Source organism: Tardiphaga robiniae (genome assembly GCF_013359755.1).
Taxonomy (GTDB): Bacteria; Pseudomonadota; Alphaproteobacteria; order Rhizobiales; family Xanthobacteraceae; genus Tardiphaga; species Tardiphaga robiniae.
Window position 1 is genome coordinate 167,875 of record NZ_JABMCJ010000093.1, and the last position, 115,343, is coordinate 283,217.

At 61.4% G+C, this 115,343-nt stretch carries 102 protein-coding genes, 4 tRNA genes and 1 pseudogene (1 of these 107 running past the window's edge); 66 read left to right on the plus strand and 41 right to left on the minus strand.

Annotated elements, in window-relative coordinates; translation table 11 throughout:
* Positions 1–40: 40 nt before the first annotated feature.
* Positions 41–238, plus strand: coding sequence for a DUF3606 domain-containing protein (locus HP556_RS25020; RefSeq protein ID WP_068736505.1), 198 nt, complete (start codon positions 41–43; stop codon positions 236–238).
* Between the two features lie 125 nt (positions 239–363).
* Here HP556_RS25020 and HP556_RS25025 read toward each other — a convergent pair whose 3' ends face one another.
* A complete protein-coding gene (locus HP556_RS25025; RefSeq protein WP_175368963.1) occupies positions 364–837 on the minus strand; it encodes a hypothetical protein in 474 nt (157 codons plus the stop codon).
* 153 nt (positions 838–990) lie between these two features.
* On the opposite strand from HP556_RS25025, the gene HP556_RS25030 reads away from it, so the two are divergent.
* The 5 genes from HP556_RS25030 (at position 991) to HP556_RS25050 (ending at position 4,085) form a co-directional block, all read left to right on the plus strand.
* The gene (locus tag HP556_RS25030) at positions 991–1,230 is read left to right on the plus strand and encodes a hypothetical protein (protein ID WP_175368964.1); all 240 of its coding nucleotides are present in this window, start codon (positions 991–993) and stop codon (positions 1,228–1,230) included.
* 177 nt (positions 1,231–1,407) lie between these two features.
* On the plus strand, positions 1,408–1,722 hold the full coding sequence (locus tag HP556_RS25035) for an H-NS histone family protein (protein WP_175368965.1): 315 nt from the start codon (positions 1,408–1,410) through the stop codon (positions 1,720–1,722).
* Between the two features lie 104 nt (positions 1,723–1,826).
* Positions 1,827–2,588 (plus strand): SIR2 family NAD-dependent protein deacylase, encoded by a 762-nt coding sequence (locus tag HP556_RS25040; RefSeq protein WP_089264251.1) that lies wholly within the window; start codon positions 1,827–1,829, stop codon positions 2,586–2,588.
* A gap of 193 nt (positions 2,589–2,781) precedes the next feature.
* Positions 2,782–3,441, plus strand: coding sequence for a cold-shock protein (locus HP556_RS25045; RefSeq protein WP_175368966.1), 660 nt, complete (start codon positions 2,782–2,784; stop codon positions 3,439–3,441).
* Positions 3,442–3,605: 164 nt separating this feature from the next.
* Positions 3,606–4,085 (plus strand): DUF192 domain-containing protein, encoded by a 480-nt coding sequence (locus HP556_RS25050; protein WP_093758517.1) that lies wholly within the window; start codon positions 3,606–3,608, stop codon positions 4,083–4,085.
* A gap of 21 nt (positions 4,086–4,106) precedes the next feature.
* On the opposite strand, the gene HP556_RS25055 is transcribed toward HP556_RS25050, so the two are convergent.
* Positions 4,107–4,183, minus strand: a tRNA-Pro gene (locus tag HP556_RS25055).
* Between the two features lie 91 nt (positions 4,184–4,274).
* Entirely contained in the window at positions 4,275–5,459 is a 1,185-nt protein-coding gene (locus HP556_RS25060) for an OpgC domain-containing protein (RefSeq protein ID WP_093758518.1), read from the minus strand.
* A 263-nt stretch (positions 5,460–5,722) separates the two neighbouring features.
* On the opposite strand from HP556_RS25060, the gene HP556_RS25065 reads away from it, so the two are divergent.
* The 4 genes from HP556_RS25065 (at position 5,723) to HP556_RS25080 (ending at position 10,743) form a co-directional block, all read left to right on the plus strand.
* The gene (locus HP556_RS25065) at positions 5,723–6,028 is read left to right on the plus strand and encodes an ETC complex I subunit (RefSeq protein ID WP_175368967.1); all 306 of its coding nucleotides are present in this window, start codon (positions 5,723–5,725) and stop codon (positions 6,026–6,028) included.
* 166 nt (positions 6,029–6,194) lie between these two features.
* Positions 6,195–7,799: a carboxyl transferase domain-containing protein gene (locus HP556_RS25070; protein WP_089264255.1), complete on the plus strand. Its 1,605-nt coding sequence runs from the start codon at positions 6,195–6,197 to the stop codon at positions 7,797–7,799.
* 2 nt (positions 7,800–7,801) lie between these two features.
* Positions 7,802–9,814 carry an acetyl/propionyl/methylcrotonyl-CoA carboxylase subunit alpha gene (locus HP556_RS25075; RefSeq protein ID WP_175368968.1) on the plus strand — a complete coding sequence of 671 codons (2,013 nt, stop codon included), beginning with the start codon at positions 7,802–7,804 and terminating at the stop codon, positions 9,812–9,814.
* Between the two features lie 32 nt (positions 9,815–9,846).
* Positions 9,847–10,743, plus strand: a complete 897-nt coding sequence (locus tag HP556_RS25080) for a hydroxymethylglutaryl-CoA lyase (protein ID WP_175368969.1) — start codon at positions 9,847–9,849, stop codon at positions 10,741–10,743.
* A gap of 27 nt (positions 10,744–10,770) precedes the next feature.
* On the opposite strand, the gene dctP is transcribed toward HP556_RS25080, so the two are convergent.
* Positions 10,771–11,793 (minus strand): TRAP transporter substrate-binding protein DctP, encoded by a 1,023-nt coding sequence (dctP, locus tag HP556_RS25085; protein ID WP_175368970.1) that lies wholly within the window; start codon positions 11,791–11,793, stop codon positions 10,771–10,773.
* Positions 11,794–12,043: 250 nt separating this feature from the next.
* Here dctP and HP556_RS25090 point away from each other — a divergent pair, with 250 nt between their 5' ends.
* Positions 12,044–12,286, plus strand: coding sequence for a pentapeptide MXKDX repeat protein (locus HP556_RS25090; protein ID WP_175368971.1), 243 nt, complete (start codon positions 12,044–12,046; stop codon positions 12,284–12,286).
* A 125-nt stretch (positions 12,287–12,411) separates the two neighbouring features.
* The gene (locus HP556_RS25095) at positions 12,412–12,900 is read left to right on the plus strand and encodes a cupin domain-containing protein (protein ID WP_175368972.1); all 489 of its coding nucleotides are present in this window, start codon (positions 12,412–12,414) and stop codon (positions 12,898–12,900) included.
* A 57-nt stretch (positions 12,901–12,957) separates the two neighbouring features.
* Here HP556_RS25095 and HP556_RS25100 read toward each other — a convergent pair whose 3' ends face one another.
* Positions 12,958–13,299, minus strand: coding sequence for a DUF6481 family protein (locus tag HP556_RS25100; protein WP_093758522.1), 342 nt, complete (start codon positions 13,297–13,299; stop codon positions 12,958–12,960).
* Between the two features lie 309 nt (positions 13,300–13,608).
* On the opposite strand from HP556_RS25100, the gene HP556_RS25105 reads away from it, so the two are divergent.
* The 3 genes from HP556_RS25105 (at position 13,609) to HP556_RS25115 (ending at position 14,723) form a co-directional block, all read left to right on the plus strand.
* Entirely contained in the window at positions 13,609–13,770 is a 162-nt protein-coding gene (locus HP556_RS25105) for a hypothetical protein (RefSeq protein WP_175368973.1), read from the plus strand.
* Between the two features lie 137 nt (positions 13,771–13,907).
* The gene (locus HP556_RS25110; RefSeq protein ID WP_089264262.1) at positions 13,908–14,087 is read left to right on the plus strand and encodes a hypothetical protein; all 180 of its coding nucleotides are present in this window, start codon (positions 13,908–13,910) and stop codon (positions 14,085–14,087) included.
* Between the two features lie 135 nt (positions 14,088–14,222).
* On the plus strand, positions 14,223–14,723 hold the full coding sequence (locus tag HP556_RS25115) for an FKBP-type peptidyl-prolyl cis-trans isomerase (protein WP_244528239.1): 501 nt from the start codon (positions 14,223–14,225) through the stop codon (positions 14,721–14,723).
* A 15-nt stretch (positions 14,724–14,738) separates the two neighbouring features.
* Here the strand turns inward: HP556_RS25115 and HP556_RS25120 are convergent, their stop codons facing one another.
* Entirely contained in the window at positions 14,739–15,674 is a 936-nt protein-coding gene (locus HP556_RS25120; RefSeq protein WP_175368974.1) for a TRAP transporter substrate-binding protein, read from the minus strand.
* 124 nt (positions 15,675–15,798) lie between these two features.
* Positions 15,799–16,692, minus strand: coding sequence for an FkbM family methyltransferase (locus tag HP556_RS25125; RefSeq protein ID WP_175368975.1), 894 nt, complete (start codon positions 16,690–16,692; stop codon positions 15,799–15,801).
* Positions 16,693–16,809: 117 nt separating this feature from the next.
* Here HP556_RS25125 and HP556_RS25130 point away from each other — a divergent pair, with 117 nt between their 5' ends.
* On the plus strand, positions 16,810–16,953 hold the full coding sequence (locus HP556_RS25130; protein ID WP_175368976.1) for a hypothetical protein: 144 nt from the start codon (positions 16,810–16,812) through the stop codon (positions 16,951–16,953).
* Positions 16,954–16,959: 6 nt separating this feature from the next.
* Here the strand turns inward: HP556_RS25130 and HP556_RS25135 are convergent, their stop codons facing one another.
* The gene (locus tag HP556_RS25135; protein ID WP_175368977.1) at positions 16,960–17,358 is read right to left on the minus strand and encodes a DUF1801 domain-containing protein; all 399 of its coding nucleotides are present in this window, start codon (positions 17,356–17,358) and stop codon (positions 16,960–16,962) included.
* Between the two features lie 378 nt (positions 17,359–17,736).
* Here HP556_RS25135 and HP556_RS25140 point away from each other — a divergent pair, with 378 nt between their 5' ends.
* The 6 genes from HP556_RS25140 to HP556_RS25165 all read left to right on the plus strand — a co-directional run bounded on the left by HP556_RS25140 (position 17,737) and on the right by HP556_RS25165 (position 23,510).
* A complete protein-coding gene (locus tag HP556_RS25140; protein WP_175368978.1) occupies positions 17,737–18,825 on the plus strand; it encodes a hypothetical protein in 1,089 nt (362 codons plus the stop codon).
* Positions 18,826–18,865: 40 nt separating this feature from the next.
* Positions 18,866–21,640, plus strand: a complete 2,775-nt coding sequence (locus HP556_RS25145) for a xanthine dehydrogenase family protein molybdopterin-binding subunit (protein WP_175368979.1) — start codon at positions 18,866–18,868, stop codon at positions 21,638–21,640.
* Entirely contained in the window at positions 21,637–22,167 is a 531-nt protein-coding gene (locus HP556_RS25150; RefSeq protein ID WP_089264269.1) for a (2Fe-2S)-binding protein, read from the plus strand. The genes HP556_RS25145 and HP556_RS25150 overlap by 4 nt, the downstream gene beginning before the upstream one ends.
* Positions 22,168–22,214: 47 nt before the next feature.
* A complete protein-coding gene (locus HP556_RS25155; RefSeq protein WP_420878711.1) occupies positions 22,215–22,778 on the plus strand; it encodes an Isoquinoline 1-oxidoreductase subunit in 564 nt (187 codons plus the stop codon).
* Between the two features lie 135 nt (positions 22,779–22,913).
* Complete coding sequence (locus tag HP556_RS25160; protein WP_170849671.1) at positions 22,914–23,090, plus strand: hypothetical protein; 177 nt, start codon at positions 22,914–22,916, stop codon at positions 23,088–23,090.
* Between the two features lie 66 nt (positions 23,091–23,156).
* The gene (locus HP556_RS25165) at positions 23,157–23,510 is read left to right on the plus strand and encodes a response regulator (RefSeq protein WP_175368981.1); all 354 of its coding nucleotides are present in this window, start codon (positions 23,157–23,159) and stop codon (positions 23,508–23,510) included.
* 64 nt (positions 23,511–23,574) lie between these two features.
* On the opposite strand, the gene HP556_RS25170 is transcribed toward HP556_RS25165, so the two are convergent.
* The 4 genes from HP556_RS25170 to HP556_RS25185 form a co-directional block, all read right to left on the minus strand.
* The gene (locus tag HP556_RS25170) at positions 23,575–23,769 is read right to left on the minus strand and encodes a hypothetical protein (protein WP_175368982.1); all 195 of its coding nucleotides are present in this window, start codon (positions 23,767–23,769) and stop codon (positions 23,575–23,577) included.
* 1,794 nt (positions 23,770–25,563) lie between these two features.
* Entirely contained in the window at positions 25,564–27,471 is a 1,908-nt protein-coding gene (locus tag HP556_RS25175) for a hybrid sensor histidine kinase/response regulator (protein ID WP_175368983.1), read from the minus strand.
* Between the two features lie 405 nt (positions 27,472–27,876).
* Positions 27,877–27,953 (minus strand) — tRNA-Arg (locus tag HP556_RS25180).
* 270 nt (positions 27,954–28,223) lie between these two features.
* The gene (locus tag HP556_RS25185) at positions 28,224–28,577 is read right to left on the minus strand and encodes a hypothetical protein (protein WP_175368984.1); all 354 of its coding nucleotides are present in this window, start codon (positions 28,575–28,577) and stop codon (positions 28,224–28,226) included.
* A 509-nt stretch (positions 28,578–29,086) separates the two neighbouring features.
* Here HP556_RS25185 and HP556_RS25190 point away from each other — a divergent pair.
* The 6 genes from HP556_RS25190 to HP556_RS25215 are packed head-to-tail and all read left to right on the plus strand — an operon-like array spanning position 29,087 to position 40,296.
* A complete protein-coding gene (locus HP556_RS25190; RefSeq protein ID WP_175368985.1) occupies positions 29,087–34,306 on the plus strand; it encodes an alpha-2-macroglobulin family protein in 5,220 nt (1,739 codons plus the stop codon).
* Positions 34,303–36,510: a penicillin-binding protein 1C gene (pbpC, locus tag HP556_RS25195; RefSeq protein ID WP_175368986.1), complete on the plus strand. Its 2,208-nt coding sequence runs from the start codon at positions 34,303–34,305 to the stop codon at positions 36,508–36,510. Before HP556_RS25190 ends, pbpC begins: the two co-directional genes overlap by 4 nt.
* Positions 36,511–36,560: 50 nt before the next feature.
* Positions 36,561–38,303, plus strand: a complete 1,743-nt coding sequence (locus tag HP556_RS25200; protein WP_175368987.1) for an ArnT family glycosyltransferase — start codon at positions 36,561–36,563, stop codon at positions 38,301–38,303.
* Positions 38,303–39,145 carry a phosphatase PAP2 family protein gene (locus tag HP556_RS25205; RefSeq protein WP_175368988.1) on the plus strand — a complete coding sequence of 281 codons (843 nt, stop codon included), beginning with the start codon at positions 38,303–38,305 and terminating at the stop codon, positions 39,143–39,145. The genes HP556_RS25200 and HP556_RS25205 overlap by 1 nt, the downstream gene beginning before the upstream one ends.
* A gap of 56 nt (positions 39,146–39,201) precedes the next feature.
* A complete protein-coding gene (locus HP556_RS25210; protein WP_120289651.1) occupies positions 39,202–39,957 on the plus strand; it encodes a glycosyltransferase family 2 protein in 756 nt (251 codons plus the stop codon).
* Positions 39,958–40,296, plus strand: coding sequence for a lipid-A-disaccharide synthase N-terminal domain-containing protein (locus HP556_RS25215; protein WP_092143185.1), 339 nt, complete (start codon positions 39,958–39,960; stop codon positions 40,294–40,296).
* A gap of 80 nt (positions 40,297–40,376) precedes the next feature.
* Here the strand turns inward: HP556_RS25215 and metC are convergent, their stop codons facing one another.
* On the minus strand, positions 40,377–41,573 hold the full coding sequence (gene metC / locus HP556_RS25220; protein WP_175368989.1) for a cystathionine beta-lyase: 1,197 nt from the start codon (positions 41,571–41,573) through the stop codon (positions 40,377–40,379).
* A 336-nt stretch (positions 41,574–41,909) separates the two neighbouring features.
* Here metC and HP556_RS25225 point away from each other — a divergent pair, with 336 nt between their 5' ends.
* Genes HP556_RS25225 through HP556_RS25240 form a run of 4 tightly spaced genes read left to right on the plus strand, consistent with a single transcriptional unit; the run spans position 41,910 to position 46,422 of the window.
* Entirely contained in the window at positions 41,910–42,926 is a 1,017-nt protein-coding gene (locus tag HP556_RS25225; protein WP_089264281.1) for an amino acid ABC transporter substrate-binding protein, read from the plus strand.
* A 14-nt stretch (positions 42,927–42,940) separates the two neighbouring features.
* Positions 42,941–44,152: an ABC transporter permease subunit gene (locus HP556_RS25230; protein WP_175368990.1), complete on the plus strand. Its 1,212-nt coding sequence runs from the start codon at positions 42,941–42,943 to the stop codon at positions 44,150–44,152.
* Positions 44,149–45,669 carry an amino acid ABC transporter permease gene (locus HP556_RS25235; RefSeq protein WP_175368991.1) on the plus strand — a complete coding sequence of 507 codons (1,521 nt, stop codon included), beginning with the start codon at positions 44,149–44,151 and terminating at the stop codon, positions 45,667–45,669. Before HP556_RS25230 ends, HP556_RS25235 begins: the two co-directional genes overlap by 4 nt.
* Positions 45,670–45,675: 6 nt before the next feature.
* Positions 45,676–46,422 (plus strand): amino acid ABC transporter ATP-binding protein, encoded by a 747-nt coding sequence (locus HP556_RS25240; protein WP_175368992.1) that lies wholly within the window; start codon positions 45,676–45,678, stop codon positions 46,420–46,422.
* 11 nt (positions 46,423–46,433) lie between these two features.
* Here the strand turns inward: HP556_RS25240 and HP556_RS25245 are convergent.
* Both HP556_RS25245 and HP556_RS25250 read right to left on the minus strand, forming a co-directional pair.
* Positions 46,434–47,261, minus strand: a pseudogene (locus tag HP556_RS25245) (cysteine synthase A); the annotation flags it as partial.
* 134 nt (positions 47,262–47,395) lie between these two features.
* Entirely contained in the window at positions 47,396–48,625 is a 1,230-nt protein-coding gene (locus HP556_RS25250; RefSeq protein WP_093758543.1) for an SAM-dependent methyltransferase, read from the minus strand.
* A 718-nt stretch (positions 48,626–49,343) separates the two neighbouring features.
* Between HP556_RS25250 and HP556_RS25255 the strand changes: the two genes are divergently transcribed.
* The 5 genes from HP556_RS25255 (at position 49,344) to HP556_RS25275 (ending at position 59,254) form a co-directional block, all read left to right on the plus strand.
* A complete protein-coding gene (locus tag HP556_RS25255; protein ID WP_175368993.1) occupies positions 49,344–50,789 on the plus strand; it encodes an efflux transporter outer membrane subunit in 1,446 nt (481 codons plus the stop codon).
* Complete coding sequence (locus HP556_RS25260; RefSeq protein ID WP_175368994.1) at positions 50,779–52,167, plus strand: efflux RND transporter periplasmic adaptor subunit; 1,389 nt, start codon at positions 50,779–50,781, stop codon at positions 52,165–52,167. Before HP556_RS25255 ends, HP556_RS25260 begins: the two co-directional genes overlap by 11 nt.
* Positions 52,168–52,229: 62 nt before the next feature.
* Positions 52,230–55,352 carry an efflux RND transporter permease subunit gene (locus HP556_RS25265; RefSeq protein WP_175368995.1) on the plus strand — a complete coding sequence of 1,041 codons (3,123 nt, stop codon included), beginning with the start codon at positions 52,230–52,232 and terminating at the stop codon, positions 55,350–55,352.
* Between the two features lie 32 nt (positions 55,353–55,384).
* On the plus strand, positions 55,385–58,462 hold the full coding sequence (locus HP556_RS25270) for an efflux RND transporter permease subunit (protein WP_175369133.1): 3,078 nt from the start codon (positions 55,385–55,387) through the stop codon (positions 58,460–58,462).
* 57 nt (positions 58,463–58,519) lie between these two features.
* Entirely contained in the window at positions 58,520–59,254 is a 735-nt protein-coding gene (locus HP556_RS25275) for a tRNA-uridine aminocarboxypropyltransferase (protein ID WP_175368996.1), read from the plus strand.
* Between the two features lie 27 nt (positions 59,255–59,281).
* On the opposite strand, the gene HP556_RS25280 is transcribed toward HP556_RS25275, so the two are convergent.
* From HP556_RS25280 to HP556_RS25295, 4 genes are all read right to left on the minus strand, one after another.
* A complete protein-coding gene (locus HP556_RS25280; RefSeq protein ID WP_175368861.1) occupies positions 59,282–59,605 on the minus strand; it encodes a hypothetical protein in 324 nt (107 codons plus the stop codon).
* A 130-nt stretch (positions 59,606–59,735) separates the two neighbouring features.
* Positions 59,736–59,809, minus strand: a tRNA-Cys gene (locus tag HP556_RS25285).
* An 85-nt stretch (positions 59,810–59,894) separates the two neighbouring features.
* A complete protein-coding gene (locus HP556_RS25290; protein WP_068736432.1) occupies positions 59,895–60,074 on the minus strand; it encodes a hypothetical protein in 180 nt (59 codons plus the stop codon).
* 175 nt (positions 60,075–60,249) lie between these two features.
* Complete coding sequence (locus tag HP556_RS25295) at positions 60,250–61,221, minus strand: LysR family transcriptional regulator (protein WP_175368997.1); 972 nt, start codon at positions 61,219–61,221, stop codon at positions 60,250–60,252.
* A gap of 346 nt (positions 61,222–61,567) precedes the next feature.
* Between HP556_RS25295 and HP556_RS25300 the strand changes: the two genes are divergently transcribed.
* The 4 genes from HP556_RS25300 to HP556_RS25315 are packed head-to-tail and all read left to right on the plus strand — an operon-like array spanning position 61,568 to position 66,336.
* Positions 61,568–62,884, plus strand: a complete 1,317-nt coding sequence (locus HP556_RS25300) for an ABC transporter substrate-binding protein (RefSeq protein ID WP_175368998.1) — start codon at positions 61,568–61,570, stop codon at positions 62,882–62,884.
* A gap of 8 nt (positions 62,885–62,892) precedes the next feature.
* The gene (locus HP556_RS25305; protein WP_175368999.1) at positions 62,893–63,768 is read left to right on the plus strand and encodes a branched-chain amino acid ABC transporter permease; all 876 of its coding nucleotides are present in this window, start codon (positions 62,893–62,895) and stop codon (positions 63,766–63,768) included.
* Entirely contained in the window at positions 63,765–65,645 is a 1,881-nt protein-coding gene (locus tag HP556_RS25310) for a branched-chain amino acid ABC transporter ATP-binding protein/permease (protein ID WP_175369000.1), read from the plus strand. Before HP556_RS25305 ends, HP556_RS25310 begins: the two co-directional genes overlap by 4 nt.
* Complete coding sequence (locus HP556_RS25315; RefSeq protein ID WP_093758551.1) at positions 65,632–66,336, plus strand: ABC transporter ATP-binding protein; 705 nt, start codon at positions 65,632–65,634, stop codon at positions 66,334–66,336. Before HP556_RS25310 ends, HP556_RS25315 begins: the two co-directional genes overlap by 14 nt.
* A gap of 48 nt (positions 66,337–66,384) precedes the next feature.
* Here the strand turns inward: HP556_RS25315 and HP556_RS25320 are convergent, their stop codons facing one another.
* Complete coding sequence (locus tag HP556_RS25320) at positions 66,385–66,558, minus strand: hypothetical protein (protein WP_170849674.1); 174 nt, start codon at positions 66,556–66,558, stop codon at positions 66,385–66,387.
* 276 nt (positions 66,559–66,834) lie between these two features.
* Here HP556_RS25320 and HP556_RS25325 point away from each other — a divergent pair.
* The 5 genes from HP556_RS25325 (at position 66,835) to HP556_RS25345 (ending at position 73,348) form a co-directional block, all read left to right on the plus strand.
* Positions 66,835–66,909, plus strand: a tRNA-Asn gene (locus HP556_RS25325).
* A gap of 151 nt (positions 66,910–67,060) precedes the next feature.
* A complete protein-coding gene (locus HP556_RS25330) occupies positions 67,061–67,639 on the plus strand; it encodes a protein-L-isoaspartate O-methyltransferase family protein (protein WP_175369001.1) in 579 nt (192 codons plus the stop codon).
* Between the two features lie 232 nt (positions 67,640–67,871).
* A complete protein-coding gene (locus tag HP556_RS25335) occupies positions 67,872–69,263 on the plus strand; it encodes a TolC family outer membrane protein (RefSeq protein ID WP_175369002.1) in 1,392 nt (463 codons plus the stop codon).
* A gap of 291 nt (positions 69,264–69,554) precedes the next feature.
* Entirely contained in the window at positions 69,555–70,298 is a 744-nt protein-coding gene (locus tag HP556_RS25340) for a PopZ family protein (protein WP_175369003.1), read from the plus strand.
* Between the two features lie 176 nt (positions 70,299–70,474).
* Positions 70,475–73,348 carry a valine--tRNA ligase gene (locus HP556_RS25345; protein WP_175369004.1) on the plus strand — a complete coding sequence of 958 codons (2,874 nt, stop codon included), beginning with the start codon at positions 70,475–70,477 and terminating at the stop codon, positions 73,346–73,348.
* A 49-nt stretch (positions 73,349–73,397) separates the two neighbouring features.
* Here HP556_RS25345 and HP556_RS25350 read toward each other — a convergent pair whose 3' ends face one another.
* A complete protein-coding gene (locus HP556_RS25350; protein WP_175369005.1) occupies positions 73,398–74,003 on the minus strand; it encodes a DNA-3-methyladenine glycosylase in 606 nt (201 codons plus the stop codon).
* Between the two features lie 100 nt (positions 74,004–74,103).
* Between HP556_RS25350 and lipA the strand changes: the two genes are divergently transcribed.
* Both lipA and HP556_RS25360 read left to right on the plus strand, forming a co-directional pair.
* On the plus strand, positions 74,104–75,063 hold the full coding sequence (gene lipA / locus HP556_RS25355) for a lipoyl synthase (RefSeq protein ID WP_175369006.1): 960 nt from the start codon (positions 74,104–74,106) through the stop codon (positions 75,061–75,063).
* A gap of 10 nt (positions 75,064–75,073) precedes the next feature.
* Entirely contained in the window at positions 75,074–75,559 is a 486-nt protein-coding gene (locus HP556_RS25360) for a type II toxin-antitoxin system RatA family toxin (protein WP_175369007.1), read from the plus strand.
* On the opposite strand, the gene HP556_RS25365 is transcribed toward HP556_RS25360, so the two are convergent.
* Positions 75,549–76,172: a CinA family protein gene (locus tag HP556_RS25365; protein WP_093758557.1), complete on the minus strand. Its 624-nt coding sequence runs from the start codon at positions 76,170–76,172 to the stop codon at positions 75,549–75,551. The genes HP556_RS25360 and HP556_RS25365 overlap by 11 nt on opposite strands.
* A gap of 1 nt (position 76,173) precedes the next feature.
* On the minus strand, positions 76,174–77,370 hold the full coding sequence (locus HP556_RS25370; protein WP_175369008.1) for a bifunctional 2-C-methyl-D-erythritol 4-phosphate cytidylyltransferase/2-C-methyl-D-erythritol 2,4-cyclodiphosphate synthase: 1,197 nt from the start codon (positions 77,368–77,370) through the stop codon (positions 76,174–76,176).
* 232 nt (positions 77,371–77,602) lie between these two features.
* On the opposite strand from HP556_RS25370, the gene dusB reads away from it, so the two are divergent.
* From dusB to hflX, 8 genes are all read left to right on the plus strand, one after another.
* The gene (dusB, locus tag HP556_RS25375) at positions 77,603–78,637 is read left to right on the plus strand and encodes a tRNA dihydrouridine synthase DusB (RefSeq protein WP_420878698.1); all 1,035 of its coding nucleotides are present in this window, start codon (positions 77,603–77,605) and stop codon (positions 78,635–78,637) included.
* Entirely contained in the window at positions 78,634–79,812 is a 1,179-nt protein-coding gene (locus tag HP556_RS25380; protein ID WP_246297897.1) for a two-component system sensor histidine kinase NtrB, read from the plus strand. Before dusB ends, HP556_RS25380 begins: the two co-directional genes overlap by 4 nt.
* Positions 79,813–79,826: 14 nt before the next feature.
* Complete coding sequence (ntrC, locus tag HP556_RS25385; RefSeq protein WP_068731842.1) at positions 79,827–81,269, plus strand: nitrogen regulation protein NR(I); 1,443 nt, start codon at positions 79,827–79,829, stop codon at positions 81,267–81,269.
* A 192-nt stretch (positions 81,270–81,461) separates the two neighbouring features.
* The gene (locus HP556_RS25390) at positions 81,462–83,747 is read left to right on the plus strand and encodes a sensor histidine kinase NtrY-like (RefSeq protein WP_175369009.1); all 2,286 of its coding nucleotides are present in this window, start codon (positions 81,462–81,464) and stop codon (positions 83,745–83,747) included.
* A gap of 31 nt (positions 83,748–83,778) precedes the next feature.
* The gene (gene ntrX / locus HP556_RS25395) at positions 83,779–85,149 is read left to right on the plus strand and encodes a nitrogen assimilation response regulator NtrX (RefSeq protein WP_089264305.1); all 1,371 of its coding nucleotides are present in this window, start codon (positions 83,779–83,781) and stop codon (positions 85,147–85,149) included.
* 40 nt (positions 85,150–85,189) lie between these two features.
* Positions 85,190–86,047 (plus strand): D-amino-acid transaminase, encoded by an 858-nt coding sequence (locus HP556_RS25400; RefSeq protein ID WP_089264306.1) that lies wholly within the window; start codon positions 85,190–85,192, stop codon positions 86,045–86,047.
* A gap of 187 nt (positions 86,048–86,234) precedes the next feature.
* Positions 86,235–86,480, plus strand: a complete 246-nt coding sequence (gene hfq / locus HP556_RS25405; RefSeq protein WP_068731834.1) for an RNA chaperone Hfq — start codon at positions 86,235–86,237, stop codon at positions 86,478–86,480.
* A gap of 23 nt (positions 86,481–86,503) precedes the next feature.
* Positions 86,504–87,895: a GTPase HflX gene (gene hflX, locus HP556_RS25410; protein ID WP_175369010.1), complete on the plus strand. Its 1,392-nt coding sequence runs from the start codon at positions 86,504–86,506 to the stop codon at positions 87,893–87,895.
* Between the two features lie 17 nt (positions 87,896–87,912).
* Here hflX and HP556_RS25415 read toward each other — a convergent pair whose 3' ends face one another.
* Positions 87,913–88,698 carry a sulfite exporter TauE/SafE family protein gene (locus HP556_RS25415; protein ID WP_276509757.1) on the minus strand — a complete coding sequence of 262 codons (786 nt, stop codon included), beginning with the start codon at positions 88,696–88,698 and terminating at the stop codon, positions 87,913–87,915.
* A gap of 31 nt (positions 88,699–88,729) precedes the next feature.
* Positions 88,730–89,554: a nucleoside triphosphate pyrophosphohydrolase gene (mazG, locus tag HP556_RS25420; RefSeq protein ID WP_089264309.1), complete on the minus strand. Its 825-nt coding sequence runs from the start codon at positions 89,552–89,554 to the stop codon at positions 88,730–88,732.
* A 119-nt stretch (positions 89,555–89,673) separates the two neighbouring features.
* Here mazG and queC point away from each other — a divergent pair, with 119 nt between their 5' ends.
* A complete protein-coding gene (gene queC / locus HP556_RS25425; RefSeq protein ID WP_175369012.1) occupies positions 89,674–90,390 on the plus strand; it encodes a 7-cyano-7-deazaguanine synthase QueC in 717 nt (238 codons plus the stop codon).
* Here the strand turns inward: queC and HP556_RS25430 are convergent.
* Positions 90,387–91,286, minus strand: a complete 900-nt coding sequence (locus HP556_RS25430; protein ID WP_175369013.1) for a dihydrodipicolinate synthase family protein — start codon at positions 91,284–91,286, stop codon at positions 90,387–90,389. The two genes, queC and HP556_RS25430, sit on opposite strands and share 4 nt — an antisense overlap.
* A gap of 64 nt (positions 91,287–91,350) precedes the next feature.
* The gene (locus tag HP556_RS25435; RefSeq protein WP_338117614.1) at positions 91,351–92,115 is read right to left on the minus strand and encodes an SDR family NAD(P)-dependent oxidoreductase; all 765 of its coding nucleotides are present in this window, start codon (positions 92,113–92,115) and stop codon (positions 91,351–91,353) included.
* Positions 92,116–92,419: 304 nt separating this feature from the next.
* On the opposite strand from HP556_RS25435, the gene HP556_RS25440 reads away from it, so the two are divergent.
* The 4 genes from HP556_RS25440 to HP556_RS25455 all read left to right on the plus strand — a co-directional run bounded on the left by HP556_RS25440 (position 92,420) and on the right by HP556_RS25455 (position 96,730).
* Positions 92,420–93,169, plus strand: coding sequence for a FadR/GntR family transcriptional regulator (locus tag HP556_RS25440; RefSeq protein WP_120289701.1), 750 nt, complete (start codon positions 92,420–92,422; stop codon positions 93,167–93,169).
* A gap of 13 nt (positions 93,170–93,182) precedes the next feature.
* Entirely contained in the window at positions 93,183–94,613 is a 1,431-nt protein-coding gene (locus HP556_RS25445) for an FAD-binding oxidoreductase (protein ID WP_246297898.1), read from the plus strand.
* Positions 94,614–94,666: 53 nt separating this feature from the next.
* Positions 94,667–95,644, plus strand: coding sequence for a Bug family tripartite tricarboxylate transporter substrate binding protein (locus HP556_RS25450; RefSeq protein ID WP_175369015.1), 978 nt, complete (start codon positions 94,667–94,669; stop codon positions 95,642–95,644).
* A gap of 108 nt (positions 95,645–95,752) precedes the next feature.
* On the plus strand, positions 95,753–96,730 hold the full coding sequence (locus HP556_RS25455) for a Bug family tripartite tricarboxylate transporter substrate binding protein (protein WP_175369016.1): 978 nt from the start codon (positions 95,753–95,755) through the stop codon (positions 96,728–96,730).
* A 37-nt stretch (positions 96,731–96,767) separates the two neighbouring features.
* Here HP556_RS25455 and HP556_RS25460 read toward each other — a convergent pair whose 3' ends face one another.
* From HP556_RS25460 to HP556_RS25480, 5 genes are read right to left on the minus strand one after another with little or no spacing between them, the layout of a single operon-like run.
* The gene (locus HP556_RS25460; protein WP_089264317.1) at positions 96,768–97,463 is read right to left on the minus strand and encodes a NapC/NirT family cytochrome c; all 696 of its coding nucleotides are present in this window, start codon (positions 97,461–97,463) and stop codon (positions 96,768–96,770) included.
* 5 nt (positions 97,464–97,468) lie between these two features.
* Positions 97,469–97,963 (minus strand): nitrate reductase cytochrome c-type subunit, encoded by a 495-nt coding sequence (locus HP556_RS25465; RefSeq protein ID WP_175369017.1) that lies wholly within the window; start codon positions 97,961–97,963, stop codon positions 97,469–97,471.
* Complete coding sequence (gene napA / locus HP556_RS25470; RefSeq protein ID WP_175369018.1) at positions 97,936–100,431, minus strand: periplasmic nitrate reductase subunit alpha; 2,496 nt, start codon at positions 100,429–100,431, stop codon at positions 97,936–97,938. The genes HP556_RS25465 and napA overlap by 28 nt, the downstream gene beginning before the upstream one ends.
* A 12-nt stretch (positions 100,432–100,443) precedes the next feature.
* Complete coding sequence (locus HP556_RS25475; protein ID WP_175369019.1) at positions 100,444–100,740, minus strand: chaperone NapD; 297 nt, start codon at positions 100,738–100,740, stop codon at positions 100,444–100,446.
* A 9-nt stretch (positions 100,741–100,749) separates the two neighbouring features.
* Entirely contained in the window at positions 100,750–100,944 is a 195-nt protein-coding gene (locus tag HP556_RS25480) for a nitrate reductase (protein ID WP_420878700.1), read from the minus strand.
* 212 nt (positions 100,945–101,156) lie between these two features.
* Between HP556_RS25480 and HP556_RS25485 the strand changes: the two genes are divergently transcribed.
* A complete protein-coding gene (locus HP556_RS25485; RefSeq protein WP_175369020.1) occupies positions 101,157–101,900 on the plus strand; it encodes a Crp/Fnr family transcriptional regulator in 744 nt (247 codons plus the stop codon).
* Between the two features lie 5 nt (positions 101,901–101,905).
* Here HP556_RS25485 and nthB read toward each other — a convergent pair whose 3' ends face one another.
* Both nthB and nthA read right to left on the minus strand, forming a co-directional pair.
* Positions 101,906–102,565, minus strand: a complete 660-nt coding sequence (gene nthB / locus HP556_RS25490; protein WP_175369021.1) for a nitrile hydratase subunit beta — start codon at positions 102,563–102,565, stop codon at positions 101,906–101,908.
* Complete coding sequence (gene nthA / locus HP556_RS25495; RefSeq protein ID WP_175369022.1) at positions 102,562–103,188, minus strand: nitrile hydratase subunit alpha; 627 nt, start codon at positions 103,186–103,188, stop codon at positions 102,562–102,564. The genes nthB and nthA overlap by 4 nt, the downstream gene beginning before the upstream one ends.
* 126 nt (positions 103,189–103,314) lie before the next feature.
* On the opposite strand from nthA, the gene HP556_RS25500 reads away from it, so the two are divergent.
* The 4 genes from HP556_RS25500 (at position 103,315) to HP556_RS25515 (ending at position 107,595) form a co-directional block, all read left to right on the plus strand.
* Entirely contained in the window at positions 103,315–104,013 is a 699-nt protein-coding gene (locus HP556_RS25500; protein ID WP_175369136.1) for a hypothetical protein, read from the plus strand.
* Between the two features lie 124 nt (positions 104,014–104,137).
* Entirely contained in the window at positions 104,138–105,424 is a 1,287-nt protein-coding gene (locus tag HP556_RS25505; RefSeq protein WP_338117615.1) for a serine hydrolase domain-containing protein, read from the plus strand.
* 270 nt (positions 105,425–105,694) lie between these two features.
* On the plus strand, positions 105,695–106,705 hold the full coding sequence (locus tag HP556_RS25510; RefSeq protein ID WP_210269321.1) for a hypothetical protein: 1,011 nt from the start codon (positions 105,695–105,697) through the stop codon (positions 106,703–106,705).
* 170 nt (positions 106,706–106,875) lie between these two features.
* Positions 106,876–107,595 (plus strand): hypothetical protein, encoded by a 720-nt coding sequence (locus tag HP556_RS25515; protein WP_175369024.1) that lies wholly within the window; start codon positions 106,876–106,878, stop codon positions 107,593–107,595.
* A 556-nt stretch (positions 107,596–108,151) separates the two neighbouring features.
* Here HP556_RS25515 and HP556_RS25520 read toward each other — a convergent pair.
* From HP556_RS25520 to HP556_RS25550, 7 genes are all read right to left on the minus strand, one after another.
* Entirely contained in the window at positions 108,152–108,571 is a 420-nt protein-coding gene (locus HP556_RS25520; RefSeq protein WP_175369025.1) for a hypothetical protein, read from the minus strand.
* A gap of 267 nt (positions 108,572–108,838) precedes the next feature.
* Positions 108,839–109,810, minus strand: a complete 972-nt coding sequence (locus HP556_RS25525) for a TniQ family protein (protein ID WP_175369026.1) — start codon at positions 109,808–109,810, stop codon at positions 108,839–108,841.
* Positions 109,764–110,840, minus strand: a complete 1,077-nt coding sequence (locus tag HP556_RS30600; protein ID WP_420878701.1) for a TniQ family protein — start codon at positions 110,838–110,840, stop codon at positions 109,764–109,766. The genes HP556_RS25525 and HP556_RS30600 overlap by 47 nt, the downstream gene beginning before the upstream one ends.
* Before the next feature lie 70 nt (positions 110,841–110,910).
* Complete coding sequence (locus tag HP556_RS25535; RefSeq protein WP_175369028.1) at positions 110,911–112,005, minus strand: ATP-binding protein; 1,095 nt, start codon at positions 112,003–112,005, stop codon at positions 110,911–110,913.
* Positions 112,006–112,019: 14 nt separating this feature from the next.
* On the minus strand, positions 112,020–114,248 hold the full coding sequence (locus HP556_RS25540) for a DDE-type integrase/transposase/recombinase (protein ID WP_175369029.1): 2,229 nt from the start codon (positions 114,246–114,248) through the stop codon (positions 112,020–112,022).
* Between the two features lie 14 nt (positions 114,249–114,262).
* Entirely contained in the window at positions 114,263–114,853 is a 591-nt protein-coding gene (locus HP556_RS25545) for a hypothetical protein (protein WP_175369030.1), read from the minus strand.
* A gap of 450 nt (positions 114,854–115,303) precedes the next feature.
* On the minus strand, positions 115,304–115,343 hold the 3' portion of the coding sequence (locus HP556_RS25550; RefSeq protein ID WP_175369031.1) for a hypothetical protein. It continues 293 nt past the right edge of the window; the window shows 40 of its 333 coding nt (coding positions 294–333); its start codon lies beyond the right edge, outside the window — the gene reads right to left on this strand; it ends in the stop codon at positions 115,304–115,306.

The following is a 115,343-nucleotide window of genomic DNA, read 5'->3' on the forward strand; positions in this document are numbered from 1 at the left end:
ACTCGCTTGGGCTGTGCGGGCGACGTGTTACCCTGCCGGCATGATCAGTCTCGTCCCAGTCGCCGCCGTCCTGGCGTCCGAACGTGGCGTCCGGCCGGCGCCGGTGATCGATTCCAGTGATGCTTCCCAGCGCGACTATTGGGCCTATCGGCTCAGTGTCTCGCCGACCGAACTGAACGCTGCAATCGAAAAGGTCGGCTCGTCGGTTGCCGCCGTGCGGCGACACCTCGGCAAATAACCCGAACCGGCAGGTCGTCCCCCCTCGCGTTGAAGCTCCAGCAAGTCGAAGCCCGCAAGGCGAAAGCCCCGCCGGGGGAGGACGGGGCTTTCTGAAAACAGAGCATCGGGGAAACTGCTCCGGCCTTACAACCGGTCGCACCCGGAATCGTTCCGCAGCGTTGTTCGGATACGCGTCTGCATGGCTTCGTAATAGACGTCGCGCTCGTGGATCATCTGGGCTTGGCGAGCCTTGAACGAAGCAACGCGCTTGAGGATCTCGGCCCGCTCAGATGGGCCCGAATAAAGCGGATCTCTCCGGGCAGGAGATGGCACGTTGGTTGGAACTGCAACAGGAACGTCCTGCGAACTGCGCTCTGAGGTTTCAATTGCTGCGTTCGCCGCATGTACAATCAGAGCAGGAGCCATCAAACGATCTGCGTCCACGGTGGCAGGCGAGGTGACGGTTTCCGTTGAATCGGACGCGTGCGACGGCGCGTGGCTCGGCGGTTGCCAGATGTTCAGTCGCTGGGCCGCGACCGGATGCGCGGCGGCGACCTCCTGTACGAATGCGAGCGTCTGCGCGACCAGTCGGTCACGCTCTTCTTTCCAAGATGCCATGACGCGTTTCCCCAATCCCGCATCCATTCTCTGCGAAGCGTGAGCTCGACGTCAATTGAATTGCATCCATCATGATGTCTTCGGTGGATGATCTCTCTGCCGCGCTTGCGGCGCATGGATGTTACCGCTAGTTCGGAACAAACGGAGATTTCCATGGCCAAGATCGATCTGGACTCACTGAGCATCGAGGAACTTGCGGCACTGCGCGATCATGCATCCGACAAGCTGGCGGAAAAAGTTGCTGCGCGTCAGTCTGAGCTCGAAGCCGAGCTGGATAAGCTCGCGCAGTACGGCAAGTCCGTGAAGAAGTCTCAGGCAACACCGGTGGCAAAGCCGAAGAAGGACGATCTGCCGAAGAGCGAGCTCTCCGCCGATGTCTCGCGGGCTGCATAAAGATTTCGCAAATCGGTATTTGATTACTTAAGGGCGGAGCTCATTTCAGATTCGCCCCGATATTTGATTTTGATGTGGTGTTTTGACACCGCCCGCATTTCATTTAATTGACGCACGCTGGCGCGTATTTTGCGCGCCTTGGGAAGGAGTGCGGACGCATTTGATCGGAGCTTGTTTATGCCGGCCCTTGATATCAAATCTCTTTCGGTTCCCGAACTCCTCGCATTGCGGGAGGATATCGACAAGCAACTGCAAGCCCACCGTGCCGAATTGCAGGCGCAACTCGCACAGATCAGAAGCGTCGATGGCAAAACCAGCCGTGTCAAAGGCATCAAGGTTGCGGCGAAGTATCGCCATCCCAAGACCGGAGAGACTTGGACCGGGCGCGGCGGTGTAGCGGGCTGGCTCGCGAAGGAGATCGCCGCCGGTCGCAAGCGGGAAGACTTTTTGATCGACAAGCCCGCAAGGAATGGACGCGCCAAAGCGAAATAGATCCAGGAAACGTGGCGACGAAGCGAAACATGCGTTGATCCCGGCATGGTACCGGATCCCGGTCTGCGGCATTGTCGTCGGATCACTTCCTCTCGGACCTTCCAATGATTGCAACTGACCTTCGCACTGGCGTGGATCGTCTTGGCGAGATGATCGCCGAGGCGAGAACCATCGTGCCGTTCACCGGCGCGGGGATCTCGACCGAAACGGGCATTCCCGATTTCCGTTCGCCTGGTGGCTTGTGGACCCGTAACCGGCCAATTCCGTTCGACGAGTTCGTCGCCAGTCAGGATGCGCGCGATGAAGCCTGGCGCCGGCGCTTTGCGATGGAAGAGACATTCGCTGCCGCCAAGCCTGGTCGCGGGCATCGCGCGCTCGCCTCACTCTACAAGGCCGGCAAGATTCCCGCTGTGATCACCCAAAACATCGACAACTTGCATCAAGCGTCCGGCTTCAAGGCTGATGCTGTGATCGAGCTGCACGGCAATACGACCTATGCGCGCTGCATCGGTTGCGCGAGGCGCTATGAGCTCGATTGGGTGAAGAGCAGATTCGATTCCGAAAGACAGGCGCCAGACTGCACGGTATGCGGCGAGCCCGTGAAGGCTGCGACGATCTCATTCGGTCAGGCGATGCCTGAAGATGAGATGCGTCGCGCAGCTGAGCTATCGCAGCACTGCGATCTGTTCATTGCGATTGGATCGTCACTCGTCGTGTGGCCCGCAGCGGGATTCCCGATGATGGCGAAACATGCCGGTGCACGTCTTGTCATCATCAACAATGAGGCGACCGAGCAGGACGATCACGCTGACCTTGTCATTCGCCATGATATCGGCGAAACGCTCGGACCGTTCGTCGGAAATTGATGCGCATCTGATTCGTTTGAGCGCAAGCTGTTCATAGCTGTCACTGTGTTCGTTTTTTGTCTTTGCTGATCAGGCGACAGTGTTATCTTCGAATCGAAAGATTCGCACCGCGCCATCGTGAATTAGCTTCGATGGGGCATGTGAGATGGCGCTGACAGGGCTGACAGCGCAAATGATAGTGGGATCCGGGGCCATGGGGTCGGACGCATTTGAGTCCAAGCGGTTGGGGGGACTGATTCCCGGAGCGGGTGGTCCGCGACCAGGGAATGAGCTTTCAGGCAACGCAAGCCGCGACGCACTCGACCCCTTTGCGGGTGTCGGCGAAGGCAACGCCGTCGATCTCGTCGAGATCTGCGGTGTTATCAAGTGGTTCGATGCTTCCAAGGGTTATGGCTTCATCATTCCTGACAATGGCGCAGCCGACGTGCTCCTGCATGTGACCGTGCTTCGCCGCGACGGCTACCAGACGGCCTATGAAGGTGCCCGTGTGGTCGTTGAATGCACCCAGCGGTCCAAGGGCTATCAGGCTTTCCGCGTTGTCTCGATGGACGAGTCGACTGCCATCCATCCGGCGCAGATGTTGCCGCCGCGCACCCATGTCAGCGTGACGCCCACCAGTGGCCTCGAGCGGGCGCAGGTGAAGTGGTTCAACCGGCTGCGTGGCTTCGGCTTCCTCAGCTGCGGCGAAGGCACGCCGGATATCTTCGTCCACATGGAAACCCTGCGCCGCTTCGGCATGACCGAGCTGCGTCCCGGCCAGTATGTGCTGGTGCGCTTCGGGCCCGGCTCCAAGGGCATGATGGCTGCCGAGATCCAGCCCGAAGGCGGTACGCCGGGTCTTTCGTCGCACTAAGCCGTCTACGGTTTTCCAAGTTTCTTGCGGGTTTCCTGCCAGCCTTACGGTCTGAGGGCTATCACGCGGCTGTGCATCACGACCGTCTGGCGCTGGCACGCGTCGTCAGGCTAGGGTCGCTCCGCCCGGCGTCCTGACCGGGCTCTTTGCGTGGATTGCCCTTCATGAGTCTGTTTCGCTTCGCCGCCCGCTGCCGCCTCTCGATGCTGGCGGTGATCGCCGCTCTGGCCCTTGTCGGCCCTTACAAGCCAGCCGCAGCCGCCGAATTCCAGCCGCTCGAAATCGTCACCAAGTCAGGTGTGCGGATGTTCTCCGTCGAAATCGCCAAGACCGACGAGGAGCGGGCGACCGGTCTGATGTACCGCAAGGAGCTCGCGGACGGCCGCGGCATGCTGTTCGACTTCACGCCGGAGCAGCAGGTCTCCATGTGGATGAAGAACACCTTCGTTTCGCTCGACATGGTCTTCATTACCGGCGACGGCCGGGTGCTCCGGATCGCGGAGAATACCGAGCCACAATCCCTCAAGATCATTTCATCGGGAGGCCCCGCACGGGCTGTTCTCGAAGTGGTTGCAGGCACCGCCAAAAAATACGGAATCGCGCCGGGAGACCAAGTGGTCCATCCGTTGTTCAAGAAGCGCTAAGTCATTGAATATTATGGGGGATGGTCGGGGCACTAGGATTCGAACCTAGGACCTGCGGTACCCAAAACCGCCGCGCTACCAGGCTGCGCTATACCCCGACGATGCGGTGTCGATACACGCTTAGGCCGGGGGCAGCAAGGCATCTGCCGGCGATTTCTCGCCTGTCCCGCACCATGTTCGACAACGGGTCTATTCTGCGGCTTTCGACGGCGATGCCTGCTGTTCTGACGTTGCGGGAGCTGCCGGCTTCGGCAACGGCTTGTCCTGCTTCTTCGACCACGAGATGTAATAGGCCACGCCGGTCATGATGCCGATGCCGGCGGCGCTGACGAATATTTGCGCCAGCAGCGAGCCCGACGACATCATCAGCTGGAAGTGGCCGACGAAGGACAGGAACACGCCGACGCAGAATACGGCGAGCGACTGCTGGCCGCATTTGATGAGCGGCTGAAACACCGGCCACTCCAGGCCTTTCCATTCCTTCGGCACGAAGCGGGTGACGAAGAAGGCGATGATCACGAAATGCAGCACGCGATAGGGCGCAAGGTTGGTCTTGTCGTTCGGATTGAACGCGTCGAACAACCAGTCCGGCATGATCATGTGGCCGGTGTCCGGGAAGCGACCGGCCATGGTCATGACAAGCGAGAACAAGAGATAGGCGATACCGAAATACAGCAGCACCTTGGAGCGGATCACCGAGCGTGACTCGAGCGCGCCGCCGAGCGCGAACCAGGCGCCGAACACAAACAGTAATTGCCAGGTGAACGGGTTGAAGTACCAGACGCCGTAGGGATAGGCGGGCAGATTCCAGCCGAACTGGCGTGCCGCGAAATACAGCGCCAGCGACGCCAGCATCGTCAGATCCGGCTTGCGCAGCATCATCCACAGCACCGGCGGGAACAGGCCCATCAGCACAATATAGAGTGGCAGCACGTCGAGGTTGAGCGGCTTGAACTTGAGCAGCAGACCTTGCGTCAGTGTCTGGATCGGATTGTCGACCAGACCGGCAACGTTGAACTCGTTGATGATGTCGGGGTCGTTATAGCGCTGCGCCACATAGCCGATGGCGGCGATGTAGATCACGAACAGGATAACGTGGGCGACATAGAGCTGCCAGACCCGCTTGGTGAGGCGCGTAGCGCCGACGATGAAGCCGCGCTCCAGCATCATCTTGGCGTAGACAAAGGACGCCGTGTAGCCGGAGATGAAGACGAACAGGTCGGCGGCGTCGGAGAAGCCATAGTTCCGGGTGGTGACCCAGTTCACCACATTGTCGGGGATGTGATCGAGGTAGATCGCCCAGTTGGCGATGCCGCGGAACAGGTCCAGCCGAAGGTCTCGGCCTTTGGGGGGAAGGATGGCGTGAATATCCATGGGTGCCGCTTCAGGAGCCCTTCGTGATGCCGAATTGCGAGATCAGATAGACCGCTTCGTGCCCCGATTGTCACGACGCCGTGGAACGAATATACACAATAACGAAGCCGCCAAACGACGGAATCACGGATCAAATTCGTGACAAATGGATATACCAGCCCCGCCGTTTTCACCAATTTGTCGCAGTGTCGCAGCTGACCAAGGCCGATCCCGAGACGCTAATCCCGAGACGAAGGCCCATCCTTAAAAGGCTATCGCATTCCATGACCGCACGTATCTTCAAAGCCCCCAAGAACGCAATGCAGGCCGGCCTCGCCAAGACCAAGGACTGGCAGCTCGATTATGAGCCGGAGCAGGCGCGGGTGATCGAGCCCCTGATGGGCTGGACGTCGTCCGGTGACATGAAGCAGCAACTGTCCATCCACTTCGACAGTAAGGAAGAGGCGGTCGCCTACTGCGAGCGCGAAGGCATTCCCTATCAGGTGATCGAGCCCAAGGTGCGTGCGCCCCGGACCATTGCCTATGCCGACAATTTTGCGTTCCGCCGCTCGGAGCCATGGTCGCACTGACGACCGGTTTGCGGGCAAATCAGCCCCCGTAACGCTTCAAATCTCACCCTGACCAGCACCGAAAGTTAGGGTTGCGTCCCGCCACGACGGGGTGACACCATCATGGCAGGCCCGTTGCCGGGCCGCCGTGCAAACAAGAAACAGACCCTGCAGGAAACGGAAGCCGATGTCGCTTCGCTCCACGATCGATCCCACCTCGGCCGAGTTCAAACGCAATGTGGATGTGATGAAGGCGCAGGTCGCCGAGCTCAAGGACAAGCTCGGTGCGGTCGCCGGGGGCGGCGGCAAGGCGTCCCGCGCCAAGCACACCGCGCGCGGCAAGATGTTGGCCCGCGAGCGTGTCGATCTGATGATCGATCCCGGCACGGCCTTCCTCGAACTCTCGCCATTGGCCGCCAACGGCCTCTATGGCGGCGATGTCCATTCCGCCAGCGTTATCACTGGCGTCGGCCGGGTGTCGGGCAGGGAGTGCATGATCGTCGCCAATGATGCGACCATCAAGGGCGGCACCTACTATCCGATGACGGTGAAGAAGCATTTGCGGGCGCAGGACATCGCGCGGCAGAACAATCTACCTTGCATCTATATGGTGGACTCCGGCGGTGCGTTCCTGCCGCAGCAGGACGACATCTTTCCGGATGAGCGCCATTTCGGCCGCATCTTCTACAATCAGGCGCAGATGTCGGCGCAGGGCATTCCACAGATTGCTGTCGTGATGGGCTCGTGCACTGCCGGCGGCGCCTATATGCCGGCGATGTCCGACGAGAGCATCATCGTGCGCAATCAGGGCACGATCTTCCTTGGCGGTCCGCCGCTGGTGAAGGCCGCAACCGGCGAGGTGGTCACCGCCGAAGAACTTGGCGGCGCGGATGTGCATTCGCGGCAGTCTGGCGTCACCGATCACTACGCACAGAACGATGGCCACGCCATCGGCATCGCGCGAAAAATCGTCGCGACGCTGAAGCCACCACAGCGGGCCACACTGAACATGCAGGCGCCCCGCGATCCCGTATACGCGGCTGAAGAACTCTACGGTGTCATTCCTGCCGACGCGCGCAAGCCGTTCGACATGCACGACATCATCGCGCGCATCGTCGACGGCTCCGAATTCGACGAATTCAAGAAGCTCTACGGCACGACGCTAATCTGCGGCTTCGCGCATATCTGGGGCTTCCCGGTCGGCATCATCGCTAACAACGGCATCCTGTTCAGCGAGAGCTCGCTGAAGGGCGCGCATTTCATCGAGCTCTGCTGCCAGCGCAACATCCCGCTGGTGTTCCTGCAGAACATCACCGGCTTCATGGTCGGCAAGAAATACGAAGCCGGCGGCATTGCTCGCGATGGCGCCAAGCTGGTGACAGCTGTCGCCACGGCCAACGTCCCGAAATTCACTGTGGTGGTCGGCGGCTCCTATGGTGCCGGCAATTACGGCATGTGCGGCCGCGCCTACAGCCCGCGCTTTCTGTGGATGTGGCCCAATGCCCGTATCTCGGTGATGGGCGGCGAGCAGGCAGCGATGGTGCTGAGTCAGCTGCGCCGCGACAATATCGAAGCCAAGGGCGGCACCTGGTCGACCGAAGAGGAGGAAGCGTTTCGCAAGCCGACACGCGACCAGTTCGAGACCCAGGGCAGCCCGTATTACGCAACGGCGCGCCTCTGGGATGATGGCGTGATCGATCCCGCAGATACGCGCCTGGTGCTCGGACTTGGTTTGTCAGCGTCGGCCAATGCGCCGATCGAGCCGACGCGCTTCGGCCTGTTCAGGATGTGATGATGGCCAAAGCCGAAATCTCAAAAGCGTTATATCGCCGCTTTCGCACGCTCCTGATCGCCAATCGCGGCGAGATAGCCTGCCGCGTCATCCGTACCGCGCGGGCCATGGGCTTGCGCACCGTCGCGGTCTATTCCGAGGCAGATGCCAATGCGCTGCATGTCGCGGAAGCCGACGAGGCCGTGTTGATCGGCCCGGCGCGTGCGCGCGACAGCTATCTCAATATCGAGCGCATTCTCGAAGCTGCAAAGAAGACCGGCGCTGAGGCGATCCATCCCGGCTACGGCTTTCTCTCCGAGAGCGCCGAGTTCGCGCAGGCTTGTGCAGATGCCGGCCTGATCTTCGTTGGACCTACTGCGGAGATGATCACTGCGATGGGCTCGAAGTCGGGCTCCAAGGCGCTGATGGAGAAGGCTGGCGTGCCGCTGGTGCCGGGCTTCCATGGCGAAGCGCAGGACGACGCGACATTGGCCAAGGCAGCCGACAAGATCGGCTTCCCGGTTCTGGTGAAGGCCTCAGCGGGCGGCGGCGGGCGTGGCATGCGCGTGGTGCGCTCGGCGGTTGAACTGGCTCCGGCCATCGTCAGCGCCAAGCGCGAAGCCAAAGCAGCGTTCGGCGACGACCGCATGCTGATCGAGAAGTATGTCGACAATCCCCGCCACATCGAGGTGCAGATCGTCGGCGACAGCCACGGCAATCTGGTCTCGCTGTTCGAGCGCGAATGTACGTTGCAGCGACGGCATCAGAAGGTGATCGAAGAGGCGCCGTCGCCGACGTTGAACGGCGCGCAGCGTGAGGCGGTTTGCGCGGCTGCACGCAAGGCCGCAGGCGCGGTGAACTATGTCGGCGCCGGCACCATCGAATTCGTCTCTGACGGCAAGGACGTGTTCTTCATCGAGATGAACACGCGCCTGCAGGTCGAGCATCCCGTCACCGAACTGATCACCGGCGTTGATCTGGTCGAATGGCAGCTCCGCGTGGCGTTCGGCGAAAAGCTGCCGCTGACGCAAAGCGAGATCAGGCTCAACGGCCACGCCATTGAGGCGCGGGTTTACGCCGAGAATCCGTATAAGAATTTCATGCCGTCGGTGGGCAGGATCCGCACCTGGCGCACGCCCGCGGAAACCAACGGTTTGCGCATCGATGCCGGCTATCGCGAGGGCGATGCGGTGTCGCCGAACTACGACGCTATGCTCGCCAAGGTGATCGCCTGGGCGCCGACGCGCGATGCGGCGATCAACCGGCTCAATCGTGGGCTGGAAGAAACCGATATTCGCGGCATCGTCACCAACACGCCGTTCCTATCGGCGCTTGTGACGCATCCGGATGTGCGTGCCAACACCATCGACACCGGCTTTATCGAGCGTGAATTGAAAGTGTTGACGCCGGACTCGGCGGCGCCTGGCGATCTCGAACTATGCGCGGCCGTCGCCGCCATCGTCTCGAGCGAAGAGCAGGCAGCACGGGCTGCCGGTACCTCGCCCTGGCTGACGGCTGGCTGGATGCCGGTCGGGCGTCGCCAGCGGGTGTTCAAATTCAAGCATGGTTCGGACGAGCAGCGCGTGACGTTGAATTACGGCAGCGGTCCTGCAACGATTTCGATCGGCACTCGCGAACTGGGGTTTGAGGCGGCTACGGCCGATGACGGGCATTTCGATCTGACACTGGACGGAGCACGCTCGCACATCGTTTCGGTGATCGAGGGCCACGAACTCTACCTGCGTACGCGTCACGGCCGTTTCGACATGCATTGGGTCGATCCGTTCGGCGGCGACGATGAAGAGCAAGTCGGCGAGGACAAGATCGTTGCGCCGTTGCCCGGCACCGTGGTGGCGCTGCTGGCCAAGGAGGGCGCGACCCTTGAGAAGGGCGCTGCAATCCTGACCTTGGAAGTCATGAAGATGGAGCAGACCTTGCGCGCGCCGTTCGCAGGCGTGCTCAAGCGCATCAAGTGCAAGGTCGGCGATATCGTTGGAGAAGGCGTCGAGCTCGCGGAAGTCGAGCCGAGCGCCTGATCTTCTGAAAGACACGTGAGATTGAAACAAGCATGAGTGATCAGGTTCGTATCGTCGAGGTCGGCCCGCGCGACGGTTTGCAGAATGAAAAGACGCCGGTGTCGGTCGAAGACCGCATCGCCTTCGTGAAGGCGTTGGTCGGGGCTGGCTTGCATACGGTTGAGGTCGGCTCCTTCGTGTCGCCCAAGGCGATCCCGAAAATGATGGGTTCGGATCAGGTATTTCTCGGCGTGCGCGATTTGCCCGGTGAATTCCATGTGCTGGTGCCGAACGAGAAGGGCTACGAGGGCGCGAAGGCGGTCGGCGCGAAAGTCATCGCGGTGTTCGCCTCGGCCTCGGAAGGCTTTTCGCGTGCCAACATCAATTGCTCGGTCGCCGAATCCATCGAGCGCTTCAAGCCGGTGATCGAGCGCGCCAAGGCGGACGGCATCCGCGTGCGCGGTTACGTGTCCTGCGTTCTCGGTTGTCCCTATGACGGCGACGTCGCGCCGCAGGCGGTCGTCGATGTCTCAAAGACGCTGTTTGATCTCGGCTGCTACGAAGTCTCGCTTGGCGACACGATCGGTGTCGGGACGCCGTCGAAGGCGCGGCAGATGCTGCGTGCCGTTGCTGGCTCGGTCCCCATGCCGAAGCTCGCGATGCACTTCCATGACACTTATGGTCAGGCGCTGGCCAATCTCTATGCCGGGATGGAAGAAGGCTGTCGCGTTGTCGACAGCGCTGCCGGCGGTCTCGGCGGCTGCCCCTATGCGCCTGGTGCGACCGGCAATGTCGGCACCGAAGATGTGGTCTACATGCTGGAAGGCATGGGGATTGCGACGGGCGTCGATATGAACAAGCTGCTCGCTGCGACCAACACCATCAGCGCTCTGATCGGCCGCGCGCCGGTCAGCCGTGTCGCTTCGGCACTCAACGCCAAGACGCGCTGAGAGCCACCTGGCGGACGACAGGATACGTCAGGCCGGGACGTCCAGCGCGAGCTTGAGAAGGTTCGCGGTGAGCGGCGTCTTGGCGACGTAGTCCTTCCACGCCGTGTCGCGCGCGATATCGCGCCACTTGCCGACGGTCGCAGCGTCGAGCGCGCTGACCTTGGCGCCGGCCTTCTCATAGACCCTGGACACTTCGACATCGTCCTGCTGCGCGCCCGCCTTGCCGAAGGCTTCCATCTCGGCGCCGACCGAGACCAGAATATCCTGATGTGCTTTCGGCAACTTGTCGAACACAGTCTTGGACATCATCAGCGGCTCAAGCATGAACCAGTAGGACGCACCCGCGCCGGAGGTCAGATGCTTGGCGACTTCGCTCAGCTTGAATGAGATGAGGCTGGTCGACGACGTGATGCCGGCATCACAGGCGCCGCTCTTCATCGCTGCGTAAATTTCGTTAGACGGCATTGAGAGCACGCGCGCGCCGGCAGTCTGCAGCATCATGTTCATCTCGCGCGAACCGCCACGTACCGTGAGACCCTTGGCGTCCTCAGGGACAACCAGCGGGCGCGAGCGGCTAGCCACACCGCCGGCCTGCCAGACCCATGTCAGCAGCATGATGCCCTTGTCGGCGAGAATGTCGCTCAGTGCCTTGCCGATCGGCAGGTTCTTCCAGCGCAAGCCCTGATCGTAGGTCGAGACCAGACCGGGCATCAGGCCGATATTCGCTTCCGGCAATTCATTGCCGGCATAGGGCAAGGGATAAAGGCTGAGATCGAGAGTCCCTTTGCGCATGGCGGAAAATTGCGCATCTGCCTTGATCAGCGACGAATCCGGATAAACCTCGGCAACGAGGTCGCCGCCACTCTGCTTGGCAATGGCGGCTGCGAAAGTGCGGACCAGACGGTCGCGGAAGTCGCCGTTGTCGATGCTGCCGCCGGGAAACTGGTGCGAGATCTTCAGTGTAGTCGCTGCCTGCGCCGTACCGATGCCGCAACGAAGGATCGCAGGCACGGCGAGGGCCGATCCAAGGATGTGGCGGCGAGTCAGCATGCGTAACTCCTGAAAGTGTTCGTCTGGTGCCGGGCGGGACAAAATGCGCCCGCGTCCTGTTGCTCCGTCACCGCGCGTCCCTTCGTTTATACAATCCGAACCGGCGGGCAAGTGATGTTGCGTCGCACGCAATGGCTATCGGATGCGTCATCAAGACTTTTTTGATGCGACGTAACAAACCGCGACCTCCGTACGTCTGGTTCATAGCGACAGACGTCGCGCTTCAAAAATGGATCCGAGGAAAAACATGATGACCATCTCCACCAGGTTTGCGCTCGGCGTGTCCGCCGCGCTCGTCTCGCTCAGCCTCGCGCTGGCACCTGCTGCGTTCGCTCAGGACAAGATGAGCAAGGATGACGGCATGAAAAAGGACACTATGTCGAAGGGCGACGGTATGAAGAAGGATGCCATGTCTCACGACGCTATGAAGAAGGACGATGGCATGAAGAAAGACGGCATGATGAAGAAGGACGATGGAATGATGAAGAAGTAACGTCTTCACCCGCATCGCTGTGACGGGCCCGTCCGCGCGACGGGCTTGTCATGTTGCGCTGCTCGTTGCTGGACCTGAAAACTCGGCATAGCCTCCGCGCACAAGAAAATGCCTGGGAGGCCATGATGAAAAAAGAACGACGCGTCGTCGTTGCGGCGACTTGTCTGATCGCAGCAACACTGTTTCCAAGCGTGACGACATGGAGCGCCACCGATGAGATGGGCTTCGTGCGCATCAATCAGGGCGAGGAAGTCTGGAAGAACCCGTTCGGTGTTGGCGTCGAAGTCGCGACACTTTACGGAGATCCCTCAAAGCAAGGCATCTATGTTCTGCGGATCAAGTGGCCGCCCGGCATCATGAGCAAGCCGCACAAGCATCCGGAAGATCGTCACGTCGTGGTGCTGTCGGGCACCTGGTACACCGGCACGGGCGAAGCCTTCGTGCCCGAGAAATCGATCCCGATGAAGACCGGCGGCTACATGGTGCATCCCGCTGGCGCGGTGCATTGGGACGGCACACGGGAAGAGGGCGCCGTGATTCAGATCACCGGCTACGGCCCGAGCGGCAACAATTTCGTCAAACCCGACGAGCCGCAATTCGGCAAAACGAACTGACCTCGGACAATCAATTCAGGCAGCGTGCCATCAGATGATGGCACGCTGATCTCGTGCTTATTTACGCTTCTTGCGGGCGGCGTAGCGGGCGTCGCGGGCAGCTTTCTGCTGGGCTTCCAGCGCGGCCTGGGCAAGCGCGGCTTCTTCCTTCTCGCGCGCAGCCTGGACTAGAGCAGCGGCGGCTTCCTCGGCTTCGCGGGCCTTCTGGACGGCCTTCTCAGCGTCGCGGATGGCCTTGGCTTCCGCGCGTGCGACGGCAGCGGCTTCGCGCTCGGCGGCGCGCGCCTTCACGGCAGGATCATCGGGCCCCGGTGCTGCCTTGAATTTGTTCAGAATGTTCTTCTTGGCTTCGATCGCAGCCTTCTGGCGATCCGCGAAACTGGGTTCCTTAAATGACATGAACGAGGCCTTGTCGCTTTCTTTGGTTTGGGGTGGGTCATTGTCGGGTGCGGCAGCCGGGCAAACACCCAAGCAATGGCCGAAACTCCGCTGCGGTTTACAGCCGACGGCGCGGCAACGCATCAACTATCTGCGATTTACGGCAATCTTACGCATGATTTGCCGGCAAGGAGGCCTGCGCGAGGCTGGGGCGGAGCTTGCGCCGGGGTGATCCGCGTATATCCGCAAATCCTGGGAATCGGGCATGTTTTGGTCATCCGGCGATTTGGAGCGCGCGGAGCAGGCCGCCTGTGCGGCGCGAGGACCGATATGGATGCCCAGAAGACAGCCGTCGATGCCGTGGTCATTCTGACCGGCTGTGATCGCGACATGGTGACCCACTTCATTCGCGGCCTGTATCTGGCGGGCGTTCGCGACCCCAAGCGACTGACTTTCAAAGGGCTGCAATTCGCAGCAAAAGCAGGCGCTTAGCAACATTTGTAGCCAAAATGGCCATGTTGCGGCTTTGCAGCGGCCGTGGTGCTGCCTTGAACCTGCGGTGCCCTCCGGCTGACTGATCAGGAACTTTCCGCGAAACGCGGAGTTCCTGTCGCCATCGGGAGTTATCCATGCAAGCAGCCATCGATCGCGTCATCCGCTCGTTCAGCTTCAAACATCCGGCCTCGCTCGCAGAGCCGATGTCGGACAGTCGCTCAATCCAGGCAAGCGATGAGGCGACAGAGTTGGCGACCCGGTTGCTTGAAAATTACAAGGGTCAGCTGGCCCGACGCAGCTCCAAGCCTGACTGAGGACGATTCAAGCATCCTCATTGACCGATCTTCATTGATCGCGGCTTCGGGATTCGGCATTGCCAGGACTTGCGTTGCGGTGCGATGACGGGGCATGACTGCGCCGCTCGCAGACCCAACCATCCAGGAGACATGATGCGAAACTCCCAGCGTGCCGTTAGAGCCACGGCCGTCGCGCTCAGTGCGGCCATGATCGTGGCCGTGTCCGACGTCTCCCTTTCTTCCGCCATGGCGCAAGCGCCTCAAAAACAAGCGCCGCAGAAAATGGCGCCAGCCGCAGGAAAAACCATGACCACAGCTTCAGGCCTCCAGATCGAAGACACCATCGTTGGCACCGGCGCCACGCCGGCCAAGGGACAGACCTGCGTGATGCATTACACCGGCTGGCTTTATGAGAACGGTGTCAAGGGCAAGAAATTCGACTCGTCGGTCGATCGCAACGAGCCGTTCGAATTCCCGATCGGCATGTCGCGCGTCATCAAGGGCTGGGACGAAGGCGTTGCCACCATGAAGGTCGGCGGCAAGCGCACGCTGATCATTCCGCCGGATCTCGGCTATGGCGCGCGTGGTGCTGGCGGCGTGATCCCGCCAAATGCGACGTTGATCTTCGACGTCGAACTGCTCGGCGTCAAATAAGCCCGATCAAACGACCTATGCCTGCGCGATCCTGCGCAGCAACGTCCGTGACGCTTCCTCGCCGGCATAGATGTCGGCGAGGGGCGCTGCCTTCGCGATGAAGGGGCCCTTGTCCGGCGTGACGAATGTCACGCCCATCGCTTCGACCTGCAGGCGCGTTTGCGCCTCGAATGCGGTCCACAGCTTGTTCATGTGATGATAGGACAGGGCGGCGGCTTCGCGGATGATCTCCCGCTGTTTCGGCGTCATGCTGTTGAGCCGGCCGGCGCCTACCAGCAGTACATCCGGGATCATGGTGTGTTCGTCGAACGAGTAGTGCGTTGCGACTTCAGCATGTTTCCCGACGATCAACGCCACCACGCTGTTCTCTGCACCATCGACCAATCCCGACTTCAGCGCGACATAGACATTGCTCCATGACAGCTCGATGCCTTCGGCACCGAACAGCTGCATCAGCTTGACCATCGTCTCAGACGGCTGGATGCGGATCTTCATGCCCTTGAGATCGTCGGGATGCAGAATCGGTTTTCGGCCATAGAAGCTGCGCGCGCCGGCATCGTAGAAGGTCAGGCCGGTGAGACCCGCCGATGTGGTTGAGGCCAGAACGTCGCTGCCGATCTCGTTGCTCGTTACTTTCAGCCAATGGGAGCGATCGCGGAACGTGAAAGGCAGGTTGAGAACCTTGTAGGCGGGATGGAAGCGCTCGAGCACGCTGGCGCTGACTTTCAGGAAATCCAGTTTGCCGGCCTGTACCTGCGACAGCAGGTCGACTTCCTGACCGAGCTGCCCGTCCGCAAACAGCGCGATGTCGAGTTCGCCCTGCGAACGCTCGCGCGCCAGATCGGCAAAGTGCTGCATGGCCGGGTGGACGGGATGGGTGGTCGGCAGGCTATGGGCGAGGCGCATCTTCAGCGGTTCGGCGCGCAGGACTGCAGGGCAGGCGATCGCCATTCCCGCAGTCAGCAAAAGTCGGCGCCGAGAAAGCATTGTCTGCCCCGTGTCCTGGCTGGAATCTGATGCAAGCGTCGGCGCGTCCCCTGCGCCGGACACCATGTTACGTCGGAACCGGAGAAGTTTAAAGTCTGCCGCCAGCTACTTTGGGGCGATTGGCCTGGAGCACGGCGACATAGCGGTTCTTGGCATCGGGCGCGACCGCTCCGCGGCTGGCGAGATGATGCACGCAATTCAGCGCCAGATCGAACGAGGCGTAGCAATGATGCGCGATCAGTGCGAGGTGCTTGAGCTGCTCGCTCTCCATCGCCTCGGCCTGGATGAAATCCCGGACATAGACGACGTCGGCCTCGACGAGTTGATTGATGGCAGCAGCAGGGTTGGGGCCCATCATCGGCGCGATCATCTTCTTGTTGATGGCCGCGAACATGTGCGGAATGAAGCCGAGGCTGCGCAGTTCGAGATCGATGTCGCCGAACACCGGCTGCTTCTCATAGAGCGGCACGAAGGAGACTTCGGTCTGAATGGCGACGGCCTTTGCCAGTTTGCTGCGACCGTTCCTGAACACCGACAGTTCGCCACCCTGAATGTCGATCTTCAAGAGATCGATGTGCTCGATTTCGGCGATATCGTCGAGCCGCCGTGTATCGAGCGGAAGCCTGTCGACGACACGTCCGAGTTCGGTAAAATTCGGAAAGTGCGTGAGTGTTTTCGGCTCAGGCTGCAGCAGGCTGGCAAAGCCGATGCCGCGGCAGATGTTCAGCGTATGGCTGCCGCCATCGCCGACGGCATAAGGAAGATAGGTCTCAAACGCGCCCTTGCGCGCCTGCAGTTGCGCCAATGCCTGCGGATGCGGATCGAAACCGGTAACGCGGCAAAGTCCGCTTTGCAGCATCGGCTTATAGGGCGGGTCACCGTCAATGGGATTGGCACCGATATCGACGACAGCTGTCGGCCGCGCAGGCTGGAGCAGCGCGGATAATCCATCGTCGTTGCGTCGAATCGCGCCGTGCCGCATGCGTACCTTTCCTGCGAATGGTGCGACAATGCGTGCTTCAGTGGGCGTAGGCAGCGTGTCAGAGTGTCGCGCGACAATTCGAGCGATTGAGGTACTTGGCGCCGGAATGGAGGACGAATGAAAGACGACCAAAAAGACGACGCCGCGCGCCGCCGCCCCATCCATCATTCGCCACTGTTCTGGATTGGCGTGGTTCTGTGCCTGGCAGCGATCGTCGTCTATGTGATGTCTTACGACCTGTCATGGCCGGTCGCTAAATAACGACGCTCACGCTTTCTTTGGCTTCTTCTTTGTCGATGTGTTCAGCGCCTTTTCGTCCAGCCTATCGCCTTCGTGAATATCGACAGCCCGCCGGGTGTTGCCGTCGAGGCTGGAATTGAAAAGGCCTGACGGGTCATCGAGCGATGCGCCCTTCGCAAAGGTCATCTTCACGACCGCCTTGTAGGTTTCGCCGGTGCAGATGATGCCCGCCTGTTCCCAGACTGATACGCCGCGCCACTTCCATTCCTCGACCACGTCCGGGACAGCCTGCTTGATGACCTTTCGGACGCGAGCGAGCATCTCACCGCGCCAGTCACCCAGCTCCGTGATCTTCGCGTCGATGAGCCGAGAGGGAGAGCCTGCCTCGTTGACCTTCGTCGATGTGCTGGGCGTCTTTTTTGCCATGCGCTCCCCCTTCGACGCCCGGAGCCATACAGCTCTTTTAGTGGTGCTTACCTACGTGTCGTGAAAATAATCCCGCCTGTTTCGAGCGTCCAGCCTTCCGCTACAGGCGGACGAGAAATCACTGCGTATTCCGGATCGCGAACCAATTCCGGTGTCACGAAATTGCGTATAGCCTTGAAGCCACCGGCGCTTTGCGTGATTCGTAGCGTTTTTCTTATCCAGTTCAGTCGCCTTCGAGAGCATTCCGCCCGTCACGGCGTGTTTGCTTTCGTGAACTATGTCGCGACCATTTCTGCTGAATGGAAAGGCAGATTTTTAAGATGTGCTGCGCTAGTCGTGACAGCAGCAATCGCCAAGATGACTCGGAGGAGTCCGGATATGACGTATCGCCACGCTGTCGCTCTCGCAGCTGTCCTGTTGGGGGGCGTCGGCGCCGCCCATGCTCAGACCCTGCCATCCTATATGGCGCCGATTTCCGGGTTGACCGCGACAACGCCTGCCGAGACCGCCACCAAGGACATGCTCGCGCTCAACACCGGCATGTTCGAGCTTTACGGCGACGCAGCGAAAGTCTTCCGCGCCAATATCCTCGCCAAGCATCCCGTGATCCTCGGTCTGTTCTCCGGCGCCGGCGGCAAATTCACGCTGTACCAGCCCGGCAAACCGCCGCTCGATGCGCCCTCGGTGCCGATAGTCTATCAACTGCTCAAGTCGGTCGGCCACAGCACCATGGCACTGGCCGAGGTGATCGGCCCCTACATCAACAATCCCGACAACAAATCCTGGCTCGGCTCGATGAAGGCCTATCGCAGCCGCATGCAGTCGGCGCTGGATGGCCTCGATCTCACGCCGATGCAGGCCGACTGGCGCGACAACAACCGCACCATTCTGCAGAACAATCTGGCTTTCATGGACGAGTGCATCGCCAAGGGCGTCATCCCCTTCGATGTGCTGGAGACATTTGGCAAGAAGCAGGCGCCGTTCCTTGCGAAGAACGTGACTTGGGCCGCGCAGACCCAGGTCAATCACTGGATGACCGTGCTGGGCGACTGGAAGAAGATGCTGGGTCCCGATTGGGACAAGGCCTATGCCGCGAGCAACACGATTTATGTGGCACGGCAGAACAACGTGCTGTTCAGCGTGCTGGCGCAGTTCTTCCCGCCGGAGGCCATCAACGATCGTCTGCTGCTGATCGAGACCGTGTCGTTCACCACCACGCAAGCCGACATGCTGGAGTCGCTGACCCGCATCATCGCCGATCGCTCGGTGGGCTCGCTGTTCTTCGGCAACTATCACCTGATGGATTATGAATTGATGGGGGGCGACGCCCGCGCTGCCATCATCGCCGAGAGCGCCAAGCGCGGCATGACGCCGTTCCTGCCGCCCGTGGTGCCGTTCGGCTCGAACCAGTGGCCGACGCTGATCACCACTGGACCCGGGCCGGCCACCATCGCCGATCTTAAGTAATCGGCGCAGCGGCGGACGGCTGTCGATCAGGGGTGGAAGCATGCGGACTTCGCGTCGCGAGTTCATGAAATGGGTATCGGCGGGCGGTATTTCGCTCAGCCTGTCGCATCTGGCTGCGGCGGAGCCGGTGGCGTTCCCGGCACGCGAGACACTGCCGGGGCGGGGCAAGTTGAATCCCGCTATCGGCGGCGCCGGTCGTGTCGATGGCGTCGCCAAGGTCACCGGCTCGAAACTCTATGCGTCGGATTTCCGGGCGAATGACCTGCCGGGCTGGCCCGAGAAAACCTCGCACGCCATTCTGGTGCGCGCGCCCGATGCCACCCATGTCTATCTCGGCATGGACCTCGCGCGGCTGAGCGGGGCGCTGAAGCCTACGGTGATCGTCACCGCGGCGGATCTCGCCAGGATCAACGTCCGCGTTCCCGCCTACTATGAAGGCGATCTGTTCTGTCCCGTCGGCAAGACGCCGCTCTATATGGGCCAGCCCGTTGCGCTGCTGATCTTTGAGCAGTTCGATACCTATGACCGCGCGCGGATCGCCTTGCGCGACGGCACCTTCGTGCAGTTTGGCGAGGAGACCGGCCCGATCGTAATGCCGAATTATGCGGCGTATCGTTTCACCCGCGTTGCCGGCGCCACGCCCGATGCGCCCGATGTCTACTCGCCGGTCCTCGCCGGCTGGGTCACGCCCGGCCGTACCCAGGCGTCCGCGCTGCCGGTATGGTCCTCGACCGCGCACAAGAACGAGGCCGGTTACGAGAAGGCCGCGGTCTATGGCGACCAGATCCGTGCCGAGATCGCCGCCAGCGAGTCTTCGGCTCTGGTACTGGACCGCACCTTCGATACGCAGTCTGTCGATCCGATGTTTATGGAGCCGGAATGCGGGCTGGGCTGGTACAGCGCAAAAGACAAGGCGCTCGAACTGGTGCTGGGCGTGCAGTCGCCCTATGAAGCGGCGGAATCAATCGCGTTTCTGCTTGGCGAAACCAAGGCGCCGTTCAAGCCGAGTGCGATCAACGCGCAATTCGCCTATGTGGGGGGCGGTTTCGGCGGCCGCGACCATACGCCATTCATTTTCTATGTGACGCTGGCGGCGATATTCTTTCCGGACCGTCCGGTGCGGCTGGCGCACGATCGGTATCAGCAATTTCAGGCTGGCATCAAACGCCACGCCATCAAGATGCGCTCGCGCATGTCTGTCGATCGCGCCTCTGGCAAGATCACGGCCTTCGCCGCCGATCACGTGCTCGATGGCGGTGGTCTCGCCAATTTCTCGGCCAATGTCGCCACCTGCGCCGCAACGGCCGCGATTGGTATCTATGACGTGCCGAAGGTCGATGTGACGACTGTGGCAGAGCATACCCGCGGCGTGACCGCGGGCTCGATGCGCGGCTACGGTTCGCTGCAGACCATGACCGCGCTGGAAGTTCTGATCGACGAGGCGGCGCTTGCGCTGAAGCTCGATCCCATCGACTTCCGGCGACGCAATGCCCTGAAGCAGGATGGCCGCACCATGACCGGCAATCCCTATATCGTCTCGGTGCGGAGCTTGGAGGTTCTCGACAAGCTCGAGCAGCACCCGATCTGGCAGCAACGAGCTGCAGAGAAGGTGCGCGCGGCCAGCGGCATACTGGTCGGCACCGGCGTCGCCTGTGTGACCAAGGACTACGGCACCGGCGGCGATAGTTCGAACGGTCGCGTTGAACTCAGCCCCGACGGCAGGATCGCGATCTTCTGCGACCATGTCGAGATGGGCAATGGCATCGGCACGGCGCTGGCCAATCGCGTCGCATTGCATCTCGGCAGCATCGCTGACGAGGTGGCGGTGTCGCAGGTCGGCGTGTTCGATGCGATGGAGCTGGTGACCTCCGGCGATTGCTACACCATGGACCAGAAGACCCAGGACAAGGCCGAGAAGGATCCGCGCTGGGTGCCGTCGATCAGTTCGGCCACGTCAGCCTCCATCGGCGCCCATGTCGGTACCCATGCCGCGGCGGAAGCTGCGCGGGTGATCTTCCGCTTCGGTCTGTGGCCGGCGGCGCTGGCGCTATGGAATATCGGCCCGCGCGATCCACGCGCCAGGGACTTTGCCAAAGCGCAGTGGAAGGACGGACAGCTCACAATGGCGGGCCTGCCGTCGCTGCCGTTGGACAAACTCGCCGCCGCGGCCCATGCACGCAATCTGGTCACCGGCGCCGTGGCGCACGGGTTCTCGCGCTGGTCGTGGGCACGCGCACGTTTCCCCATTAACGGCGAGCAGTATCGCGCCGAGATCGACGGGCTCGCGCTGCGTCGTGGCGCCGGCAAATTCACGCGCATCAACCGTGCCAGCGTGTTGTTCCCCCCAACCGATAACAACCGGATGGGCACGGCCTATACAGCGGCATGCGGTGCAACAGTCCGGGTCGAGATCGAGAAAGCGACCGGCATGCTGCGCATCGCCAAAGCCTATACCGCATTCGAATGCGGGCAGGCGCTGGTGCCGGAGGTCGTGATTGGCCAGGCACAAGGCGGCTTCGCCATGGGCGTCGGTTACGCACTTTTGGAAACGCTGCCGCCGTTTGAGGGCGGACCCGGCAACGGGCAATGGAATCTCGGTCAATATCTGGTGGCCAGGGGATCAGACCTGTCGCTGCGCGACGTCGAGATTGAGCTGATGCCGCCGCTGACACCGGACGAATTGCCGAAGGGCATGGCCGAGGTGGTGATGATCCCCATCGTGCCGGCATTGCTCAACGCCATCCATGACGCCATCGGACACCGCTTCGCGGCGCTGCCGGTGACACAGGCCATGCTCAAGGGAGCGCTCGCGTGACGACACTGGGCATCACCATCAACGGACAGGTCCATGCGCCCACCGAGGTGCGCGACGATCTCTCCATGAACGACTTCCTGCGCGAATATCTGGGCATGACCGGCACCAAATTCGGCTGCGGCGCCGCGCAGTGCCTGAGCTGTGTCGTGATCGTCGACGAGCCCGACGGCACCTGCCACACCAATCCGACCTGCGTGACCTCGGCGGCAAGCTTCCACGGCAAGACCATCCGCACGGTCGAGGGCCACGCCAAGAACGGCGAGCTGTCGCCGTTGCAGAAGGCCTTCATCAGGCATTTCGCGTTCCAGTGCGGTTACTGTACCGCCGGTTTTCTCAATGAAGGGCAGGTGCTGCTCGAGCAACTGGCCAGGACGCCTGTGCCGCGCGCGGGCCTTGAAGAGAGGATCGCCGAGGCGCTTGACGGGCATCTGTGTCGCTGCACCGGCTACTTCAAGTATCATGAGGCCGTGCTCGATGTGATCCTCAGCGACGCGAAGCGCTATCTCATTCAGGAGCCGCGCGGATGAGAGCCGAGACACGCGTCAAGACTCTGGTTGTCGTCGCGACGTTCGGGATGAGCATGCTCACGGCCTATGCGGCCGGGCAGGGCGCGTCGAAAGGGCTGGCGAGCCCGGAGAGTTTCAACGGCATCGCCGATACTAATGCGCGCTCCGCGGCGATCTTCACCGAACTCGGCAAGGTGCTGACCCATCCGCGCTGCGTGAACTGCCATCCGGCAGGCGACGTGCCGCGGCAGGGCGATGCGCGCCGTCTGCATCAGCCGCCGGTCGCTCGCGGAGCCGATGGCCACGGCACTGCGGTGATGCGCTGCAACTCCTGTCACAAGGACGCCAATTTCGAACCCGGCCGCATCCCCGGTCATCACGAATGGCATCTCGCGCCGCGAGAGATGGCATGGGAAGGCAAGACTGTTGCCGAGATATGCGCGCAGATCAAAGACCCCGCGCGCAATGGCGGCCGCAAGGTCGAGGATCTCATCGATCATATCGGCAAGGACACGCTGGTCGGCTGGGCCTGGGCGCCGGGTTACGGACGTGCGCCTGCGCCGGGTACGCAGGCCGAGGCGGGCGCTCTCGTCGAAGCCTGGGCGAAAACAGGCGCAGCTTGTCCGGGCTGATGCCACGACGCCATTTCTGACCCAGTCCCGTTTGTCTCTGTAGACCGGCCCGGCGCCAACAGATTGTATGTTCGTTACGCGGGAACTCTCTGAACAGAAATCCATTATCCGGTCTGAAAAAACTGGAGGTGTGTCATGAAGCAAGTGCCCGACGCTGAAGAAAACCGCCGGCTGGGGAAAATCCAGTCTGACAAGGCTGGCAAGCTCCCCGAGGGCGATGCCAAGCAGGCTCACTTGAAGAAAGCTCGAGACTACGAAGCGGATGCTCGTTCGAGGGCTTGGCGGGACTCCAATCTCAAGTCTCCGAAGTAATGATCGGGAACGATTGTACGCTGACTAACTTAGGAGGAGTGCCATGTTGGCTCTCGAGGTTTCGGAATGCCGACAGTGCTGGTTGTTGAGGATGAAGCCCTCATTCGGGATTTGATCAGCGAAGAATTGGTCGAAGCAGGATTCGATGTTTTGCAGGTCGGCGACGCCAATCAGGCAATTGCCGTCCTAGAGGCCCGCCAGGATATCCACCTCGTATTCACGGATATCGATATGCCCGGCTCCATGGATGGCCTCAAGCTAGCTGCTGCTGTTCGTGACAGGTGGCCACCGATCCACATCATTATCACAACTGGGAAAGCGAGGCCCATGACGATTCCGGCCAACGCGCTTTTTATTCCGAAGCCCTACCTGACCACGGCGGTGATATCTGCGATGCGGACGTTCGAGAACATGCGCTAGGTGGCTGGCGTCGGTAATTCGATTCCGGTACCGCCGCGTCTGCTGCGCTGGTGGAAGCCTCTGCCTAAATCATACGGATAACCTTCTCGGCATCCGTATAAGCCTCTTCTTCTGATGGGAAATCCTCAGACGTGACAACGCTTTTCAATGCAACGCCATTCATGGTCAGGACGCCTCCATCTTTGCGGGAAATAGCTGCACGCCAGAATCCTGGCCGTCGCTGGTAAGCGAGAATGGAGAACTGAGCTTTATTTGCCATTGTAATGTTCGGCGCCTCAAAGGCGGCCGTGTCAAGGCCGGCAAATTTGGCAAAGTCGCGCGCGCCGCAGCTGGGCTTGATGTGAGCTAAGTGAACTCTCCTAAGCATCCGGCGTTAATGGATGTTGGGAGCACCTCATGTTTCTGGCTCGTTATCAAAAAGGTATCTGCGGCCTCAGTTTCCGAGCGAGTTCGGAACTTGGCCTCATCGGGCTGGTTAAGCAAAGGCCGGCATCGTCGCGTGGCCGTCGCTATGCTGGCCTAACCAAAGGAGAGGCAGATGAAAGTAACACGCCAAGTTGTACTAGTTTGTGCAGCCACGCTGGGTCTCGGTAGCGCGTCGGTCCAAGCGGGTCCATGCAACACCAGCAAAACGACTGAAATGCGCGACGCTGGTTCGGGCCCGACTCCAGGCAACACCGGTTCGACTGTCGGTGCAAATTCCAAAACTGATCAGCACCCGCCGACGAGCGCCATGAACCAGCAGTCCGGGAATATTCCTGCTTCATCTGAGGACGCCCAGAAGCAAATGCAAGGGAAGCCAACTGCGGCGCAGCAGGCCGACGGGGCAAAGGCTCAAGGCAGCGACTGCTGATGTTCATGACGAACCGGCCTTCAGCACGCGGGGCATTCATCGCTTAGGCTGTCGAGCACGTTCTACTCTTGCCTAAGAACGTGCAGTGTTCCGCGAGCGACAGAGCGTAATCTACTTGGTGCTGTGTCGCGGCCGCGTGTAACCGGCTCGTCGCATGACGCGATCGCTTGGGCTTCCATCAGTAAATCGGCCGCCGGCATTCCAGGCCATGGTCAGACCTTCTCGCCTGAAATCTATCTGCTCGAGGGCTCGTCGGGATCCCCTCCGTTCAAGTGCAGTCCAGCGCGTTCCTCAACCTGCCAAGCTTCTTCCTGGTATTTCGCCGCCAAAACATTCAGCCGATCTGATACTGACCGAAATCCGACGAATTTGGCGAACTCTTTGCACCTTCGAGACATGGCCCTCAATTGAACTGCTGTTGCGATCGCTTTTCGTTGGAGCTTTGTGGGAGCCATCGACGTCCTAGGTTTCACCGCGCGACAAACACTCCACCATTTCGCAAAACAGCGGGCGCGTTGAACCAACGACAAGAAGATGAGTGTAGTTCCATGAGACAAAGTATCGCAAGGCCGGCGAATAGCGGGCCTATTGATATCGGGCCATCAGCTTTCGCGTGCTAGTTCGAAAGATGCGGCGCAGCTCGCATTGATACGCGAATAAAAGTTCCAGCGTTGCCGAAATGAAAGACCTAGCGTGACGCGTGAATGTTAGAAGGTTCAGCAGCATCTGGCAGAGCTGGCTGGTTACAGTCAACGTGATGGTCGCTGATCAAATCAAGCGCCCGATGCTTCCACCTTTCGGCTTCGGCTAGAAATTTCCAACTTTCCTCGGGAAAAAACGAGGCGCGCTGTCGACACATGCTCTCCATTGCTCGTGCATGTAGAAGCTCTTTCATCGCTTCCTCCCCACTTCAGAACAGACCTCATTCTGCGCTCCACAAATCAGACGTAAAGAGCCTCGGAGAAATAAATCGCCCGAAATACCGTAGGGGATCTGCATCGGGAGCGCTGCTTTCGTGCCGGTTGGTTCAATCTCAGTAATCGAATATCGTTCCGAGCCGAGTCCGGCGCCATAGGTCGCTCTGCGGCGCAACAAATTAGCGGTTGTGAAGGAGGTCACCTCCGAAACCGGTTTGGCACAGAAAGCGGTGCCAGAGCCGGCCCGACCGGCGCGCTTCACGTGGATGGTCAGAGGATGCTGTCAAGCGACACTGCTGCGAGCTGTCTCTAATGCATTGCTGAGCTCGTGAAGCTCATAGGGTTTGCGCAATAGCAGAAACTCTGAACCTGATTTCCGGGAGGCGTCACTATAGCCCGTCGCAAGCACCACCGGCATGTGCGGGTGACTCCGTCTGAGATTGCGAGCGAGGCCGAGACCATCCAACTTTCCCGGCATCACAATATCACTAAATACAATGTCGATGCCGTCGCGCTCAATCTCGCGCATTGCGGACTCTGCGTCCGTTACCCATTTCACGCGATATCCCAGCTCTTCCAAAAGAACGGTGCTGGAGGTTGCGACATCTGGATTGTCTTCAACGAGAAGAACGGTGCCGGCACCTTCGGCCAGAACCTCTGCTTCATGCACGCCAGCATGGCCCTCTCCGCGCGGGAGCCGAATGACGATTTCCGTGCCTGCGCCGAGCTTGCTTTTGATTTCTACACTGCCGCCAGCCTGGTTGACAAAGCCATGGACTTGCGAGAGCCCCAATCCCGTTCCCTTGCCGACGGGCTTGGTCGTGAAAAAGGGATCGAACACCTTCGCAATGACATCCTCAGGAATACCAGCGCCGGTATCGATCACTTTGATATTCACATGCTCGCCTATATCTTCTCCGTCCGCGACACGATGATTTTCTGCTGTGATCGTCAACGTGCCCCCGTCGGGCATGGCATCACGAGAGTTGATGCCGAGATTGATGATTGCGGTCTCGAGTTCGGTCGGATCCGCGAAGACCGGCCAGACTCCGGCGGGCACGGAGATTTCGAGCTTTATCGCGCTGCCTAGGACTGTGGCCAAGACTTCGCGTACAGCTTGCACCGTCTCTCCAACGTCAAGCAGCACCGGGTCGACTTGTTGGCGCCGCGCAAAAGTCAGCAGTTGGCGCGTCAGTGCCGCCCCGCGGCGAACGCTTGCCTCAATCGCTTCTGCTGCCTTGACCACGCGAGGGTCAATGGCGTGGCGCTTGATAAGCCGAGCGTTACCGGTAACCGCCATAAGCAGGTTATTAAAGTCATGTGCCACGCCACCGGTCAGCTGACCGAGCGCATCCATCTTCTGTGATTCAGCCAGCTGCCTTTGCATATTTTCAAGTTGCTGCACCGCCAGGCGTCGTTCTGTGATGTCGCGCGTAATCTTGGCAAAGCCGATCAACTCGCCTGCATCATTGCGGACGGGATCGATGACCACACTCGCCCAGAAAAACGTGCCGTCTTTGCGAACGCGTAAGCCTTCCTCCTCGTAACGGCCGTTCTTACGGGCAGTCTCCAGAGCACGCGCCGGCTTTCCCGCTTCGCGATCACCAGGGGTGTAAAATCGCGAGAAGTGCTGTCCGATAATTTCTTCGGGCAGATAGCCCTTGATTCGCTGGCCACCCAAGTTCCAGCTGGTGATCCGACCTTCCGGATCAAGCATATACAAAGCGTAGTCGGTGACATTTCCCACCAGCAGGCGAAAATGGTTCTCGCTCTCGTTTAATGCGAAGCGCGCCTGCATCCGCTCGGTGATGTCCCGCGTGATTTTCGCGAAACCGACAAGCACACCATCTTCATAAATGGCATCAATGACGACGGAAGCGAAAAATCGCGAACCGTCCTTACGCATCCGCCAGCCCTCCGCTTCGAAGCGCTTGTCCCGCCGCGCGGCCTCTAGCGCAGCAGCGGGAAGTCCGGCTTCGCGATCCTCCGGGGGGTAGAAAACCGAAAAATGCTGACCCACGATTTCATCTGCGGAATATCCTTTGATCTTCTCGGCGCCTGTATTCCAATTTGATACAATGCCGTTCAGGTCCAGCAGATAGATCGCATAATCTGTGACGCCTTGAACGAGGAGCCGAAAGGCGCGCTCGCTTTCGAAAAGACCGCGTCCAGCGTTATTTGTCTCTGCCATCGTTCACTTCCCGCGAAACTACTAACGCGTGTCCGGTTTGGCGGTGCCCACAATGCTGCACCGCTGTCGGCACGGCGACGGAGAGATCCGCAAGGTCTTCAGCGTAAGCCGTCATGCGCGGTACACAAGAAGACAGTTTTTGGCGGAGGCGGAACTAACGAAGTGCCAGGGAGTTAAGTGTTGTTTAGGCGAAGTCGACGCGGCGCCGAAGAAGGCCGCCGCAGCTTTGAAAAATTCGTCGCGATCTGTCCAATCCACGATCCGTATATGATCAGTGCGATCACAACCGCCAATCCTGCAAAGACCCACGACTGCGTCTCTGATTGAGGCACGTTGACCGTGAAAAAAGTTACCGCGTTATAATGTACGGCAAGTCATTGAAAGTATTGGAATCGGAAAATGACGTGGCGATCCCAGCAGGATTCGAACCTGCAACCCACGGAGTAGAAATCCGTTACTCTATCCAGTTGAGCTATGGGACCGGCGCGTCGTCATATCATCGTCGGTATGGCTTGGACAGACCGGGTAAGTTGGCCGGATTCGGACACGGTTTTCAAGCGTTTGGGCGGTTGGTGAGCTGGCCTTTCTCTTGCTGATTGAGCGGTGAACCCGCGATTTCAGCCAGAAAGTGTGCCGACTTGATCCGCTTTTCGTCCCAAAACCGAACGTCCGTCTGTGCCTTCGACGTCGCTTCGATACCTGTCCCGTTCGGGGATGCCTTCGCAGCTTCGGGGCCGGCAGATTGGCGGGCCCTAAGACTCCGACGGCGGGGGCCGCGATGGTGGCTTGTCGCCCTTGTTATCGTCACTGGAGATGCCGCGCTGGCCGGTCTCGCCTGGCTCGCCGTCGATGTGGTCCTCAAATAGCTGCTCCGGGAAGCCGTATTGCCTGGTCACGAAACGGCCGGCCATGTAGGAGATCTGGCACGCGATCAGACATCCGGTCGTGACCGCCACACCGCCCAGCGCCGGAAATCCCTGGCCCCATGTCACGACGGCGGACAGGACAGCGACCAGCACGGTCGTCACGACAATGACCCATACGGGGCCGACCAGTCCGACGGCGAGGCCCGCCAGTGAACTTGTCGCCAAGAGAAGTTCGATCATGATGCGATGCGCCCAGAACGACCGAACGGTCGGGCGATCGCCGTGATCGTCCTATGCCGCAAGGCGCACCCATCTGACCGCAGCTGGAAGACTTGGGTACCCGTGATCTCCGGTCGTCCCCAACAGGCTGCTTTTAGTCTTAACGTGTCGCGTTTGATTAAAACGCGTAGGGGGCGATCGCGGGCCGCGCCGGCCGTTCATGCGCGTATGACCCGTTGTAAAACTGTCACCAAAATCGTCGGCGCGTGCTCGAACCGTTTCCCACACAGGGGCGACCAATCGGCGGTGACGTGGCTTTGCTTTCGGCAGGGCCCGCCGCCATGATGCCCACGGCTTGCGCGTGGGCCTGCGATTTGAGTTACCCAGGTTCGTCACATGATGTTGCCAGCAATCGTCGTGTCTCGCGTTGCGCCGGTCGAGAGACTCGCGAACAAGCTGGCCATGAGTCCGTCACCGTTTTTACGCACATTTGAATCCAGGCGGCATTCGTCCGTGCAGGGGAGTTGTCCATGATTGGTCTGGTTCGCGCCGTCACTGTCTGCGCCACACTGGCGTTCGGCCTCGTCTCGGCTCACGCGGCCGACAAGGCTTTCCGACGGGATGAGCTGGCGGATTCCGCGATCAAGCTCGAGGCGCAGATCAAGAGCGAGGCAGGGCCTGTCGCCAAGAGCGCGGCAACTTTGCGCACCGACGCGGACGCGGCCTTCAAACGCTCCGATTTCCGGGCCGGTTTGCAGACGCTGGGCCAGATCGTGGCGATTGCGCCAGACGACAGCGCCAACTGGCTGCGGCTCGCCAAGACGATCTTCCAGATCCGCCCGGCAACCTCGTCCGAAACCACCTTCCTGCGCGAGCGCGCTGCGACAGCGGCCTATATCGCCTATCAGCGCGCCGGCAATGCCGGCGAGGAGGCCGAGGCGCTGGCCGTGCTTGGCCGGGCCATGGAAGAACGCAAGCTGTGGCGCCCGGCACTGGACGCGCTGCGCCTGTCGCTCGAGATGCGCGAGGTCGCCGACGTCCGCGGCCAGTATGAAAAACTACGCGACGATCACGGCTTCCGGTTGCTCGATTACACCGTGGACTCGGATTCCGCTTCGCCGCGCGCCTGTTTCCAGTTCTCGGAAGAACTCGCCAAGCGGGTCGATTTCGCGCCGTTCCTAGCGCTCGCCGGCAGCGACAAGCCGGCATTGACCTCCGAGGAGAAGCAGCTCTGCGTCGAAGGCCTCAAACATGGCGAGCGCTACAATATCAACCTGCGCGCCGGCCTGCCGTCGACGGTGAAAGAGAGCCTGCCGAAATCGGCCGAGTTCAACATCTATGTGCGCGACCGCAAGCCGTTCGTGCGTTTCACCGGCCGCGCCTATGTGCTGCCGCGCACAGGCCAGCAGGGCATCCCCGTGGTCTCGGTCAACACCCAAGCGGTCACCGTCAATGTGTTCCGGATCGGCGATCGCAACCTGATCAACACTGTCATCGGCAGCGATTTCCAGACGGCGCTGAGCAAGTACCAGCTCGACAGCCTCGGCGACGAGCGCGGCATGAAAGTCTGGACCGGCGAGCTGGCCACGGCGTCGACGCTCAATGCCGACGTCACCACGGCATTCCCCGTCGATCAGGCCATCGGCGAGCTGCAGCCCGGCGTTTATGTCATGACCGCGGCGGCCAAGGGTCCGGGGTCTGGCAGTGGCGATGACGACGGCTCGCTGGCGACCCAGTGGTTCATCGTGTCGGATCTTGGTCTCACGGCCTTCTCGGGCAATGACGGCATCCATGTCTTCGTCAATTCGCTCGCTTCGACCGATCCGATGACCAAAGCCGACGTCCGGCTGGTCGCGCGCAACAACGAGATTCTTGCGACCAGGAAGACCGACGACTCCGGCCATGTGCTGTTCGAGGCGGGGCTCGCCAAGGGCGAGGGCGGTCTGTCGCCGGCACTGCTGACGGTGACATCAGACAAGAACGACTATGCGTTCCTGAGTCTCAAATTGAACGCCTTCGATCTCAGTGATCGTGGCGTCTCCGGCCGCGCGGTTCCTGCCGGTGCCGATGCTTTCGTCTATGCCGAGCGCGGCGTCTATCGCTCCGGCGAGACGGTCTATCTCACCGCGCTGTTGCGCGACGGGCAGGGCAATGCCGTGACCTCGGGCCCAATGACTCTCGTGGTCGAGCGCCCCGATGGCGTCGAGTTCCGCCGCGCCGTCCTGCCTGACCAGGGCGCAGGCGGTCGCAGCCTGACGCTGCCACTGAATTCGGCGGTTCCAACGGGCACCTGGCGCGTTCGTGCCTTCACCGATCCGAAGGCGCCGTCGGTCGGCGAGACCACTTTCATGGTCGAGGATTACGTCCCGGATCGGATTGAATTCGATATATCTTCCAAGGATAAGCTAATCAAAGCTGATGCTCCTGTAGAACTTAAAGTCGATGGTCGTTTCCTCTACGGCGCTCCCGCGTCGGGCCTGCAGCTCGAAGGCGATCTGCTTGTCAGCCCTGCCGCGAACCGCCCAGGATTCGCTGGCTACCAGTTCGGCGTTGCCGACGAGGAAAGCGCCAGCAATGAGCGGACGCCGATCGAGGGCCTGCCGGAAGCCGATGCCAATGGCGTCGCGACGTTTCCGGTCAGCCTCGCCAAGCCGCCGTCCTCAACCCGTCCGCAGGAAGCCCAGATCTTCATTCGCATGACCGAAGCCGGCGGCCGTGCCGTCGAGCGCAAGTTCGTACTGCCGGTTGCGCCCAGTGCGCCGATGATCGGCGTGAAGCCGTTGTTTAAGGATAAGAACGTCGCCGAGGGAGATAACGCGGCTTTCGACGTCGTGGTCGTGTCGCCGGAGGGAACCTCGCTGGCCCGCAGCGGGCTGCGTTACGAATTGCTCAAGATGGAATCCCGCTACCAGTGGTACCGGCAAAATTCGTCCTGGGATTACGAGCCGGTCAAATCGACGAAGCGCGTCGCCGATGGCGATCTCACCGTTGCCGCCAATGCTCCGGCCCGTATCTCGCTGCAGCCGCAGCCCGGCCGCTATCGGCTCGACGTGAAATCGAATGAAGCCGATGGTCCGATCACCTCGGTGCAGTTCGATGTCGGCTGGTATTCCGACGGCAGCGCCGATACGCCGGACCTGCTGGAGACCTCCATCGACAAGCCGGAATATCTGTCGGGCGACACCATGACCGTTTCGGTCAATGCCCGCACCGCTGGCCTTCTGACGATCAATGTGCTGGGCGACCGCCTGCTGACGACCCAGAGCATCGCCGTCAAGGAAGGCCAGTCGCAGATCAAGATCCCAGTCGGCAAGGACTGGGGCACGGGCGCCTATGTGGTGGCCACGCTGCGCCGGCCTCTCGATGCCGCCGCCAAACGGATGCCCGGCCGTGCCATCGGGTTGAAGTGGTTTGGTATCGACAAAAAAGCACGCACGCTCGACGTCGCACTGTCGCCGCCGGCGCTGATCCGGCCCAGCACGACGTTGAAGCTGCCGGTGAAACTCGGCGGGCTCAATCCCGGTGAGGACGCCAAGATCGTCGTTGCCGCCGTCGATGTCGGTATTCTCAACCTGACCAATTACAAGCCACCGGCGCCGGATGACTATTATCTTGGCCAGCGCCGCATGACGTCGGAAATTCGCGACATCTATGGGCAGCTGATCGACGGCATGCAGGGCACCCGCGGCCAGCTGCGCACTGGCGGTGATAGTGCCGGCGCGCAGATTGAAGGCTCGCCGCCCACCCAGAAGCCGATGGCGCTGTATTCCGGCATCGTCACTGTGGCTGCCGATGGCACCGCCCAGATCGAGTTCGAGATTCCGGAGTTCGCCGGCACCGTGCGCGTGATGGCCGTAGCCTGGACCGCGACCAAGCTCGGCCGTGCTACGGTTGACGTCACGGTGCGCGATCCCGTGGTGCTCACTGCGACCCTGCCGCGGTTCCTGCTGTCCGGCGACAAGGGCACCATGAGCTTTGACCTCGACAATGTCGAAGGCGCACCGGGCGACTACACCATCGCTGTAAAGACCTCCGGCCCCGTCAAGGTGACCGGCAATCCGGCGACGACGATCAAGCTCGCGGCCAAACAGCGGACCTCGATGGCGCTGGCCATCGATGCATCCGGTGCGGGCACGGCCCAGTTCGACGTCGATATCAAGGGACCGAACGGGCTGACGCTGGCACGGCACTATGTGCTCGACGTCAAGGCGGCGACGCAGGTCTTGGCGCGGCGCTCGATCCGCACGCTGGCGAAGGGCGAGAGCCTGACGCTGACATCGGACATGTTCTCCGATCTCGTATCGGGCACCGGCGGCGTCTCGCTGTCGGTCAGCCTGTCCACAGCACTTGATGCAGCGACCATCCTCAAGGCACTGGATCGCTATCCCTATGGCTGCTCCGAGCAGATCACCAGCCGCGCGATGCCGCTGCTCTATGTGAACGATCTCGCGGCCGGCGCGCATCTGGCGATGGACACCGGAGTCGATCAGCGCATCAAGGACTCGATCGACAGACTGCTGGCGCGTCAGGGCTCGAACGGTTCGTTCGGCCTGTGGTCAGCGGGCGGCGACGATGCCTGGCTGGACGCCTACGTGACGGACTTCCTGACCCGCGCCCGCGAAAAGGGTTTTGTGGTGCCGGACGTGCTGTTCCGTGCCGCGCTGGACCGCGTACGCAACTCGGTCGTCAATGCTGACGAACCCGAAAAGGACGGCGGTCGCGATCTCGCTTACGGCCTCTATGTGCTGGCCAAGAACGGTACCGCTCCGATCGGTGATCTGCGCTACCTCGCCGACACCAAACTGAAGAACCTGGCGACGCCCATCGCCAAGTCGCAGCTGGCGGCGGCACTGGCGCTGGTCGGTGACCGTGCCCGTGCAGAACGCGTCTACGCGGCAGCGGTTGAAAGCCTCGCGCCGAAGCCGGCCATCGAATTCGGCCGCGTCGATTATGGCTCGGCGCTGCGCGATGCTGCGGCGCTGGTCTCGCTTGCCAGCGAAGGCAATGCTCCGCGGGCAACGCTGACGCAGGCCGTCCAGCGTGTTGAAGCCGCGCGCGGCCTGACGCCCTTCACCTCGACGCAGGAGAATGCGTGGCTGGTGCTGGCGTCGCGTGCGCTGGCCAAGGAAGCCAACACGCTGGCGCTCGACGTCAACGGTTCGCCGGTGAAGACCGCGCTCTATCGCAGCTACAAGGCGGCGGAGATGGCGGGGCAACCGATCAAGATCACCAACACTGGCGATACGCCGGTGCAGGCGGTCGTCTCGGTATCCGGTTCGCCGATCACGCCAGAGCCGGCGGCATCCAACGGCTTCAAGATCGAGCGCAATTACTTCACGCTCGACGGCAAGCCTGCCGACGTCACCAAGGCCAAGCAGAACGATCGCTTTGCCGTGGTGCTGAAGATCACGGAAGCCAAGCCGGAATACGGGCACATCATGGTGGCCGACTATCTGCCGGCCGGTTTCGAGATCGACAATCCGCATCTGGTGTCGTCGGGCGACAGCGGCACGCTGGACTGGATCGAGGATGGCGAAGAACCTGAGAACACCGAATTCCGCGATGACCGCTTCACCGCGGCGATCGACCGGAAGAGCGACGACAAGGCGGTGTTCACCGTCGCCTATATCGTGCGTGCGGTGTCGCCCGGCAAATACGTGCTGCCGCAAGCCTATGTGGAAGACATGTATAATCCGTCGCGCTACGGGCGGACGGGGACGGGCAGTGTCGAGGTCGCGAAGGCGAAATGAGCGAGGGCACGTCCACACCACACACTCCGTCATCCCCGGGCTTGTCCCGGGGATCCACGTCTTCATGTGTGGATCGTGGGCAAGACGTGGATGGCCGGGACAAGCCCGGCCACGACGTGAGGAGAGGCTGGTGGCTTATCCGAAAGGCTGTCGCCGCTGCCATCGTAGTTGTGGTCCTGACTGGTGCAGCGACCGCCGCGTGGGTGGCCTCCCTCGGCCCTTTGCCGCTCGACCAGGCCCGCAAAATCTCCACCACCGTTATCGATCGCAACGGCAAGCTCCTGCGCGCCTATGCCATGACCGACGGACGCTGGCGGCTTCCGGTCGACGCGAGGACGTCCGTTGATCCCGGTTATCTCAACATACTGCTCGGCTATGAGGACAAGCGCTTCTACAACCATCATGGCGTCGATCCGCTGGCGCTCGGCCGCGCCGCGCTGCAGCTCGTCACCCGCGGCGAGATCGTGTCGGGCGGTTCGACCATCACGATGCAACTTGCGCGGCTGATCGAACCACGGCAGCAACGCTCGATATCGGCGAAGATCAGACAAGCCGTCCGTGCGCTGCAGATCGAGCGGCAGATGAGCAAGGATCAGATCCTCGATCTCTATCTGGCGCTGGCGCCGTTCGGCGGCAATCTCGAAGGTCTTCGCGCCGCGTCGATCGCCTATTTCGGCAAGGAGCCGAAACGGCTGTCGCTGGCGGAATCTGCATTGCTCGTAGCGCTGCCGCAATCGCCGGAACACCGCCGGCTCGATCGTCATCCCGGCAATGCGCGCGTGGCGCGCGACCGCGTGCTTGAACGCATGGTCGGCGAGGGCAGGGTGTCGGCTGCGGATGCCATGCAGGCGAAATCCGTCAGCGTGCCAAAGCTGCGCAAGCCGATGCCGATCCTGGCGCCGCATTCTGCGGATCAGGCAACGTCGCTGCACAAGGATCGCCCCATCATCAAGCTGGCGCTCGATGCCGGTATCCAGCGTGCGCTTGAAGGCCTCGCGCGTGACCGCGCGGCGGCGCTGGGCAACAATATCTCCATCGGCCTGATCGCAGTCGACAACGAGAGCGGCGACGTGCTCGCCCATGTCGGCTCGCCCGATTATTTCGACGACCGACGCGCCGGGCAGGTCGATATGACCCGCGCGGTGCGCTCGCCCGGCTCGACGTTGAAGCCGTTCATCTATGGCCTCGCCTTTGAAGATGGCTTCGTGCATCCGGAAAGCCTGATCGAGGATCGGCCCGTTCGCTTCGGCAGTTACGCGCCGGAGAATTTCGACATGAGCTTTCAGGGCACCGTGCCGGTGCGCAAGGCGCTGCAGCTCTCGCTAAACGTCCCGGCTATCGCACTGCTCGATCGTGTCGGCGCATCGCGGCTGTCGTCACGGCTCAAGCAGGCGGGTGGCAATCTGGTGCTGCCGCCCGGGGAGGCGCCCGGTCTGGCCATGGGCCTCGGCGGCGTCGGTATTACGCTGCAAGACCTCGTCCAGCTCTATACAGGCGTGGCGCGGCTCGGCAGTTCCAAGCCGCTGCGGGAGATCATGCAGGCCAATGGCGGCGACGATCGCGAGCCGTTGCGGTTGATGGATCCGGTCGCAGCTTGGCAGGTCGGCAATGTCCTGATCGGCACGCCGCCACCGGAGAATGCCGCGCATAACCGGATCGCCTTTAAGACCGGCACCAGCTACGGCTATCGCGACGCTTGGTCGGTCGGTTTCGACGGACGGATGACCATCGGCGTCTGGGTCGGCCGGCCCGATGGCGCTCCGGTGCCCGGCCTGGTCGGTCGCACGGCCGCGGCTCCGATCCTGTTCGATGCCTTTGCCCGGACCGGCAAGCTGCCGGCTCCGTTGCCGAAGGCGCCCAAGGGCGTGCTAATGGCCAATAATGCAAAATTGCCGCTGCCGCTGCGTCGGTTCCGCCCGGTCGGCGAGTTGATCCGTACCGGCAGCGATCAGGCCCTGCACATCCAGTTCCCGCTGAACGGTTCCCGGATCGATGCCAGTGGCGGCGAGGGGCAGCTTTCGGGAGTGCCGGTTAAGGTGGCCGGCGGGGTGCTGCCCATGACCGTTCTGGTCAATGGCATGGCTGCTGGGGAACTCGACAGCCGGCGCCAGCGGCTGGTCGATCCGCCTGGTCCGGGTTTCGTCCGGCTGACGGTCATGGACGCCATGGGCACCGCAGACACAGTTGTGGTCAGAATCCAATAAGCACGGGCTAACTGGTTGTCCGGTCGGCGGTTTCAGCGTATGCGACAGGCATGGCCGAGACCTATCCAAGACCCCGATTTGGCGCCCCGCGCGAGCCGAAAACCCGTGTCGATCCAGGCAGCCGGCTGGTGTGCGTGCTTGATTTCGTCAGCTCCGGCCATGCCCGCGCAGTCGCGTTCCTAACCATTTGCGGGTTCCTGTTCTTCCTGCCCGGCTTCTTCACTATCCCGCCGATCGACCGTGACGAAGCGCGCTTCGCGCAGGCGACCAAGCAGATGGTCGAGACAGGCGATTTCGTCGACATCCGGTTCCAGGACGAGGTCCGCTACAAGAAGCCGGTCGGCATCTACTGGATGCAGGCGGCCGTGGTCGAGACCGCTGAGGCGCTGGGCTTGCAGAACGCCGAAGTTCGCATCTGGCTCTATCGCGTGCCATCGCTGATCGGTGCCATTGGTGCAGTGTTGCTGACCTATTGGACCGCGCTGGCCTTCCTGGCGCGGCGCGGCGCCGTGCTGGCTGCGTTGATCATGTGCAGTTCGGTCTTGCTCAACGTCGAGGCCCGGCTCGCCAAGACCGACGCCATGCTGCTGCTGACGGTCATTGCCGTGATGGGCGCGATGGCGCGGATTTACCTGGCGTGGCAGCGCGGCGAGGAGGCCGACAAGTCGCGCTGGCAGGAGCCGGCGGTGTTCTGGACGGCCATGGCGATCAGCATTCTGGTCAAGGGCCCGCTGATCCTGATGTTCGTCGGGCTGACGATCATTGCGCTGGCGATCATGGATCGCTCGGTCGCATGGCTGTGGCGATTACGGCCGCTGGTCGGCGTCATCTGGATGCTGTTCCTGGTGCTGCCGTGGTTCGTCGCGATCTTCCTGAAGTCGGGGCAAGCGTTCTTCTCCAATTCGCTCGGTGGCGACATGCTGAGCAAACTGGCAGCGCAGGAATCCCACGGCGCGCCTCCGGGCATGTATTTCCTGCTGTTCTGGATCACCTTCTGGCCCGGAGCGCCGCTGGCCGGTATGGCCACGCCGGCGATCTGGCGCGCGCGCCGCGAGCCCGGCGCACAATATCTGCTGGCCTGGCTGATCCCATCCTGGATCGTGTTCGAAGTCGTGATGACCAAGCTGCCGCATTACGTGCTGCCGCTCTATCCGGCGATCGCCATCCTCGTCATCGGAGCGCTTGAACGCCAGGTGCTGGCGCGCAATTGGCTGGCGCGCGGCGCGGCTTGGTGGTTCGCGATCCCGGCGCTAACCGCTGTGGTCGCCGAGATCGGTGCCGTCGCGATCGTCCGCCATCCGGTGTTTCTGGCCTGGCCATTTGCCGCCGCAGCACTGGTCTTCGGCCTGTTTGCCTGGTGGCTGTATGATAACGCCCGCGCAGAACGCTCGTTGCTGAATGCGGTTGTGGCCTCATTGTTCATGAGCGCCGCCTTTTATGGCGTGCTGCTGCCGTCGCTCCGACCGCTGTTTCCGAGTGTGCAGATCGCACGTGCGCTGCGTAACGTGGTCTGCGTCGGTCCCAAGGCTGCGGCAGCGGGATATCACGAGCCGAGCCTGGTGTTCATGACCGGCACATCCACACAACTCACTGATGGTGCCGGCGCGGCGGATTTCCTCGGGCAGGGCAGCTGTCGCTTCGCGCTTGTCGAATTGCGTTCAGAACGCCAGTTCGCGATGCGCGCCGAGGCCATCGGCCTGCGCTACAACATGGCAACCCGCATCGACGGCTATAACTTCTCGCAGGGCAAAGCGATTTCGGTGGCGATCTATCGCTCCGAAGGGACCGAGTAATGGTAGCCCCGGACAAATCGCAGCCACAGACCTATCTGTCGCAACTCGTTGCGCTGGTCTGGCAGTCGTTCGCACAGCTCGTTCGCGCACCGTCGCATTCGCGGCGAGCCGAAGCTGCTCGTTATTGGGCGCGCCGTTCGCTGGCGCTTGGCGCCGTGACAGCCGTGATCATCATCGCGTTGATGTTCATCGTCGACGCCACCGAGATCGGACTGATGCCGGCGCGGGGCACGGCCGGCCTGTGGCCGCTGCGTATCTTCACTGACTTCGGCAAGGACGAATATGTCCTGCTGGCGTTGTTCGCGTTTATGATCGTTCTGGCCCTGCTGGCGCCGCTGCGGCACGGCACGTCGCGCGCCGTACTTGTCAGCTTCGGCACGCGCATTCAGTACATCTTCCTGTCGGTCGCGCTCTCCGTCTTCGTGGCTGAAATCATCAAAGGCATGCTCGGCCGCGGCCGGCCATTCGTCAGCGGCGCCGCGGACCCGTTCCACTTTTCGCATTTTGCCTGGACGCCGGCCTATGCCAGTTTCCCATCGGGTCATGCGACCACCAGTTTCGCATTAGCTTTCGCGGTCGCCGCGCTCTGGCCGCGGCTGCGCACAGTGATGATCGTCTATGCGGTCGCCATCTGCGCCAGCCGTCTCGTCCTGCTGGCGCATCACGCCAGTGACGTGGTCGGCGGCGGGCTGGTCGGCTGGATCGGAGCCATGACGGTGCGGTACTGGTTTGCGGCCCGGCATCTGGCTTTCACCATCCACCAGGACGGCACGATCGACCCGCTGCCAGGGCCGTCCGCAGGCCATCTCAAAAGGGTTGCCCGCGGGACCGCGGCCCCATAATAAGCGGTCTTCGCCGGGCTGGCTGCGACAAGTTCCCGCAGGACCGCCCTCCAACCATGAGCTCCGATTTGTCCGCTCCCGAAGCTGCCCCCGTCGACGTTTCCATTGTCGTGCCCGTGCGCAACGAGCAGGACAATGTCGCGCCTTTGATCGCCGAGATCACCGCCGCGCTCGATGGCCGCTGGCCCTATGAGATCATCTACGTCAATGACGGCTCCACCGACGCGACGCCAGCACGGCTCGCCGAGTTGATGCAAACGCGCGCCAACCTGCGCCGCATCGACCACGCTGCGTCATCGGGCCAGTCGGCCGCCGTGCGAACCGGCGTGCGCAACGCCCGCGGCGCCATCGTGGCCACGCTGGACGGCGATGGCCAGAACAATCCGGCATTCCTGCCCAACCTGATTTTGGCCATTCAGGATGGCGGCGGCCGTGTTGGTCTCGCCGCCGGGCAGCGCGTTGGCCGCAAGGATACCGGCTTCAAGAAAGCGCAATCGAAGATCGCCAATGCTGTCCGCAACGCGATCCTGAAGGACGGCACCCGCGATACCGGCTGCGGCCTGAAGGCGTTCCGCCGCGATGTATTCTTGTCGATGCCTTATTTCGATGGTCTGCATCGCTTCCTTCCGGCCCTGGTGCGCCGCGAGGGCTTCGACATCGCCTATGTCGATGTCACCGATCGGCCGCGCCATTCCGGTGTGTCCAATTACGGATTTTTCGATCGACTCTGGATAGGCATCATGGATCTTGCCGGCGTCTGGTGGCTGATCCGCCGCAAGCGTACGACGCCGGTCGCAACCGAGTTCAAATAAATGCTGATTCAATACGGTCAGGCGCTTGGCGACTATATCTACGACGTCTTCGTCGCGAAGTTTGATTTCTGGCTCGCCTTTGGCTTGATCGCGCAACTGCTGTTTACCGCGCGCTTTCTCGTGCAGTGGATTTCCAGCGAACGCGCCGGACAGAGCGTTGTGCCGATGGCGTTCTGGTTTTTCTCGATGGCCGGCGGCTTCATGACGCTGATCTACGGCATCGCCAAGCGAGAGCCGGTGATCATCCTCGGCCAGGCCTTCGCCACGGTGATCTATGTCCGCAACATCATGCTGATCATCAAGAACCGCGGCAGCGGATCGAAGACGCTGTCGAATTGACAACACGAAGGCTTCGTTATCGCGTCAACGCGTCGATCCGGTCGGGCGGCAGCAGGGACGCGGTTCGAACAACGGCGATATCACCGAGCCGCATTGAGTGCAGCAAAGCCCCGTTCGAGATCAGCCTTCAGGTCATCCACGCTTTCTAGGCCGATATGGAATCGCAATGCGGGACCGCCGGGTGCCCATGTGGTGGCACTGCGGTAGTCCGAGCAGTCGAACGGGATGACGAGACTCTCGAAGCCGCCCCAGGAATAACCCATGCCGAACAGCTTGACGGTATCGAGCAGGGCATCGACGGCCTTTTGCGGCGATGGCTTCAGGATGATGCTGAACAGACCGGATGCGCCGGTGAAGTCGCGCTTCCAGATTGCGTGGCCGGGATGATCCGGCAAAGCGGGATGCAGCACCTTCAGCACTTCGGGGCGGGTCTGAAGCCACTGCGCCATCTCCAGCGCCGAGCGCTGATGATGTGCGAGCCGCACCGACATAGTGCGCAGACCACGTAATGCGAGGAACACGTCGTCCGGTCCGGCACAGGTGCCGAGCAGCTTGATGCCCTCCTGGATCAACGGCCACGCCGCGCCATTGGCGGAGATGGTGCCGAACATGATGTCGGAGTGACCTCCGATATATTTGGTCGCCGCTTGGATGCTGATATCGACGCCTTGTTCGAGCGAGCGATGATACAGCGGCGTGGCCCAGGTGTTGTCGTCGAGCACCAGCGCGCCGCGCGCATGCGCAATGCCGGCAATGAGAGGCACATCCGGCATTTCGAAGGATTGTGAGCCCGGCGCTTCGACCAGGACGGCGCGGGTATTCGATTTGAACAGCGCTTCAATGCCGGCGCCGATCAGCGGATCGAAATAGGTGGTCTCGATGCCGTAGCGTGCCAGCATGCCGTTGCAGAAATTGCGTGTCGGCCGATAGGCGCTGTCGCTGACGAGGAGATGATCGCCGGCCTTGAGCACCGAGAGCAGAGCGGTCGAGATCGCGGCGAGGCCCGATGGCACGAGCCCCACGCCGGCACATTTCGGGCCTTCCAGTGCCATCAGCGCTTCCTGCAATGCCTTGGTGGTCGGCGTGCCGTGGCGGCCATACTGAAACTCGCCGCGATGCGCGTGGAGGTCGTCGGCGGTCGGATACAGCACCGTGGAGCCGCGCACGACCGGTGGATTGACGAAGCCCCGCTGCGATTTGGTGTCGCGGCCGGCGGTGACGATCACGGTGTCCGTGTCGAGCGAGGTGGTGCCGTGATTATCGTTCGAAGCTGTCATAATGGGGCCGCCGGTCTGCAGGTGTTGCAAGGCCATTGGCATCTGGGTTGCCGAATGGCTGGTTCCGTCACTAAGAGGACACGGCGGATGGCCGTCAACCCCTTGACCCGGCTGGCTGATCGTTCTCTGTTGCGGACCTCGCGATCCCCCGCGGCACGTTGAGGGGCCTGCCGCGAAATCTGCGATTTCCTGCTGATTCGTACGGTCTTTTTAGATCGTCTCTGCTGTCGTTCGCCTTTCCGGTCGGGCCATTCACGGCTATGGAACTGATCCGTAGGCTCGTCATTCAATTCTTTGCGTCGACCGAGCGTCCTGACGTCCCCAAAGAGGCCTTACATGAAACGCGCAACCTTGATGTTCTCTCTCGCTCTTGCCGCCAGTCTGACCGCGCAAGGTGCATCTGCGCAGACGCTCAAGACCGTGAAGGACCGCGGCATGCTGTCCTGCGGCGTCACCCAGGGCTTGCCGGGTTTCTCGGCGCCGGATGACAAGGGCAACTGGGTCGGCTTCGATGTCGACCTGTGCCGCGGCATCGCGGCGGCGATCTTCAACGATGCCACCAAGGTGAAATATGTGCCGCTCTCGGCGAAGGATCGCTTTACTGCCTTGCAGTCCGGCGAGATCGACGTGCTGTCGCGCAATACGACCTGGACGCTATCGCGCGATACGTCGCTCGGCGTAAACTTCGCCGGCATCAATTACTATGATGGCCAGGGCTTTCTGGTCCGCAAGGCGCTCAAGGTGAATTCGGCGCTCGAACTCAACAGCGCTTCGATCTGCCTGCAGACCGGCACCACCAACGAGCAGAATGTTGCCGACTATTTCAAGGGCAACAACATGAAGTATGAGGTAATCGCGTTCTCGACCGCCGACGAAACCATCAAAGCCTATGAGTCGGGCCGCTGTGACGTCTTCACCGCTGATCTCTCGCAACTTTATGCGGAACGCCTGAAGCTCACCGTGCCTGCCGATCACGCGGTGTTGCCTGAAGTGATCTCCAAGGAGCCGCTCGGCCCGCTGGTACGCCATGGCGATGATCAGTGGCTGGATGTGGTGCGCTGGACGCTGTTCGCCATGATCAATGCGGAGGAGCTCGGCATCACGCAGAAGAACGTCGATGACCAGGCAAAATCCGACAAGCCGGAGCTGAAGCGTATCTTTGGCACCGACGGCAATCTCGGTGAAACGCTGGGCCTCACCAAGGACTGGTTTGCGCGCATCATCAAGGCGACCGGCAATTACGGCGAGGTGTTCGACCGCAATGTAGGCGCAGGCTCCAAGCTCGGGATCTCGCGCGGACTGAACCAGCTCTGGAACAAGGGCGGTATCCAATACGCGCCGCCGATCCGCTGAGCGCATCATCGCCCGTGGCGACATCGACCGAAGCCAGAAAACCGCCGCTGCAACTCGCTGCAAAACTGCGACGTGTGCTGGGCGGGCAGGCGGGCTGGAGCGGTTTTCTGCTCCAGATCGTGTTTGTCACGGCGCTGGTCTGGATCGGCTATGAGATCGTCGAGAATGCACGCTCCAATCTGGCCGCGCAGAAGATCGCATCCGGCTTCGGGTTCCTGTCAAACACCGCGGGCTTTGCGGTCAGTCAGGCGCTGATCCCGTATTCGGAATCCGACACCTATCTGCAGGTGTTCTTTGTCGGCCTCGTGAACACGCTGGTCGTGTCGCTGATTGGCATATTCTTTGCGACCATCATCGGCTTCATCGTCGGGCTCGGCCGGATGTCGCCGAACTGGCTGCTGGCGCGGATCGCAGGCGGTTATGTCGAACTGATCCGTAACCTGCCGCTGCTGTTCCAGATCCTCTTCTGGTATCTCGCCGTGCTCGCGACACTGCCGCAGCCGCGGCAGAGCATCTCGTTGCTGGACAGTTTTTTTCTCAGCAATCGCGGCTTTGGATTGCCGAAGCCGATCGGGACGGAGGCTTTCACGGCGTTCGCGGTCGCTGTGATCGTTGCGATCATCGCCGCGCTGGTGTTGCGCGTTTATGCGCGACAGCAGCTCTTCGCCAAGGGGCGTGTAATAGCCGTCTGGCCGATCACCTTGGGCTTGCTGATCGGTTTGCCGTTGCTGACGGTGCTCGTGCTCGGCAAGCCCGTGACATTCGAGTATCCGGTATTGAGAGGTTTTAATTTTTCGGGCGGCCTGCGTGTGCTGCCGGAATTCGTCGCACTGACACTCGCGCTCTCGACCTACACCGCCGCCTTCATCGCCGAGATCGTTCGCGCGGGAGTCCAGTCGGTGCACAAGGGACAGAGCGAGGCGGGCGCATCGCTTGGACTTAGCCGGGGTGCAACGCTGCGACTGATCGTGGTGCCGCAGGCGATGCGCGTGATCCTGCCGCCGCTGACCAACCAGTATCTCAACCTCACCAAGAATTCGTCGCTGGCTGTTGCCATCGGCTATCCCGATCTGGTCTCGGTCTTTGCCGGGACGACCATGAGCCAGACCGGGCAGGCCATCGAGATCATCGCCATCACCATGGCGGTCTATCTCGTGATCTCGCTGATCACGAGCGCCATCATGAGCCTCTATGGCTGGCGGATCTCACGGAGCATGAGTGCATGAGCGACACCAGCTTCATTGCAAAAGAACTGGTTGCAGAGCGCGCCGCACCCGTGCGCAGCGCGGGTTTCATCGGCTTTGTGCAGACGCGGCTGCTGAATTCACCGACCAATATTCTGCTGACTGTCGTCAGCCTGTTGCTGCTGTGGTTCACCATTGCCCCCACGGTCAAATTCCTGTTGATCGACGCCGTCTGGCAGGGGCAGGACCGCACGGCGTGTCTGCCGGAAAACGTTGGCCACGCCGTTGGCGCCTGCTGGCCGTTCGTGCAGGCCAAATTCACGCAGTTCATCTACGGTTTTTATCCCGAGCCGGAACGCTGGCGCGTCAACCTGACATTCTTGCTCGGTGCACTATTACTTCTGCCGCTGCTGATCCCGCGTCTGCCCGCGAAGAGCGTGAATGCCGGACTGTTCTTCCTTGCCTTCCCTGTCGTGGCGTTCTTCCTGCTGTATGGCGGTGGCATCAATGGCTTCGGAATCAGTTGGGCCACGGATTTTCTGTCGACCGTCGCGGTCCACATCACGGATGTGGGTCGCCGGCTCAGGGGTATGGGCCTTCTGTCCGATATAGCTGTCATCGGTTATCTGCTGACGCTGATAGGCGACGGCGTCGTAGCATTCGGCGGCGGCCTGCAACTCGTCGCGCTGCCGTTTGAGTGGTTACGCAACGAAGGCGTCAATCATGGCAAACCTGTCTGGTTCGAACTGACGACAACCGCCATCATTGTCTCACTGCTTATGTTCTTGTTGAACGGCCACTTCCGCAGCGGCTGGCGTGCGCTGGCCAACAGTATCTCCGTCTTCGCTGGCATCGCCGTCGTCATCGCCCTGCTGCGGCTTGATCGTGGCGGATTGCCGATCGTCGATACGCGGCTCTGGGGCGGATTGCTGGTGACGCTGGTGGTGTCGATCACAGGCATCGTCACGTCGATGCCTGTTGGCATGGCGCTGGCGCTGGGGCGACGCTCGACCATACCGCTGATCCGTCTCTTCTCAATCGCCTTCATCGAGTTCTGGCGCGGCGTGCCGCTGATCACCGTATTGTTCTTTGCGACTTATATGCTGCCGCTGTTCCTGCCGGGCAACTTCACCGTCGATGGTCTCGTGCGCGCGCTGATCGGCATCGCGCTGTTTGCCGGCGCCTACAATGCCGAGGTGATCCGCGGCGGGTTGCAGGCGATCCCGCGCGGGCAGGCGGAGGCGGCAAGTGCGCTGGGCCTGTCTTGGTGGAAGACGACACGGCTGGTGGTGATGCCGCAGGCGCTGCGCCATGTCATTCCCGGCCTCGTCAACAGCTTCATCGCGCTGCTGAAGGATACATCGCTGGTGTCCATCGTCGCGCTATTCGATCTGCTCGGTCAGCTCCGCGCATCCTTTGCCGATCCGAACTGGTCGACGCCGACGACCTTGTTCACCGGTTTTGCCTTCACCGGCATCATGTATTTCGTGATGTGCTTCGGCATCTCGCGCTATTCGCTATTCGTCGAGCACCGGCTCAATGTGCATCGACGGAGTTGAGGTGACATGTCCGTATCCGTGAATCCCATCGTCTCGGTTGCCGGCCTCAACAAATGGTTCGGCGATTTCCACGTGCTGCGCGACATCGATCTTGCGGTCGGCCGCAGCGAGCGCATCGTGATCTGCGGGCCATCGGGCTCGGGCAAATCGACGCTGATCCGCTGCATCAATGCACTGGAGGAGTTTCAGGAAGGCCGCATCATGGTCGACGGCATCGAACTCGGTCCCAACCTGCGCCGCGTCGACGATATCAGGCGTGATGTCGGGATGGTGTTCCAGAGCTTCAACCTGTTTCCGCATCTGACGGTGCTTGAGAACTGTACGTTGGCGCCGATCTGGGTACGGCATATGCCGAAGAAGGACGCCGATGCTGCGGCGATGAAGTATCTGGAGCGGGTGCGCATTCCAGACAAGGCCAATGCCTATCCCGGTCAGCTCTCCGGCGGCCAGCAGCAGCGTGTGGCGATCGCCCGGGCGCTGACGATGACGCCGAAGGTGATGCTGTTTGACGAGCCGACATCGGCGCTGGACCCGGAAATGGTCAAGGAAGTGCTCGACACCATGGTCGATCTTGCCGGCGAGGGCATGACCATGCTTGTGGTCACGCACGAGATGGGCTTTGCCAGGGAAGTCGCCAGCCGCGTGGTATTTATGGATGCCGGGCAGATCATCGAGGCGAATACACCGGACAAGTTTTTCGCCAATCCGCAGCATGCGCGGACGAAGCTGTTCCTGAGCCAGATTCTCCGCTGAGGCCTTGCGCCTCAGACTTTCTCGAACGGCACCGAGATATCGCTCTTCGTCTCCAGCCATGCCGGCACCGGCAGGTTCTTGCTGCGCATGAAGTCGGGATTGAACAGCTTCGACTGATAGCGGCCACCGGAGTCGCAGAGAATGGTGACGATGGTCTTGCCCGGGCCCAACTCCTTTGCGAGGCGGATCGCGCCGGCGATGTTGATGCCGGTCGAGCCGCCGAGGCAGAGGCCTTCGTGCTGGAGCAAGTCATAAATGATGGCGACGGCTTCCTCGTCAGAGATCAGGAATGCAGTATCGACATGGGCTTTGGCTTGCTGCGCGATCGGCGTCACGCGCCCAAGCCCAATGCCCTCGGTGATCGATCCGCCGGGCGACGCGTTGGCCTCGCCGGTTTTGAAATACTCATACATGGCGGCGCCATGCGGATCGGCACAGCCGATCACCACACTCTTGTTCTTTTCCTTCAGATAGGTGCTGGTGCCCGCGAGGGTGCCGCCGCTACCCACGGCGCAGATAAAACCGTCGACCTTGCCATCCGTCTGCTGCCAGATCTCGGGTCCCGTCGAATCGTAATGCGCCTTGGCATTGTCGAGATTGTTCCACTGATCGCCGAACAGCACGCCGTTTGGTTCGGTCTTCCGGAGTTGCTCGGCGAGGCGCTTGCCCACATGCTGGAATTGATTCGGATTGGAATAAGGGACGACCGGTACCTCGATCAGCTCGGCACCGGCGAGCCGCAGCATGTCTTTCTTTTCCTGGCTCTGCGAGTCAGGGATCACAATGATGGTCCGATAGCCGCGCGCGCTTGCCACCACGGCCAGTCCAATGCCGGTGTTGAAGGTCATGGTGCTGAAATTCTTCGCTCGGGTTGTCGATCTCGCGGCGACCCTAGTGGAGGCCGCAGAGCCAGACAAGGGAAGGGTCTGGCCTCAAGATCTGGTGCTGCAGTGCGGAAAGTCCAGAGCGCGGGTTATGGGGCTTTTGCGAATACGACCTGGCGAACGTCGATATTCCCCGACAGGAAACCGGCCTCGCAATAGGCCAGGTAGTATTCCCAGAGCCGCCGGAACCGGTCGTCGAAACCGAGCGGCGTCAGGCTTGGCCAGGCCGCGCGGAAACTATCTCTCCAGGTCGCCAGCGTCTTGGCATAATCCAGTCCGAATATGCGTTCCTTGATGACAGGAACGCCGTATCTGGCCCCGAGGGATTTCAGGATTTCCGGCGACGGCAGCATGCCGCCGGGAAAGACGTAGCGCTGAATGAAGTCGACCTCGCGCCGATAGGTCTGGAAGAACTTGTCCTGGATCGTGATGGCCTGGATACCGATCAATCCGCCGGGCAGCAGCCGGTCGCGCAATTGTGAGAAATACTGCGGCCAGAACTGTTCGCCGACGGCCTCGATCATCTCGATCGAAGCGATGCGATCATACTGACCGCGTTCGTCGCGATAGTCCTGAAACTTGATCTCGACCTTGTCGCCAAGGCCCGCGTCCTGCATCCGCTTACGTGCGAAATCGCGCTGCTCGGTCGAGATGGTGAGACCGGTGACATGCGCGCCGTAGTTCTTCGCGGCATATTCGGCAAAGCCACCCCAGCCGCAGCCGATCTCCAACACCTTCTGTCCGGGCTTCAGATCGATTGCTTCTGCAAGCCGGCGATATTTGTTGTTTTGCGCGGCCGTGAGATCCTGCGTACCGTCTTCGAAAATCGCGGACGAATAGGTCATGCTCGGATCGAGCCACGCAGAATAGAACGCGTTGCCGATGTCGTAATGCGCGTAGATGTTCTTGCGAGCTTGCCGCTTGGTGTTGCGGTTGAACCAATGGCGAACGATCTGCACGAAGCGCATCAGCGGATTGTTGCCGAGCATCACCTGAATGAGATCGTGATTGACGCAGAACAGATACAGGAATTGCGTGAGATCCGGCGTGTCCCATTCGCGGTGTAGATAGGCTTCCGCGATGCCGATATCGCCGCCATTCACAAGACGCGACGCGAACGCATAGCTGGTGATCGTCATCTCCGCGGCAGGACCAGGTTCCATGCCGCCGAGGCGGACACGCCGGCCATCGGGAAGTGTCACGTCGAGCGTGCCGCGGCGCAGACGTGAGCCGAAGCCCAATGCCAGTCGGACGATGCGCGGCAGATCGGGCAGCGCCTTGTCGACATTTTCCGGAGTAAGAACGATCAGGTCAGACATGCGCAGATCCAGGGGAGTTCGTGGTTCTGTGTTCGCATTCAAGTCGCATGGATGGATGTGCCTGCCGCTCTTCTGTCGGTCGGGACCGCCCTTGTGCGTTGCGAAATCCGATGAACGCGCGGGCGATTTTACAGGAGTATAGGCGCGGCTTTGTTTACTCGCCAAGCCGGTATTTCTCGCATGGCTTGCTTCACACGACACCAGGCGTATGCACCCTTGATCCAATAACCAGTCTATGCGTCGCAGAACCTGGTGCGGTGCTCGCCCTGAATCTGGTCGAGGCGCTTTCGCGCCGCGAGCGCCCTGGCGTCATCGTCGGCAATGCCCTGCAAACGGTTCATCCAGGTCACGGTTGGCATCCCCAGCGGTTTTCAAAATGGCGCCGACGGCGCAGGTGAACGCAATCCGGATGTCAGCAACAAATGAACACATGAAATCTTCGTAAGCCTGACCTGCCGGCGCTTCTGTCAGGGACCAAAAAACCCCACAAAATCGGGAGAATCTGTGCAAATCCACTCATTTGCGGGCATCTAGCATTCGTGTCGCTTGCACGTTGCGACACGTAAGAACACTGTCCGCAGGATGATTGGGCCGCTAGAATGCGGGCTCGCTTCATTGACCAGCATCACCCGGTGAACGTGTCTCAGGCTGCATACTCCAACGCCCCGAATTTCGGCGCAAAGCGCGCGCGGCGGAGCCTTGTCCGGATGTTCGTGCGGTGAATCTCGTGTTCGCGAAAAAGATTGGGCGTTCGGTCGTCGCCTTTGCCGTTGCTGCCAGTTCGGCAGGCTGCATTTTGACCAAGGATCTGCCTGATCCGGCCCTCGATATTCCCGAGGGCTATAAGGCGGCACGGCTGGCCAATCCGAACGGCGCCACGCCGACACTGGACTGGTGGCGCGGCTTTCGCTCCAGGGAACTGACGCAGCTGATGGAGGAGGCCCAGACGGTCAACCTCGATATCGCTGCGGCAACATCGCGAATCATGCAGGCCGATGCGCAGGCACGAATCACCGGCGCAGCGCTGCTGCCCAGCGTGAGCGGCGGCGGGCAGGAGACCTATTCGCGGACCTCGGGCTCAAGCTCTAGTGGCCTAACCAATGGCGGCCGCGAGGTGGTGACCTATTCTGCCTCGCTCTCGGCCAGCTATGAGATCGACTTCTGGGGCAAGAACCGCGACGCGGCGCTGGCTGCGGAAGAAACCTCGACGGCCAATCGCTTTGACCGCGACGTGGTGGCGCTAACCACTATGGCGGCTGTCGCCAATGCCTATTTCCAGGTGCTGACCTCGCAGGACCGCATTCGCACAGCGGAGCGCAACATCGCCAGCGCGCAGCGTATCCTTGATGCGATCAAACAGCGCTTCAGTGCCGGCACCGGCACCGATCTCGATGTCGCGCAGCAGGAAAGCGTGCTGGCCAATCAGCGCGCTGCGGTGCCGCCGCTGCGGACCACGCTGGCGCAGAACGTCAATGCGCTCGCGACGCTAGTGTCCCGCCCCCCTGAAAGCGTGCGCGTGGCCGGCGGGTCGCTGAACAATATCGCAGCCCCGCGCGTCACGCCCGGCCTGCCGTCAGAGCTGTTAACCCAGCGGCCGGATATCCGCCGGCAGGAGGCGCAATTGGCCTCGGCCACGGCCAATGTTGGCAGCGCCCGGGCGCAGTTCTTTCCGAGTATCCAGTTGACCGGCTCGGGCGGTTATCAGAGCGCAGCGCTGGCCTCGCTGTTCCAACCCAATGCCGCCTTCTTCAGCCTCGTCGGCGGCCTGACACAGCCGATCTTCGATGGCGGGCGCATCCAGGGCAATTTCGAGCTGACCCAGGCACGGCAGGACGAGCTCCTGCAGACCTATCGCAAGACGGTCGTGCAGTCCTTTGCCGACGTGGACAACGCGCTGGTCGCGATTCGCCAGACCACCGAGCGGCTGCGGCTGCAGCGTGAGGTGGTCCGGGCGTCCCGGCGGGCCTTCGAGCTGTCCGAGCAGCAATTGCGCGCCGGAACCGCTGACATCGTAACTGTGCTAAACACCCAGCTGACGCTGTTCCAGGCGGAAGATGTCCTGTCGCAGGCGCAACTGGCGCGACTGCAGGCGATCATCAGCCTCTATCAGGCGCTGGGGGGCGGCTGGGAGCCGAAAATGGAAAGACCGGTCAATGCTCTTTAAGCCGGAGTTGAAAGAGGCCGCGAAAGCGACGGGCGATGGTGTCGCCAAGGTCGCCGGCAAGGCGCGCCGCCGTACTGTGTCGATCGCCGTGACGCTGCTGATCCTCGGCGGGCTCGGCTATATCGGCTGGAACGCCTTCCAGCAGCGTCAGACCGCCAACCACGGCGGTTTCCGGCCGGACATGATGACGGTGCCGGTGCTTGCGGCGATGCCGAAGATCCAGGACGTGCCGGTCTATCTCGATGGCGTCGGCTCGGTGAAGGCCTTGAACAACGTCACCGTGCGCGCGCAGGTCGACGGCAAACTGATCAAGGTCAATTTCAAGGAAGGTCAGGACGTCAAGGCTGGCGATGTGCTCGGCGAGATTGACCCGGTGCTCTACAAGGCACTGTACGATCAGGCTGTTGCGAAGAAGGCGCAGGACGAGGCGACGCTTGCCAATGCGCGGCTCGACCTGATCCGCTACCAGCAGCTCGCAACGTCAAACGCCGGCTCCAAGCAGCAGGCCGACACCCAGAAGTCTCTCGTTGCCCAGCAGGAGGCTCTGGTGAATGCCGATCAGGCTGCCATCGACAATGCCGCCGCAACGCTGAGCTACACCAAGATCATCGCGCCGCTCTCTGGCCGGGCCGGCCTGCGTCAGGTCGATCAGGGCAACATCATCCACGCGTCCGATACCACGGGCCTCGTGGTGATCACGCAACTGCAGCCTATCGCAGTACTGTTCAGCCTGCCGCAGCAGCAAATCGTTCGCGCCAACGCCGCTGCTGCCAAGGGCACGCTGATGGTCGATGTGTTCGGCAATGACGGCGTGACCGTCATCGACACCGGTACGCTCACCGGCATCGACAATCAGGTCGATACAACCACCGGCACAGTGAAGCTGAAGGCCGAATTCCCGAACCCGAATTATCAGCTCTGGCCCGGTCAGTTCGTCAATGTGCGGCTGAAGGTCGAGACCCTGAAGGATGCGATGGTGGTGCCGACCTCGGCCGTACAACGCGGTCCCGCCGGTACGTTCAGTTACGTGATCGAGGAGGGCGACATCGTCAAGGCGGTGCCGGTCACCGTAACGCAGCAGAACGAGACCACGGCCGTCATCGCCAAGGGCCTGTCGGCGACCGAGCGTGTTGTCACCACGGGCTTTGCCAATCTCGCAGAAGGATCGAAGGTGTCTGTCGGCACCAACGATCAGGAGCCGACCGCCGACTTGGCACCACGTAAGCGTGGCGGGGGCAAGGGCAATGATGCTGGCGAGCGTCGTGGCAAGCGCGGCCAGAATTCAGGTGGTGCGGGTGGCCAAGGCAATCCGCAGGCACCGATTGGCCAGACGCCGCCTCCAGCCAGCCCGAGCGCTGCGCCATCGGGAGCGAAGTAGCCATGATGTTCGCACGATCGATCGCCTGAGTTGATGACTTCTATACCAAAGAGCGCACAGTCATGAGCGTCTCGGAACCCTTCATCCGCCGGCCCATCGCGACGTCGTTGCTCGGCATCGCATTGTTGATCGGTGGCGCGCTTGGCTATTTCGGGCTTCCGGTGTCGGCGCTGCCGCAGGTCGATTTCCCGACCGTGCAGGTCTCGACGCAATTGCCGGGCGCGAGCCCCGAAGTGACAGCGTCGCTGATCACCGCGCCTCTGGAGCGTCAGCTCGGACAGATTCCGTCGCTGTCATCGATGACCTCGACGAGCTCGTTCGGCGTCAGCCAGATATCACTGCAATTCGATCTCAACCGCGATATCGATGGCGCGACCCAGGACGTGCAGGCGGCGATTAATGCCGCCGCCGGTGTGCTGCCGAAGAACCTGCCATACCCGCCGGTCTACGCGAAGGTCAATCCGGCCGACGCGCCGGTGATGACATTGGCGCTGACCTCGGACACCATCTCGCTGCGATCGATGAGCGACCTGTCCGATACATTGCTGGCGCAGCGGCTCAGCCAGATTTCGGGTGTCGGCAAGGTTGCCGTGCTTGGCGGCTTGAAGCCAGCGGTGCGGGTGCAGGCGGATCTGGCGCGGCTCGCTGCCTACGGCATCGCGATGGAAGATCTGCGCGCAGCGATCGCCGGCGCCAATGTGTCGGGTCCCAAGGGCTCGCTCGACGGAGCGCAGCAAGCTTACACCATCGCAGCGAACGACCAGATCGCGGCGGCGGATCAGTATCGGCCGATCATTATCGCTTATCGCAACGGATCCCCTGTCACCATCGGCGACATTGCGCAGATCGTCGACGGGCTGGAAAACGACCGTACTGGCGGTTGGTATCAAGGCACGCCAGCGGTGATCATCGAGATCCAGCGCCAGCCCGGCGCCAATGTTATCGAGGTCGTTCGCCAGATCCGCGAGGAAATTCCGAAGGTTCAGCGGTCCATGCCCGCCGGCGTCAAGCTAACCATTGTCAGCGATCGCACTGTGACGATCCGCGCCTCCGTGCATGACGTGCAATTCACGCTGGTCCTGTCCGTCATCTTGGTGACGCTGGTGGTGCTGCTGTTCCTCCGGTCGCTGCGTGCAACGCTGATTGCCGGCGTAGCGCTGCCGCTGTCGCTGATCACGTCCTTCGGCGTGATGTATTTCGCCGGCTTCAGTCTCGACAATCTCAGCCTGATGGCGCTGACCATCGGCACCGGCTTTGTCGTCGACGACGCCATCGTGATGATCGAGAACATCGTCCGCCACATGGAAGAGGGCGAAAGCCCGATGGAAGCGGCGCTGGCGGGCGCGAAGGAAATCGGCTTCACGGTGATCTCGCTGACGGTGTCGCTGATCGCTGTCTTCATCCCGCTGCTATTCATGTCCGGCCTCGTTGGCCGCATGTTCCGCGAATTCGCGATGACGCTGACCATTGCCGTGGTGATGTCCGCCGTGGTCTCGCTGACGTTGACGCCGATGATGTGCTCGCGGCTTTTGAAGCACACCAAGGATGAATGGCAGGTGCCCGGTCTCGGCGCCGTCAGCCGCGGTATCGACCGGATGGTGGCGTTTTATCATCGCACGCTGCTGTGGGTGCTGCAGCATCAGCCGGCGACGCTGGTCGTCACGTTCCTGACCATCGTCGCAACGCTGGGTCTCTATGTCATCGCCCCCAAGGGCTTCCTGCCGCTGCAGGACACGGCCTCGATTACTGCGGTGACGGAAGCCGGCGCCGACGTGTCCTTCACGGAAATGCAGAGCCGGCAGGGCGCGGCAGCCGCAGCAATCCAGAGCGATCCGGATGTTACCGGCATCATCTCTGTGATCGGCGGCGGCTCGGTCAATCCGACCACCAATGTCGGCCGGCTGGTGATGACCCTGAAGCCGCGCGGCGAGCGCAAGGACGACATGAACGCCGTGATCGCGCGGCTCAAGGATCGCGTCGCCGCGATCCCTGGCATGACCGTGTATTTCCAGCCCGTCCAGGACATCCAGATCAGTACGCAGAGTAGTCGCTCGCAATATCAATACACGTTGACCGGGACTGATGCGGCCCAGGTGACCGAGTGGTCACAGAAGCTGGTTGCTGAATTGCGCCGCGATCCGATGTTTCGAGACGTATCCTCGGAAGCCCAGACCGGTGGATTGCGAGCCTCGCTCGACATCAACCGGCAGCGTGCCGGTCAGCTCGGCGTCAATCTACAGGGCGTCACCGACACGCTGAATGACGCCTTCGCGCAGCGCCAGATTTCGACCATCTACGGTCAGGCCAATCAGTACCGCGTTGTGCTGGAAGCATTGCCGTCGCAGCAGCGCGATCCCGATGTGCTGTCGAAACTGTATCTGCCCGGTGCGGCAGGCGCGCAGGTGCCGCTGTCTGCCGTAGCCACATTGACGCGTACCACGGCGCCACTGGCGATCTCGCATCAGGCGCAATTCCCCGCGATCTCGCTCAGCTTCAACCTCGGGCCTAACGAGGCGCTCGGCGATGCGGTCGACGAAGTGAAGAAGATCGAGACCCGGATCGGCATGCCGACCAGCATTGTCGGGATGTTCTCCGGCGATGCTGCGGAATTCTCCAAGTCGCTGTCAGGGCAGCCCTGGCTGATCCTCGCGGCGCTGGTGACGATCTATATTGTGCTCGGTGTGCTCTATGAGAGCTACATTCATCCGATCACCATTCTCTCGACGCTGCCGTCCGCCGGTGTCGGTGCGATCCTGGCCCTGATGCTGACCGGGCAGGACCTGTCGGTGATCGGCCTGATCGGCATCATCCTCCTGATGGGCATCGTCAAGAAGAACGCGATCATGATGATCGACTTCGCACTGGATGCCGAGCGGAATCGTGGCATGGCGCCCGAAGCCGCCATCGTGGAAGCCTGCCTGCTGCGATTCAGGCCTATCATGATGACGACGCTGGCGGCGCTGTTCGGCGCATTGCCGCTGGCGATCGAAAGTGGCACCGGCGCAGAGCTGCGCTTCCCGCTCGGTGTCTCGATCATCGGCGGTCTGCTGCTCAGCCAGATACTGACGCTCTACACCACGCCGGTGATCTATCTGGCGCTGGATCGCATCAACCGCCGGTTCGAGAAGAGTGTGCCGCCCGTTGCGGGTGCAGCCGGAACGGCGGGAGCAGGGGGGCCGCCCTAGTGGCTTCCATCTCCATCTCAGCGCCATTCATCATGCGGCCGGTCGGCACCACGTTGCTGGCGATCGGACTGTTTCTTCTCGGCGTCGTCGCCTATCACTTCCTGCCGGTCGCCGCGACACCCAATGTCGATTTTCCGATGATCCGCGTACAGGCGTCGCGCCCGGGCGCCGATCCGTCGATCATGGCGGCGACCGTCGCAGCGCCCCTAGAACGACGTCTGGGCATCATTGCCGGCCTCGATCAGATCACCTCAACGAGTTCGCTGGGCTCGACCAGTATTCAGTTGCAGTTCGCCATCGGCCGCGATGTCGATCGCGCCGCGCGTGACGTGCAAGCCGCGATCAATGCGTCGATGGCCGATCTGCCAACCGATCTTCCGACACTGCCTACGTTCCGCAAGGCCAACCCGTCCGCCGCGCCTGTCTTCATTCTCGCTTTGACGTCGCCAACCATGTCGGCCTCCGCGATCTACGACGTCGCCGATACCGTGATCGTACAGCGGCTGTCGCAGGTGCCGGGGGTCGGCGAAGTCACTGCCAGCGGCGCCGACCAGCCCGCGGTGCGCATCCAGCTCAATCCGGTCGCGCTGTCGAATGCCGGGATAGCCACCGACGACGTGCGCACCGCCATCGTCAATGCCAATCCGCTTGGTCCTGTCGGCATCTTCCAGGGATCGCGGCAGAGCGAGACGATCTCGATGAATCCGCAGATGCGCACGGCGGAAGAATTTCGCGAGATCATCGTCAAGAGTTCAAACGGTAATTATCTGCGGCTGTCTGATGTCGCCGATGTTCAGGATGCGACGCGCAACAGTCGCTCGGTTGCCTGGTTCAACAAGCAGCCGGCGGTGCTCATCCAGATCACCAAACAAGGCGACGCCAATGTCATCGACACCGTCGATCGCGTGAAAGCGCTGATCCCCGATCTGAAACAATGGATTCCCGCGGGGATCGAGATTTCGGTTCTGACCGACCGCACGGGTACCATTCGCGCCTCGGTCGAGGACATGGAGTGGACGCTATTTGCCACGGCCGTACTGGTGATGGCCGTGGTGTTCCTGTTCCTGCGTCGTGGCACGCCCACCATCGCGGCCGGCGTCTCGGTGCCGCTGGCGCTGGCCGGTACCTGCGTCGGCATGTGGCTGGCCGGCTTCTCGATCAACAACCTGTCGCTGATGGCGCTGGCGATCTCTGTCGGCTTCGTGGTCGACGACGCCATCGTCATGATCGAGAACATGTACCGCAATCTTGAAGAGGGCATGGCGCCGATGCAGGCGGCGCTCGGCGGCGCCAGGCAGATCGGCTTCACGGTGCTGTCGATCAGCCTGTCGCTGATCGCCGCCTTCATCCCGCTAATCTTTATGGATGGTCTGGTCGGCCGATTGCTGCGCGAATTCTCTTTGACGCTGACATTCTCGATTGTCGTCTCGACGCTGGTATCGCTGACGGTGACACCGATGATCTGTGCGCAATATATCAAAAGCGGTCTGTCGAGCACCGAGACCCGTTTCGACCGTATCGTCGAAGGCACGCTGTCACGCGTCGTGGCGTTCTATGAACGCACGCTGCATGTGGTGCTGGGTTTTCCACTCCTGACGCTGTTGGTGTTCTTCGCCACCATCGCGCTGACGGTCACACTCTACATCAAGACGCCGAAAGGTTTTTTCCCGAACGACGACAGTGGCTTCGTGATCGGCGCAACGCGCGCATCGGCCGATGTCTCGTTTCAGGCGATGCTCGGATTGCAGCAGCATATGGCTGATCTCGTGCTGAGCGATCCCGGCGTGGCCAGTATCGGTTCGTCGCTTGGCGGCACTGGCGGGCCGGGCGGCGGCGGCGCCAACCGGGGCACCATGTTTATCGCCTTGAAACCACCAGAGGAGCGCAACGGAGCGTCGACCGAAGACGTCATCAACCGGTTGCGTCCGAAGCTCAGCGCGGTCCCCGGTATCCGTCTCTTCATGTTTGCTGCCCAGGATCTGCGTGCCGGCGGGCGCCAGAGCGACTCCAACTATCAATACACGCTGACCTCGACCAATCTCGATCTCCTGCAGAAATGGGCACCGCTGGTCGGCAAGCGGCTGGAGAGCGTTGAGGGCATCACCGACGTGTCGAGCGACCGCGATCCCGGCGGATTGCAATTGACGCTGACCATAGACCGCAAGATGGCATCGAGCCTCGGCGTCAAGGTGCAGGACATCGATAACGCGCTCAACAACGCGTTCTCGCAGCGACAGATCTCGACGATCTACACCCAGCGCAACCAGTATAAGGTGGTGCTGGAAATCGATCCGAAATTCCAGAACGATCCGTCCGATCTCGATCGCATCTATGTCGCGGGTCTGAATGGGTCGCAGGTGCCGCTGTCGGCGGTTGTGCGCATGTCGCGCACGTTGTCGGCGCTGGCGGTGTTCCACTCGCAGGGGTTCCCGTCGACGACGGTGTCGTTCAACACGCTACCTGGCGTGCAGCTCGATGCCGTGACAGGCAACATCCAGCGCGCGGTCGACGAACTGCATATGCCGGAAGGAATCCGGGGCGGCTTCGATGGCAATGCCGGTGACTTCAGCAAGACCACGGGGCGGCAGCCGCTGCTGATCCTCGGCGCGCTCATCGCAATGTATATCGTGCTCGGGGTGCTCTATGAGAGCCTGGTGCATCCTCTGACTATCATCTCGACGTTGCCCTCGGCGGGGCTCGGCGCATTGCTGGCGTTGCAGATCACCAACACGCCGCTGACCGTGATCGCCTTCGTCGGGATCATTCTCCTCATCGGCATCGTCAAGAAGAACGGAATCATGATGGTCGACTTCGCCATCGAGGCGGAGCGGCATCGCGGACTGTCGCCCGCCGAGGCGATCTTCGAGGCCTGCACCGTGCGCTTCCGCCCAATCCTGATGACGTCATTGGCCGCGGTGTTCGCCGCGATCCCGCTGGTCATCGCGACCGGGCCGGGCACGGAACTGCGCCGCCCGCTGGGCATCACCATCATCGGCGGGTTGTTCGTCTCGCAGGTGCTGACGCTTTACACCACGCCGGTGATCTATCTCCTGATCGACCGGCTGCGTAACCGCTTCCGCCCGGCACCGCTACCTGCGCCTGCCGAATAGCAAAAATCCGAGCGTCACGGCGGTTGAAGCCTCGGGCCACGCGGCGTATAGCGGGCAATGTCCAAGAAATCAGATCTGCAAGCCGCTGAGGTCGCTGAAGCGATCCCGGAATGTCCGCATTGCCACAAGCCGATGCCGCTGTGCATCTGCGACAGCATTACGCCCATCGACAACAAGATCGAGCTCCTGATCCTGCAGCATCCGCAGGAGCAGGACAGGGCGCTGGGCACCGCCCGCGTCGCGGCGCTTCATTTCAAGAAGGCCACGGTCAAGATCGGCCTGTCCTGGCCGAGCCTCGCCAAGGCGCTGGGCAAGCCGGTCGCGGATCCCGCGCGTTGGGCGATCCTCTATCTCGGCTCGGCCAAGGTCACCGATTACGAGACTGACCGGGATATCCTCGCCATCGACCGCAAGGGTCAGGCTGAGGAAAACCAGCGCGCATTGCTGAAAGACATCCAGGGCATCGTGCTGCTCGACGGCACCTGGAGCCAAGCCAAGGCGCTGTGGTGGCGCAATGCCTGGATGCTGAAATGCCAGCGCGTGATCCTCGGACCGGCCAAACCGTCGCTTTACGGCAAGCTGCGCCGCGAACCGCGCAAGGACGGCCTGTCGACCATCGAAGCCGCGGGGATGTTGCTGGCCAGCCTCGAACGGAAGCCGGAGATCGAGACCACGCTGAACGAGGCTTTCGAGCGGATGCTGGCGAAATATCGCGAAGCCCAGACCGTCATGCCGGAACTGGCGCCAAAGCCCAAACCCAAGCGCGACTGGCGGCGTAAGAAGCACGCCTGATCGCGTTCGGTTTTGATTGATCCCGGCCTATCGGCTGCTGGGCGGCGGACCGACGCCGGCTTCACGCTCGTCACTCGATGATGACGGTCTGACGAGCGACGGAAACGGATTGCGGAACAGTCCGCCGCGAGCTTCTTCCACGACGGGTGCGGGAGGCGGTGCCGGGGCTGCAGCCTGCGGCGGCACCACTGGAACCGGCAGCTTCTCGCACTTCAGGGAGTAGACCAACTGGCCGTCGGCGGTCCGGCCGATCGGCGCGCAGGGATCGGTGCGGGCCGGAACGGGCGGTTTGGCCTGGGCCCAGCCTGGCGAGGTCATCAGCAACGTTGCGATCAAGACCCGGATGTTCATCGTGCCCCCTAGGGTTGGCAGGATGCTACGATCAATACTCCAATCTTGCCAAGCGAAGTGTTGCAGCGCACCACTCATAGCAGTCGCGCCCGATCGCGGGTCTGGCAGGCTAAGTTATTGATTGGATTGATGGAGGCCACGTCGGGAATCGAACCCGAATAAACGGTTTTGCAGACCGGCGCGTAACCATTCCGCCACATGGCCCCATAGCGGGTTAGTTACAGACCGTTCGCCATTTAGGCAATGCCCGGCTGAAATCTTTCATGGGGTCCGACATACCGACACAAGATCAGCAGGAGGCCTGCCAGCCATCCGGAAACGGAATCAGCGGCCAGGGGCCGTCATTGTCGTTCGCAGCGGTCGGAATCGGGGCGAAGAACATTTCCTGGCTGCGCAGATCGTCCCGCACATCGGCCTCGATTTCGGCTCGGACTGTCTCCAGCAGATAGTCAAATTCGGCTTCGCTCATCTTTTAGCTCCCTGTCTTGGGAGCAATCTGACGCAAAGCCTTTGTTGGGCTGTTGAATGGATCGTTCAAATTGTACCGATCCACACGCGAGGCCCGTCATGGTTACCGGGACGTTTACCTCACTGGATCAATGGCGTGGCTCGCGAACGCCGATCAAGCATCGCCGACGGTAACATTAAACTGTCTGGGCTGTAACGGGTGTGTCTGTCTCCAGGAGCGTATCCAGCATCTTGCGGCCCCTGGTGCTGGCCTGCATCAGGGGATCCGCCTTGAAGGTCGATTTCAGGAAGCTCGATACCGCGCGGATGCGCGGCACGAATTGCAGATCGTTATGGACGTTGATCCACAGCTCTCGCGTGGTGGACAGCTTGTCGTGCAGCACCGGGATCAGGTCGGGGCGACGCGCCGTTGCAAAACTTGGCAGCAGTACAAGCCCAATGCCGCCGGCCGCAGCGTTCATCTGCGCGCACATGCTGTTGGAATGGAACGAAACCGGCGGGCTCTTGATGATGTCATCGAGCCAGCGCACGGAGTCGAGCTGGATCTGGTCGTCGATATAGGTGACGAAGCTGTGCTTTGTGAGTTCGGATGGGCTCTTCGGCACGCCATGCGCGTCGAGATACTCTTGCGACGCATAGAGCCCGAGCTGAAAGCAGCCGATCCGCTCGGACACCATGCCCTGACCGGTCGGGCGGAAGAAGCTCAGAAACAGATCGGCCTCGCGCCGGTTCACCGAGACGCTCTGCGGTGACGTCAGCAGCTCGACGGTCAGGTCGGGATGCTGTTTGCGCAATTCGACGAAGCGGTAGGCGAGGTAGAGCGAGGCGATGCCTTCCATCGTGGCAAGACGGACCCGGCCAGCCATACGGCTGCCGCCGCATTGCACGTCTTCCCGCATGGCGATCACGGCGCTCTCGATCCGCTCGGCATGGCAGAGCAGGCGGTCGCCGGTCTCGTTGACCTTCAGTCCGGACGGCAATCGCTCGAACAGCGCCACACCCAGCGTGCTCTCGAGATGCGCGATGCGGCGACTGATGGTGGATTGATCGACCCGGAGGCGCTTGGCCGCACTGCCAAGGCTGCCGCCGCGCGCCGCGTGAATGAAGACCTTGAGGTCGTCCCAATCGAGCGATTTGAAGTTTTCCATGCAGAGTTAACAGCAAGAGCTGTGCCAGCACGCGCTACTGGGACGCCTTGTCGCGGTGGAAAAGCCAGTCTGCAAGGCCCTTTGCAGGATTGTCTATACCCCGTGCGATCCGAAGCAACCTAGCCTGACGGGAACAAAGAACGATCCGTCTCTCTCGCTTTGCGGACGCAGCGCTGCCGGAAGTCCGGGTTCAGCGAGTGACCATGAATGAGGCTCTTGCGATGATCTCGCAGGCACCACGAGAGTCGCGACGGCATGCCGTTCCAGAAGCTCAATTTCGCGGGGGCCAGCCCCCATCGCAGCTCACCGGCCAATGGCGGCGGTGATCGAACCAGAAGGGTGTGTCATGCAGTTTGACCGTCGACAGCTTTTGCTCGGGGGAGTCGGCACTGCCGCGGGCCTCATGCTTCCAGGCAGCGCGTTCGCGCAATCGCCGGCGACGATCGGCACATTTCCGGAAGGCGTCACTGCGGATTCGGTCTTCGTCGGTCTGACCATACCGCTCACCGGTGTGTTCTCGGGCGACGGCGGAGATCTCAAGCTCGGCTATGAACTGGCCATCGCGCAGATCAATGCCGGCGGCGACATCGCGCAGAAGTGGGGCCTCAAGGGCAAGGGCGTGCTCGGCCGGCAGATCAAGTACAAGGTCTCCGACACCGAAGGTAAGCCCAACCTCGACGTGCAGAGCGCGACGCAGTTCATCCAGCGCGACAAGGCGATCATGGTGTCGGGCTCGGTGTCATCAGCCAGCGCCATCGCGCTCGAAGAACTCGGTTCGCGCGAGAAGGTGCTGTACATGGTCGGCATCGCCGGCTCCAACGACATCACTGGCAAGAACTGCCAGCGCTACGGCTTCCGCTCGCAGCAGAACGCTTACATGGCCGCGAAAGCGATGGCGCCCGTCGTCGCCAAGGCGCTCGGCAAGAACGTGAAGTCGGCCTTCCTCGTGCCTGACTACACCTATGGCCATACCGTCTATGACAGCTTCGCCAAGTTCTCGGCGGAGCAGGGCTGGAAGCAAGTCGCCAAGGAAGTCGTGCCGCTCGGCACCACCGACTATTCGTCGGCGCTCCTGAACATCGCCAATAGCGGCGCGGACGTATTCGTCAACATCGCCTTCGGCGGCGATGCGGTCGCTTCGACCAAGCAGGCCGAACAGTTCGGCGTGCTCAAGCGCATGAAGCTTGTGGTGCCGAACCTGTCCTCGTTTCAGGACAAGGAGCTCGGCGCCGAGCTGATGCAGGGCGTCTATGGCAGCTGCGACTTCTGGTGGGGACTGCAGGACACCTATCCGCTCGCCAAGACCTTCGTCGAGAGCTTCGTGGCGCAGAACAAGTACTATCCGCGCTGGGGCGCGCATATCGGCTACATGCAGACCTATCTGTGGGCGATGTCGGTCGAACGCGCCGGTACGTTCAATCCGGTCGATGTGATCAAGGCGATGGAGAGCTCCAAGGTGCAGCCTTACGAGACGACCATCGGCAAGGTCTATTTCCGCGCCGAAGATCACCAGATGGTGCGGCCGATCCCGATCCTGCGCGGCAAGAAGCCGTCCGAGATGAAGAACAAGGAAGACTTCTACGAGATCGTCGATATTGCGGATGGCGAGAGCGTGATGAACGCGCCGGACTTCTTCGGCTGCAAGCTCGGCCCCTACACCTAAGGATCACCATGCCAAGCTGGCCCGTCCTCATCTCCCAGGCCTTTAATGGCCTGGCCCTCGGCACACTGCTGGCCCTCGTCAGTAGCGGGCTGACGATCATCCTGGGCACGCTTGGCGTCCTCAACTTCGCTCACGGCGCGCTGTTCGCCGTGGGCGCCTATGCCGCTTTCGTCCTGCTGCAATACACGTCGTCTTTCGTGCTCGCGATCGTCGTCGGCTGCGGCTTCATGCTGGTGCTCGGCTTCTTGCTGGAACGCATCATCATCCGTTATTTCTACGACCGGCCGCATGAGGATCAGATCCTTGTCACTTACGGCGTGGGCATCGTGCTCGTCGAATGCGTGCGTGCAGCCTTCGGCGGCAATGCGCAGCGTGTGCCGGTGCCGTCCTGGGGGCAGGGCGCGACCCAGATGGGCTTCCTGATCTATCCGACTTATCGCCTGCAACTGATCGCCATCATTGCCGGGCTGCTGCTCAGTCTCTATCTCGTGCTCTATCGCACCTCGATGGGCCTTGTGGTTCGCGCCGGCATCGAGAATCCCGGCATGGTCGGCATCCTCGGCATCAATGTGCGCCGCGCCTTCCTGCTGGTCTTCGCCATCGGCGTTGTCGCCGTCGGTCTCGCCGGCATGCTCTATGCGCCGGTCGTGGCCGTGACGCCGGACATGGGCGCCAATTTCATGGCGCAGTCTTTCGTGGTCATCGTGCTCGGCGGCCTCGGCTCGTTCCCGGGCGCAGTCATCGGCGGCCTGATCGCGGGCGAGATCATCAGCCTGACCAGTGCTTTCAACTCGTCCTATTCGGAAGTGATGCTCTACGCGCTGATGGCGGTGCTGCTGATCATGCGCCCGCAAGGCCTGTTCGGTTCGGAAGGCCGCGCATGATGCGTCCTCGTTCCGGCGGCTTGCGGGGCTGGCTTCCCGAACTCGCGGTGCTGTGCACGCTGATCGTGGCACCCATCGTGTTCCCGCATCTCGGTTTCTCGACAGATCTGCTGACACGCGTGCTGAACTGGGGCCTGATCGGCCTCGGCTTCGACATCCTGTTCGGTCTCACCGGTCTGCTGTCGTTCGGGCAGGCGGCATTCTTCGGCGTCGGCGGTTTCGTCAGCGCCTATCTGCTGGTGTCCCACACCGTCGACAGCGTCTGGCTGGCGCTGGCGATCGGCACCGTCGCAGCCGGCCTGTTCGGCCTCCTGGTCGGCTGGTTCGCCGTGCGCCGTATCGGCATCTATTTCACAATGATTACGCTGGCCTTCGGCCAGATGGCCTATTTCATCGAGAATTCGCCGCTGTCGGAGTACACCGGCGGCGAGAACGGAATCCCCGGCGTGCCGGTGCCGGTGCTCGGCTTCGGCGCCAATGCGATCCGCATCAGCGCGGGCATGCCGATGTATATCTTGTTCGCAGCGATCTTCTTCCTCGGCTACGTGCTGGCGCGCCGCATCGTCGGCTCGCCGGTCGGCGCGATCCTGCTGGCGATCAAGGAGAACACCGGCCGCGTCGCGATGCTTGGCCATAACGTGCCGGCCTACAAGCTGACGGCCTTTGTCATCGCCGCGCTCTATGCCGGTCTTGCCGGCGGTCTGCTCGGCTCGTTCCAGAGCTACATGCCGCCGGATGCGTTCTCGCTGGAGACGTCGGGACAACTCGTAGTTCAGACCATCGTCGGCGGCGCCGGCACGCTGATCGGTCCGCTGGTCGGCGCGGCCGTCTGGCTGTGGCTTCGCGACAATCTGCAGCTCATTCCGGGCTTTGCGATCCTGTGGAAGCTGGTGCTCGGCATCGCTTTCATCATTCTGGTGATCGGCCTGCGCCGCGGCATCTGCGGCGAGATCGCCCATTGGTGGAACGAACGCCGTAATCTGGCTGCCGCACGGGCGGCCGAGGCCAAAACCGAAACCATCGAAGCCCACAATACAGATCCAATCACCAAACCTGTGGCACCGCCCAAGGATGTCAGGCTGACCCTTGCTGAGCCCACGACGGGCGACAGCGACATTGCACTCGAAGCCCGGTCTCTGGCGCGGCACTATGGTGGCCTCAAAGCCGTCGATGGCGTCTCGTTCAAGGTTCGCCGCGGCTCGATCCATGCGGTGATCGGCCCGAATGGCGCCGGCAAGAGCACGCTGTTCAAGATGCTGCTTGACGAGGTCAGCCCGTCCTCCGGTGAAGTCTTGTTGTTCGGCGAGAAGGTCACGGGTGTCGGCGTCAGCCGCGCGGCGCAGCTCGGCATCGCCAAAAGCAACCAGCTCAATCAGCTGTTTCCCAACCTGTCGGTGCGCAAGAACCTGCGGATCGCGGCACTGGCACGCCGTCGCGGCCCGATGCGCTTTGACCTGTTGCGCGGAGCCGGCAGCATTCCCGACGTCGAGGAGCAGATCGTCTCGATCCTCGGCCTGCTCAATCTCGTCGAACGCGCCGATACGCCGGCACATATTCTGGCCTACGGCGAAAAGCGCCGGCTCGAAATCGGCATGGCGCTGGCGACCAGCCCGAACGTATTGCTGCTTGACGAACCGCTGGCCGGCATGAGCCCGGCAGAACGCCTCGCGACCTGTGCCTTCATTCGCGATATCGGGCGCTCGCGAACCGTGGTCATCGTCGAGCACGATCTCGACGCCATCTTCGAACTCGCCGAGCGCATCACCGTGCTCTATGAGGGCCGGCTGCTGGCGGATGGCACCGCCGACGAGATCCGGCGCAATCCGGCCGTGCAGGACGCCTATCTGGGAGGGCTGCACGCGCATGAGCCTGCTTGAAGTCGACAAGATCAATACGCTGTATGGCGATTCCCACGTGCTGTTCGACCTGTCGATCCGGGTCGAGCAGGGCGAGGTCGTGGCACTGCTCGGCCGCAACGGCGCGGGCAAGACCACGACGCTGCGCTCGATCATGGGCGTGCTGTCACCGCGCAGCGGCCATATCCGTCTTGATGGCAAATCCATCGAGGGCCTGCCGCCCTCGGCCATCGCCGGCATGGGCGTCCAGCTTGTGCCCGAAGAGCGCGCCATTTTCGGCGGCTTGACGGTCGAGGAAAACCTGCGCATCGCAGCGCTGACGGCGCCGAATGCCTGGTCCTACGATCGCATCTACGACGTGTTTCCGCGCCTCAAGGAGCGCCGCAAATCGGCCGGACGCACGCTGTCGGGCGGCGAGCAGCAGATGCTGGCGATTGCCCGCGCGTTGATCCGTGATGCACGCATCATCCTGCTGGACGAGCCGTTCGAGGGCCTGGCGCCGCTGATCGTGCGTGATCTCGTCGAGGTCTCACGCAATCTCGCCGCCGAGGGCCGCACCATGATTGTGGTCGAGCAGAACGTTGCGGCGGCATTGAGCTTCGCCAATCGCGTTTATGGGCTCAATAACGGCCACGTGGTGTTCGAAGGCACGCCGGCGGACCTCAACGCCAGCCCCGACCTGATGCGGGACTTCCTCGGCGTCGGAATGTGATTCCCTGGATATCATCCCCGGGGACGAGGTCCCCGGCTGCCTGATTCCCTAGATTTCGATCGGCACCGCGAGGCGCCCGATCAGGAGCGCCACCTCATCGAGGTGATCGCTGTCATGCGCCTCGACGGCTTCGGCGAGCCGGGTGACGCATTCGTCATCACTGATAAAGGGCAGGGAGTTGAGATCGGTCGGAAGCGCGCGGTCGGTGTGCGTGGCTGGCATCGGTCACCTCGTTCGATTCGGAACTTGTTCAACGTCGCAACGGGCAGTCTTGCGGTGCAATAAGACTAAATAGCGACACGGTTGGAAAGATTATTCTTCGCCCGCATGCGACATGGGCCCGGTGAGAACGGGCCGAGCATCAAGAAAATCCCGTAACATGAGGCTTTTTCGGAGTTTTCCCCGATTGGCGGCCTCTATGGGAAGAGGTGCATTTCCTGCTTTCCAAGCGCGGATCGCTTTGTTATACGCTGCGGCCTGCGAACAAGCTTCGCACGTTCCCTGGTAGCTCAGCGGTAGAGCATTCGACTGTTAATCGAATGGTCGCTGGTTCGAATCCAGCCCGGGGAGCCAAACATCCTTCCGCAAAAATGGCTGCCAGAAACCGCGCTCGGGACCGCCTCGATAGCGCATTGGCTGCTGTGTTTTTACGAACCTTGCATCCCGCTGTGCGCTGCCGTAATTCCTGCAAAAGGAACTTCCAGCCGTTTGCAAGGGATTGCTCATGTCCGACTTTTCGACCGCACGCCAGAAGATGGTTGATGGTCAGGTGCGTCCCAGCGACGTCACCGATTTGCGCATCATTGACGCCATGCTTGCGGTGCCGCGCGAGGAGTTCGTTCCTGCCAGCCAGCGCGCCATGGCCTATCTGGACCTCGACCTGGAGGTCGCCCCGAATCGCTTTCTAATCAAGCCGGTGGTGCTGGCGCGGATGCTGCAGGCCTCCGACGTAAAGGCGACCGACAAGGTTCTGGTGGTTGGTTGCCCCACGGGCTATGCGGCCGCCGTGATCGCCCAGTTTGCCGGGCAGGTCACCAGCGCGGCCGGCATGGCGGCTGATGGCGATGCCGCGAACGGCCCCTATGATCTGATCGTTCTGGCCGGCGCGACGGAAATCGTCCCGACGAGGCTCTACAAGCAGCTGGCACCCGGCGGGCAACTTGTGGGCGTATTCGCCCTGACCAAGCCCGCCCGCGCCGTGATCGTGACCCATTCCCACGAGGATTTTGGCTCCCGCCCGCTGTTCGATGCTACCGCGCCAGTTCTGCCGGGCATGGAAAAGCTCCCGGCATTCGTTTTCTAGGGCTGACTGTCCGCCTTATCGGGCATCGGGGCACCGCTAATATCGCCAGCGGTAATTACAAGTGTGGCTTGGATGTCCCATTCGCCAAGTTTTCACTGTCAAGTTTCCACGAGAGGTTCCGTCTCGCCAATGCGAGGAATATGGTGAGTGGAGACTCGCTAACGGACATCATCTGTTCGGTCGCCATAAGTATGCGCCCGGATCAGTGAACGGCATGAATGGATTACCAAGAATGGGCGGCGTAAAAGCTCTCACCGGTGCTGCAGCTGCGGCCCTTTTGCTGGCATTTGCCGGAGCGTCACCCGTTCTGGCTGACACGATCGAAGCGGCGTTGGTTCGCGCTTATCAGAACAATCCTCAATTGAATGCCCAGCGCGCTTCGGTGCGCGTCACTGACGAGAACGTGCCGCAGGCTTTGTCGGGTTATCGGCCGAGGGTCGCTATCACCGCGAGCGGCGGCTATCAGTACACGGACGCGGTCAACAGCATTGCAGGTACTGCGACCGCAATTCACGGCGTGCAGGTTCCCCGCGCCGTTGGCGCGACCATCACTCAGAATGTGTACAACGGCCAGCAGACTGCAAACCGTACCCGAGCTGCCGAAAGCCAGGTATCGTCCGCACGCGAAGGCCTGCGCGTGCTGGAACAGTCAGTGTTGCTTTCCGCCGCGACTATCTACATGGATTACCTGCGCGACGCGGCCACCGTCGAGGTTCAGCGCAGCAACGTGCGTGTGCTCGAGCAGACGCTGAAGCAGACCCGCGACCGGTTCAATGTCGGCGAAGTCACGCGCACCGACGTGGCGCAGTCCGAGGCGCAGCTCGCCGCCGGCCGTACGCAGTTGCTGAGCGCCGAATCGACGCTGACGACCACGCGCTCGAATTTCCGCCGCATTATCGGCAACGAGCCGGTGGCTTTGCAGGCAGGTTCGCCAGTCGACCGCTTTCTGCCCGCCACGCTACCTGCCGCTATCGAGCTCGGCCTCACTGAAAATCCGAGCGTGACCGCAGCAATGTTCGGGGTCGACATCAGTTTCCTGAACACCAAGGTCAACGAAGGCGCACTGTTTCCAACAGTGACGCTGACGGCCAACATCCAGCAGGGTTGGGAACAGTCGATCTCGCAGCCGCGCGGTCTGACGGCGTCAGGCATCGCCCAGGTGTCGGTCCCGGTTTACCAGGGCGGCGGCGAATATTCGCTGATCCGTCAGTCCAAGGAAACGCTCGCGCAGCAACGCCTCGCTCTCGACCAGACGCGCGATCAGGCGCGCGCGAGCGTCGTGCAGGCCTGGGGTCAGTTGCTGGCGGGTAGGGCGCAGGTCTCGTCCGCACAGGCACAGGTGCAGGCTTCCGAAATTGCGCTGAACGGCGTTCGCGAAGAAGCCAAGGCCGGCCAGCGCACCACGCTCGACGTGTTGAATGCCCAGCAGGCGCTGGTGAACGCGCGCGTCGCGCTTGTCACGGCGCAGCATGATCGTGTGGTGGCATCATACTCGGTGCTCAACGCAGTTGGCCGTCTGTCACCGATGGTGATGAAGCTGAACACCAATGTGTATGACCCCAGCGTGCACTATCATCAGGTGCGCGATAGCTGGGTCGGCGTGCGTACGCCCGACGGACGCTAACGCGCTCGGATATCACCTGATATCGTGTCGAAAGGGCCGCTTGTGCGGCCCTTTGCTTGCAATCAATTTGTCCGATGACGTACCGTTTGCATTGCTGGCTTAGCGATTCGGAATGCCTCTCCTAATTCCTTGGGCATTTCCCGCGCGACAGCTGGTGGTCAGGCCTCGCTTGATCTTGGGGACAAGTCAGGCTTGCGCGCTGAATCGAACGGTCGTCAAAACGACAACCCGCAAATTCAGCCTCGTCTGGTGTAAAATATTGACGAGAGCGTTGATGATGCGGAGTCGGACATGACGCAACCTGCAAAGGTCCAGGAGCCCTCGATGGAGGAGATTCTGGCGTCGATCCGACGTATCATCGCCGACGACGAAGCGAAGCCGGCCGTCGCCGAAGTTGCTCCTCCGCCGCCGCCCAAGCCAGCTCCTGCACCCAAGCCTGCTGCGATGACAGACATCCCGCCGTCGGCGATTCCTGCCGCGCAGGCTGCTGCCGCCAAAGCACCGCCTCCAGCCCCGAAGCTCGCGCCACCGCCGCCGGAGCCTGCTGCCTCCAACAGCCAGGACGACATCGACGCGATGTTGGCCAGCTTGGAAGCCGCGACCACCGAGGAAGAGGTGCGCCCGGCGCAGCCCGACGGTGATGTGTTCGAACTGACCGACGAGATGGTGGTCGCCGACCCCGAGCCGGAACCCGCATTCCAGCATGTCGAGCCGGATGACGACCTCGAATTCGCCGAAGCTGTCGCTGCCAGCAGCCAACGACCCGCACCGCGCTTCGACCCGCCGTCCTATGATCCGCCCCCGGTCGCACCGCAGCAGCAGATCCTGTCACACAGCACCGTGTCGTCCGTGGAGTCGGCCTTCAATGCGCTGGCCAATACGGTCCTGAGCAACAACGCGCGGACCCTTGAGGATCTCGTCAAGGAGATGCTGCGTCCGATGCTGAAGTCCTGGCTGGACGACAACCTGCCGGGCCTCGTCGAGCGCATCGTCAAGGCTGAGATCGAGCGCGTCTCGCGCGGCGGCGGCCGCTAAGCCCGCGAGACAGGCAACGACGGCCTTTCAGGGCCTTCGTTTGGCCCTCCGGGGTGGTTAAACAGCCCTATATGTTGACTTGAGCCGCGCTGGCGGGTTTCTAGCGCCATCGGCTTCCTGCGTTCGCCCCAGGCCCTAAAACCGTGGCCGAAAACCCCTGATTTGATTGAATTGTCATGATCGAAAAGACCTATCAGCCTGCCGATATCGAGACCCGCATCGCCGCTGCCTGGGAAGCCGAAGGCGCGTTCAAGGCCGGCCGCGCGGACCGGGTGGATGCCGAGCCCTATACGATCGTGATCCCGCCGCCGAACGTCACCGGTTCGCTGCATATGGGCCACGCCCTCAACAACACGTTGCAGGACGTGCTCTGTCGTTTCGAGCGTATGCGCGGCCGCGACGTGCTGTGGCAGCCCGGCACCGACCATGCGGGCATCGCGACCCAGATGGTGGTCGAGCGCCAGTTGATGGAGCGCCAGGAGCCCGGTCGCCGCGACATGGGCCGCGAGGCATTTCTTGAACGCGTCTGGAAGTGGAAGGCCGAGAGCGGCGGTGTGATCGTCAATCAGTTGAAGCGCCTCGGCGCCTCCTGCGACTGGTCGCGCGAGCGCTTCACCATGGACGAGGGCCTGTCCGAGGCGGTCATCAAGGTGTTCGTGCAGTTGCACCGCGAGGGCCTGATCTACAAGGACAAGCGCCTTGTGAACTGGGATCCAAAGCTGCTGACTGCGATTTCGGATCTCGAAGTGCAGCAGGTCGAGGTCAAGGGTAACCTCTGGCATCTGCGCTATCCGCTCGAAGGCAAGAATTTCGATCCGGAAGATCCGACCTCGTTCATCACCGTTGCCACCACGCGTCCCGAGACGATGCTCGGCGACAGCGGCGTCGCCGTGAATCCGGATGACGAACGCTACACCCATCTGATCGGCAAGAACGTGGTTCTGCCGCTGGTCGGCCGCCTCATTCCGATCGTCGCCGACGAATATTCCGACCCGGAGAAGGGCTCCGGCGCGGTGAAGATCACGCCGGCACACGACTTCAACGACTTCGAAGTCGGCAACCGCCACGGCCTTGCACGCATCAGCATCCTCGATATCGAAGGCAAGCTCGCACTCGCCGACAACGAGGACTATCTCCGCGGCCTGCCGGAAGCGGCGTCGGAGCTCGTCGAAGAATTGCACGGCATGGAGCGCTTCAAGGCGCGCAAGACCATCGTGCAGCGGCTGGAAGATTTCGGCTTCCTCGAGAAGATCGAACCCAACACGCATATGGTGCCGCATGGCGACCGCTCCGGCGTCGTCATCGAGCCCTATCTGACCGACCAGTGGTACGTGGACGCCAAGACCATGGCGCAGCCGGCGATCGCCGCTGTGCGCACCGGCGCGACAGAGTTCGTGCCGAAGAACTGGGAAAAGACCTATTACGAATGGATGGAGAACATCCAACCATGGTGCATCTCGCGCCAGCTCTGGTGGGGCCATCAGATCCCGGCCTGGTACGGCCCGGATGGCAAGGTATTCGTCGCCGAAACCGAGGAAGAAGCGGTCGGCAACGCGCTCGGCTATTATGTCGAGCAGGAAGTGATCACGGAAGAGCAGGGCCACGAGATGGCGCTCGATCCAGCGAAGCGCGAGGGCTTCATCACGCGCGATGAAGACGTGCTCGATACCTGGTTCTCGTCGGCGCTGTGGCCGTTCTCGACGCTGGGCTGGCCGCAGAGCTCGGTCGATGTGGATCGCTACTATCCCACCAATGTGCTGGTCACCGGCTTCGACATCATCTTCTTCTGGGTCGCCCGGATGATGATGATGGGCATGCACTTCAAGAAGGACGTGCCGTTCCCGACCGTCTACATCCACGCCCTCGTCCGCGACGAGAAGGGCGCCAAGATGTCGAAGTCGAAGGGCAACGTCATCGATCCCCTGAACCTGATCGACCAGTACGGCGCCGACGCGCTGCGTTTTACGCTGGCTGCGATGGCCGCACAGGGCCGCGACATCAAGCTCGCGACCCAGCGCGTCGAGGGCTATCGCAATTTCGCGACCAAGCTCTGGAATGCCTGCCGCTTCGCCGAAATGAACGAGTGCGTGCTGCCGGCGGGCTTCGATCCGACCAAGGCCAAGGAAGTGCTCAACCGCTGGATCGCGCATGAGACCGTCAAGGCGACGCGCGAAGTCACCGAAGCCATCGAAGCCTATCGTTTCAACGATGCAGCGGGCGCGGCCTATCGCTTCGTCTGGAATGTGTATTGCGACTGGTATCTCGAACTCGCCAAGCCCTTCATGATGGGCGAGGACGGTCCGGCCAAGACCGAAACCCGCGCGATGGTCGCTTGGGCGCGTGACGAGATCCTGAAGCTACTGCATCCGTTCATGCCGTTCATCACGGAAGAACTCTGGGCCGTGACGGCGCCGCGCGACGGTCTGCTGGCGCTGGCGCCGTGGTCGCGCAAGGCGAGCGGCCTGACGCGCGAGCAGGAAGCGCTGATCATCGCGACCGCCGCGAGCGATCCGATCGTCGCGCCGATCCTGATGGGAGATCCCGAACCGGTCGCCGATTTCAAGGATGACGCCGCCGAAGCCGAAATCGGCTGGGTCATCGACCTGGTGACGGAGGTTCGTTCGGTGCGTGCCGAGATGAACATCGTGCCGGCAACATTGACGCCACTGGTGCTGGCCGGCGCTTCTGCGGAAACTCAAGCCCGTGCCCAGCGCTGGAGCGATGTCGTCAAGCACCTCGCTCGTCTCGGCGACATATCCTTCGCCGATGTCGCGCCGCAGGGCGCCGTGCAGCTCCTGATCCGCGGTGAGGTCGCAGCGCTGCCGTTGAAGGGCGTGATCGATCTCGGCGCCGAGAAGACGCGTCTCGACAAGGAACTGGTGAAAGCCGAAGCCGACATCAAGCGCGCCGACGCCAAACTCTCCAACGAGAAATTCGTCGCCAACGCCGCGGAAGAGATCGTCGAGGAAGAGCGCGAGAAGCGCGAGGCAGCCGAGGCCCGCAAGGCCAAGACGCTGGAAGCGCTGGAGCGGCTCAAGAACGCGGTATGAGTTTGATCGTAGGATGGGTTTCGCGAAGACGCTCTACCCAGCCTACCGCTCACACCTTCGGAAACGGTTTGCTGAGATAACGCGAGCCGCGCACCCCATAGCGCCACGGCAGCTCGACTGCCTTGGTAATGCCGATGCGGATGCCAGCGACGATGTCCGGTACTTCGGTGCGGGCATGAATCGCGATCGGCGGCTTATCCAAAGCCAGCCCGTTATGCGCGATGCTGATGCCGAGCGCCTGGCAGACCTTGCCAGGCCCGGAGCACAGCATGCGCTCATCCTGCAGCCCGCGTCGCAGCTGCATCTCGCCAATCCCGAAGGTCGGTTGCAATGCCCGGATCAGCACGGCGCTGGCCGACCCCTCGGCCTCGCAGACGAAGTTCACGCACCAGTGGATGCCGTAGGAGCGGTAGACATAGGCAAAGCCGGGCGGCCCGAACATGATCTGGTTGCGCGGCGTCTGCCCGTTGAAGGAATGGGCCGCGGGCTCGGTGTGATGATAGGCCTCGACCTCGACGATCTCGCCACCGATGCCGTCCACCAGGAGCGTCGCACCGATCAGTTCGGGCGCCGCATCGTGCACGCTCCGCGCGAAAAAGCTGCATTTGAGTGCCTTGCCGAGCTTTTGGGGGATTTGGTGAGGTTTTGGAGCCATTCTGCCTGCTATGTTACGATGCAGGGCCGGGCAAGGCGAGGGCGGGTTGCAGGACAGGGCCCGGCGGATTACCTAAGGCTTCACTCAGAACGGACAGTTCATGGTCGTCGTCCTCGATACCGTTTCCACCACACCGCTCCGCCCGCGTCACCCTGAAAAAGTGAATCGGCCGGATTCGTTCTCGCCGCCGAAGCCGGACTGGATCCGGGTCCGCGCGCCGACCAGCCGTGGCTATGGCGACACCCGCAAGATCGTCAAGGAAAACGGCCTCGTTACCGTGTGCGAGGAAGCCGGCTGCCCGAATATTGGCGAGTGCTGGCAGAAGAAGCACGCCACCTTCATGATCATGGGTGACACCTGCACCCGCGCCTGTGCGTTCTGCAACGTGAAAACGGGGATGCCGGGCGCGCTCGACGGCATGGAGCCCGAGCATGTCGCCGAAGCCGTCCGCAAGCTCGGCCTGCATCATGTGGTCATCACCTCGGTGGACCGCGACGATCTCGCCGATGGCGGTGCCGAACATTTTGCGCAGACGATTCGTGCGATCCGCGTGGCATGTCCCACGACCACCATCGAAATCCTGACGCCTGACTTCCTGCGCAAGCCGGGCGCCCTCGAAGTCGTCGTCGCGGCGAAGCCCGACGTGTTCAATCACAATCTCGAAACCGTGCCGTCGCGCTATCTGACGGTGCGACCGGGCGCGCGTTATTTCCATTCGCTGCGCCTGCTCCAGAAGGTCAAGGAACTCGACCCGACCATCTTCACCAAGTCCGGCATCATGGTTGGCCTCGGCGAGGAGCGCCACGAGGTGCTGCAGGTGATGGACGACATGCGTTCCGCCGATATCGACTTCCTCACGATCGGCCAGTATCTGCAGCCGACGCGCAAGCATCACGTGGTGTCGCGCTACGTCACGCCGGATGAATTCGCAGGCTATGAGAAGGTCGCCTACACCAAGGGCTTCCTGATGGTGTCGGCGAGCCCGCTGACGCGCTCGTCGCATCATGCCGGCGAGGATTTTGCCAAGCTGCAGGCTGCGCGCGCCGCTCTCGCGCGCTGAGAACGCGACGATGCCGAGATTTGCCAACAAGCGCCGCGTGCGCCACAGTGCCTCCCAGATGTTCGATCTGGTTGCCGATGTCGAGCGCTATCCGGAATTCGTGCCGTTGTGCAAGTCGCTGAAGATTCGCCAGCGCACGCCGCAGGAGAATGGCACCGAGGTCATCGTTGCCGACATGACTGTGTCGTTCAAGCTGGTGCAGGAATCCTTCACCAGCCGCGTGACGCTGGATCGGCCGAACCTGAAGATCATGGTCGAATATCTGCGCGGCCCATTCAGCAATCTCGAAAATCGCTGGACCTTTGAGCCGAAGGCCGAAGGTCAGGAATGCGACGTCGGCTTCTTCATTGCCTATGAGTTCAAGAGCCGCATGCTGGCGATGCTGATGGGAACGATGTTCGACGCTGCATTCCAGCGCTTTGCCGTAGCCTTCGAGAAGCGCGCGGACGAAGTTTATCGCAGCCCGCGCGTGTCGAGCGTTCCGTCTACTTCTTAGTCGTCGGCTTTTTTAGCGGCGCAGTCGGCCTGCGTCGTTTGACGGCGGTCCGTCGCGGCGAACGCGCCACGCGCGGGCGCGCCAGACTCGCTGCTTCGCGCTTCTTGGCCGGCGGCTGTGGCCCACGTGCCAATTCCATCAGCATCCGTAGAGCTTCAAGCACGGAGCGCTGACGCACCGCGCTGCGGCCGATGGCGCCGAAGCGGCATTCCTTGTTGACGATGCGGCCGTCACGCGACGCAACGGCAAAATGCACGAGGCCGACCGGCTTGCCCGGCGTTGCGCCTCCGGGGCCAGCGATCCCCGTGATCGAGACCGCGAGATCGACATCCGCTTCTTCGAGCGCACCGACCGCCATCTGGATCGCCGTCTCTTTGCTGACCGCACCAAAGCTGTCGAGCGTCGCCGTCTTGACGCCGAGCATCGCGTGTTTGGCGGCATTGGAATAGGTGACGAAGCCGCGATCGATCACGTCGGACGAGCCGGGAATTTCGGTCAGTGCGCCAGCGACGAGGCCGCCGGTGCAGGACTCAGCGGTCGCGATCGTCAGCTTGCGGCTGCGGCAGAGATCGAGCAGCGCGCGGGAGAGGGCTCGTGCGTCGCTCGCTGCCATGTCAGTCCATCCAGGGAAGACGAATGGTGGCAGCCGCAGTCGCGGCGATACCTTCTTCACGGCCGGTGAAGCCGAGACGTTCGCTGGTGGTCGCCTTCACCGCGACGCGTGACAATGCCACACCGGAGATCTCGCTAATCTTCGCGCGCATCGCATCGCGCAACGGACCAATCTTGGGCCGCTCGCAGATCAGCGTCACTTCGAGATTGGCGATACGGCCGCCGCGTGCGGTGACGCGATCCACGGCGTATTTCAGGAATTTGTCGGAGGCCGCGCCCTTCCATTTGTCATCACTCGGCGGGAAGTGCGAACCAATATCGCCATCGGCAAGCGCGCCCAGGATCGCGTCGACCAGTGCATGCAGACCGACGTCGCCATCCGAGTGAGCAAGGAAGCCGCGCGTATGCGGTACGCGCACGCCGCAGATCATCAGGTGATCGCCATCGCCGAAGGCGTGGACATCATAGCCCGTGCCCATGCGGATATCGCCGAGCGAGGCTGCGAGACGAGCTTCTTCGCGAATGAAATCTTCGGGAGTCGTGAGCTTCATATTTGCAAGATCGCCTTCAAAGGTTGCCACGGTCAATCCCGCCCATTCGGCGAGCGCGGCATCGTCGGTGAAATCATCGCGGCCTTCCTTTGCAGCACGACGATGCGCTTCAAGGATGACATCGAAACGAAATGCCTGTGGCGTTTGCGCGCTGCGCAAGCGTGCACGGTCCGGCGTCGCTTCCACGTGTCCGGCCTCGTTGACCTGTTTGATCGTATCGGTAACGGCGACGCCGGGCACCGCAGCGCCAGTGATCTGTGCCGCGGCAATCGCGCGCTCGATCAAGGCGGGGGTCACGAACGGGCGGGCCGCATCGTGGATCAGCACGATGTCCGGCGCGTGATCTGCCAATGCTTCCAGTCCGGCATGCACCGACGCCTGACGCGTCGCACCGCCATTGGCAGGAGCATGATACCTCAGATCACTGACCGCCTCGTTGAAGACAGCGATGTCGTCGGGATTTGTGATCGGCTGGACCGCAAAGACCTGGGGATGGTTGCAGAACGGCTCCATAGCCCGCGAAATAACGCTGCGGCCTCCGATCATGCGATATTGCTTCGGTCCACCGGCACCGGCGCGGAGGCCGCGGCCGGCGGCAACGATAATGGCGGCTGTCTTCAAACCGGCAGGATTAGGTGATTTTGTCATCAGGGTCAGGTGATTAAGGGGTAAGCGGTGATCGCACAGCCCTTAGCACGGCCGCGGGCAAAAACAGTATGATTACATTCTCGTGGCTGCATAAGAGTGCATTGCTGCACTGCACTTGCAAAATGAGCGCATCTGTCTAATGTGTAGGCATGACGGTTGACTGCACAACAAATGTGCGCATTATGCGCCCTATGCCCGCAATGCAGCGGACGAGAGAACGACGAGCAGGTCTGTGACCACCCCGGACTCAGTATACAGCAAACCATTACAAATCGGTGGCATCGAGATCGCCAACCGGGTCGTTCTGGCGCCGATGTCGGGCATCACCGATGCGCCATTCCGGCGGCTCACCGCCGAACTCGGGGCCGGCCTCGTCGTGTCAGAAATGACCGCCAGCAACGATCTCGTCAATGGTCGTCCCATGTCGGTATTGCGCTGCGAAGCCACCGGGATCGGCCCACACGTGGTCCAACTGGCCGGCTGTGAGACCCACTGGATGGCCGAGGGGGCCCGTGTGGCCGAAGCCGCCGGCGCCGACATCATCGATATCAATATGGGCTGCCCGGCGCGGCATGTGACTGGTGGTCAGTCCGGCTCCGCGCTGATGCGCGACCTCGATCATGCGTTGAAGCTGATCGAGGCGACCATCGCTGCCGTGAAAGTACCCGTGACCCTGAAGATGCGTCTCGGTTGGGACGATCGCACGCTGAATGCGCCTGAGCTTGCACAGCGCGCAGAGCAAGCGGGTGTGCAGCTCATCACCGTGCATGGCCGCACGCGCTGCCAGTTCTACAAGGGCGAAGCAGACTGGAGCGCCGTGCGCCCGGTGAAGGACGCGGTGAGCATCCCAGTGATCGTCAATGGTGACATCACCTCTTACGACAAGGCGGTGAGTGCGCTGAAGATGTCCGGCGCCGATGCCGTGATGATGGGTCGGGGCGCGCAGGGGATGCCATGGCTGCCCGGCCAGATCGGCCGACGTCTTGAAACCGGCATCGCGGAAGCCGCGCCGTCGCTGCAGCAGCAACTCGCTTATATCTGCGCCCTCTACGACGATGTGGTCCGTCACTACGGCATGCGCATCGGCCTACGCCACGCGCGCAAACATCTCGGCTGGGCACTCGATGCGGCCGCGGCTACGAGCTGCGCGCCGACCGAGACCCTGAAGACCTGGCGACAGAAGATCCTTACATCCGAAGATCCCTCCGGTGTGCAGCGGTCTCTGAATGACGCTTTTGATGATTTCGCATGGAGTGCTGCCGCATGAACGCCGCAGAGCACCGTCGTCCTGTCCCGACCGACAGTGAGGCCATTCTCAACGCACTACCGAATCCGGTGATCCTGATCGCACCCGACGGCAAGATCGTCGACGCCAATATGGCGGCCGAATCCTTCTTCGAGATTTCTACGCAATTCCTGCGCAGGCAGTCTCTGAAAGAACTGGTGCCATTTGGCAGTCCGCTGCTGGCGCTGATCGATCAGGTTCGCGCCGCGGGTTCGCCGGTTAACGAATACAAGGTCGATCTCGGCACGCCGCGCATCGGCGGCGACCGCCAGGTCGATCTGCATGTCGCGCCGCTCACCGAGCGTCCGGGCCATATTGTGGTGATGCTCCAGGAGCGCACCATCGCCGACAAGATGGATCGACAGCTCACCCATCGCAGCGCGGCCCGATCCGTGATCGCGCTGGCGGCCATGCTGGCGCATGAGATCAAGAATCCGCTGTCGGGCATTCGCGGAGCCGCTCAGCTACTTGAGCAGTCGGCATCGTCGGAAGACCGCATGCTGACACGCCTGATCATGGACGAAGCCGATCGCATCGTGACGCTGGTCGATCGCATGGAAGTATTCGGCGACGACCGCCCGGTGGCGCGTGGCCCGGTCAACATTCACTCCGTCCTCGATCACGTGAAGCGCCTCGCGCAGTCCGGCTTCGCCCGCAACATCCGCTTCATCGAGGATTACGACCCGTCGCTGCCGCCGGTGCTGGCCAATCAGGACCAGCTCATTCAGGTGTTCCTGAATCTGGTGAAGAACGCTGCCGAAGCCATCGTCGATCTCGGCTCCGACGGCGAAATCCAGCTCACCACCGCGTTCCGGCCGGGCGTCCGCCTGTCAGTGCCGGGCAAGAAATCGCGCGTCTCGCTGCCGCTGGAGTTTTGCGTCAAGGACAACGGCCCTGGCGTTCCCGAAGATCTTCTGCCCAACCTGTTCGATCCCTTCGTCACCACCAAGCCCACCGGAAGCGGCCTGGGTCTTGCATTGGTTGCGAAGATTGTCGGCGATCACGGTGGGATCATCGAATGTGAATCTCAGCCACGAAAGACGACTTTTCGCGTGCTGTTGCCGATGTTCAACCCCGCCAAGAAATTGGACGACAAGACCCTTGATCCGAGCAGCGCCGATGCCCCCGCGGCAACGACGCACACCTCACAGACGTAAGACGAGGACTAACGATGGCTGCAGGTAGCATTCTGGTTGCGGACGATGATACGGCGATCCGCACCGTCCTCAATCAGGCGCTGTCGCGCGCCGGATATGAGGTTCGCCTGACCGGGAACGCAGCCACGCTGTGGCGCTGGGTCAGCCAGGGCGAGGGCGACCTTGTGATCACCGACGTGGTGATGCCCGACGAGAACGCGTTCGATCTGCTGCCGCGTATCAAGAAGATGCGCCCCAATCTGCCGGTTATCGTGATGAGCGCGCAGAATACCTTCATGACCGCGATCCGCGCCTCCGAGCGCGGTGCCTATGAATATCTGCCGAAGCCATTCGATCTGAAGGAATTGATCGCCATCGTCGGTCGCGCGCTGTCCGAGCCGAAGGAGCGTGTCGCAAGCCACGCCGATGACGGCGAGTTCGACTCGATCCCGCTGGTCGGCCGTTCACCGGCGATGCAGGAAATCTACCGCGTCCTCGCCCGCCTGATGCAGACCGATCTGACGGTGATGATCTCCGGCGAGTCCGGCACCGGCAAGGAACTGGTGGCCCGCGCGCTGCACGACTACGGCAAGCGCCGCAACGGCCCGTTCGTTGCGGTCAACATGGCGGCGATCCCGCGCGATCTTATCGAGTCCGAATTGTTCGGCCACGAGCGCGGCGCCTTCACCGGCGCCAATGCCCGCGCCACCGGCCGCTTCGAGCAGGCTGAAGGGGGCACGCTGTTCCTGGACGAAATCGGCGACATGCCGATGGAGGCCCAGACCCGTTTGCTGCGCGTGTTGCAGCAGGGCGAATACACGACCGTTGGCGGCCGCACGCCGATCAAGACCGACGTGCGTATCGTCGCCGCCTCCAACAAGGATCTGCGTATCCTGATCCAGCAGGGCCTGTTCCGCGAGGATCTGTTCTTCCGCCTCAACGTCGTGCCGCTGCGCCTGCCGCCGCTGCGCGAGCGCATCGAGGATCTGCCCGATCTGATCCGCCACTTCTTTGCACTCGCGGAGAAGGACGGCCTGCCGCCGAAGAAGCTCGACGCCTTGGCGCTCGAGCGCATGAAGCAGCATCGCTGGCCGGGCAACGTTCGCGAACTGGAAAACCTCGCGCGCCGTCTGGCAGCACTCTATCCGCAGGATGTCATTACCGGCTCGGTGATCGACGGCGAACTGGCGCCGCCCGCTGTGGCCTCGGGTGGTAGTGCGCCGACCGGCGTGGATAATCTCGGTGGTGCCGTCGAGGTCTATCTGTCCTCGCACTTCTCCGGCTTCCCGAACGGCGTGCCGCCGCCGGGTCTCTATCACCGCATTCTCCGCGAGATCGAGGTGCCGCTGCTGACCGCAGCACTGGCCGCGACCCGAGGCAACCAGATTCGCGCTGCGGATCTGCTCGGCCTCAACCGCAACACGCTGCGGAAGAAAATTCGCGATCTCGACATTCAGGTCTATCGAACCGGCGGCTGATCCCAGCAGCGAGATCGAGCAATTCCAGGGTTTGAGACGCAAAAACAAACGAAAACGCAGGGTATGCGTTTTCGTTGGCTGGTCTGCGCCGTGGATTTGTCGTAATTGGGCAACATTGTTGTATGATTGCATCAGTGCGGTCCGGGCTGTCTCCGGCAGCCGCACGGCGTCCACGCTCACCACATTGTCGGAATGACCAGCGCAGACACGTCGGCTACAGCCTATGAACCGTCGATGGCGGAGCCGCGCAGGTGGACCCTGCGGCGGCTGTTCGTGCCATTGGCCGTTGGCTTGGCACTCCTGTCGTCATGCCTGACCTTCCTCGTCCTGAATGGCCTCACGCCGATCGCGCCGACCCATCAGGTCGTCGTTACCTTCCTGCTGATCAATGCCGCCAGCGTCCTCCTGCTGGTCCTGATCATTGCGCGGGAGATCTGGAAGGTTGTCCAGGCGCGTCGCAGGGGCAGGGCGGCGGCCCGGCTACATGTGCAGATCGTCAGCCTGTTCTCGGTGATCGCCGTGCTTCCGGCGGTACTCGTTTCGATCGTCGCCAATGTGACCCTCGACCGCGGCCTCGATCGGCTGTTCTCCGGCCCAACCAAGGCGGTCATCAACAATTCGCTCGTGATTGCCAGCGCCTATCTGCACGAGCACGGCCAATTGATTGGCGGTGATATCCTCGGTATGGCCGACGATCTCGCGCGCATCCAACCGCTTTTCTATCAGGACCGCGGTACGTTCCGTTCGTTGATGCTGGCAAATGCAACCGCGCGCAATCTGCCGGGCGCCATGTTGATCGACAAGGATCGCAACGTCATCGAACCCGACCAGCCCGGCATCAAACAGGAATTCTCACCGCCGCCGGCAGACTTCCTCGTCAATGTCAGCGCGTCCGAGCCGGCCATCGCTGTAATCCCCGAGGGAAATTACGTCGCCGCCGTGATCCGGTTGCGAGCGTTCGACAATATGTTCCTCTATGTCGCCCGCAAGCTCGATCCGCGCGTGGTCGCGCAGATGAACCAGAGCCAGGCTGGCGCAGCCGAATATGCCGAACTGGAATCGCGCAGGCTCGGCATTCAGGTCGCCTTCGCGCTGATGTTCACCGTGATCGCACTGACGGTGCTGATGTCCGCCGTGCTGATCGGCCTGAATTTCGCCAACTGGCTGGTGGCGCCGATCCGCCGCCTGATGGGCGCTGCGAACATGGTCTCGACCGGTGATCTTCATGTCCAGGTACCGGTGATCCAGTCCGAGGGCGATCTCGCTCATCTCGGCGAGACTTTCAACAAGATGACGCAGGAGCTGCGCACCCAGCGTGACGAACTGGTCAGCGCCAGCGACGTCATCGACAGTCGCCGCCGTTTCATCGAGGCCGTGTTGTCATCGGCCAGCGCCGGCATCATCGGCGTCGATGGCTCGAACATGATCGGCATTCTCAACCGCTCGGCCGAGAAGCTGGTCGGACATTCGGAGTCCGAGACGCTGGGCCACCCGCTGCACGAGATCATTCCCGAGCTCGACGAATTGATGCAGACCGCACGCGAGGGATCGCAGCGGCTGGTGCAGGGACAGGTGACGATCACCCGCGACGGGCAGGAGCGCAATCTGTCGGTGCGCGTCAGCGCAGAACAGACCAGCCAGTCGCGCGATAGCTACATCATCACCCTTGACGACATCACCGAACTCGTCTCGGCACAGCGCACCTCGGCCTGGGCCGACGTGGCGCGTCGCATCGCGCATGAGATCAAGAATCCGCTGACGCCGATCCAGCTCTCTGCCGAGCGCATCAAGCGCAAATTCGGCAAGGTGATCGTCGATGACAAGGCGATCTTCGAACAATGCACCGACACCATCGTCCGGCAGGTCGATGACATCAGGCGCATGGTCGACGAATTTTCGCGCTTTGCGCGCATGCCAAAGCCCGTGATCGAGGGTGAGGATGTCGCCGACACTGTGCGTCAGGCCGTATTCCTGATGCGCGTCGGTCACCCCGAGCTCGACATCTCCGCCGAGATCAAGGAAGAGCCGATGCGCGCGCGGTTCGATCGCCGGCTGATCTCGCAGGCGCTCACCAATATCATCAAGAATGCGACAGAGGCGATCGAGGCCGTGCCGCCAGAAGAACTCGGCAAAGGTCGTATTGATGTCACAGCGTCGCGCGAGAACGACATGATATTGATCGACGTGATCGACAACGGCGTCGGTCTGCCGACTGTCAACAGGTCGCGTTTGCTCGAACCCTATGTCACGACTCGCGAGAAAGGCACTGGCCTCGGCCTCGCGATCGTCGGCAAGGTGCTCGAGGATCATGGTGGAGGCATCGAACTTGGCGACGCATCGAGTGTTCGTCCAGGACAGCGCGGTGCCTGGATGCGGCTGCGGTTTTCTATCTCTGGTCAGAAGGCTGACGCGGACAAGAGTGAACCGGAAGCCCCGCCTGATGACGAACCGAAGATCAAAACTGCTACCGGCAACTGACAAGATAAACGTGACCAGGATATTTTGACCCATGGCAAATGACATTCTGATCGTCGACGACGAAGCCGATATTCGCGATCTTGTTGCGGGCATTCTGGACGATGAGGGCTTCACCACCCGCACCGCACGAGACAGCGATTCCGCGCTCGCGGAAATCGCCAATCGCCGCCCCAACATGGTGTTTCTCGACATCTGGCTGCAGGGCAGCAAGCTCGACGGCCTGCAACTGCTCGAGCAGGTCAAACGCGACAATCCCGAATTGCCTGTGGTGATGATCTCAGGCCACGGCAATATCGAAACCGCTGTCGCGGCAATCAAGCGCGGCGCCTATGACTTCATCGAGAAGCCATTCAAGGCTGACCGGCTGATCCTTGTCGCGACGCGCGCGCTGGAAACCTCGCGCCTGAAACGCGAAGTCAAGGAACTGAAGCAACTCGCACCGGTCGCCAATTCGCTGACGGGGCGCTCGGCCGCCATGAACCAGCTGCGCCAGACCATCGATCGCGCCGCGAAGGCCAATAGCCGCATTCTGATCGTCGGCCCGTCGGGCGCCGGCAAGGAGCTCGCCGCGCGCACGCTGCACACGGCCTCTGCCCGCTCCACGGGGCCGTTCGTCGTCATCAACGCTGCGGCGATTACGCCGGAGCGCATGGAAGTCGAACTGTTCGGCATCGAACAGTCCAATGGCGAACAGGCGCGTAAGGCAGGAGCCCTAGAGGAGGCTCATGGTGGCACGCTATTCATCGACGAGATCGGCGATCTGCCGCGCGAGACCCAGAACAAGATCCTGCGCGTGCTGGTCGATCAGACTTTCATGCGGGCAGGGGGAACCACCAAGGTCAATGTCGACGTCCGCATCATTTCGTCGACCGCGCGCAATCTCGAAGAGGAAATCGCCGAAGGTCGTTTCCGTGAGGATCTCTATCATCGCCTCTCGGTAGTGCCGATCCGCGTGCCGCCGCTGTCCGAGCATCGCGAGGATATCCCGGAGCTGATCGAATATTTCATGGAGCAGATCTCCATCGCGACGGGCCTGCCGAAGCGGCAGATCGGCGAGGACGCCATGGCGGTCCTGCAATCCCACGTTTGGCCCGGCAATATCCGCCAGCTTCGCAACAACGTCGAACGCGTCATGATCCTGGCCGGCGGCGGGCCGGAAGTGATCATCACCGCCGACATGCTACCGCAGGACGTGGGCTCAATGGTGCCGTCGATGCCCACCAGCAACAATGGCGAGCACATCATGGGCCTGCCGCTGCGCGAAGCCCGCGAAGTGTTCGAACGCGATTATCTGATTGCGCAGATCAGCCGTTTTTCGGGTAATATCTCGCGCACCGCTGAATTCGTCGGCATGGAGCGCTCCGCCTTGCACCGCAAGCTCAAGGCGCTCGGCGTCGGCTAAATCACTCACCTCAAGTTTCAACTCAAGCCTCGGAACGAACATGTCGCGCATCGCCTATGTGAATGGTCAATACGTCAACCTGCGCGATGCCGCCGTGAACGTCGAGGACCGTGGCTATCAGTTCGCCGATGGCATTTACGAGGTCTGCGAGATCATCGGCGGCAAGATGGTCGACTTTCCCCGCCATATTGCGCGCATGCAGCGCTCCTTGCGGGAGCTGCGCATCGCCGAGGCCATGCCGCTGACATCGCTCAAGGTGGTGATGCAGGAAGTGATTCGCCGCAACCGCATCAATTACGGCATCGTCTATCTGCAGATCAGCCGCGGCGTCGCCCATCGCGATCACGGATTTCCGTCGCCGGACGTGAAACCCAGCGTCGTCGTGACGGCGAAATCACTCAACTTCGCCAAGAACCAGGCGACTGCTGCCAAGGGCGTGAAGGTCATCACCACGGCGGAGAATCGCTGGCCGCGCGTCGACATCAAGACTGTCGGCCTGCTGCCCAATGTGCTGGCGCGACAGGAAGCCCGCGACAAGGGCGCCTATGAAGCCTGGTATGTCGACGCCGACGGTTTCGTCACCGAGGGTGCGTCGTGCAACGCCTGGATCGTCACCAAGGACGGCAAGGTGGTGACGCGCACGGCCGCGTCAGGCATTCTCGCAGGCATCACCCGCGCCGTACTGATCGAGGTTCTGGCTTCGATGCAGCTCAAGCTGGAAGAGCGGAACTTCACACCGGCAGAGGCTTATGACGCCGCGGAAGCCTTCGTCTCGTCGGCGAGTCAGATCGTGATGCCGGTCATCAATATCGACGGCAAACCGATCGGTGACGGCAAGCCTGGTGGTATCGCGACGCGCCTGAGGCAGGAATTCCATAAATTCGCAGCGATTTCATAAAATTTGCCGCGCTTTCAGGCACCAATTCCGCGTTCCGGCTTGCCTAAAAAGCGCGCCTGCCGTCTAATCATGTCGTCGCGCTCCCGGAGGGGGATCTCAGGGGAAAGTGCGGCAGCTTGGTAAGGCCCCGGAGAGGGCTGCGCCGGGTTCAAAAAAAGCAACAAAACAGACTGCGGGATTAAAAAAAATGGCGGCAGACCGCGCACAGAATCTACAGGACACCTTCCTCAACCACGTACGCAAGACCAAGACTCCGCTCACGATCTTTCTGGTGAACGGCGTCAAATTGCAGGGCATTGTCACCTGGTTCGATAATTTCTGTCTTCTGCTCCGGCGCGACGGACACTCGCAGCTGGTGTATAAGCATGCGATCTCGACCATCATGCCGGGCGCACCGATTCAGCTTTTTGAGGGTGGCGAGGATCCGGCTTGAGCGAACTCTTGAGAGACGCTTGATTGGAATTTCGTAGCTTCGAAGGCAATGCTGCCGACCGACCCTCGGCCAGCAGCGAATCGACCGGCCGCGTTCTCGTGGTCGGTCCTTACCTGCGCGAACGGCGGGGCGACGCCGACGCGCAAGCCTATTCTCATGTCCGCGATACGGAAGCCCGGCTCGAAGAGGCGGTCGGTCTCGCACGCGCCATCGACCTCACCGTGGTCGAGGCCGTCGCCGCGCCGCTGAGCCAGATCCGCCCGGCCACCTATCTCGGCAAGGGCAAGGTCGAGGAGATCGCCGGCCTGATCGCGGCGAACGAGATCGGCATCGTGGTGATGGATTGCGCGCTGTCGCCGATCCAGCAGCGCAATCTCGAAAAGGAACTGAAGGCCAAGGTGCTCGACCGTACCGGTCTCATCCTTGAAATCTTCGGCCGCCGTGCCAAGACCAAGGAAGGCACGCTGCAGGTTGAGCTCGCGCATCTCAATTATCAGCGCAGCCGTCTCGTCCGCTCATGGACCCATCTCGAGCGCCAGCGCGGCGGCTTTGGCTTTATGGGCGGCCCCGGCGAAACCCAGATCGAGGCGGATCGCCGCATGATCGGCGACCGCATCGCGCGGCTCGAAGCCGATCTGAAGAAGGTCCAGGCGACGCGGCGCCTGCATCGCGCCGGCCGCCAGCGCGTGCCGTATCGCGTTGTTGCGCTGGTCGGTTACACCAATGCCGGCAAGTCGACGCTGTTCAACCGGCTGACGCGCGCCGACGTGCAGGCCGAGGACATGTTGTTCGCGACCCTCGATCCGACGCTGCGCGCGCTGACGCTGCCGCATGGCGGCAAGGCCATGCTGTCGGACACGGTGGGCTTCATCTCCAACCTGCCGACCCAGCTCGTAGCCGCGTTTCGCGCGACGCTGGAAGAGGTACTGGAAGCCGACATCATTCTCCATGTCCGCGACATCTCGCATGAGGATGCGGAAGCGCAGCAAAGCGACGTCGACAACGTGCTGCGCAAGCTCGGCATCGATACGGATGCAACAGCGCGCATTCTCGAAGTCTGGAACAAGATCGATCGTTTCCCTCCGGAGGAGCGCGAGAACCTCGCCAATATCGCGGCGCGGCGGCCGCTGGACAAGCCGTGCTTCATGGTCTCAGCCGAAACCGGCGAGGGCATCGACGATCTGCTCGCTGCCATCGAAACACGGCTCGCCGCCAGCCGCATCACGCTGGATCTGTCGATCGACGCTGCGGACGGCGCTGGCGTGAGCTGGCTGCATCGCAATGCGGAAGTACTGGTGAAAGAACTGCACGACGGCCATTTCGACATGGTGGTGCGTGTCGATGAGACCAAACGCGATATCGTCATGAGTCGGTTCAGTGCGGTGCTGCATCCGGTCGTGGATCTGAGTGCCTGACGAAACTCCGTTGTTGTTCAAGTGGCAGCTTTAAACGCCATGAACACTGCCATGCCGGCGATGACAGCGATGAGTGTCATCCGCAAAGCTCTCTGACTCATGCGATTCGCCAGCCGTGATCCAAGACCGGTACCGATCCACAGCCCAATGATCAGACTTGCAATCGTGAGCCACGGCAGCTCTGTGCCCTGCTGCACATAGAGCAGGGCGGCCGGTAAAGTGACGGGCAGTGCTGTGACGGCAAGGCTAAGGGCCTGGGATTGATGCTGGGACACCTTCAGCAGGCCCGTCATCAAGGCGGTGATCGCAAGCCCGCCGCCGATCCCCAGAAATCCCGACGACCAGCCCGCGACCGCGCCGATGGCAACGAGCGCTGACCCGCGTAACGACACCTCTTTCGCTTCGTCTGCAGTGCCTTCGAGCTTGGAATGTGACGGCCGACGGATGACGATCACTTCGAGAACCAGCAGATAGCCGACAAAAGTCCATTGCAGCGCGCGAGCAGAAACGGTTGTTGCGAGCAAGGCGCCAACGCACCCGCCCACTGCAAATCCGATGGCCAGCCAGGCAAGCCAACGCGGCGGCACGTGATGGCCGCTGCGTTGATAGTTGCGGACGCCGGAAAGACTGGTGGGCACAACCTGCACGACGAGAGAAACGCCCTGGGCGACGTGCTGATCTTTGCCAAGCAGGAGCACCAGCAGCGGGACGAGGATTCCGCCACTGGTAATACCGAGCAAGCCGGACGCCATGCCGCCGACACCGCCCGCCAGAAGACCGCCGAGGACGTCAGTCAGTGTCATCGTCGGTTTTTCCTTGGCGGTTGCGAGTCATTCAATCCGCGATTTCGTTACCCTTCGCCTCATTCCACAGCGCATCCATCTCCTCGAGCGACGCCTCCTGCAGGGTCCGTCCCTTCGCCGCCAGCGCCTGTTCGATATAGCCAAAACGTCGCTCGAACTTCACGTTGGTGCCGCGTAGTGCGAGTTCGGGATCGGCGTCCACATGGCGCGCCAGATTGACCAGCGCGAACATCAGGTCGCCGGTCTCGGCCGCCACCTCGGCGCGGTCGCCGCGATCGAGTGCGGCTTCGATCTCGTCGGCTTCCTCGCGGATTTTCGCCAGCACGGCACGCGGATCATTCCAGTCGAAGCCGACGCTGGAGGCTTTTGTTTGCAGCTCCATGGCCTGGCTCAACGCGGGTTGCCCGGCCTTGACGCTGGCAAGGAACGAGGAGGGCGGCGTGGCTTCAACGCCGCGCCGGGCGGCGCGTTCAGCCTTTTCCTCGGCCTTGATACGCCCCCACGTCCCCTTCACATCCGTCGGTGCGATCTTTCCATCCTTGCCGGGAAACACATGCGGATGCCGGCGGATCATCTTGCGGGTGATCGCCTCCACGACGTCGCCGAACGCGAATGCGTTCTGCTCTTCGGCCATCCGGGCGTGGAACACCACCTGCAGCAGGAGATCGCCGAGTTCGTCGCAGAGGTCGTGGAGATCGTGCCGGGCGATGGCATCGGCGACCTCGTAGGCCTCCTCGATCGTATAGGGCGCGATACTCGCGAAATCCTGCTCCAGATCCCATGGGCACCCCGTCACGGGCGTGCGCAACTGGGCCATGATCTCGATCAGGCCGACGATATCGCGGGAAGGGGTCATGAGGCACCACGGTTCACAGCAGGAGCCTTTGCTATGCCGCAGGACGGCGGCGTGGCCCAGCGGAAATGCCCGGTTTTGCCTGTCTTTCACACAGGGCTGCAGAGTGCTATCTGCAGCCGATGAGCGACACTTTCCCAGATCAAACCGCGCTGGTGCTGTTCTCCGGCGGCCAGGATTCCGCAACCTGTCTGGCCTGGGCGCTGGCGCGCTTCAAGCGCGTCGAGATGCTCGGCTTCGCTTACGGCCAGCGCCACGCCATCGAACTCGACAGCCGCGACAAGCTGCTGGCTGGCGTGAAGGCCTTGAATGCTGATTGGGCCACGAAACTCGGTGACAGCCACACGCTGGACATCCCGACGCTATCAGCCATCTCCGACACCGCGCTGACGCGTGACGTCGCCATCGAGATGGGGGCCGACGGCCTGCCCAATACGTTTGTGCCCGGCCGCAATCTGGTGTTCCTGACATTCGCGGCAGCGCTGGCCTATCGACGCGGCATCACCCACATCATCGGCGGCATGTGCGAGACGGATTACTCCGGCTATCCCGATTGTCGCGACGACACCATCAAGGCGCTGCAGCAGGCGCTCAATCTCGGCATGGCCAAGAATTTCACGCTGCACACGCCGCTGATGTGGCGCGACAAGGCGGCGACCTGGGCGCTGGCGCATGAGCTCGCCGGGCAGGGCCTCGTCGACCTGATCCGCGAACACTCGCACACCTGCTATCTCGGCGAACGAGGTTCGCTGCACGACTGGGGCTATGGCTGCGGCAAATGCCCGGCCTGCGAACTGCGCGCCAAAGGCTGGCGCGCGTTCGCAGCCACAGCTGTCTAGACCGACATCGACTCACGGACCTTGGCCGCTTCGCTGGCACTGAGGCCCGTCAGTGGCGGTCGCACCCGCAGCCAGTTGTCATTGTTGTCACGCTTCGCCAGCAGCACCTTCAGCGAGGGAAGCTGCACATAGGTCGACACCGCATTGCGCGTCGCCACGATCCGCTCCTGCGCGGCCGCTACCTCAGCCGCCTTCGCCGGATCGTTGAAGCTGGCGAATACGGTCGCAAGCTCACGGCTGACGAGGTTCGACGCCGCCGTGATACAGCCGGCGCCGCCCAGCGGCAGCAGCTTCAGCATCAAGGGATCGGCGCCGACCAACACGGAGAAGCCTGGGAAGCGCTCGACGATGGCCTTCATATTGGAAAACTCGCCTGCCGAATCCTTGATGCCAACCACGATCTCCGGGAAGCGCTTGCGCAACCGATCGATGACGTCGAGCGAGATCGGCACCGCCGACATCTGCGGGATGTGATACAGCACGACGCGCAGGCGCGGATCGTTGACGCGCTCGATCACGGCCGTATAGGCGTCGACGATACCGTCATCGGACACGCCCTTGTAGTAGAACGGCGGCAGCATCACGACAGCGCCGACACCACTGGCGACAGCGTGCTTCGTGAGTTCGACGGTTTCCATGATCGACGCAACGCCGGTGCCCGGCAGCAGCTTCGACGGCGCGATCCCCGACTTCACCACCGCGTCCAGCAGCGCCATGCGCTCGCGGGACGACAGCGAATTGGCTTCGCCGGTGGTGCCGAGCATGGCAATGCCGGTACAGCCATTATCGAGCAGGCGCTGGCAGTGCGACGTGAACAGTCCCTGATCGACCGTGAGGTCGGCGTTGAAGGGGGTGGTCGCCGCGCAGTAGACGCCGGCCGGAAATGGTGCAGTCATGGTGAAGCCTCCCAGATTGGTTGTTTGAGATGTTACGGCACGACGGGCCGCGCCGCAGCCTTGTTCAGGGCATGATCTGCCCGCCATTCACCTCGATGACCTGGCCGGTAATGTAACTGCTCATGGTCTCGTCGGCGAGGAACTGATAGGCGCCGACGCAATCCTCCGGCGTGCCGATCCGGCCCAGCGGAATCCCCTGGCGGGCGCCTTCGAGCTGCTCCGCGGTCGAATAGCGCTGATGGAACGGCGTCATGATCACGCCCGGCGCCACCGCATTGGCGCGCACGTTGAACGGAGCCAGTTCCTTCGCCAGCACACGCGTGATGGTCGAGACAAAACCCTTGGCCGAACCGTAGAGGCCGGCGCCGCCGCTGCCGCCATTGCGGGCCGCAACCGAGGTCGTGTTGATGATCGAGCCGGAACGCTGCGCCTCCATGATCTTCGCGGCCTTGCGGCAGGCGAAGAACACCGAGCCGATGTTGAGATCGACCACGTCGTCATACTGTTCGTCGGTGGCATTGGCGATCGAGGTGCGGCCGAACATGGCGCCGGCATTGTTGATCAGCACGTCGATGCGGCCGAGCTTGGCATGGGCTTCGTCGATCACGCGCGCAGCCTCAGCGCGCTCCGACACGTCGCCGCGGAGCAGCTCGGCCGTGCCACCACTCGCGCGGATATTCGCGACCACTTCCTCGGCGCCTTCCGGATTGCCGTTGTAGTGCACGATCAGCCTGGCACCGAGGGCGCCGAATTTCCTCGCCACGGCAGCGCCGATGCCGGAGCTTGCGCCGATGATCACGATAGCCTTGCCGTTCAGTCCGTTGGTCACGCCTGGTCCTTTCCGATTGAGCGAGCGTTCGACCACGATTTCAGCAGCCTGACAAGTTGTCAGCATTTGTGCGATGCAGCACGGTATTTGATCAGATCAAGCGATTTAACTGTTGTATATCAATGTAATACGGCCCTGATAGCTCATCCGCACTACATTGACATGTTGACAAGTTTGCCGTCGCCTCTCATGGTCGCCGAAATTTTTGGGCGAGGAAGTGTTTCCATGCGACGGCGCTCCCGGGCGATCGGACCGTCACACGAAACCTCCACCGCCATTCCTGTGAGCTGCGGTTTGACCGATCATGAAGCCGATTGATCCCTCTGAATTGCCTGAAGCGCCGCGTCCGCGCGGTGCCGCTGGTTCGCTCGTCGACAAGGTCTATGGCGAACTCGCGCAGCGCATCGCCAATGGCGACTACGCACCGGACCAGAAGCTGCCTGGCGAGCACGAACTTTCCGACATGTTCGACGTCTCCCGCCCGGTGCTGCGCGAAGCCCTCGGCCGGTTGCGCGAAGACGGCCTGATCATGTCGCGACAGGGCGCAGGCAGTTTCGTCCAGATGCGTGCGCAGCCACAGCCACTCGGCTTCGCGCGGGTGGAGACCATCGCGGACATCCAGCGTTGCTTCGAATTCCGCATCACCATGGAAGCCGATGCCGCGCATTTTGCAGCGCTCCGACGCAGCGACGACAATCTCGGCAAGATGGAAGCAGCGCTCGGCCTGCTGCGCGAGGCGACGAAGAAGCGCAAGCATCGCGAAGACGCCGACTACGCCTTCCATCTCGCTGTCTCCGAGGCGACCAACAATCATTATTTCGCGACCTCGCTGAACGCCCTCAAGGACCACGTCGCTGTCGGCATGAAGCTGCACGGCCTGTCGCTGATGGGCCCGCGGCCCGGCCTTGAACAGGTGTTCGAGGAACACAGCAGTATTTTTGAAGCGATCCGTGATCGCGACGCCGAAGCGGCGCGCACGGCCATGCGTCTCCATCTCGAAAGCTCGCGCGATCGCCTGTTCGAAGGCCGACTGCTCGACCTCTCGTTCCGGTGACGGGGAGAGTGAATTGACTGACCATACCGCATTTCTTGCAATGCTTGCCGGCATCGTCGGCGACCGACACCTGATCGGTCCCGGCGGCGATTTCGAACCTTATGTGGTCGACTGGCGCGGCCGCTATCACGGCAAGGCGCTGGCCGTCGTGAAGCCTGGCTCGACGCAGGAAGTCTCATCCATCGTGAAGGCCTGCGCGGCCGCCGGCATCGCCATCGTACCCCAGGGCGGCAACACCGGCATGTGCGGCGCAGCCACGCCGCTCGCCGACCGCACCACGATCGTGTTGCGTCTCGATCGCCTCAACAAGATCCGTAGCGTCAGCCGTCTCGGTGACTCCATCACCGTCGATGCCGGCTGCATCCTCGCCGACATCCAGAAAGCGGCCGACGATATCGACCGCCTGTTTCCGCTCAGCCTCGGCGCTGAAGGTTCGTGCCAGATCGGCGGCAATCTTTCCACCAATGCCGGTGGCACCGCCGTGTTGCGCTACGGCACCACACGCGAACTCACGCTTGGCCTCGAAGTCGTGCTGCCCGATGGCGAGATCCTCGACGGCATGACGGCGCTGCGCAAGGACTCCACGGGCTTTGACACCAAGCAGCTCTTCATCGGCGCCGAAGGTACGCTCGGCATTATCACCGGCGCGGTGCTGAAGCTGTTTCCGAAGCCACGGGCGAGGGCGGTGTCCTTCGCCAAGCTGAACAGCATCGATGCGGTGCTCGACCTGCTCGCACAGGCACGTACCGAACTCGGTGACCGCATCGGCGCCTTCGAGGTGATGTCGCGCGGCCAGATCGAGGTGATCGCCGAGAACCTGCCGCTAGTGAACATCCCGTTCGAGCTGGATACGCCCTGGTATGTGCTGATCGAACTCGTCGATACGCTGGTGTCGGTGGATCTGAATGCAGCGCTCGAAGCGTTGCTCAGTAACGCCTATGAGCGCGAGCTGATCACCGATGCGCTGGTGGCCTCCAGCGAGACGCAGGCCGCGGCGTTCTGGAAGATCCGCCACAGCGTGTCGGAAGGCAGCAAGAAGGCCGGTTACGTCATCTCGCACGATAGCGCCGTGCCCTTGTCGCAGCAGGCAACGTTCGTCACGCAGGTGGAGAAGCGCATCGCTGCCTATCGGCCCGACGCACGCATCGTGATGCACGGCCATATCGGCGATGGCAACATCCACATCCTCGCGATCATTCCAGGCCTCGAGCAGAACCAGAAGGATCAGATCCAGGACACGATCCGCGGCATCAACACCATCGTCGATGAAGAGACCGTCGCGCTCGGCGGCAGCATCAGTGCCGAGCACGGCATCGGCATCGCCAATCGCGAACGGCTTGCACGCGTCACCAAGCCGACCGAGCTGCGGCTGCTGCGTAGCGTCAAGCAGATGCTGGATCCGAACGACATCATGAATCCCGGAAAAGTGCTGCCTGCGCAATAGGCGAGGCGGCCGCAAGCATTCATCAGAACACTCATTCGAGAAGAGGAACACGCATGAAGATCAAATCCATCCTGATGGCGGCCTGCGTCGCCGTGGGCGCCGTGGGGCAGGCGAGCGCGCAAGATGCGAAATACCCCACCAAGCCGATCACCATCGTCGTGCCCTTCGCGGCCGGCGGCACCGTGGACATCATCGCCCGCATGGTGTCGGAGAACCTGCAAAAGAAGCTCGGCGCCACCGTGCTGGTCGAAAATATGGGCGGCGCCGGCGGCAATATCGGCGTCAACCGTGTCGCCAAGGCGCAGCCTGATGGCTACACGATCGGCCTCGCCAGCACCTCGCCGCTGGCGATCGCGCCCTCGCTCTATGGCAGCAAGCTTCAGTTCCAGCCGGAGAAGGATCTGGTGGCCTTCGCCCAAGTGAGCATCGTACCTAACGTGCTGGTGGTGAATCCCGATCGCATCAAGGCCCGCACGGTTCCAGAGTTGATCGAATACATGAAGGCCAATCCAGACAAAGTGACGTTCGGCTCGGCCGGACCGGGCACGTCGCAGCATCTTGCCGGCGAGCTGTTCCAGCAGATGACCGGCACCAAGATGGTTCACGTGCCCTACAAGGGCTCGAGCCAGATGGTCACCGACCTGATCTCGGGTCAGATCGACATCGCTTTCGACAATGTCCCGCTGCTGCTGCCGCATGTGGCCGGCGGCAAGCTGGCAATGCTCGCCACGGCAACGCCGAAGCGCGCCGAGTTCGACGCGAATGTTCCCGCCGTCGCCGAATTCCTGCCGGGCTTCGAGGCTGTCGCATGGCACGGCTTCATCGCGCCGGCGGCAACGCCGAAGCCGATCGTCGACAAGCTCTCGGCGGAAATCCGCGAATTCATGAGCCTGCCGGAAACCAGGAAGAAGATGGCCGAACTCGGCGCTGTCGCTGTCGCCATTCCGCAGGATGAATTCACCAAATACATCGCCAGCGAGACACAGCGCTGGAAGGGTGTGATGGAGAAGGCCAACGTCACGATGAACTAGGCGACCGCGCAGGTGGTGACGACGTCACGTTCGTCACCACCCCCAATATCGAGCGTCCACCAAAGGACGCCGACGATCAAAATAGAAAAACACATGGAGGAATGTTCAATGAGACTTCGGTCAATCCTGACGGCTGCCTGCCTGACGCTTGGAACGCTCACGCAAGCGACGGCCCAGGACACGAATTACCCGAGCCGCCCGATCACCAGCATCGTTCCGTTTGCCGCCGGCGGCACCGCCGATATCTTTGCGCGCATGGTGTCGGAACATCTGCAGAAGAAGATGGGCGCGACCGTCATCATCGAGAATGTCGGCGGCGCCGGCAGTATCATCGGCGTCACCCGCGTCGCCCGCGCTACGCCTGATGGCTACACGATCGGCCTTGCCAGCACCTCGGCGCTGTCGATCAATCCGACGCTGTATGGCGCAAAACTGTCCTACAATCCCGAAAAGGATCTCGTGCCGATCGCGCAGATCAGCATGGTGCCGAATGTCCTGGTGGTGAACCCGACCAGGATCGCGGCGCGCACGGTGCCGGACCTGATCGCCTATATCAAAGCCAATCCCGACAAGGTGACATTCGGCTCGGCCGGCGTCGGCACCACGCAGCATCTTGCCGGCGAACTGTTCCAGCAGATGACCGGCACCAAGATGGTGCACGTGCCCTACAAGGGCTCGAGCCAGATGGTTACGGACTTGCTGAGTGGCCAGATCGACATCGCCTTCGACAACGTGCCACTGCTGCTGCCGCACGCCGCGGCCGGCAAACTCGCGATGCTGGCAACGGCCTCGCCGAAACGCGCCGAGTTCGATCCGAACCTGCCGGCGGTGTCGGAATTCCTTCCGGGTTTTGAGGCCGTCGCCTGGCACGGCTTCATGGCACCGGCCGGAACGCCGAAAGCCGTCACCGACAAGCTGTCAGTTTCGATCCGCGAATTCATGCAGTTGCCCGAGACGAAGAAGAAGATGTCCGAACTCGGGGCCGTCGCCGTGGCGGTCCCGCCGGATGACTTCGCCAAATACATCGCCAGCGAAACGCAGCGCTGGAAGAGTGTGATCGAGAAGGCCAACATCACGATGAACTGAGCTGTGCCGTAGGGTGGGTCAGCTTCGCTCATTCACCCTACGGCTGCGTCTCCTTCACCGATGCCAGATAGCGCGACAACCGATCCGCATCGGGCGTGTGGTGGCTATGGCGGTCGCGAAGTTCGGCCGGGGCGCTCCAGCCGGGCTCGATCCCGGACATGTCAGGCAATTCATGCGCGATGCCCTTGTGGCAATCGATACAGGTGCGCTCGCCGGTGACGAGGAACTTGGCATGGATCGCCGCCGCGCGGGGCGCCTGTTTGGTGAAATCCATTGCGATCGCCGAGTGGCAGTTGCGGCACTCCAGCGAGTCATTGGCCTTCAGGCGCGCCCATTCATGTTTGGCAAGCTCCAGACGCATGTCGAGGAACTTCTCGCGCGTCGAGATCGTGCCGAAAATCTTGCCCCACACTTCCTTCGACGCCTGCATCTTGCGCGCGATCTTGTCGGTCCAGTTATGCGGCACATGGCAATCCGGACAGGTGGCACGCACGCCGGATCGATTGGCGAAATGCGGCGTTCGCTGCAGCTCCTGATACACGTTGTCACGCATCTCATGACAGCCGGTGCAGAATTTCTCGGTATTGGTGACTTCCAGCGCCGTATTGAAACCGCCCCAGAAGATCACGCCACCGAGGAAGCCGCCCAGCGCCAGAACGCCAAGACTGATATGCGTGGCCGGTCGGCTGGCGATGCGCCAGAACCACAGAAACTTGGATATCAACCACTTCATGGCGCTCACCTGCCGGATGCCTTCATGTCGGTGAAGGTGTTCGGGACGAGCGGACGCGCATCGGTTTGCGGCACGTGGCAGGCCGTGCAGAAATAGCGTCGCGGTGTCACATCGGCGAGCATCTGGCCGTCGCGATCCATGAAATGGGTGATGCTGATCATCGGCGCACCGGAGCCTTCGGTATATTCGCGGCGATGGCACTCAAGACAGCGATTAGCTCGCAGCGTGAGCTGATAGTTCTCGATCGAATGCGGAATGACCGGAGGCTGCTCCGGATAGTTCCGCATCACGCGCTTGTCGTCGGTGACGGGCCGCGGGAAGGGCGGCGCAGGAACGTCGCCCATGGGCTGCGCTGCGCCGGTGACGCGCGGCACGATCCGTGGCGTTGTCTGGACAGACTGCGCATAGATCGCACCGGACACCAGCACCATGGCGCCGGCGATGATTGCCGCGATGACCGTCTTCATCGCACTTAAACGGAAACGATCTTGACCGCGCATTTCTTGAAGTCCGCCTGTTTGGAGATCGGGTCGGTTGCATCCAGCGTGACCTTGTTGATCAGCTGGCTGGCATCGAACCACGGCACGAACACCACGCCGCGGGGCATGCGGTTGCGTCCGGTCGTGTCAACGCGCGTGCGGATCTCACCGCGCCGCGACATCAGCCGGATTTCGGCGCCCTGGTTCAAGCCGCGGGCGCGCGCGTCTTCGGCATGCATGAAGCAGCGCGCGCCGGGAAACGCCTTGTAGAGCTCGGGCACGCGCATGGTCATCGAACCGGAATGCCAGTGCTCCAGCACGCGGCCGGTTACCAGCCAGAGATCGAACTCAGCGTCGGGCGACTCGGCCGGCGGCTCATAGGGCACCGCGATGATGCGCGCGCGTCCATCCGGGTTGCCGTAGAATTCGATCTTCTTGCCCGGTTTGACGTAGGGATCGAGACCTTCGCGGTAGCGCCACTTGGTCTCCTTGCCATTGACCACCGGCCAACGCAGTCCGCGCACATCATGATAGGTGTCCCAAGGGGCGAGGTCGTGGCCATGGCCGCGGCCGAACGTGGCATATTCCTCGAACAGCCCCTTCTGCACATAGAAACCGAAGTCCTTGGACTCGTGGTTTTCATAGTCAGCGGGGATTTCGCCGACGGGAAATTTGTCGACCTCGCCGTTGCGATACAGCACGTCGAACAACGTCTTGCCCTTGTAGTTCGGGTTGGCGTCGAGGAGGGCGGCGGGCCACACTTCGTCCGTCGTGAACCGCTTCGAGAACTCCATCAGCTGCCAGAGATCCGAGCGCGCCTGGCCGGGCGCATCGACCAGCTGGCGCCAGACATGAGTGCGTCGTTCGGCATTGCCGTAGGCGCCTTCCTTCTCGACCCACATCGCCGCCGGCAGCACGCAATCGGCGGACATCGCCGTCACCGTCGGATAGGCATCCGACACGACGATAAAGTTGGCAGGGTTGCGGTAGCCCGGATAGGTCTCGCCCGAACTGTTGGGCGCCGCCTGCACATTGTTGTTCACTTGAACCCAATAGAAGTTCAGCTTGCCGTCATGCAACATGCGGTCCTGCTCGACGGCGTGATAACCGATCTTGTCGGGCAGGAGGCCATGCGGCACGCGCCAGATTTCTTCAGCGTGCTTGCGGTGCTCCGGATTGGTCACCACCATGTCGGCGGGGAGACGGTGCGCGAAGGTGCCGACCTCGCGCGCCGTGCCGCAGGCCGATGGTTGGCCCGTCAGCGAGAACGGCGAGTTGCCCGGCTCGGAGATTTTGCCGGTCAGCAGATGGATGTTGTAGACGAGCTGATTGGCCCAGACGCCGCGGACGTGCTGGTTGAAACCCATGGTCCAGAGCGACATCACCTTGCGCTTCGGATCGGCATAGAGCTCGGCGAGCTCCAGCAGAAAGCCGGGCTCGACACCGGTCAGCTTCGACACCTTCTCGAGCGAATAGTCCTTCACGAATTCGGCGTAGGCCGCGAAATCGATTGGCGTCGTCGCTGCGGCCGTGGCTGCGCCCTTGGCTTTCTTCTCCAGTGGATGTTCGGGACGCAGCCCGTAGCCGATATCCGTCGTGCCCTTCACGAACGTCGTATGGTTGTTGACGAATTCGGTGTTCACGCGACCAGTCGAGATAATGTGGTTGGCGATGAAGTTGAGAATGGCAAGATCAGTGCCCGGCTTGAACACGATCGGGATGTCGGCAAGGTCAGAGCTGCGATGCGTGAAGGTCGAGAGCACCGCGACTTTCACATGCGGATGACCAAGGCGGCGATCGGTGAGGCGCGTCCACAGGATCGGATGCATCTCGGCCATGTTCGAGCCCCACAGCACGAAGGCATCGGCGGCCTCGAAGTCATCATAGCATCCCATCGGCTCGTCCATGCCGAAGGTGCGCATGAAAGCCACGGCCGCAGACGCCATGCAATGCCGTGCATTGGGGTCGAGATTGTTGGAGCGGAAACCCGCGCGCATCAGCTTGGTCGCGGCATAACCTTCGAGGATCGTCCACTGGCCAGATCCGAACATACCGATCGCAGTCGGTCCTTTTTCTTTCAGCGTCGCTTTGGCGCGCTGCGCCATGGTGTCGAATGCTTCGTCCCAGCTCACCGGCGTGAGTTCGCCGTTCTTGTCGAACACGCCGTTCTTCTTGCGGAGGAGGGGCGTGGTCAGGCGGTCGGCGCCGTACATGATCTTGGAGAGGAAGTAGCCCTTGATGCAGTTCAGGCCGCGGTTTACTTCCGCCAGCGTGTCGCCATGGGTGGCGACGACCTTGTTGTTCTTGACGCCGACCATGACGCCACAACCGGTGCCGCAGAACCGGCACGGCGCCTTCGACCATTTGATGGACAGCGACCCGACGCCGCCGGCAATCGACTGAGCGGCCGCCGGAACGTTGATGCCAGCCGCCGCTGCAGCGATGGCTGCTGCCTGAGCCTTGAGTAGATCACGCCGCGAAAGGGGCATTTCGTCGTTCTCCTAGTCGAGACGCTGTTCGAAGACCATGTTGGCCGAGAGCACGCCCGGCCACGATGAGATGTCTGCGAGCATCGCACCTAGTGCGCCGCTGCCTGGACCTTCGAGAACCGCCACGAGTTTGGAGGCCGTGCGGTGATGTATCTCGACACCGGGAAGGCTCGACAACCGCGCAGATACTGCGTCGATATGGGCCGGAAGCACCGACACGACGGCGCTGGAGATGTGCTCATTGTCGTGCGCGGACGCGCCGGCGGTCGCGCCGGTCAACAGAGCGCGTCTGGTGAATTTGTCTGTCATGTGAAAGTCCTAGTGAAGCAGAGGCGGGCCGGGCGGGCCGAAAATCATCTGGGTCATCCAGACCAGAAAGCCGTAACCGCCGACCACGCCCACCGCGACGACGGGCCAGATGAGAACGACGATCGTGAGAAAGACGAGCAACTCCGACATGCGGCTGTTGCGCCTTTGAGCCTCTGCAGGCTGAGCGATATTCTGGTCCGTCACCATACGCTCCCCCTTCGGTTTGCGGCCATATGCCTGGAGAAGAGGCGAGATTCGCCTAGAGCGAGGGCAATATGCCTGCTGCAGCGCCCACCTTCTTTGCGCTGGATCAAACAACAAACTCTGCGGAGGATTTATTTGATATCGTTGTTCTGATCGCGATGTCGTCGTGCAGAGCCGCTCGCATCAGAATCTTTGATGACAGTTTTATTTGATTGCGACAGCTGCTCGGCGAAATCGCTCGTTCCGGAAGGCGAGCAATGGATCGAGAGATGTGCAATTCGTTTGGTCAAACGCCGCTTTTTGCGGGCCTGGACGAGGGCGCACGCGGCATCGTCATCGAAGCTGGCAGAAAGCACGTTCTGGATTGCGGTTGTTCGCTCTGGCAACAGGGCGACGTACCGGCGATAATCGCTGTGGTCATCGATGGTCAGCTCAAGAAGACAATGATCGATGCGCATGGCGCGCAGAAAACGCTGCAATTCATGCGACGCGGCGATCTCGCCGGAGCCGCATCGATGTTCGGCAATTTTTCTCGCCCGACAACCCTGCGCGCGACAGTCGCGACCGAACTGCTGTGCTGGTCCGCCGATCGCTTCAGCGGACTGATGCATGTTGTTCCGCAGCTCGCGATCAATGTCCTCGGTATCGTCGGACGGCAAACCGATCATCTGCTGCGCCGTCTTCACGAGGCAACGAGTGAGAATGCCGATCGACGTATCGCACGGATCGTTCTGCGCCTGGTGCGGGAAGGAGATCCGGATGGTGAGTGCGTTCCGATCGAACTGAGGATCTCGCGCCAGGAACTGGCCGAACTCAGCGACACCACGCTATTCACGGTCAGCCGCACCGTTTCGGCCTGGAACCGGATGCTGATCCTGAAAGCCGGTCGCGGCCGCTTGACGGTCATCGATCCCGCCAGACTCGCGGGCCTGGCGGGCGACGTGCGGGCGCACTGAGGCAATTACGCCGGATCGAGATATGGCTCGAACGCCTCGACCGACACCTTCAGCGTCGGATCGCCATCGGGTCCCCACAGCTCGGCACCGTCGAACACGACGGTGTAAAGCCATTGCGGGTTTTCGCCCTGCTCATGCGCCGCAGTGTCGGGATAGACATGGGCGCCGTGTATGCGCTCGATCACGCCGACATGACCGCGGACATAGCGCGGCAAGCGCGTATGGGTGGTCGGATGGATGTTCTTCATCCGCACGCGATCGCCGATCGCGAATGTAGCAGGCGCCGAAGCAGGGCGCGTGAATGAGCCCCGGGTCAGCACGCGCTCGACACTATCAACGGTGAAGTTGCCGCGCTTTAGCGGTTTCGGCGGCACGGATGCGTGGCCGGCCTTGATCTCGTCGGCAGCGAGGAAGCCGCGTTCGACCAGCATATCCTCAAGGCCGAGAAACCATTTCTTGTAGTAGCTGCTGGAGAGATAGACCTCCGGCGGCAGCGTCTCGCGATAGAAGCGCGAGGCGTCGATGTTAAAGGCGCCCGTCGCGCCCATGGCGCGCACCATGGCCAGCACGCGGGATTCCCACTCCGCATGAAACATCGGCTCGTTCGGTTCCGGCTCGACCTTGCCGAAACCGTCCATGCCGCCCATGTCGTGGACGCCGTTCATGACGGCGCTCCCGGCGTTTGGACGAGACCAGTGCCGATCATCGAGTCGCGCGTGACCAGTTCGGCCAGTTGTTCCTCGCTCCAGCCCTCGGTGCCCGCAGGTCGCATCGGCAACACGAGAAAACGCGTCTCTGCCGTCGAATCCCAGACGCGAATTTCCGTCTCATTCGGAATCGTGAAGCCGAAGTCGGCCAGCACGCCGCGCGGATCCTTGACGGCACGGGAGCGGTAGGGCGCCGCCTTGTACCAGACCGGAGGCAGGCCGAGCATTTCCCAGGGGTAACAGGAGCACAGCGTGCACACGACCATGTTATGGCGCTCGGGCGTGTTCTCGACCACCACGAGATGATCGCCGGTGCGGCTGATATGGCCGAGGGTGCCGACCGCCGCGGAACCATCCGCCAGCAGCGCTTCCTTGAAGGCGGGATCGGTCCAGGCTTTCGCAACCACCAGGGCGCCGTTGTGCGGGCCGATCTTGGTCTCATAGGCCTGGATCATCGCGTCCAGCGCTGCCGGATCGATATAGCCTTTCTCGGTCAGGATGGTCTCGAGTGCACGGACGCGCAGCTCGGTGTCCGACAATTCGGAATGATCGTGATCGTGGTCATGATGGTGTTCGCTCATGCCAAGCAGGATAAGCGAGGCGCGATTGTTCTGTCGAGGATTTCGGGACTCAGCTAGGTCTACAGCATGGCTGCTCCTCGTTATCGCGCGCTGACGCTGTTCGGCTTCGTTCTGGTCGCGCTGCTGATGGCTTCGGGCCATGCGGAGGCGGCCAATGGCGCCTATGCGGTCGATGCGGCGGATATTTCGGACCTCGGCTCCTGCAAAGTCGAGAGCTGGTATTCGATGGCCACCAACAGCGACTTCGCGGCGGTGGCCAATCCGTCCTGCGTAGTGGAGATCACGCGTCCGGTCGAACTCAGCGTGCTCACCAATCACAGCCGCTCCGATGGCGAGTTCAGCACCACGCTGGCGCCAAAGGCGAAGATCAACATTGAGCCGACCGGCATCGGAAAATTCGGCGTATCGGCGCTGGCCAGCGGCACATTCGACGCTGTGACCGGCCAGAACACCGCCGTCTTCGCCGAGATTCCGGCGACCTATCGCTTTTCCGAAACCACACGCATCAATCTCAATGCCGGCTGGCTGTGGGATCGCACCGTCGATCGCCACTACTTCACCTATGGCGTCGGCTTCGACTGGAAATTCACCGACGTGCTGCAATACACAGTGGAACTGTACGGGCAGGCGGGCCGCGCCGAATTCGCCAGCGTGATCCAGCCACGCATCCAGACCGGCGTGCGCTATCGGCCCAACGACATCTTCTCGGTCGACGTGATCTATGGCCGCAACATCACCGGGGAGAATTCCAACTGGATCACCTTGGGCACCACGATCCGGTTTCCGCCGCCGGGAAGCGTGAGCAAACCCGACGCGCATTTGTGATTCACCTGGGGCCGGCAATCGCTGTAAAACCGCGATATCGGCAAATTGCGTGATTTTCCGACAAGCATCTGAAATATCTCGATGTTAACGTCCGGCCGTGTTCAAGCCGGCTTGCGGAAATCCAGTGTCAATCTTGCGACGATCTTGCGACTTCCTATCCGTCCTCACCATCGCCGCAGCGCTGGTCACGCCCGCATTGGCAGGCACCAGCCTGCTGACGGACAAGCCTGATCTCAGCAGCTTTTCCCAGGACGGCCTGAACCGCGTCTCCGACATGCTCGACCGCGAAGTCGGCCAAGGCCATCTCGCCGGCGCGATCATGTTGATTCAGCACCGCGGCAAGCCGGTCTATTATGAGGGCTTTGGCGTCCGCGATCCCGCGACCATGGCGCCGATGACGACGGATACGATCTTCCGGCTGTATTCGATGTCGAAGCCTGTGACATCGGTCGCGGCGATGATTTTGGTGGAGCAGGGCAAGCTCAGGCTCGACGATCCCATCGCCAAGTTCATTCCGTCTTTCGCCCATCCGCAGGTCGCGACCGAACGCGCGGATGCCAGCGGCAAACCCTATCTGGACTTTGCGCCGGCCGAGAAACCGATCACCGTGCTCGACCTGATGCGGCAATCGTCCGGCATCAGTTCGGCCTTCACCAATCTTGGCCTGATCACGCAGCTTTATCTCGACGCAGGCCTGTTCGACGGCGATTTCGACAATGCCGATTTCGCGGCCCGGCTTGCGAAACTGCCGCTGGCCTATCAGCCGGCCACGGTGTGGGATTACGGCCATTCGACCGATCTTCTCGGGCGCGTCATCGAGATCGCCTCGGGCCAGTCGCTGTACGATTTCCAGAGGCGATATCTATTCGATCCGCTGGGCATGACCGACACCGGCTACTACGTGCTCGATCCCGCCAAGGCGCCGCGGATTGCGCAGCCGATGCCAACCGACCGCATCATCGGCAACGAGACCATCAGCGATCCCACGGTGAAGCGAAGATGGGAGTCAGGAGGAGGCGGCCTCGTCTCCACCACGGGCGATTACGCGCGCTTCCTGCAGATGCTGATCGATGGCGGCACGCTCGACGGCGTCCAAATCCTGAAGCCCGAGTCGGTTCAACTGATGCGCCAGAACCAGGTCGCGCCGGCCAGCGATGTGAAGCCCTGGGCCTATTACTATCCCGGTGCCGGCTTCGGCTACGGTCTTGGCTTCGGCGTCCGCACAGGACCCGGCGAGGACGGCGTGCCCGGCTTTATTGGTGAGATGGCCTGGGGCGGCGCCGCCGGAACTTACTTCTGGACCTATCCGGACCAGGACATGGTGATGATCCTGATGGTGCAGACGCCGACCCAGCGCGGCCGCATCCAGCCGATCCTGAAGACGCTGGTCTACGACGCGATCAGGAAATAGCGGGAGCGTGGCCTGGGTGCGGCTTTAAGTGTGGATTCCCACATAAACCCGACTTGAAATCAAAGATTCTCCAGTCTTTTCAGTACGGCTTCCCCACATAAAATTTACCCGAAACACCCCATAAGACCGACGCAATAGGGGGGCCTCCCCACAATAAACCGACGCATTTTTTTTGAGCGGCCGCGAGATCACCACGGCAATCGGCGGCGCGACCAGTCTGGACTGAGTTGACGCGCGTATTTTAACAAGCAACTAACGTATGCGTGTATAATGCAGATGCCGAACATGATTCGGCGGCTGGAGCACCCGTATTTGGCAAGTTCATTCAACGATCAGCAGCTTCGACACCAGGCGCTGAAGCTCAAAGACCCTTACGACCAACCAAATCTCACATTTGAAATGCCGGACCGTTCGGCGCTTCTCGACATCATCAATATTTATACTTTTGATAAGTACCCCGCCAAAAAGGCGTTCTGTGTCCTATGCCAGTCGCATCGGCATCGAAAAGGGTTCACTGCAGTTCTTACGTCCGGACAACGTATGATGTGCGGTAGCAAATGCGGTGCCGACCACTTTGGGACGAGCTGGGCGGATGCAGAGAAACGCATCGAGGAACGTGCCGACAGGCAATTTGAGCTGAAGCGGGTTGACCGACTAGCGGCCTGTGAACGTTCGTTCGATATTGTCTCTTCATGGATCAAGGCGTTCGAACAGATCGAAAATAGGCGCCGGGCTTTCCATCGCCTCGGCGAGATGGCATCGCGGGTTTACGAAGCGGCGCTCCACAAGGGCGGGGCCTTGACGGTCTTCAAGGCGTTGCCACAGCACGCGGACGCCGAAGATCGCAGGCGATCCTTGGGCGGTACGGAAGTTACTGTCGGCCGTATCGTAGGAAGCCGATATCTGACCGCAAGCGAATACACCCCACAATTATCGCAGGTGTCGGCGGCGATCGCGGAAATGCTGTCGTCCGCACGCGGAAGCGAACGGCTGTCCACGGACTTAATGCGGAAACGCCGACGGGCCTTCGAGCGATCTATCGAGGGTTTGGATGAGGCGGCGGAAGTCCTCGAGGCTGCGCGATCATTCTGGACTGTCGAGAACTTCTCGGAAATGGTTCGCTACATTAACGAGCACGGCGCGACCAGCGCGCGATACGAACTTTCGGAGGGTGTCGTTCGAACGGTCAGTGGCTCTGCCGGAATGAAAGTCTCCATGCCTGTGCCAAACCTGAACCTTGAGATGTTGCAGGCGGTTCGGGACTACAGGCGGGCGGACTGATTGCCATAGCTGATGGGTCGCCATTGAGGCGGCCCATCAGAAGTTGCCTAAAAAAATGGATGCTTAATCGGCACGCGTTCTTCGGGATCCGGTTGTGGGCGAGATAAGTTGCGTTTGGGCTGAGGGGGCAGGGTATGGGTGGCATAGCGCGCGTCTTGACGGCATGCGCCGTGATCGCAGTCATTGTCTATGCGGTTCGGACTACGGCGCCGCCAAACAGTCCGGCGTCATTTACCCCCGCTCCCGCCCCGCCACCGGCGCTCCCAGCGGTGAGAACGGTTCCAGACGGCCCCAGCATCCCTCATGCCTTCACGGTTCTGCCGGTCGGTTACGACAAGGGTCCAGCCGAGAAGCTGGCTGCCGCCGACGCTATGATCGCCCGCTGGGAAAAGTGGAAGGCCAAACCACTGCCCGAGGTCATCCCGTTTGCGGATTACCGCAATGCGCGCATGAACCTGACCACGATCAAGGAAACCGATCCCGAGTATCAGGCCGCCCTGGATCGCGCCGCCAAACTAGATGGATTCGGCGTGGCGTTGGCCAACGAGGAGATCAAGGTCGCCGAGAAGATCAGGGCTGCGGAGCGGGCAAGGGCCGAGCAGGCCGTCATAAACGACGTTCCAGGTCGCAAAGCCTTCGCCAAAACCCTTGAGGAACAATTCCTGCGCAAGTCGATGGACGCCCGCGTGTCCACCGAAGGCGATAAAGGCACCGTTCTTCGGGTGAAATATATTGGCTTCACCCGACCGTCAGTCTTCCAGTTGCAGGAGAACGGGTCATTCTTGCCAGGGCTGATCGAGAACGCCCGCGAAAAGGGCTTCCGCAAGCTGATCCTTCACAATGGCTATGACCTCAGTTGGACTTGGGAGCTGAAGAAGACGAGCGGTTAAAAACGCTCGGGCGTTGCGCCGATAGCCATCGCTACACGAAAAGGTTCTTCAAGCCCGGCTATATGCGGAACGGTCTGAATTGCGCCGATGGGAGAATGAGATCAGCATTGGTCAACGACGAAGGATCGATGCCATGCCAGATGTTGAAAACTGCAACGTGCCGCTTCACCCGGTGTTGGCGCTGCTGCGCGACGCAGTCCGAGACATGGAAATTCCAATCGTAAAATTCGGCCCGGAGGCGGCGGTCCTATAATTTAGAATGTAGTCAACATCCATTGCGCCGATGCACGTCTTCCCACAGCATTGATGGAGGTAGCTTCTAATCGAAGACCACATTCCCCACGGCAGAGGCTCCGAGATGCGACAGTCTGCCTACAGCAATAGGAGATCGTAGCGATGAATGTGGATGAAAGACGTAATCGGGCTTCGTTATCGGTTCGCTCATCGACCAAAATGACAGACGCTGGGCCGGAATGGGCGGTGAAGGCTGTCCAGAATGCCCTCCGCACAAAGACCCCAGAATGGGAGAAGGCTGTGGAGGAGCTTCGAGCAGAGTTTAATGCTCCCTCAGCCCGTCAATCCTTGTGATGCACTCTGAAAGGCGGGTTGCAAGCACTCGTGTCAATTGTTCGCTGAACGCGAGTGTAATCGCATTACGATCTGGTGGGGTAATTCGATAAACTAAGCCATCGTTACCTACGGACACTACCTCGGTGAACATTGCCAAAAGATCTGCTTCTATGCCATCCAGCGCGACCTGCTTGATGAAATGCGAATTGTCAACACTAGAAGATACGTGATCCTCTCGAAAGCCGGCTGCTCGTAGAGATCGCAGAAGCTTCATGATTTGATAAGGATGCAGCGTGATTGAAAAGGATGGCGTATCCATCGCGCCGACAAGTAGCGCACCATAGTCGCCCTCTTCGAGGTGGACCACTCTCAATGCGAAGTTTTCTATAATCAATTGTTCTGACATTTTTCTATCGAGGTTCGGTGAATCGAAGCTGATGACTCTGATATGGAAAGAACACGATCCGGCGCAACGCGGGCTCGATACATTCGTAGACCTTTGGCGCCGTCCGCCGAGCGGCAGTATGGGGTTAAGACATATACCGACCAAAACGCGCGCTACGCGGACACCTATGCCTCGAACCGACCTCTTAGCATATCCGACGATTCGCCTACCGGATGCGTCTGGAGCGTCTCATGCACGTCATCTCGCGACTTCACGGTCGGATCGATTCTAAGCCTCGCCGCAAGACGGCCTCGGCCCCGGAGCAAAGTTTCGAAGATCGCTTTCACTGATTCTGAATTTCGAAGCCGCGTTCGCGAACACGGCGTCGGCGAAGTACGCTGCCATATGCGGCGGATGCAAATCCCTGAACCATTCCGCAAGCCAACCGTAAGCATTGTTGATCGTAGGCGGCCTTCGTCGTTCGGAAGCCAGGTATCCGGCATAGACTTTATCGAGGACAGCACGCAATCGGCCTTCCTTTATGGCCTGGAACCCTCTCGAACGTAAATCGGCCGCCGACACATCAAGATCGCCGATATCCATCCATGTGTTTCGATAACCTCGCGCATCGAGAATTCCGATCCTTTCGATGACATGGAGCGCAGCCTTTAAGGGCATCGTGTCCAACGATGGAGCCGAGACCGCATTTCCAACGCCGAGGCGCCCCAAGGCCCATTGATCGACCTCGGCCAAGTCCGGGGGTGGAGCAGAGGTGAGCATGCGGGTAACATCGCCGTCCGTGCAATTTCGGCACTTGGCAATGTGGACATCGGTCCACGAGAGCTTCCTGCCGCACGAGCAATCCGAGATCAGCGTAGTTCCGTGCGCCGGGCATGTGGAAATAAAAGCAAGATCGAACCAGAAGCGATGGTAAGCGGACTTCTCCACGCACCGCGGACATAAGCGGCGGGATGACTGCTTTACGGCGTGATTTCCGTTGATCCTTTCGCCACGGATCATCAAGGAACCGCCCACATCGCGAAATGTGGAATCCAGAATGGGGAGGGTATCGCTCCGGACGGCGGCCGCGATTTTTTCTACACCGATTCCGTACTGTAATTCGCGCGCTGTGACCCCGAGCAAGTTCGAGATATGGTGCATCGATTGGAACCCATTGCGTTCCGCCAATCGAATGAGGATTCCGTGCGCGGGTTCATCCTGCTCCGGGACGACCCAAAGCGGCATTGCCGTCCGATTCATTGACTGAACCTTTGCGTCGATAGGCAAGCGACTTGCGTGCTGCGTTTGCAATTACAATGTCGGCGAACCGACTGTGGGGTACATCTGAAGCCGTTCTATGGTGCCATTGCATGAACCATGTCCCAAACCAACTAAATGCTCCGTGGAACGAGGCACCACGGAAATAAGGCCTGTACCTCGCGTAAACTCGGTCCAACAGTTGGTCCAATACGCCGTCTCGCAGAATTCCAAATCCAGCCGCACGCGCTTCATTGATCGAGACGTCCGCTGTGGAAATACTCTCCTTCATCGACTTGCGCGTTTCATTTCCACCAACTTGAAGCGCCCCGACTGCGGTGATGGCGCTAAACGCGTGAGTCAACGGAAGCTCGTCTAGAACCGGGATGCTTGCAGATTTCGTCACTCCGAGCCTACCCAGTATCCAACGGTCCACTTCAAGAACATCTTCGTTCGCGTTAGCATTTCGTATGTTTTGAACATCGCCGTTCTCGCAGTGGCGACATTTTGAGACCCGAACATCACTCCACGACAGGGGATGACCGCACGAACAGTCGCTTATCAACTCGATATTGTGCTTGGGGCACGTCGAGATGAAGGTGACGTCAAACCAAAAACGTTGATGCGGGGACTCTGCGATGCAGTGCGGGCAAAGCCGGCGACGCGTGCCTTCAATATCTCGACGCCCTTGGAGGCGCTGCCCTCGGACACTGCACCAACCGTCATCTCCGGCGACAAACGTGGAATCCAGTATATCGATCGGGCTGCATCGGATTAGTTTGGCCAACTTCGGAACTTCGCGGCCGACACGCAGGTCGCTGGTTCTCAAGCCCGTGTGATTCAGGATGCCGACTGGATTCTCAATGCCATTGCGTTCTGCGAGGCGGAGGAGAATGCCGTGTGCCGGTTCATCTTTCTCAGGCGAGACCCATAGCGGCAACGACGGTCCCTCCACGACCACGGGCCTCGGACGTCGTCGTCGCAGGATTGGAGAATAGTTCCCAAACATTCGGATTCGATACTCGATCATCATACGGCTCCCATCTTCATCGCGTCCTACGGGCCTTCTGCGGATCTACCCACCGCGATGAAGATCCGAACCACTACGACGCTCTCTTCTTGAGGCCGTTTTTTCGAGCTTTTGCACGCCGAATGGTATGGCCTTCGAGAGCCTTCAGTTCGCTTTCCTCCCTCCGTTCCTTCTTCATCCGCAGAAAGCCTTCCGCATTTGGATCCTCTTTTGGAAAGAACGGATTTTCGCCGTCCGGAACATCATGCTTCCTGCGGTAGGCCTCCGCCAAGGCCAGCATCGTGATGGTTTCCATCTCTTCCTCGATCGCGACCTTAACCGCCTCGGTCACGTACTTGGTGATGCCACCAAGGTAGCCGTCAGACGCCAAAAAGAGGCGAAGCGCCGTCGACTTATGATGCAAGTTGGGATTGACGTCGAACGGAAGGTCGTCAGACAGCGACTTCAGGAATCTTCGAAGATCTGCCTTCTCGTCGAGGTCAAGAGGGAACGGCGGCATAGTCCATTGCTCGCTTTTCACGGTTTCAAGCTGTCCGTTTGCCAGAAGGAAGTCGAGCGCATGCGGCAGGCCCATGCACATGACTTGCACGCGTGTTTCTTTCATGAGCGCCTTGAAAACGTCTGCCGCCTCGTAAGGATCTCCTTTCAAGGTGCTCTCTGCGATGTGCTGACAGTCATCGAAAATGATTAGGCGAATGCTCTGTTCTTTGATTTGGTGTCTCGCCATCGCCTGCATTTCGCCGAGCGTTGGTCTGCCGCTAGGCTTGATGCCGATTGCGTTGAGCGTGTCAGCGAAAAGCTGCTTGTAAGTGGTCTTCTTTCCGACCTGTAACTTTACCACTGGGCGCACGAGGCCATGCCCAGGCTTCTCGAAGGTTACGCTCATGGTCCGGTCGTACTCGGCCGCATCAGTGAGCTTCAAGTTTTGCCCATCCATGATCGCGCCGCGATAGTCCTCCCGAACCTCTTCGAGGAAGTCGTTGGCGACGGTGGTCTTTCCCACGCCGGTTTCGCCGACGAGAAACGAACAGCTCGCCTGCTGCGTCTCGTGCCAGGAGCTATAACAGCGACGCAGGATACCAGTTGCACGTTTCATGGTCGGGGTCACGGCTACGAAACTTCCGACGTGCTTGCGGCGTTCTTCGGCGGTACGGTTCATCCAGGTCATAAAAATCTCCTCGGTCAGTCGAGATTGCGCCGCTTGACCACAATCTGTTCCTCGATCGGTTCATCGAGCGGTGTTACGAATGGGTTAGGCAGTCTGGCGCGCTCAGAGGAAATCTTCGGCGTAGCGGCCTCGACGGCAGATGCGTCGAGAGACGGGGAGGGGATGCGCGCAGTGGACGGCGGCGGCGAGATCTCCGGGTGTTCGTCGCGATAGGGACCCCGTTCGTCCGGCGGGTTGGATTTGACGTCGTCGGCGTGCCAATCGTGTCCGGTTAGTTCCTCGGCGCTTTCCGCAGGGTCGATCCGATCCGGCCTGATGTGCTGAGAGTCGTTACGACCGTCGGTCACGAAGCGGGCGACGCGCTTGGACATCTTCAGCGTGGACTTCCTCGAGCCATTGAGGACATCGAAGATTTCCTGATTTGTTTGAGCAGAATCCAGGAGCTTCTTCGGGTCAACGTGTTCCACGATTTCGCTGCGAGCGGCTTTACGTACGGTCTCGTACTGATGGAGGGTCATGCGACGGACCTCGTCCCCGGTTTGCAATTCGCCGACGACCCAAGCTTTCCGAAGATCGCTTTCGGTCGGATCGAGTACATATGCAAAGGCGAGATCGAACGGGTCGATACGGACTGTAACGTCATATCCGTCATCGTTGATGCGGTTGCGTAGCGCTGAGAAATCATCGGACTGCCAGCGGAGATCTTTGTAGTAGATTCCGTTGGGACCGAGCTTCCGCTGGATCACCTTGCCCGTCATGGCGACAAGAAGATCGCTAGGCGGAGGCGGTCGTTCACCAACGTCCCGGATTTCGCGGGTCCAGCGGTCGAGCGGCGTTTCCTGCGTCATGCGGTTAATCTTCACGTGATAGACATCGACGATCCATTTGGTGATAAGCCAAGTCACTTGTTTGAGAGTGAGACAGGCTTCCTGGCGGGAGTTGTATTTTCCCTTGGCCTTGATGTTCGACTTTGTCGTACCCGGAGCGGTATGAATGAGGTCGTCGTTGATCGTTCGGAACCAACGTTCGATGCGTCCCTTCAGATGAGGTTGGCCGCGCTTCAAATCGACCATCTGAATGTTCAGCGCCTGGGCCGCCGCGGTCATGGATTTCGAGCGAAACTCCGGGCCATTGTCGACGAACAGGCGCGAGCACGCCCCGTAGCAGAGCCATCTGTTCTTGAAGTTTGGCTCGAGGCCGATCGCATGGCTAACCTCTTCCATGAAGGCTTCCTTGGGCTGAACGGCATGTCTGAGGGCTTCCATCACACTAACCCAGGACGGAGGCGTGAAGCTGAGGGAGAACCCCAGAATCATGCGCGTCCGTCGGTCGCTGATCGTCGTTAGATAGGGACGACTGAGGTTGCGCCCATTGTCATCGACCACTTCGAGATCCAAAGGTGTGTGATCGACTTCGGCTTCCTCGAGAGGATAGTTGCATGTCGGCCCCGCGCGAACGGCCTTCAGCAGGAAGTCTGCCGCATGCTTGCCATGCCGTGCCTTCGTGAGGTCGTAAAGCTCCATATTAGCGATCATTCTCGTCACGAGATGTTTGCCGATGCAGCGTTCCGGATGCATTGCAAGGTTCGGCAGAGCGCGCCCCTCACGTTCGGCACGAAGAACGATGCGAGCGTTGACCCGACGAAGCGCGACCTCCAAGGTTGTATGTGGGCTCGCCTTATAGGTCTCGAGAATACCGTCGGACACTTCCTGCATGAGCCAGTCTTCGTACCGTCCGGTGCGATTACCCTTCTTTCTGTGGTTCGCAATCAGCGCACGAATGTCACGACCGGTGACGAGCCAGCGCCGATACCACTCGCGCGCCAGTCGAAAATTGACGGTCTTGGGACGGTCATCCTCCGACAGCTTAGTGACAAGATCCACGATGACCGGTTCGACATATTTCTTCTTGTCGCGCCGCATGATCGGAAGCGCGTCGATCGCTGCTACGAATGGATAGCGTCGCTGCGCCGACTTCCGTTCGAGGTCGGAAAAGGCACCCCAGTCAACTTGCGTGTTTGCGACGACATGGGGATCCAATGCACGGTAGGCGGCATCCGTGGTAATTCGGCCCGACCGCACCATGTGCGCAATGGCGTGATCGGAAAACGGCTTCTCGGTTCCGGACTGCTTATCCGTGAACACGCGGCCCTGGTCGCTTGGCGGTCCGACGATGAACGCCCGGGCGTCAATTCGGATGACACCATTGGTGCGGAGCTGAACTGGCATGTGGTCGAGATTCATCGGATTTCTTTTTTTCAGGTCCGTACGAAGGTGGATTGCCGGGTGAACTTGACGCGCTCATCGAGTTTCAAGCGCCCCCACCAGTGGAGCCGCACCGCGAGAACGAACGCGTCGTAACGACTGCCGATGCGCTCCTGCAGGGCTGCGATCGAGGATCTTTCCGGAAGCTCCTGCAGAACCTCGAACGCCAAATACTCGTCGTTAAGCTCGCGATATGGAACGACGTGACGTTGGACAAGGCGCGCGTTGTAAAGGCGCCACTGGACGCGGATCTTGTCTTCAGTAATGAGCATGAACTTCCGTCCGGCACGCTCCGAGGCAAGTTTCATCGCGTCGAGGAAATCGCGACGGAAAGCAGCGCGTTTTTCGGTCTTCCCTTTCATCCATTTAACCGTGCGGACCATCACGAAAGTCCGCGTACCGTCACTCATCGTCATTTCGTAGTCGGCGCTCCATTTCTTCGTTTTCCCGCGAACCACGAGCGAAAGCTCGGGAGGCGCGTCGTCCATGCCGATGAGATCGTGCGTGAACGCGTCAACTAGGGTCAGGTAGTCCAGCGCGAGCAGGGACCGCGCGCCGACGAGTTTCTGTGCAAGGCGCGTCATCGGCGTTTCCCCGACGTAGCGGTCCTCTTGTCCCGACCGGATTTGTCCGGGCTTGGTCCCAACGCGGCGTCCCTTTTTCGAATTCTTTCCGACCGGGGCTTTGGACGGTTTCGGTTCGAAAATTTTCTCCGGACGCGTTAGTTCGCGTTCGGCTTCGACGTCGGGATCGCCTGGCGTGACTCGGCGACGCCGGACCTCGATTGTCGGTTCGTTCTCGTGATGGGTGTTGCCTTCTGCCTCCTGGCAGGCATGCCGACATACATTGCCCTCGTTCGTTCCGGATTGCGCCGGATCGACCGTCAGCCTGTTATGAGGCAGCCCCCGTAGGTGTCATCGACGTGAGCACCGGGCGCGGTCCCGCAATGGTTGGGCGCATCCTTGGGATCGAAGGAACTGGCGTGGTGGGTGAACGCGTTATGTTTCTTTTGGATGGTCATTGCACACGACTCCTCATCTCAACGCCTGCAAAGCGTCGAGCGTCTTTGTCGTT

Excerpts from the sequence above, each read along its gene's own strand:
- HP556_RS25335 (WP_175369002.1), top strand. The coding sequence starts at position 67,872 with ATGGGCGGCGTAAAAGCTCTCACCGGTGCTGCAGCTGCGGCCCTTTTG.
- HP556_RS25200 (WP_175368987.1), top strand. The coding sequence starts at position 36,561 with ATGGCCGAGACCTATCCAAGACCCCGATTTGGCGCCCCGCGCGAGCCG.
- HP556_RS25300 (WP_175368998.1), top strand. The coding sequence starts at position 61,568 with ATGCAGTTTGACCGTCGACAGCTTTTGCTCGGGGGAGTCGGCACTGCC.
- HP556_RS25215 (WP_092143185.1), top strand. The coding sequence starts at position 39,958 with ATGCTGATTCAATACGGTCAGGCGCTTGGCGACTATATCTACGACGTC.
- HP556_RS25440 (WP_120289701.1), top strand. The coding sequence starts at position 92,420 with ATGAAGCCGATTGATCCCTCTGAATTGCCTGAAGCGCCGCGTCCGCGC.
- HP556_RS25185 (WP_175368984.1), bottom strand. The coding sequence starts at position 28,577 with ATGATCGAACTTCTCTTGGCGACAAGTTCACTGGCGGGCCTCGCCGTC.
- HP556_RS25065 (WP_175368967.1), top strand. The coding sequence starts at position 5,723 with ATGACCGCACGTATCTTCAAAGCCCCCAAGAACGCAATGCAGGCCGGC.
- mazG (WP_089264309.1), bottom strand. The coding sequence starts at position 89,554 with ATGACCCCTTCCCGCGATATCGTCGGCCTGATCGAGATCATGGCCCAG.
- HP556_RS25520 (WP_175369025.1), bottom strand. The coding sequence starts at position 108,571 with ATGTCAGAACAATTGATTATAGAAAACTTCGCATTGAGAGTGGTCCAC.
- HP556_RS25190 (WP_175368985.1), top strand. The coding sequence starts at position 29,087 with ATGATTGGTCTGGTTCGCGCCGTCACTGTCTGCGCCACACTGGCGTTC.
- HP556_RS25135 (WP_175368977.1), bottom strand. The coding sequence starts at position 17,358 with ATGGCAAAAAAGACGCCCAGCACATCGACGAAGGTCAACGAGGCAGGC.
- nthB (WP_175369021.1), bottom strand. The coding sequence starts at position 102,565 with ATGAACGGCGTCCACGACATGGGCGGCATGGACGGTTTCGGCAAGGTC.
- HP556_RS25330 (WP_175369001.1), top strand. The coding sequence starts at position 67,061 with ATGTCCGACTTTTCGACCGCACGCCAGAAGATGGTTGATGGTCAGGTG.
- HP556_RS25295 (WP_175368997.1), bottom strand. The coding sequence starts at position 61,221 with ATGGAAAACTTCAAATCGCTCGATTGGGACGACCTCAAGGTCTTCATT.
- dctP (WP_175368970.1), bottom strand. The coding sequence starts at position 11,793 with ATGCTGACTCGCCGCCACATCCTTGGATCGGCCCTCGCCGTGCCTGCG.
- HP556_RS25035 (WP_175368965.1), top strand. The coding sequence starts at position 1,408 with ATGCCGGCCCTTGATATCAAATCTCTTTCGGTTCCCGAACTCCTCGCA.
- hfq (WP_068731834.1), top strand. The coding sequence starts at position 86,235 with ATGGCGGCAGACCGCGCACAGAATCTACAGGACACCTTCCTCAACCAC.
- HP556_RS25235 (WP_175368991.1), top strand. The coding sequence starts at position 44,149 with ATGAGCGACACCAGCTTCATTGCAAAAGAACTGGTTGCAGAGCGCGCC.
- HP556_RS25070 (WP_089264255.1), top strand. The coding sequence starts at position 6,195 with ATGTCGCTTCGCTCCACGATCGATCCCACCTCGGCCGAGTTCAAACGC.
- HP556_RS25250 (WP_093758543.1), bottom strand. The coding sequence starts at position 48,625 with ATGTCTGACCTGATCGTTCTTACTCCGGAAAATGTCGACAAGGCGCTG.
- HP556_RS25475 (WP_175369019.1), bottom strand. The coding sequence starts at position 100,740 with ATGACAGACAAATTCACCAGACGCGCTCTGTTGACCGGCGCGACCGCC.
- HP556_RS25125 (WP_175368975.1), bottom strand. The coding sequence starts at position 16,692 with ATGCGGCACGGCGCGATTCGACGCAACGACGATGGATTATCCGCGCTG.
- HP556_RS25465 (WP_175369017.1), bottom strand. The coding sequence starts at position 97,963 with ATGCGCGGTCAAGATCGTTTCCGTTTAAGTGCGATGAAGACGGTCATC.
- nthA (WP_175369022.1), bottom strand. The coding sequence starts at position 103,188 with ATGAGCGAACACCATCATGACCACGATCACGATCATTCCGAATTGTCG.
- HP556_RS25525 (WP_175369026.1), bottom strand. The coding sequence starts at position 109,810 with ATGAATCGGACGGCAATGCCGCTTTGGGTCGTCCCGGAGCAGGATGAA.
- metC (WP_175368989.1), bottom strand. The coding sequence starts at position 41,573 with ATGACAGCTTCGAACGATAATCACGGCACCACCTCGCTCGACACGGAC.
- HP556_RS25170 (WP_175368982.1), bottom strand. The coding sequence starts at position 23,769 with ATGGCAAATAAAGCTCAGTTCTCCATTCTCGCTTACCAGCGACGGCCA.
- HP556_RS25260 (WP_175368994.1), top strand. The coding sequence starts at position 50,779 with ATGCTCTTTAAGCCGGAGTTGAAAGAGGCCGCGAAAGCGACGGGCGAT.
- HP556_RS25060 (WP_093758518.1), bottom strand. The coding sequence starts at position 5,459 with ATGGATATTCACGCCATCCTTCCCCCCAAAGGCCGAGACCTTCGGCTG.
- HP556_RS25110 (WP_089264262.1), top strand. The coding sequence starts at position 13,908 with ATGCAAGCAGCCATCGATCGCGTCATCCGCTCGTTCAGCTTCAAACAT.
- napA (WP_175369018.1), bottom strand. The coding sequence starts at position 100,431 with ATGCCCCTTTCGCGGCGTGATCTACTCAAGGCTCAGGCAGCAGCCATC.
- HP556_RS25280 (WP_175368861.1), bottom strand. The coding sequence starts at position 59,605 with ATGAACATCCGGGTCTTGATCGCAACGTTGCTGATGACCTCGCCAGGC.
- HP556_RS25080 (WP_175368969.1), top strand. The coding sequence starts at position 9,847 with ATGAGTGATCAGGTTCGTATCGTCGAGGTCGGCCCGCGCGACGGTTTG.
- HP556_RS25175 (WP_175368983.1), bottom strand. The coding sequence starts at position 27,471 with ATGGCAGAGACAAATAACGCTGGACGCGGTCTTTTCGAAAGCGAGCGC.
- HP556_RS25460 (WP_089264317.1), bottom strand. The coding sequence starts at position 97,463 with ATGAAGTGGTTGATATCCAAGTTTCTGTGGTTCTGGCGCATCGCCAGC.
- HP556_RS25025 (WP_175368963.1), bottom strand. The coding sequence starts at position 837 with ATGGCATCTTGGAAAGAAGAGCGTGACCGACTGGTCGCGCAGACGCTC.
- HP556_RS25095 (WP_175368972.1), top strand. The coding sequence starts at position 12,412 with ATGAAAAAAGAACGACGCGTCGTCGTTGCGGCGACTTGTCTGATCGCA.
- HP556_RS25165 (WP_175368981.1), top strand. The coding sequence starts at position 23,157 with ATGCCGACAGTGCTGGTTGTTGAGGATGAAGCCCTCATTCGGGATTTG.
- HP556_RS25290 (WP_068736432.1), bottom strand. The coding sequence starts at position 60,074 with ATGAGCGAAGCCGAATTTGACTATCTGCTGGAGACAGTCCGAGCCGAA.
- HP556_RS25225 (WP_089264281.1), top strand. The coding sequence starts at position 41,910 with ATGAAACGCGCAACCTTGATGTTCTCTCTCGCTCTTGCCGCCAGTCTG.
- HP556_RS25140 (WP_175368978.1), top strand. The coding sequence starts at position 17,737 with ATGACGTATCGCCACGCTGTCGCTCTCGCAGCTGTCCTGTTGGGGGGC.
- HP556_RS25535 (WP_175369028.1), bottom strand. The coding sequence starts at position 112,005 with ATGACCTGGATGAACCGTACCGCCGAAGAACGCCGCAAGCACGTCGGA.
- HP556_RS25380 (WP_246297897.1), top strand. The coding sequence starts at position 78,634 with ATGAACGCCGCAGAGCACCGTCGTCCTGTCCCGACCGACAGTGAGGCC.
- HP556_RS25310 (WP_175369000.1), top strand. The coding sequence starts at position 63,765 with ATGATGCGTCCTCGTTCCGGCGGCTTGCGGGGCTGGCTTCCCGAACTC.
- HP556_RS25155 (WP_420878711.1), top strand. The coding sequence starts at position 22,215 with ATGAGCATGCTCACGGCCTATGCGGCCGGGCAGGGCGCGTCGAAAGGG.
- HP556_RS25210 (WP_120289651.1), top strand. The coding sequence starts at position 39,202 with ATGAGCTCCGATTTGTCCGCTCCCGAAGCTGCCCCCGTCGACGTTTCC.
- HP556_RS25455 (WP_175369016.1), top strand. The coding sequence starts at position 95,753 with ATGAGACTTCGGTCAATCCTGACGGCTGCCTGCCTGACGCTTGGAACG.
- HP556_RS25390 (WP_175369009.1), top strand. The coding sequence starts at position 81,462 with ATGACCAGCGCAGACACGTCGGCTACAGCCTATGAACCGTCGATGGCG.
- HP556_RS25205 (WP_175368988.1), top strand. The coding sequence starts at position 38,303 with ATGGTAGCCCCGGACAAATCGCAGCCACAGACCTATCTGTCGCAACTC.
- HP556_RS25030 (WP_175368964.1), top strand. The coding sequence starts at position 991 with ATGGCCAAGATCGATCTGGACTCACTGAGCATCGAGGAACTTGCGGCA.
- HP556_RS25400 (WP_089264306.1), top strand. The coding sequence starts at position 85,190 with ATGTCGCGCATCGCCTATGTGAATGGTCAATACGTCAACCTGCGCGAT.
- HP556_RS25320 (WP_170849674.1), bottom strand. The coding sequence starts at position 66,558 with ATGCCAGCCACGCACACCGACCGCGCGCTTCCGACCGATCTCAACTCC.
- HP556_RS25040 (WP_089264251.1), top strand. The coding sequence starts at position 1,827 with ATGATTGCAACTGACCTTCGCACTGGCGTGGATCGTCTTGGCGAGATG.
- HP556_RS25370 (WP_175369008.1), bottom strand. The coding sequence starts at position 77,370 with ATGACAAAATCACCTAATCCTGCCGGTTTGAAGACAGCCGCCATTATC.
- HP556_RS25120 (WP_175368974.1), bottom strand. The coding sequence starts at position 15,674 with ATGGCGATCGCCTGCCCTGCAGTCCTGCGCGCCGAACCGCTGAAGATG.
- HP556_RS25345 (WP_175369004.1), top strand. The coding sequence starts at position 70,475 with ATGATCGAAAAGACCTATCAGCCTGCCGATATCGAGACCCGCATCGCC.
- HP556_RS25050 (WP_093758517.1), top strand. The coding sequence starts at position 3,606 with ATGAGTCTGTTTCGCTTCGCCGCCCGCTGCCGCCTCTCGATGCTGGCG.
- HP556_RS25450 (WP_175369015.1), top strand. The coding sequence starts at position 94,667 with ATGAAGATCAAATCCATCCTGATGGCGGCCTGCGTCGCCGTGGGCGCC.
- HP556_RS25305 (WP_175368999.1), top strand. The coding sequence starts at position 62,893 with ATGCCAAGCTGGCCCGTCCTCATCTCCCAGGCCTTTAATGGCCTGGCC.
- HP556_RS25340 (WP_175369003.1), top strand. The coding sequence starts at position 69,555 with ATGACGCAACCTGCAAAGGTCCAGGAGCCCTCGATGGAGGAGATTCTG.
- HP556_RS25075 (WP_175368968.1), top strand. The coding sequence starts at position 7,802 with ATGGCCAAAGCCGAAATCTCAAAAGCGTTATATCGCCGCTTTCGCACG.
- HP556_RS25365 (WP_093758557.1), bottom strand. The coding sequence starts at position 76,172 with ATGGCAGCGAGCGACGCACGAGCCCTCTCCCGCGCGCTGCTCGATCTC.
- HP556_RS25115 (WP_244528239.1), top strand. The coding sequence starts at position 14,223 with ATGCGAAACTCCCAGCGTGCCGTTAGAGCCACGGCCGTCGCGCTCAGT.
- HP556_RS25100 (WP_093758522.1), bottom strand. The coding sequence starts at position 13,299 with ATGTCATTTAAGGAACCCAGTTTCGCGGATCGCCAGAAGGCTGCGATC.
- HP556_RS25145 (WP_175368979.1), top strand. The coding sequence starts at position 18,866 with ATGCGGACTTCGCGTCGCGAGTTCATGAAATGGGTATCGGCGGGCGGT.
- HP556_RS25045 (WP_175368966.1), top strand. The coding sequence starts at position 2,782 with ATGGGGTCGGACGCATTTGAGTCCAAGCGGTTGGGGGGACTGATTCCC.
- HP556_RS25105 (WP_175368973.1), top strand. The coding sequence starts at position 13,609 with ATGGATGCCCAGAAGACAGCCGTCGATGCCGTGGTCATTCTGACCGGC.
- lipA (WP_175369006.1), top strand. The coding sequence starts at position 74,104 with ATGGTCGTCGTCCTCGATACCGTTTCCACCACACCGCTCCGCCCGCGT.
- HP556_RS25265 (WP_175368995.1), top strand. The coding sequence starts at position 52,230 with ATGAGCGTCTCGGAACCCTTCATCCGCCGGCCCATCGCGACGTCGTTG.
- HP556_RS25270 (WP_175369133.1), top strand. The coding sequence starts at position 55,385 with ATGCGGCCGGTCGGCACCACGTTGCTGGCGATCGGACTGTTTCTTCTC.
- HP556_RS25130 (WP_175368976.1), top strand. The coding sequence starts at position 16,810 with ATGAAAGACGACCAAAAAGACGACGCCGCGCGCCGCCGCCCCATCCAT.
- queC (WP_175369012.1), top strand. The coding sequence starts at position 89,674 with ATGAGCGACACTTTCCCAGATCAAACCGCGCTGGTGCTGTTCTCCGGC.
- HP556_RS25545 (WP_175369030.1), bottom strand. The coding sequence starts at position 114,853 with ATGACGCGCCTTGCACAGAAACTCGTCGGCGCGCGGTCCCTGCTCGCG.
- ntrC (WP_068731842.1), top strand. The coding sequence starts at position 79,827 with ATGGCTGCAGGTAGCATTCTGGTTGCGGACGATGATACGGCGATCCGC.
- HP556_RS30600 (WP_420878701.1), bottom strand. The coding sequence starts at position 110,840 with ATGATGATCGAGTATCGAATCCGAATGTTTGGGAACTATTCTCCAATC.
- HP556_RS25160 (WP_170849671.1), top strand. The coding sequence starts at position 22,914 with ATGAAGCAAGTGCCCGACGCTGAAGAAAACCGCCGGCTGGGGAAAATC.
- HP556_RS25500 (WP_175369136.1), top strand. The coding sequence starts at position 103,315 with ATGGCTTCGGGCCATGCGGAGGCGGCCAATGGCGCCTATGCGGTCGAT.
- HP556_RS25510 (WP_210269321.1), top strand. The coding sequence starts at position 105,695 with ATGCAGATGCCGAACATGATTCGGCGGCTGGAGCACCCGTATTTGGCA.
- HP556_RS25090 (WP_175368971.1), top strand. The coding sequence starts at position 12,044 with ATGACCATCTCCACCAGGTTTGCGCTCGGCGTGTCCGCCGCGCTCGTC.
- HP556_RS25275 (WP_175368996.1), top strand. The coding sequence starts at position 58,520 with ATGTCCAAGAAATCAGATCTGCAAGCCGCTGAGGTCGCTGAAGCGATC.
- HP556_RS25430 (WP_175369013.1), bottom strand. The coding sequence starts at position 91,286 with ATGACTGCACCATTTCCGGCCGGCGTCTACTGCGCGGCGACCACCCCC.
- ntrX (WP_089264305.1), top strand. The coding sequence starts at position 83,779 with ATGGCAAATGACATTCTGATCGTCGACGACGAAGCCGATATTCGCGAT.
- HP556_RS25350 (WP_175369005.1), bottom strand. The coding sequence starts at position 74,003 with ATGGCTCCAAAACCTCACCAAATCCCCCAAAAGCTCGGCAAGGCACTC.
- HP556_RS25360 (WP_175369007.1), top strand. The coding sequence starts at position 75,074 with ATGCCGAGATTTGCCAACAAGCGCCGCGTGCGCCACAGTGCCTCCCAG.
- HP556_RS25540 (WP_175369029.1), bottom strand. The coding sequence starts at position 114,248 with ATGAATCTCGACCACATGCCAGTTCAGCTCCGCACCAATGGTGTCATC.
- HP556_RS25415 (WP_276509757.1), bottom strand. The coding sequence starts at position 88,698 with ATGACACTGACTGACGTCCTCGGCGGTCTTCTGGCGGGCGGTGTCGGC.
- HP556_RS25240 (WP_175368992.1), top strand. The coding sequence starts at position 45,676 with ATGTCCGTATCCGTGAATCCCATCGTCTCGGTTGCCGGCCTCAACAAA.
- HP556_RS25020 (WP_068736505.1), top strand. The coding sequence starts at position 41 with ATGATCAGTCTCGTCCCAGTCGCCGCCGTCCTGGCGTCCGAACGTGGC.
- HP556_RS25315 (WP_093758551.1), top strand. The coding sequence starts at position 65,632 with ATGAGCCTGCTTGAAGTCGACAAGATCAATACGCTGTATGGCGATTCC.
- pbpC (WP_175368986.1), top strand. The coding sequence starts at position 34,303 with ATGAGCGAGGGCACGTCCACACCACACACTCCGTCATCCCCGGGCTTG.